General features: G+C 61.5%; 107 protein-coding genes. 59 read left to right on the forward strand and 48 right to left on the reverse strand.

What is annotated here, in order from left to right:
* Positions 1–84: 84 nt before the first annotated feature.
* The 5 genes from AC1RTP_RS24935 to AC1RTP_RS24955 all read right to left on the reverse strand — a co-directional run bounded on the left by AC1RTP_RS24935 (position 85) and on the right by AC1RTP_RS24955 (position 5714).
* On the reverse strand, positions 85–831 hold the full coding sequence (locus AC1RTP_RS24935) for a substrate-binding periplasmic protein (RefSeq protein ID WP_498611340.1): 747 nt from the start codon (positions 829–831) through the stop codon (positions 85–87).
* A gap of 19 nt (positions 832–850) precedes the next feature.
* Positions 851–1201, reverse strand: coding sequence for a DUF1840 domain-containing protein (locus AC1RTP_RS24940; protein ID WP_498611341.1), 351 nt, complete (start codon positions 1199–1201; stop codon positions 851–853).
* A 69-nt stretch (positions 1202–1270) separates the two neighbouring features.
* Entirely contained in the window at positions 1271–1783 is a 513-nt protein-coding gene (locus AC1RTP_RS24945) for a hypothetical protein (protein WP_498611342.1), read from the reverse strand.
* Between the two features lie 29 nt (positions 1784–1812).
* Positions 1813–4125, reverse strand: coding sequence for a TonB-dependent receptor domain-containing protein (locus AC1RTP_RS24950; RefSeq protein ID WP_498611343.1), 2313 nt, complete (start codon positions 4123–4125; stop codon positions 1813–1815).
* Positions 4126–4193: 68 nt separating this feature from the next.
* A complete protein-coding gene (locus AC1RTP_RS24955) occupies positions 4194–5714 on the reverse strand; it encodes a YifB family Mg chelatase-like AAA ATPase (protein WP_498611344.1) in 1521 nt (506 codons plus the stop codon).
* Between the two features lie 186 nt (positions 5715–5900).
* On the opposite strand from AC1RTP_RS24955, the gene AC1RTP_RS24960 reads away from it, so the two are divergent.
* From AC1RTP_RS24960 to AC1RTP_RS24975, 4 genes are read left to right on the forward strand one after another with little or no spacing between them, the layout of a single operon-like run.
* A complete protein-coding gene (locus AC1RTP_RS24960) occupies positions 5901–6680 on the forward strand; it encodes an SDR family NAD(P)-dependent oxidoreductase (RefSeq protein ID WP_498611345.1) in 780 nt (259 codons plus the stop codon).
* A 2-nt stretch (positions 6681–6682) separates the two neighbouring features.
* Positions 6683–9670, forward strand: coding sequence for a beta-galactosidase subunit alpha (gene ebgA / locus AC1RTP_RS24965; RefSeq protein ID WP_498611346.1), 2988 nt, complete (start codon positions 6683–6685; stop codon positions 9668–9670).
* Positions 9667–10122, forward strand: coding sequence for a beta-galactosidase subunit beta (locus AC1RTP_RS24970; protein WP_498611347.1), 456 nt, complete (start codon positions 9667–9669; stop codon positions 10120–10122). Before ebgA ends, AC1RTP_RS24970 begins: the two co-directional genes overlap by 4 nt.
* 7 nt (positions 10123–10129) lie before the next feature.
* Positions 10130–11578, forward strand: a complete 1449-nt coding sequence (locus AC1RTP_RS24975; protein WP_498611348.1) for an amino acid permease — start codon at positions 10130–10132, stop codon at positions 11576–11578.
* On the opposite strand, the gene AC1RTP_RS24980 is transcribed toward AC1RTP_RS24975, so the two are convergent.
* The 5 genes from AC1RTP_RS24980 to gcvPA form a co-directional block, all read right to left on the reverse strand.
* Positions 11514–13733 (reverse strand): MGH1-like glycoside hydrolase domain-containing protein, encoded by a 2220-nt coding sequence (locus tag AC1RTP_RS24980; RefSeq protein WP_498611349.1) that lies wholly within the window; start codon positions 13731–13733, stop codon positions 11514–11516. The genes AC1RTP_RS24975 and AC1RTP_RS24980 overlap by 65 nt on opposite strands.
* A gap of 85 nt (positions 13734–13818) precedes the next feature.
* Positions 13819–16317, reverse strand: coding sequence for a TonB-dependent receptor (locus AC1RTP_RS24985; protein ID WP_498611350.1), 2499 nt, complete (start codon positions 16315–16317; stop codon positions 13819–13821).
* A 32-nt stretch (positions 16318–16349) separates the two neighbouring features.
* Complete coding sequence (locus AC1RTP_RS24990; RefSeq protein ID WP_498611351.1) at positions 16350–17483, reverse strand: ATP-NAD kinase family protein; 1134 nt, start codon at positions 17481–17483, stop codon at positions 16350–16352.
* Entirely contained in the window at positions 17480–19057 is a 1578-nt protein-coding gene (gene gcvPB, locus AC1RTP_RS24995) for an aminomethyl-transferring glycine dehydrogenase subunit GcvPB (RefSeq protein WP_498611352.1), read from the reverse strand. The genes AC1RTP_RS24990 and gcvPB overlap by 4 nt, the downstream gene beginning before the upstream one ends.
* A 5-nt stretch (positions 19058–19062) precedes the next feature.
* Positions 19063–20445 carry an aminomethyl-transferring glycine dehydrogenase subunit GcvPA gene (gene gcvPA, locus AC1RTP_RS25000; protein ID WP_498611353.1) on the reverse strand — a complete coding sequence of 461 codons (1383 nt, stop codon included), beginning with the start codon at positions 20443–20445 and terminating at the stop codon, positions 19063–19065.
* A gap of 113 nt (positions 20446–20558) precedes the next feature.
* On the opposite strand from gcvPA, the gene gcvA reads away from it, so the two are divergent.
* Complete coding sequence (gene gcvA, locus AC1RTP_RS25005) at positions 20559–21452, forward strand: transcriptional regulator GcvA (protein WP_498611354.1); 894 nt, start codon at positions 20559–20561, stop codon at positions 21450–21452.
* Here the strand turns inward: gcvA and AC1RTP_RS25010 are convergent.
* From AC1RTP_RS25010 to AC1RTP_RS25025, 4 genes are all read right to left on the reverse strand, one after another.
* Positions 21439–22968, reverse strand: a complete 1530-nt coding sequence (locus tag AC1RTP_RS25010) for an MBL fold metallo-hydrolase (protein ID WP_498611355.1) — start codon at positions 22966–22968, stop codon at positions 21439–21441. The two genes, gcvA and AC1RTP_RS25010, sit on opposite strands and share 14 nt — an antisense overlap.
* Before the next feature lie 9 nt (positions 22969–22977).
* Positions 22978–24927 carry a hypothetical protein gene (locus AC1RTP_RS25015; RefSeq protein ID WP_498611356.1) on the reverse strand — a complete coding sequence of 650 codons (1950 nt, stop codon included), beginning with the start codon at positions 24925–24927 and terminating at the stop codon, positions 22978–22980.
* Between the two features lie 9 nt (positions 24928–24936).
* Positions 24937–25947 carry a patatin-like phospholipase family protein gene (locus AC1RTP_RS25020; RefSeq protein WP_498611357.1) on the reverse strand — a complete coding sequence of 337 codons (1011 nt, stop codon included), beginning with the start codon at positions 25945–25947 and terminating at the stop codon, positions 24937–24939.
* A gap of 108 nt (positions 25948–26055) precedes the next feature.
* Positions 26056–26298 carry an accessory factor UbiK family protein gene (locus tag AC1RTP_RS25025; RefSeq protein WP_155455213.1) on the reverse strand — a complete coding sequence of 81 codons (243 nt, stop codon included), beginning with the start codon at positions 26296–26298 and terminating at the stop codon, positions 26056–26058.
* 203 nt (positions 26299–26501) lie between these two features.
* On the opposite strand from AC1RTP_RS25025, the gene AC1RTP_RS25030 reads away from it, so the two are divergent.
* From AC1RTP_RS25030 to AC1RTP_RS25085, 12 genes are all read left to right on the forward strand, one after another.
* On the forward strand, positions 26502–27260 hold the full coding sequence (locus AC1RTP_RS25030) for a TorF family putative porin (protein WP_498611358.1): 759 nt from the start codon (positions 26502–26504) through the stop codon (positions 27258–27260).
* Between the two features lie 12 nt (positions 27261–27272).
* Entirely contained in the window at positions 27273–27611 is a 339-nt protein-coding gene (locus AC1RTP_RS25035) for a P-II family nitrogen regulator (protein ID WP_028102386.1), read from the forward strand.
* 23 nt (positions 27612–27634) lie between these two features.
* A complete protein-coding gene (locus AC1RTP_RS25040; protein ID WP_498611438.1) occupies positions 27635–29179 on the forward strand; it encodes an ammonium transporter in 1545 nt (514 codons plus the stop codon).
* 175 nt (positions 29180–29354) lie between these two features.
* Entirely contained in the window at positions 29355–30653 is a 1299-nt protein-coding gene (gene gshA / locus AC1RTP_RS25045) for a glutamate--cysteine ligase (protein ID WP_498611359.1), read from the forward strand.
* An 88-nt stretch (positions 30654–30741) separates the two neighbouring features.
* Positions 30742–31692 carry a glutathione synthase gene (gshB, locus tag AC1RTP_RS25050; RefSeq protein WP_498611360.1) on the forward strand — a complete coding sequence of 317 codons (951 nt, stop codon included), beginning with the start codon at positions 30742–30744 and terminating at the stop codon, positions 31690–31692.
* A gap of 2 nt (positions 31693–31694) precedes the next feature.
* Positions 31695–32096, forward strand: coding sequence for a PTS sugar transporter subunit IIA (locus AC1RTP_RS25055; protein WP_498611361.1), 402 nt, complete (start codon positions 31695–31697; stop codon positions 32094–32096).
* Between the two features lie 13 nt (positions 32097–32109).
* Complete coding sequence (locus tag AC1RTP_RS25060; protein ID WP_498611362.1) at positions 32110–32379, forward strand: HPr family phosphocarrier protein; 270 nt, start codon at positions 32110–32112, stop codon at positions 32377–32379.
* A gap of 18 nt (positions 32380–32397) precedes the next feature.
* The gene (ptsP, locus tag AC1RTP_RS25065; RefSeq protein WP_498611439.1) at positions 32398–34146 is read left to right on the forward strand and encodes a phosphoenolpyruvate--protein phosphotransferase; all 1749 of its coding nucleotides are present in this window, start codon (positions 32398–32400) and stop codon (positions 34144–34146) included.
* A 30-nt stretch (positions 34147–34176) separates the two neighbouring features.
* Positions 34177–35334 carry a homoserine O-succinyltransferase MetX gene (gene metX, locus AC1RTP_RS25070; protein ID WP_498611363.1) on the forward strand — a complete coding sequence of 386 codons (1158 nt, stop codon included), beginning with the start codon at positions 34177–34179 and terminating at the stop codon, positions 35332–35334.
* Positions 35331–35942, forward strand: a complete 612-nt coding sequence (gene metW, locus AC1RTP_RS25075; RefSeq protein WP_498611364.1) for a methionine biosynthesis protein MetW — start codon at positions 35331–35333, stop codon at positions 35940–35942. The genes metX and metW overlap by 4 nt, the downstream gene beginning before the upstream one ends.
* A 23-nt stretch (positions 35943–35965) precedes the next feature.
* A complete protein-coding gene (locus tag AC1RTP_RS25080; RefSeq protein WP_498611365.1) occupies positions 35966–36856 on the forward strand; it encodes a M48 family metallopeptidase in 891 nt (296 codons plus the stop codon).
* Between the two features lies 1 nt (position 36857).
* Positions 36858–37766, forward strand: a complete 909-nt coding sequence (locus tag AC1RTP_RS25085) for a pseudouridine synthase (protein ID WP_498611366.1) — start codon at positions 36858–36860, stop codon at positions 37764–37766.
* A gap of 1 nt (position 37767) precedes the next feature.
* Here the strand turns inward: AC1RTP_RS25085 and AC1RTP_RS25090 are convergent, their stop codons facing one another.
* The 3 genes from AC1RTP_RS25090 to AC1RTP_RS25100 are packed head-to-tail and all read right to left on the reverse strand — an operon-like array spanning position 37768 to position 39638.
* Entirely contained in the window at positions 37768–38457 is a 690-nt protein-coding gene (locus AC1RTP_RS25090; RefSeq protein WP_498611367.1) for a hypothetical protein, read from the reverse strand.
* Between the two features lie 3 nt (positions 38458–38460).
* On the reverse strand, positions 38461–38862 hold the full coding sequence (locus AC1RTP_RS25095) for a hypothetical protein (RefSeq protein ID WP_498611368.1): 402 nt from the start codon (positions 38860–38862) through the stop codon (positions 38461–38463).
* Between the two features lie 5 nt (positions 38863–38867).
* The gene (locus AC1RTP_RS25100; RefSeq protein WP_498611369.1) at positions 38868–39638 is read right to left on the reverse strand and encodes an exodeoxyribonuclease III; all 771 of its coding nucleotides are present in this window, start codon (positions 39636–39638) and stop codon (positions 38868–38870) included.
* Between the two features lie 48 nt (positions 39639–39686).
* Here AC1RTP_RS25100 and pyrE point away from each other — a divergent pair, with 48 nt between their 5' ends.
* From pyrE to AC1RTP_RS25115, 3 genes are all read left to right on the forward strand, one after another.
* The gene (gene pyrE / locus AC1RTP_RS25105) at positions 39687–40343 is read left to right on the forward strand and encodes an orotate phosphoribosyltransferase (RefSeq protein ID WP_498611370.1); all 657 of its coding nucleotides are present in this window, start codon (positions 39687–39689) and stop codon (positions 40341–40343) included.
* A gap of 71 nt (positions 40344–40414) precedes the next feature.
* Positions 40415–40789, forward strand: coding sequence for a hypothetical protein (locus AC1RTP_RS25110; RefSeq protein WP_498611371.1), 375 nt, complete (start codon positions 40415–40417; stop codon positions 40787–40789).
* 4 nt (positions 40790–40793) lie between these two features.
* Complete coding sequence (locus AC1RTP_RS25115; protein WP_498611372.1) at positions 40794–41696, forward strand: alpha/beta fold hydrolase; 903 nt, start codon at positions 40794–40796, stop codon at positions 41694–41696.
* A 67-nt stretch (positions 41697–41763) separates the two neighbouring features.
* Here the strand turns inward: AC1RTP_RS25115 and gatB are convergent, their stop codons facing one another.
* The 3 genes from gatB to gatC form a co-directional block, all read right to left on the reverse strand.
* Entirely contained in the window at positions 41764–43242 is a 1479-nt protein-coding gene (gene gatB, locus AC1RTP_RS25120) for an Asp-tRNA(Asn)/Glu-tRNA(Gln) amidotransferase subunit GatB (RefSeq protein WP_498611373.1), read from the reverse strand.
* Positions 43243–43339: 97 nt separating this feature from the next.
* Positions 43340–44815, reverse strand: coding sequence for an Asp-tRNA(Asn)/Glu-tRNA(Gln) amidotransferase subunit GatA (gatA, locus tag AC1RTP_RS25125; protein WP_498611374.1), 1476 nt, complete (start codon positions 44813–44815; stop codon positions 43340–43342).
* 13 nt (positions 44816–44828) lie between these two features.
* The gene (gene gatC, locus AC1RTP_RS25130) at positions 44829–45128 is read right to left on the reverse strand and encodes an Asp-tRNA(Asn)/Glu-tRNA(Gln) amidotransferase subunit GatC (RefSeq protein WP_498611375.1); all 300 of its coding nucleotides are present in this window, start codon (positions 45126–45128) and stop codon (positions 44829–44831) included.
* Between the two features lie 240 nt (positions 45129–45368).
* Between gatC and AC1RTP_RS25135 the strand changes: the two genes are divergently transcribed.
* The 6 genes from AC1RTP_RS25135 to AC1RTP_RS25160 are packed head-to-tail and all read left to right on the forward strand — an operon-like array spanning position 45369 to position 52090.
* The gene (locus AC1RTP_RS25135) at positions 45369–46412 is read left to right on the forward strand and encodes a rod shape-determining protein (RefSeq protein ID WP_028102363.1); all 1044 of its coding nucleotides are present in this window, start codon (positions 45369–45371) and stop codon (positions 46410–46412) included.
* Positions 46413–46459: 47 nt separating this feature from the next.
* Complete coding sequence (gene mreC, locus AC1RTP_RS25140) at positions 46460–47425, forward strand: rod shape-determining protein MreC (protein ID WP_498611376.1); 966 nt, start codon at positions 46460–46462, stop codon at positions 47423–47425.
* Positions 47422–47934 (forward strand): rod shape-determining protein MreD, encoded by a 513-nt coding sequence (mreD, locus tag AC1RTP_RS25145; RefSeq protein ID WP_498611377.1) that lies wholly within the window; start codon positions 47422–47424, stop codon positions 47932–47934. The genes mreC and mreD overlap by 4 nt, the downstream gene beginning before the upstream one ends.
* 2 nt (positions 47935–47936) lie before the next feature.
* Complete coding sequence (mrdA, locus tag AC1RTP_RS25150; RefSeq protein ID WP_498611378.1) at positions 47937–49988, forward strand: penicillin-binding protein 2; 2052 nt, start codon at positions 47937–47939, stop codon at positions 49986–49988.
* A 9-nt stretch (positions 49989–49997) separates the two neighbouring features.
* Positions 49998–51113 (forward strand): rod shape-determining protein RodA, encoded by a 1116-nt coding sequence (rodA, locus tag AC1RTP_RS25155; RefSeq protein WP_498611379.1) that lies wholly within the window; start codon positions 49998–50000, stop codon positions 51111–51113.
* Entirely contained in the window at positions 51110–52090 is a 981-nt protein-coding gene (locus tag AC1RTP_RS25160; protein WP_498611380.1) for a septal ring lytic transglycosylase RlpA family protein, read from the forward strand. Before rodA ends, AC1RTP_RS25160 begins: the two co-directional genes overlap by 4 nt.
* On the opposite strand, the gene AC1RTP_RS25165 is transcribed toward AC1RTP_RS25160, so the two are convergent.
* Genes AC1RTP_RS25165 through argS form a run of 7 tightly spaced genes read right to left on the reverse strand, consistent with a single transcriptional unit; the run spans position 52077 to position 58221 of the window.
* Positions 52077–52775, reverse strand: coding sequence for an SPOR domain-containing protein (locus AC1RTP_RS25165; protein ID WP_498611381.1), 699 nt, complete (start codon positions 52773–52775; stop codon positions 52077–52079). The two genes, AC1RTP_RS25160 and AC1RTP_RS25165, sit on opposite strands and share 14 nt — an antisense overlap.
* Positions 52776–52791: 16 nt before the next feature.
* Positions 52792–53565 carry a type III pantothenate kinase gene (locus AC1RTP_RS25170; protein ID WP_498611382.1) on the reverse strand — a complete coding sequence of 258 codons (774 nt, stop codon included), beginning with the start codon at positions 53563–53565 and terminating at the stop codon, positions 52792–52794.
* Positions 53562–54347 carry a biotin--[acetyl-CoA-carboxylase] ligase gene (locus tag AC1RTP_RS25175; RefSeq protein ID WP_498611383.1) on the reverse strand — a complete coding sequence of 262 codons (786 nt, stop codon included), beginning with the start codon at positions 54345–54347 and terminating at the stop codon, positions 53562–53564. Before AC1RTP_RS25175 ends, AC1RTP_RS25170 begins: the two co-directional genes overlap by 4 nt.
* A complete protein-coding gene (locus AC1RTP_RS25180) occupies positions 54344–55117 on the reverse strand; it encodes an SDR family oxidoreductase (protein ID WP_498611384.1) in 774 nt (257 codons plus the stop codon). Before AC1RTP_RS25180 ends, AC1RTP_RS25175 begins: the two co-directional genes overlap by 4 nt.
* Positions 55118–55121: 4 nt before the next feature.
* The gene (locus AC1RTP_RS25185; protein WP_498611385.1) at positions 55122–55781 is read right to left on the reverse strand and encodes a thiol:disulfide interchange protein DsbA/DsbL; all 660 of its coding nucleotides are present in this window, start codon (positions 55779–55781) and stop codon (positions 55122–55124) included.
* 12 nt (positions 55782–55793) lie between these two features.
* On the reverse strand, positions 55794–56504 hold the full coding sequence (locus AC1RTP_RS25190; RefSeq protein WP_498611386.1) for an SPOR domain-containing protein: 711 nt from the start codon (positions 56502–56504) through the stop codon (positions 55794–55796).
* A 7-nt stretch (positions 56505–56511) separates the two neighbouring features.
* Positions 56512–58221 (reverse strand): arginine--tRNA ligase, encoded by a 1710-nt coding sequence (argS, locus tag AC1RTP_RS25195; protein ID WP_498611387.1) that lies wholly within the window; start codon positions 58219–58221, stop codon positions 56512–56514.
* A gap of 723 nt (positions 58222–58944) precedes the next feature.
* Here argS and rsmB point away from each other — a divergent pair.
* The 10 genes from rsmB to AC1RTP_RS25245 all read left to right on the forward strand — a co-directional run bounded on the left by rsmB (position 58945) and on the right by AC1RTP_RS25245 (position 67295).
* On the forward strand, positions 58945–60270 hold the full coding sequence (gene rsmB / locus AC1RTP_RS25200) for a 16S rRNA (cytosine(967)-C(5))-methyltransferase RsmB (protein WP_498611440.1): 1326 nt from the start codon (positions 58945–58947) through the stop codon (positions 60268–60270).
* 64 nt (positions 60271–60334) lie between these two features.
* Entirely contained in the window at positions 60335–60868 is a 534-nt protein-coding gene (locus tag AC1RTP_RS25205) for a DUF4390 domain-containing protein (protein ID WP_498611388.1), read from the forward strand.
* The gene (locus AC1RTP_RS25210; RefSeq protein ID WP_498611389.1) at positions 60869–63154 is read left to right on the forward strand and encodes a sensor histidine kinase; all 2286 of its coding nucleotides are present in this window, start codon (positions 60869–60871) and stop codon (positions 63152–63154) included.
* Between the two features lie 99 nt (positions 63155–63253).
* Positions 63254–63967, forward strand: a complete 714-nt coding sequence (locus tag AC1RTP_RS25215; protein ID WP_498611390.1) for a response regulator — start codon at positions 63254–63256, stop codon at positions 63965–63967.
* Entirely contained in the window at positions 63964–64332 is a 369-nt protein-coding gene (locus tag AC1RTP_RS25220) for a GTPase (protein WP_498611391.1), read from the forward strand. Before AC1RTP_RS25215 ends, AC1RTP_RS25220 begins: the two co-directional genes overlap by 4 nt.
* Before the next feature lie 54 nt (positions 64333–64386).
* Entirely contained in the window at positions 64387–64644 is a 258-nt protein-coding gene (locus tag AC1RTP_RS25225; protein WP_498611392.1) for a BTH_I0359 family protein, read from the forward strand.
* Positions 64645–64754: 110 nt separating this feature from the next.
* Positions 64755–65147: a VOC family protein gene (locus AC1RTP_RS25230; protein WP_498611393.1), complete on the forward strand. Its 393-nt coding sequence runs from the start codon at positions 64755–64757 to the stop codon at positions 65145–65147.
* Positions 65148–65226: 79 nt separating this feature from the next.
* Positions 65227–65742, forward strand: a complete 516-nt coding sequence (locus AC1RTP_RS25235) for a hypothetical protein (RefSeq protein WP_498611394.1) — start codon at positions 65227–65229, stop codon at positions 65740–65742.
* Between the two features lie 33 nt (positions 65743–65775).
* Positions 65776–66912: a M23 family metallopeptidase gene (locus AC1RTP_RS25240; RefSeq protein WP_498611395.1), complete on the forward strand. Its 1137-nt coding sequence runs from the start codon at positions 65776–65778 to the stop codon at positions 66910–66912.
* Positions 66909–67295 carry a VOC family protein gene (locus AC1RTP_RS25245; protein WP_498611396.1) on the forward strand — a complete coding sequence of 129 codons (387 nt, stop codon included), beginning with the start codon at positions 66909–66911 and terminating at the stop codon, positions 67293–67295. The genes AC1RTP_RS25240 and AC1RTP_RS25245 overlap by 4 nt, the downstream gene beginning before the upstream one ends.
* A gap of 7 nt (positions 67296–67302) precedes the next feature.
* Here AC1RTP_RS25245 and AC1RTP_RS25250 read toward each other — a convergent pair whose 3' ends face one another.
* Positions 67303–68982, reverse strand: coding sequence for a sensor histidine kinase (locus AC1RTP_RS25250; RefSeq protein WP_498611397.1), 1680 nt, complete (start codon positions 68980–68982; stop codon positions 67303–67305).
* 161 nt (positions 68983–69143) lie between these two features.
* On the opposite strand from AC1RTP_RS25250, the gene AC1RTP_RS25255 reads away from it, so the two are divergent.
* From AC1RTP_RS25255 to AC1RTP_RS25270, 4 genes are all read left to right on the forward strand, one after another.
* Positions 69144–69929, forward strand: coding sequence for a class II glutamine amidotransferase (locus tag AC1RTP_RS25255; protein WP_498611398.1), 786 nt, complete (start codon positions 69144–69146; stop codon positions 69927–69929).
* A gap of 55 nt (positions 69930–69984) precedes the next feature.
* On the forward strand, positions 69985–71268 hold the full coding sequence (locus AC1RTP_RS25260) for an EAL and HDOD domain-containing protein (protein ID WP_498611399.1): 1284 nt from the start codon (positions 69985–69987) through the stop codon (positions 71266–71268).
* Positions 71269–71331: 63 nt separating this feature from the next.
* Positions 71332–72270, forward strand: coding sequence for an ABC transporter ATP-binding protein (locus AC1RTP_RS25265; protein WP_498611400.1), 939 nt, complete (start codon positions 71332–71334; stop codon positions 72268–72270).
* Positions 72271–72279: 9 nt separating this feature from the next.
* A complete protein-coding gene (locus AC1RTP_RS25270) occupies positions 72280–73566 on the forward strand; it encodes an ABC transporter permease (RefSeq protein ID WP_498611401.1) in 1287 nt (428 codons plus the stop codon).
* Between the two features lie 90 nt (positions 73567–73656).
* Here the strand turns inward: AC1RTP_RS25270 and metH are convergent, their stop codons facing one another.
* Both metH and AC1RTP_RS25280 read right to left on the reverse strand, forming a co-directional pair.
* Positions 73657–77424, reverse strand: a complete 3768-nt coding sequence (gene metH / locus AC1RTP_RS25275; protein WP_498611402.1) for a methionine synthase — start codon at positions 77422–77424, stop codon at positions 73657–73659.
* Between the two features lie 195 nt (positions 77425–77619).
* Entirely contained in the window at positions 77620–78525 is a 906-nt protein-coding gene (locus AC1RTP_RS25280) for a LysR family transcriptional regulator (protein ID WP_498611403.1), read from the reverse strand.
* 98 nt (positions 78526–78623) lie between these two features.
* Between AC1RTP_RS25280 and AC1RTP_RS25285 the strand changes: the two genes are divergently transcribed.
* The 3 genes from AC1RTP_RS25285 (at position 78624) to AC1RTP_RS25295 (ending at position 80775) form a co-directional block, all read left to right on the forward strand.
* Positions 78624–79484 (forward strand): pirin family protein, encoded by an 861-nt coding sequence (locus AC1RTP_RS25285; protein ID WP_498611404.1) that lies wholly within the window; start codon positions 78624–78626, stop codon positions 79482–79484.
* Between the two features lie 13 nt (positions 79485–79497).
* Positions 79498–80175: an isochorismatase family protein gene (locus AC1RTP_RS25290; RefSeq protein WP_498611405.1), complete on the forward strand. Its 678-nt coding sequence runs from the start codon at positions 79498–79500 to the stop codon at positions 80173–80175.
* A gap of 198 nt (positions 80176–80373) precedes the next feature.
* Positions 80374–80775 carry a tautomerase family protein gene (locus AC1RTP_RS25295; RefSeq protein WP_498611406.1) on the forward strand — a complete coding sequence of 134 codons (402 nt, stop codon included), beginning with the start codon at positions 80374–80376 and terminating at the stop codon, positions 80773–80775.
* Here the strand turns inward: AC1RTP_RS25295 and AC1RTP_RS25300 are convergent.
* The 3 genes from AC1RTP_RS25300 to def are packed head-to-tail and all read right to left on the reverse strand — an operon-like array spanning position 80757 to position 83169.
* The gene (locus AC1RTP_RS25300; protein WP_498611407.1) at positions 80757–81653 is read right to left on the reverse strand and encodes a LysR family transcriptional regulator; all 897 of its coding nucleotides are present in this window, start codon (positions 81651–81653) and stop codon (positions 80757–80759) included. The genes AC1RTP_RS25295 and AC1RTP_RS25300 overlap by 19 nt on opposite strands.
* Positions 81654–82610, reverse strand: coding sequence for a methionyl-tRNA formyltransferase (fmt, locus tag AC1RTP_RS25305; protein ID WP_498611408.1), 957 nt, complete (start codon positions 82608–82610; stop codon positions 81654–81656).
* A 19-nt stretch (positions 82611–82629) separates the two neighbouring features.
* Positions 82630–83169 carry a peptide deformylase gene (gene def, locus AC1RTP_RS25310; protein WP_498611409.1) on the reverse strand — a complete coding sequence of 180 codons (540 nt, stop codon included), beginning with the start codon at positions 83167–83169 and terminating at the stop codon, positions 82630–82632.
* A gap of 176 nt (positions 83170–83345) precedes the next feature.
* On the opposite strand from def, the gene AC1RTP_RS25315 reads away from it, so the two are divergent.
* From AC1RTP_RS25315 to AC1RTP_RS25340, 6 genes are all read left to right on the forward strand, one after another.
* Complete coding sequence (locus tag AC1RTP_RS25315) at positions 83346–84449, forward strand: LysM peptidoglycan-binding domain-containing protein (RefSeq protein ID WP_498611410.1); 1104 nt, start codon at positions 83346–83348, stop codon at positions 84447–84449.
* Between the two features lie 5 nt (positions 84450–84454).
* Positions 84455–85717: a DNA-processing protein DprA gene (dprA, locus tag AC1RTP_RS25320; protein WP_498611411.1), complete on the forward strand. Its 1263-nt coding sequence runs from the start codon at positions 84455–84457 to the stop codon at positions 85715–85717.
* A 49-nt stretch (positions 85718–85766) separates the two neighbouring features.
* A complete protein-coding gene (locus tag AC1RTP_RS25325; RefSeq protein WP_498611412.1) occupies positions 85767–86231 on the forward strand; it encodes a Smg family protein in 465 nt (154 codons plus the stop codon).
* A gap of 147 nt (positions 86232–86378) precedes the next feature.
* Positions 86379–89048, forward strand: a complete 2670-nt coding sequence (locus AC1RTP_RS25330) for a DNA topoisomerase III (protein WP_498611413.1) — start codon at positions 86379–86381, stop codon at positions 89046–89048.
* Positions 89049–89252: 204 nt separating this feature from the next.
* Complete coding sequence (locus AC1RTP_RS25335) at positions 89253–90638, forward strand: YfcC family protein (RefSeq protein WP_498611414.1); 1386 nt, start codon at positions 89253–89255, stop codon at positions 90636–90638.
* A 10-nt stretch (positions 90639–90648) separates the two neighbouring features.
* On the forward strand, positions 90649–91764 hold the full coding sequence (locus AC1RTP_RS25340) for a succinylglutamate desuccinylase/aspartoacylase family protein (RefSeq protein WP_498611415.1): 1116 nt from the start codon (positions 90649–90651) through the stop codon (positions 91762–91764).
* On the opposite strand, the gene AC1RTP_RS25345 is transcribed toward AC1RTP_RS25340, so the two are convergent.
* The 3 genes from AC1RTP_RS25345 to AC1RTP_RS25355 are packed head-to-tail and all read right to left on the reverse strand — an operon-like array spanning position 91761 to position 93996.
* On the reverse strand, positions 91761–92294 hold the full coding sequence (locus AC1RTP_RS25345; RefSeq protein WP_498611416.1) for a hypothetical protein: 534 nt from the start codon (positions 92292–92294) through the stop codon (positions 91761–91763). The genes AC1RTP_RS25340 and AC1RTP_RS25345 overlap by 4 nt on opposite strands.
* Entirely contained in the window at positions 92291–92974 is a 684-nt protein-coding gene (locus AC1RTP_RS25350; RefSeq protein WP_498611417.1) for a hypothetical protein, read from the reverse strand. The genes AC1RTP_RS25345 and AC1RTP_RS25350 overlap by 4 nt, the downstream gene beginning before the upstream one ends.
* Positions 92971–93996 (reverse strand): NADP-dependent oxidoreductase, encoded by a 1026-nt coding sequence (locus tag AC1RTP_RS25355; protein ID WP_498611418.1) that lies wholly within the window; start codon positions 93994–93996, stop codon positions 92971–92973. The genes AC1RTP_RS25350 and AC1RTP_RS25355 overlap by 4 nt, the downstream gene beginning before the upstream one ends.
* A gap of 73 nt (positions 93997–94069) precedes the next feature.
* Here AC1RTP_RS25355 and AC1RTP_RS25360 point away from each other — a divergent pair, with 73 nt between their 5' ends.
* Entirely contained in the window at positions 94070–95005 is a 936-nt protein-coding gene (locus tag AC1RTP_RS25360; protein WP_498611419.1) for a LysR family transcriptional regulator, read from the forward strand.
* On the opposite strand, the gene AC1RTP_RS25365 is transcribed toward AC1RTP_RS25360, so the two are convergent.
* The 3 genes from AC1RTP_RS25365 to AC1RTP_RS25375 form a co-directional block, all read right to left on the reverse strand.
* Positions 95006–95389, reverse strand: a complete 384-nt coding sequence (locus AC1RTP_RS25365) for a DUF3597 domain-containing protein (RefSeq protein WP_498611420.1) — start codon at positions 95387–95389, stop codon at positions 95006–95008.
* 69 nt (positions 95390–95458) lie between these two features.
* Entirely contained in the window at positions 95459–99034 is a 3576-nt protein-coding gene (locus AC1RTP_RS25370) for an ABC transporter permease/M1 family aminopeptidase (RefSeq protein ID WP_498611421.1), read from the reverse strand.
* Positions 99035–99045: 11 nt separating this feature from the next.
* Positions 99046–99939: an ABC transporter ATP-binding protein gene (locus AC1RTP_RS25375; protein ID WP_498611422.1), complete on the reverse strand. Its 894-nt coding sequence runs from the start codon at positions 99937–99939 to the stop codon at positions 99046–99048.
* A gap of 224 nt (positions 99940–100163) precedes the next feature.
* Between AC1RTP_RS25375 and AC1RTP_RS25380 the strand changes: the two genes are divergently transcribed.
* Together AC1RTP_RS25380 and coq7 are read left to right on the forward strand one after the other, a co-directional pair.
* Positions 100164–100610: a hypothetical protein gene (locus AC1RTP_RS25380; protein WP_498611423.1), complete on the forward strand. Its 447-nt coding sequence runs from the start codon at positions 100164–100166 to the stop codon at positions 100608–100610.
* 40 nt (positions 100611–100650) lie between these two features.
* Positions 100651–101289: a 2-polyprenyl-3-methyl-6-methoxy-1,4-benzoquinone monooxygenase gene (gene coq7, locus AC1RTP_RS25385; RefSeq protein WP_498611424.1), complete on the forward strand. Its 639-nt coding sequence runs from the start codon at positions 100651–100653 to the stop codon at positions 101287–101289.
* 24 nt (positions 101290–101313) lie between these two features.
* Here coq7 and AC1RTP_RS25390 read toward each other — a convergent pair whose 3' ends face one another.
* The 4 genes from AC1RTP_RS25390 to AC1RTP_RS25405 form a co-directional block, all read right to left on the reverse strand.
* Positions 101314–101541: a hypothetical protein gene (locus AC1RTP_RS25390; RefSeq protein ID WP_498611425.1), complete on the reverse strand. Its 228-nt coding sequence runs from the start codon at positions 101539–101541 to the stop codon at positions 101314–101316.
* A 103-nt stretch (positions 101542–101644) separates the two neighbouring features.
* The gene (locus tag AC1RTP_RS25395) at positions 101645–102385 is read right to left on the reverse strand and encodes a hypothetical protein (protein WP_498611426.1); all 741 of its coding nucleotides are present in this window, start codon (positions 102383–102385) and stop codon (positions 101645–101647) included.
* Positions 102382–103233, reverse strand: a complete 852-nt coding sequence (locus tag AC1RTP_RS25400; RefSeq protein ID WP_498611427.1) for a DUF2167 domain-containing protein — start codon at positions 103231–103233, stop codon at positions 102382–102384. Before AC1RTP_RS25400 ends, AC1RTP_RS25395 begins: the two co-directional genes overlap by 4 nt.
* Positions 103234–103309: 76 nt before the next feature.
* Entirely contained in the window at positions 103310–103717 is a 408-nt protein-coding gene (locus AC1RTP_RS25405; RefSeq protein WP_498611428.1) for a helix-turn-helix domain-containing protein, read from the reverse strand.
* A gap of 66 nt (positions 103718–103783) precedes the next feature.
* Between AC1RTP_RS25405 and AC1RTP_RS25410 the strand changes: the two genes are divergently transcribed.
* Together AC1RTP_RS25410 and AC1RTP_RS25415 are read left to right on the forward strand one after the other, a co-directional pair.
* On the forward strand, positions 103784–104257 hold the full coding sequence (locus AC1RTP_RS25410) for a DUF2938 domain-containing protein (protein ID WP_498611429.1): 474 nt from the start codon (positions 103784–103786) through the stop codon (positions 104255–104257).
* Positions 104254–104814 carry a flavodoxin family protein gene (locus AC1RTP_RS25415; RefSeq protein ID WP_498611430.1) on the forward strand — a complete coding sequence of 187 codons (561 nt, stop codon included), beginning with the start codon at positions 104254–104256 and terminating at the stop codon, positions 104812–104814. The genes AC1RTP_RS25410 and AC1RTP_RS25415 overlap by 4 nt, the downstream gene beginning before the upstream one ends.
* On the opposite strand, the gene AC1RTP_RS25420 is transcribed toward AC1RTP_RS25415, so the two are convergent.
* Genes AC1RTP_RS25420 through AC1RTP_RS25435 form a run of 4 tightly spaced genes read right to left on the reverse strand, consistent with a single transcriptional unit; the run spans position 104801 to position 108581 of the window.
* Positions 104801–105223: an OsmC family protein gene (locus AC1RTP_RS25420; RefSeq protein WP_498611431.1), complete on the reverse strand. Its 423-nt coding sequence runs from the start codon at positions 105221–105223 to the stop codon at positions 104801–104803. The two genes, AC1RTP_RS25415 and AC1RTP_RS25420, sit on opposite strands and share 14 nt — an antisense overlap.
* Before the next feature lie 30 nt (positions 105224–105253).
* Positions 105254–106438: an ABC transporter permease gene (locus tag AC1RTP_RS25425; protein WP_498611432.1), complete on the reverse strand. Its 1185-nt coding sequence runs from the start codon at positions 106436–106438 to the stop codon at positions 105254–105256.
* Positions 106435–107169, reverse strand: a complete 735-nt coding sequence (locus AC1RTP_RS25430; RefSeq protein ID WP_498611433.1) for an ABC transporter ATP-binding protein — start codon at positions 107167–107169, stop codon at positions 106435–106437. Before AC1RTP_RS25430 ends, AC1RTP_RS25425 begins: the two co-directional genes overlap by 4 nt.
* Positions 107166–108581: an alpha/beta hydrolase gene (locus AC1RTP_RS25435; protein ID WP_498611434.1), complete on the reverse strand. Its 1416-nt coding sequence runs from the start codon at positions 108579–108581 to the stop codon at positions 107166–107168. Before AC1RTP_RS25435 ends, AC1RTP_RS25430 begins: the two co-directional genes overlap by 4 nt.
* Positions 108582–108804: 223 nt before the next feature.
* Here AC1RTP_RS25435 and rplM point away from each other — a divergent pair, with 223 nt between their 5' ends.
* The 5 genes from rplM to erpA all read left to right on the forward strand — a co-directional run bounded on the left by rplM (position 108805) and on the right by erpA (position 111881).
* Positions 108805–109233: a 50S ribosomal protein L13 gene (gene rplM, locus AC1RTP_RS25440; protein WP_028102306.1), complete on the forward strand. Its 429-nt coding sequence runs from the start codon at positions 108805–108807 to the stop codon at positions 109231–109233.
* Between the two features lie 9 nt (positions 109234–109242).
* Positions 109243–109635: a 30S ribosomal protein S9 gene (rpsI, locus tag AC1RTP_RS25445; protein ID WP_028102305.1), complete on the forward strand. Its 393-nt coding sequence runs from the start codon at positions 109243–109245 to the stop codon at positions 109633–109635.
* A gap of 103 nt (positions 109636–109738) precedes the next feature.
* Entirely contained in the window at positions 109739–110776 is a 1038-nt protein-coding gene (gene argC, locus AC1RTP_RS25450; protein WP_498611435.1) for an N-acetyl-gamma-glutamyl-phosphate reductase, read from the forward strand.
* The gene (locus AC1RTP_RS25455) at positions 110777–111466 is read left to right on the forward strand and encodes a DUF6776 family protein (protein ID WP_498611436.1); all 690 of its coding nucleotides are present in this window, start codon (positions 110777–110779) and stop codon (positions 111464–111466) included. It abuts the gene before it with no gap.
* 58 nt (positions 111467–111524) lie between these two features.
* The gene (erpA, locus tag AC1RTP_RS25460; protein WP_028102302.1) at positions 111525–111881 is read left to right on the forward strand and encodes an iron-sulfur cluster insertion protein ErpA; all 357 of its coding nucleotides are present in this window, start codon (positions 111525–111527) and stop codon (positions 111879–111881) included.
* A gap of 132 nt (positions 111882–112013) precedes the next feature.
* Here erpA and AC1RTP_RS25465 read toward each other — a convergent pair whose 3' ends face one another.
* Entirely contained in the window at positions 112014–113105 is a 1092-nt protein-coding gene (locus AC1RTP_RS25465) for an anhydro-N-acetylmuramic acid kinase (protein ID WP_498611437.1), read from the reverse strand.
* Positions 113106–113189 lie beyond the last annotated feature (84 nt).

Here is a 113189-nt window from a genome sequence, read left to right on the forward strand (position 1 = left end):
ACGACTTTGCGCCGATGATAGTGCTGCAACCAGTGTGAAAGTAGGTTATCGTCAGGCTCTTATTTGAAAGCCCGCTAACGTGTGTTAGCGGGCTTTTTTCATTGCGCGCCAGATTTCCTGCGCCAGCTCAGCATGGCCAGCATGGAATGGCTTGGAGAACACCAGATAGCCGTGAACGGTGTTGAAAGGGGGGGGAAGCATTTCGACCTTGCCTGCGTAACGGCTTTCGACCAGTGGCTGCGCCTCCTGTTCCAATGCGATGACGGCATCAAGCCGGCCATGCACCAGTTTTTGAAGATTCTGCTCTAGGGACTTGGCGCCATCGTCGTAGCGAATGCCAAGCTGTTTCAGCTTTTCGCCAATGACAATAAAGCCGGAGTAATAACCCACCGCGCCTTTATCCAGACCGGAAATGCTCTCCCCATTCCAGTCCAGCGAAGAACCAGTGCGCCTGTAAATCATGAAACGCGCAGTGGTCAACGCGAGCGCTTCGTCCGGCTTGCCATCGCGCGTGGGGTAGGCGATGAAGGGGAGAATTTCTGGATAGAGGGCAGTAATCCCTGCATCCATCGTCCCGTTACGCAGGCCTTCGTTGCAGCGGCGGACTGGCAGCCAATGCCAGTCGATGCGGGCATTGACGGCGGATGCGGCCTGGTTGAGCAGGTTCTGCAAGGTTCCCTTGCCGTTACGCAGGGTGTAGGGTGGGTACTCGACGTCGCCTATGCACAGGCGCACATGGCGCGCCGCCTCTTCCGGCCAGGCGGGAGTGGCGGCGGCAAGCAGCAGGACGGCCAATGCCAGCCTGCTTGCAGTCTGGCGGCGAAGGAGCATTATCGTCTGGCTTGCGTCTTCAAACACCCCAAACGATATCGTAGCCGCCGGTTTTGGCGGCACGCAGCATTTCCAGCAAGGGGAATGCACGCTGCGCGAATCCTACCTTCTCGATTTCACCGAATTCCGAATCGCCGTCTTGGTCCGGCAGGGCGTGGCTGGGCATATGTGATGCGTGTTCGGAATCGACTTCCGGATGCAGTTTGCTGAGAGCAACTTCTTTCTCCAGCAGTTGAAGGGCCTGGGAAGCTTCCGCTGCTGTGATGACGCCCCGTGTGGGACTCTTCTGCAGCAGGTCCATGATGCGTTCGACATGCTCGTGAGCCATCATGACTTCCGGCGACGAAATGGATTTGAATTTGATCAACATGGTGCGCTTCCCGTAGTTTGTTGATGTGCTAATACGATAGCACGGTTGCAGTCGCGCGCGTCGTGCCTCTTAATACAATTTAAACGAACTCAAAAATGTATCAACCGTATCCGCATCAAAATGTTTCTGATTACCCAGGATGACCACTTGGTAGACGCGCTTATCCTTGGCCAGGAAGCGGCCGTGCATGGCGAGCGGGGCGCCATTCTGGCCAATGCCGCGGGCTTCGACGTCGAAGGCGCCGTCCTTGGTGCTTTCCTTGGTGATGGTCCCGCTGATATTGCGCACCATGGCAATTTTCATGGCTTGAACGGCGAGTGCGGCTTTAGCGGCGTCCGGTAGCTCGGCAGTACCGACAGCGAACAATGTGCCGTCGACTTCGGCTGCGGACATGGTCATCTTCACTTCCTGTCCGTTGAGGTTGACGGAGCGGGTGTGGGTGGCGGCTTTACCCGGCAGCATGACGGTGTAAGGTGCGTCGGTGCTGCGGAAATCGCGCCAATCGAATTTAGGGCTGCAAGCAGCAAGTGCGCCGGCCATCAGAAGGGCGGCGCAGGTTTTGTTCAGGGGAGGTTTCTTCATACCCCGAATGGTAGCACTTCGGGGTGAGCTTAATCTCCGCTGGGGCCCATGCCGCCGCCAGGCGGTGGGCCCATGCCAGGGCCACCCGGGCCATGCATGCCGCCAGGCCCGCGAGGATGTCCTTCAGGTCCAGCTTCGCGATGCATGCCGCTTGTTCCCCCGAAGCGGTAGGACAGACCAACATAGACGATGCGGCCATCGAAGCGGCGCGTCGATTGCTCGCGCAGGGCGTAGGTGTCAGTAACGGTGGTAATCTTGTTGGTGTTGAAGACGTCGGTGGCGTTGACCATCAGGGCCAGTTGCGGGGTGATGGCGTGTCGCCAGGTCAGGTTCAGCGTGGTGTTTGGTTCGCGATAGCCCTGGCCGGTCAGCATCTTGCCTTGCGCCTGTACGGCTGCCTGCAGCATGTCGGTGCCGGTGGCCTGCCAGTTAAGGCGCAGGCGTCCGCTTAATGAAGATGCCGTGCGCCTGGCATGGTCGCCATTCATTTCAATGACGTTCTGTTCGAAGCGCGCCACGTTGCCGCTCAGGTTCACGGTCAATGTAGGCATCAGCTTGCCGGTCATGGTGAATTCCATGCCGCCGGAACGCGTACTGCCGGCGTTTTCGCGTGTTGTGAGCAGCACCGTATCGCTGATGAAGTATTTGCGGTCCAGGATCGAATCAGTCTCGTCGCGGAAGTAGCCGCGCAGGTTGGTCTCCAGGCCGAACAAGCGCGTCTCGTAACCGAGTTCGAACGAATCGGTTTGCGCCGGTTTCAGTTTTGGATTACCGGAGGAGACGTTCAATTCATCGCGATAGACCACGAAGGGGTTCAAGTCCTGTGCGTTCGGACGGCGCAGGCGGTGGGCGTAGGCGAAGCGCAGCGTCGACTTGTCATCGAGCTTGTACGTAGCGAAGAAGCTTGGAATCAGATTGGTGTAGCTGTTGCCTGCTGCGACCTGGCTGGTGAGCTGGTCAATCTCCATCTCGGTATGCTCGGCGCGAAGGCCGGCCATCAGGCCCCATTCTTCGTTCAGGCGCATCTGGTAGGAACCGTAGGCTGCGTAAATGGTTTCCTTCAGGTCGAAGGCGTTGCTGCGCAGCGCGTTGGGCGAACCTTCCTGTGTGATCGGGTCGATATTCGTGTAGTCGATGCTCGAATCGTTGCGCGTCTGGACGATCTTGTATCCGAGCTTGGTCACGCCGCCGAACATCGGCGCCTCGTAGTCACCAGTGTAGTCGATGATTTCCGTTTTGTTGCGGTTTTGCTGGGAGCTGTCTTGCAGGTTGCCAAACTGCGGGCGCACCACATAGCTGTTGCGGTAGGCGCTGTCGGAATCGTTGGTGGCGGTTGAAACACGCAAGTCCATCTTGAACGTTTCGCCCGGATCGGAGCCCTTGTGGTCCCAGCGCGCGGTCCACGAGTAGTTCTTGCTTTCGCCTTCGCGCTCGGTGCTGCGCAGGTAATTGTCCGTGATGACATCGTAGGCATCGCTCGACAGGTAGTTGTCGGTGGAATGGGCGTTGTTGGTGCGATGGGAGTAGGCTACTTGCGCGCCCAGCGTGTCGTTGGTGCCGAGGTTGTAGGTCAGACCGGCATTCATCGCCGCGTTGTCATTCAAGCCGTTCGATTGCGATTGCTGGTCGCTATGCGAAAGGCTGCCGTCGCGCGGATCGATGCGCTCGCGCACCGTTTCGCCGGTGGAGTTTCGGCCGTCGTGCCGTACGTTGATGCCGCCCTGGAAGCCCCACAGGCCTTCGTTGTAGGTGCCGGACAGGGCGCTGTTGTAGCGACCCGCGGTGCCGTAGTTTGCATTGGCGACGCCAAAGCCGCCGGGACGGCGCGAGCGCTTCATGACCAGGTTGATGATCGGGCCGCCGCCGCCTTCGTTGCCGAACTGCGCACCGGGATTGTTGATCACCTCCACCGATTCAAGGTCGTCGGCGGGAATCGCTTGCAGCGCAGGGCCGCGATTGTCGCCTTGCAGCATGGCCGAAGGCTTGCCGTCGATGTAGACCTGCACATTGCTGCTGCCACGCAAAGTCAGAGAGCCGTCCGGGTCGACATTCACGGAGGGCACATTGTTCAAGGCATCGGCGGCGGAGCTGTTGCTGCTCGAGGCGTCGGACTTGACGTCATAAACCTGGCGGTCGATGCGGTTGGTCGGGCGCTCGGCGGCCACGGTGACGCTGGCGATGGAGGCGCCGCTTTCGGGCGGGGCGTCTTTTTTTACCGTGGCTGGCTGGGCGTCGGCCTTGGCTGGCTGGGTAAGCTGGGTTTGTGCGGCGGCATTGGCGCAGCACAGGGCGATCATGAGAGAGCCGGCGCTGTAGCGCGCGTAACGGTAGTGGGTAGTCATGGTGCCGGCAATTCTAGCCAACAAAACCAGCCGAAAACCGCGCCTTTACCTGATCTTACATTTGAAACTTAAGGTTGCTGGAGGGCGCGTCGCAGCTGGACTGCTTCCAATACATGCTTACCGCCGACCTGCTTTTGGCCGTCCAGGTCGGCTATGGTGCGCGCCAGGCGCAGCACGCGGTGATAGGCACGCGCGGACCACTGCATTTTGTGCAAGGAGGCGCGCAGCGCGTTCTGCCCGGCCGCATCGGGCTTGCAGAAGCGGTCGATCTCGCGCGGTGTGAGCTGCTGGTTGGATTTTCCCTGGCGTGCCAGCTGGCGTTCAAAGGCGGCGTTTACGCGCGCGGCAATCGCATCGGAGCGTTCGCCGACGGCGTCTGCTTGAAGGATGTCCGGCGGCACCGGGCCGACTTCAATTTGCATGTCGATGCGGTCCAGCAGCGGGCCGGAGATGCGGCTTTGGTAGCGCAGGACCTGGTCTGGCGTGCACTTGCAGGTTTGGGCAGGATGGCCCAGGTAACCGCAAGGGCAGGGATTCATAGCCGCGATCAGCTGGAAGCGGGCGGGGAAGTCCGCATGACGCGCGGCGCGTGCAATGGTGACACGGCCAGATTCGAGCGGCTCGCGCAGAACTTCCAGTACGCGGCGGTCAAATTCGGGCAATTCGTCAAGGAATAAGACGCCGCAATGAGCTAAAGAGATTTCGCCGGGGCGGGGCACGCTGCCGCCGCCGACAAGTGCTGCGCCGGAGGACGTATGGTGGGGTGCCCGAAACGGGCGTACCTTCCAGCCCTCTACCGTGAAGCCGCTGATCAGCGATTGCACGGCGGCTGCTTCCAGCGCTTCGTCGTCCGTCATCAGCGGGAGCAGTCCTGCGAAGCGGGTGGCGAGCATGGTCTTGCCGGCGCCCGGCGGGCCGACCAGCAAGACCGAATGGCGGCCGGCGGCGGCGACTTCCATGGCGCGCTTGGCGAGGACTTGGCCTTTCACGTCGGCGAAATCGGGGACGGCCGGCGGCAGGGGCATTGGTCGCGATATGTGGCGGGCCAAGGCGAAATTGCCGTCGGAATTTGCACTGAAGTGGGCGCACACCTGCAACAGCGTTGAAGCGGGATATACGGCGGCGTCGGCGACCAGGGCGGCTTCGTCGGCATTGGCCATGGGAAGAATGAAGCCGCGCGCGTGGCCGCCGGGGGAGCGCTGCATGGCGTATGTCATGGCCAGCGCGCCCCGGATCGGGCGCAGGTCGCCGGTCAGGGAAAGCTCGCCGGCAAACTCAAAATGCTCCAGCCCCGCCGATGGAATCTGGCCGGAGGCTGCGAGGATGCCGATGGCGATGGGCAGGTCGAAACGCCCGGATTCTTTGGGCAGGTCGGCCGGGGCCAGGTTGACGGTAATGCGATGCTGGGGCAAATCGAAGCCGGCGTTGGTGATGGCGGCGCGCACCCGGTCGCGTGCCTCTTTCACTTCGGTCTCGGCAAGGCCGACGACAGCAAATGCCGGGAGTCCGTTGGCAAGATGGACTTCAACGCTGACTTCCGGGGCCTGCATGCCGGCCAGCGCACGGCTTTTGATGACGGCTAAGGTCATGGCTTCCTCCCTCGGGATTCAGTCATCGTAGGGGCAGCGGGCTGCTTTCCCTTTGAGGCGGCGCAAACTTTGGCGCGGGCAGGTTTCGCATTAGTTCAGCTTATGCATGCGATTCGGAGGTTTCATTTGTCATTGCAGGCAAAATGAGAGCAACATAAGGCACAACACATAATTTGGAGACGGCAAATGCAGCAGAGCGGCGAACTGGCAGGCAAGGTGGCTTTAGTCACGGGAGGCGCATCCGGCATTGGGCGCGCCACGGCGGAATTGTTTGCGCGTGAAGGCGCTACGGTGCTGATCGCCGACCGTGATAGCGCTGCGGGAGAGGTCGCGGTGGCGGCGCTCACCGCAGCCGGTGCGCGCGCTTCCTTCATCCGCACCGATGTCGCGCAAGCCGCCGACTGCGAGGCGGCGGTGGCTGCGGCAGTGTCGCACTATGGCCGCCTGGATGTCTTGTTCAATAACGCCGGCATCACGCGCCGCGCCAACGTGATCGACACCACCGAGCAGGAATGGGATCAGGTGATGGCGGTCAACGTCAAATCGATTTTCCTGATGTCTAAATTTGCCGTGCCGGTGATGCAGAAGCAAGGCGGCGGCAGCATTATCAATACCGCATCGGGCTGGGGCCTGGTGGGCGGCAAGGATGCGGTGTCCTATTGCGCCTCCAAAGGCGCGGTGGTGATCATGACCAAGGCAATGGCGGTCGACCACGGCCCGCAGGGCATCCGCGTCAATTGCGTATGCCCGGGCGATACCGATACGCCGATGCTGCGCAACGAGGCGCACCAGCTTGGGCTTGAGCAGAATGCGCTGGTGGCTGCGGGGGCGAGCCGGCCGCTGATGCGAGTCGGCCAGCCGCCGGAGATTGCGCAGGCCGTACTGTTCCTCGCTTCCGATCGTTCTTCCTTCGTTACCGGCGACGCGCTGGTGGTGGATGGCGGCGGCCTGGCCGGATCGGCGTAACCGTGAACAAGTGGGAGAACCCCCAGTTGCTGGAGGAGAACCGGCTGCCTCCGCACGCCTATTTCTTTGCCTACGAAGATGCCGAGACAGCGCGCAGCTTTGAGCGTGAGCGTAGCCGCCGCTTCCTGTCGTTGAGCGGAACCTGGCGCTTTGCGTATTTCGGCCATCCGCTGGAGGTGCCTCCGCAGTTCTACAGCGAGTACATGGAGGGCTGGGGCCCGATTGAGGTTCCCGGCATGTGGCAGATGCAGGGCCACGGCCGTTTGCAGTACACGGACGATGGCATGCCGTTTCCTGTCGACCCGCCGTATGTGCCTTCATCCAACCCGACCGGCGCTTATCAGTGCCGTTGGACGCTGGGGCCGGAATGGCACGGCGAGCGAGCGATCCTGCGCTTTGATGGCGTGGAGACTTACTTCGAGATCTACGTCAACGGCAGCTATGCCGGCATGAGCAAGGGCAGCCGTTTGGCTGCGGAATTCGACATCACCTCGCTGCTGGTTGATGGCGAGAACCTGCTCAGCGTGCGCGTACTGCAATGGGCCGATTCGAGCTATCTCGAAGACCAGGATATGTGGTGGACCGCCGGCATCTTCCGCGATGTCTACCTGATTGGCAAAGGCGCTATCCACTTGCAGGACGTGTGCGTGCAAACGCGCTTCGACGAAGCTTGCCGCGATGCGCGCCTATCCTGCGCGATCGCCGTGTCGGCGAACACGGGCTGGCGTGTCGAATGGACTCTTTTTGATGGCGCTCGGCAGCTGCTGCACGGCGGCGGCGACGCGCTGGCGTGGGAGGTGGACGTGACGGCGCCGCGTCATTGGAACGCGGAAGATCCTTACTTGTACCGGCTGGAGATAAGTCTGTACGATGCCAGCGGGGAGCTGCTGGAAGTTGTGCCCCTGCGAGTCGGCTTCCGCGAAGTAAAGGTACGCGATGGCTTGATGTACGTGAACGGCCGCTACCTGAAGCTGCATGGCGTGAATCGCCACGACAACGATCAGTTGCGCGGCCGTGCTGTGACGATGGCGCGTGCCGAGCAGGACATTGTGCTGATGAAGCAGCACAATATCAACTCGGTGCGCACGGCGCACTATCCAAACGATCCGCGCTTCTACGAACTGTGCGACCAGTATGGGCTGTTCGTGATGGCTGAGACGGATGTGGAAACCCACGGTTTCGTCAACATTGGCAACCTTAACCAGATTACGGACGATCCGGCATGGGAATCTGCCTTTGTCGATCGCATCGAGCGCCATGTGCACGCGCAGAAGAATCATCCTTCCGTCATCATGTGGTCGTTGGGGAACGAGTCCGGCTATGGCTGTAATATCCGCGCGATGGCGGCGCGTTGCCGCGAGATCGATCCGACGCGCTTGCTCCACTACGAAGAGGATCGCGACGCGGAGGTGTGCGACGTTGTCAGCACCATGTATTCGCGAGTGCAGATGATGAATGCCTTCGGCGAGTACCCGATGGATAAGCCGCGCATCCTGTGCGAGTACGCGCATGCGATGGGCAACGGACCGGGAGGGCTCAGCGAATACCAGGCGGTGATGGATCGCCATCCGCACATTCAGGGGCATTATTTGTGGGAGTGGTGCGATCACGCGATCCTGCGGCCGGAGGTGGCAGGGCGGCCCTTTTACGCCTTCGGCGGTGACTATGGCGATTTTCCGAACAGCGGCAATTTCTGCTGCGATGGCCTGATCTATCCTGACCAGCGTCCGGGGTCGGGCCTGCGCGAGTATAAGCAGGTGATCGCGCCGGTGAAGGTGCGTGCGATCGATGCCGCAGCAGGGCTGCTGGAAGTGGAGAGCCGCTATTGGTTCAGCAGTCTTGAAGGTATTACGTTGCTGCTGGAGACGAAGGCAGATGGCGAGGTGCTAAGGCGTGAGCGGCTGCCTTTACCGCCGATGCCGCCAGGCGAGCGGCAAGCAATCCGTATCTGCGTTCCGCCCGAGGCCAGCGGACCACGCCACTTGAATGTGCATGTGATCCGCGAACAGGCCACCGCCTACTGCGCGGCAGGACATGAGCTGGCGGCGTATCAGTTTGCGCTGCCCGCTGCTGCGGTGCTGCATGCGCGTACGGCGGTCGGCAAGGCGCCGCCGGTGGTGCTGGAGCGCCGCCTGGATTACCTTGTTGAAGGCTCAGGCTTCCAGATGGTGTTCTGCAAGCTGACGGGCAAGTTCAAGGAGTGGTCGACACATGGCATGCCGTTGCTGGCGCGCCCGCCACAGTTGGCCTTCTACAAGCCATGCATCGATAACCATAAGCAGGAAAACGAGGCATTGTGGCTGCCCCAGCACCTGGACATCATGCAGGAGCATATGCGCGGCATGCAGGTGCGTCAAAGCGGCGAACAGGTGGAAGTTGTAGTTGACTGCCAGATTGCACCGCCGGTACTGGGCTATGGCATGCGTTGCCGCTATCACTACCTGATCGACGGCGCGGGCCGCGTGCGGCTTACTTTGTCCGGCACGCCGTACGGCGGCATGCGCGACATGGTCCCCAAGATTGGCATGACGCTCGGGCTGCATCGCCAGCTGGAGCAGGTGGAATACTTTGGCCGTGGTCCGGGTGAGAACTACCCGGACAGCAAGGCGTGCAATATCGTGGACCGTTACCGCGCCAATGCCGCAGACATGTTCGAGCACTATCCGAAGCCGCAGGATAACGGCAATCGCATGGAGGTGCAGTGGGCAATGCTGCGCGATGCGCATGGCAAGGGATTGCGCATCGATGCGCTTGACGCGGATGGAATGCACTTCAGCATCTGGCCTTATAGCGCCGCGCAGATAGCGGGCACGCGGCATGACAATGAATTGCGTGAAGACGATTACTGGACTGTGAACCTTGATCACAAAATGAGCGGGCTCGGTTCGAATTCCTGGGGCTCGGAAGTGCTCGATTCCTACCGCGTGTACCTGGAGGAGTTCAGCTACAGCCTTGAACTTTCGCCGCTGAATGGGGAGGATGGCACGTGATTATCGTGAACAGCGTGGACGAATTCCGCCAGCGCTACCACTCCGCCAAAAAGTGGCGGCGCTGCATCGAGGCGATCGACAATTTGGCGGCGTTGAAGCCGGATGTTTGCCATTCCATCGGCGATTCGCTGGTCTACCGGCTGGTCGATGGGCGGAGCGTTCCTGCGACATGCTTTACGGGCAACCGGCGCTATGTGGAAATTCACTACTACCTGTCCGGCGAGGAGACGGTGGCCTATGCACCAAAGGTGGCGCTGGACCGTCAGTCGGCTTACAGCGACGAGACTGACCGGGAGACCTTTAGCGGCGCCGAAGCGCTGCGGCATACCTCCAGTGCGGGACAGCTGCTGATCTTCGACAACGATTACGCCTACAAGCCGCTGGGCGCCGACCACCTTCGCAAAATGCTGCTGATGGTCACGATAGAAGGTGCGACATTCCACAATAAGTGAGCTGACTATGGCGAACCGTAGTAACACCCAGATTGGCCGCTTCATGCTGCTATCGATGGCAGTGGCAGCAATCTTCAACATTCGTAATGTGGTCAATAGCAATATCGCGATCGGGCCGGCTGCGGTACCAGCCTTCCTGTTCGCGACGGCGACCTTTTTTATTCCCTACGTGCTGATCATCGCGGAATTCGTCAGCCTGAATAAAGATGCCAAGTCCGGCATCTACCAGTGGATACGCTCGTCACTGGGCGACAAGTGGGCGTTTGTCGGTGCTTACTGCTACTGGTTCGTGAACCTGTTTTACTTTACATCGGTGCTGCCGAATATCCTGGTGTATTCGTCGTATGCCTGGCTGGGTTACGAAGTGCAGTTCTCGCCGCTGGTGGCGGTGCTGCTGTCGATCCTGTTGTTCGCCTTTGCTACCTGGGTGTCTACCAAGGGCGCTGCATGGGTAGGACGTGTGACTTCCATCGGCAGCACGCTGGTGTTGGCGATGGCTTTCGGTTTCGTGGCTTTGAGCGCATACGATTGGATCGGCGGGGCAGTTCCTGCGACGCCGGTGACAGCAACTGCGATGGCGCCGGCTTTCAGCTGGTCCTTCATGGGGGCGATGGCATGGATTCTGTTCGCCGCGGGTGGAGCGGAGTCGGTTGGGGTGTTCCTGAACGATGTGCGCGGCGGCGCAAGGACCTTTGTGCGCACCATCATATTTGCCGGCTTGTTGATTGGAGCGCTGTATTCGGTATCGGCGCTGGTGATCAACCTGTATGTGCCGGCGTCGAAACTCAGTTATACCTCGGGGGTGTTCCAGGTGTTCGGCGCGTTGGGCGAGCATCATTCGGCGCCGCCGCTACTGCTGAACCGCTTGATTGGTGCGGTGATGCTGCTCGGGTCTTTCGGTACGCTCATGGTGTGGACTGCAGCGCCGGTCAAGGCGCTGTTCTCGGAAATCCCGAAGGGCATCTTTGGCGAGCGTGCGATTGCGCTCAATCGCCACGATATGCCGGAGCGCGCGGCGTGGATTCAGTTTTTCGTAGTTGTGCCGCTGCTGGTGATTCCTGCAATGGGATCATCGAATGTGAACCAGTTGCTCAATGTCGTAATCAATATGACGGCGGCGACTGCGCTGTTGCCGCCGCTGGTGATCATGGCGGCCTATTTTCACCTGCGTCTGCGGCTGGATCATTTGCCGCGCGACTTCCGCATGGGATCGCGGCGCATGGGGTTGGCCGTTTCCGGTGTATTGCTGGCGTTTTCAGGGCTGGCTTTTATCGCTGCGATTTTCCCGGCAGGGCAGGACTTGCTGCTCACGCTGGGTTACAACGTCGGCGGCGTGGTCCTGTTCCTGGGATGGGCTATGTGGAAGTACCGCCAGTACGAGCGCAGCCTGGTTAATTTGCAGGCTTCGAGCCAGCCTCTCGTGCCAGCATCAGCAGGTGCGCGGCGCTCCAGCTGAAATTGGTGGCGCCTTGCATATGGCCTGATACCGGGTTGTAGTTTTCCCGGATCGGGGCATCGCCCAACAAGCCTTCCGCGCCGGCCGTGAAGCGTGCGGCCATGGCGTCGGCTTCGGCGCCGTGGCCGTAGCGGCGCATGGCGACAGCGCCGAAATAGAGCTGGTCCAGCCATACGCGGCCGCGCCAATAGATGTCCGGCGCGTAGGAAGGATTGGAGACTGCGGCAGTTGGCATCGGCACCGGCGTGGCGAATTCTGTCGGGTCCAGCATTTTGGCGATCACGGCGTCGGCTTGCTGCTGCTCGGCGGCGCCGGCCCACAGGGCGGTCCAGCCTTCGGGCCCACGTCCGCGCATGGTGAGGAGCTTTCCGCCCAGTTGGCGGTCGTAATAGAAGCCGCTGGCCGCGTCGAAGAAACTGCGGTTGATCAGCCCACGCAGTTGCGCTGCCTGCTCGCTCCAGCTGCGCGCGGCGGATTGTTCGCCGAGCTCCTTTGCGATATCTGACAGTATCAGTTTTTCACGATAGAGGAAGGCGTTCAGGTCGACCGATTCCTGATCGAGGGAATAGCCGACCAGTTTTCCCTGGCTGTCGCGGTTTTCGACGACGTTCACTTGCCAGTCGCGGCTTGCGGCAGCAAGATCGCCACCATGGGTGCGGTCGGCGTAGCGTTGCAGCGCTGCGGGCTCAATGAAACCGAAGCGAGCTGCGTTGTCCATGCCAGACTCATAGCCGGCCGCTTGCTGAACGGCATGCCGCAGCTGGTCGGTGTCGCCCTTGTGCATTGGATGTACGGTGGCGCCGTATTCGGCGAGGCCGTTCTGGTCGTGATCGCGGTTGCGGTACCACCAGCGGTGGTAGGCTTCTAGTTTGGGGCGCATCTCCTGCAGCCAGCTACGGTCATGGGAGTGGCGGTAGATTTCCCAGACCACCCATGCGGCGAGCGGCGGCTTGGTGTCGCGCTCATTCCAGTTGTCGCCGTCGCCGCCGCGCGAGGCGTCTTTGTTGTAGAAGACGTTATCGGGCAGCATGCCTTCGTCTTGCGGGCGAATCGGGTCGTTGGACTTGATCTGGTAGTCGAAGAGGGCGCGGACATTGTTGGCTGCGAGAGATGGAACGATGGCGGCCAATGCGTAGGCTTGCTTCCAGGTGTCCCAGGTCCAGGCGCCATTGAACCAGCGCGCGGTGGTGGATGGGACCATCGCGTCGTGGAGGATGGCGCCGCGCGGCGCGCGCCAATTGCCGACCAGGGTTTCCAGCGACTTGGTGGCGAGCGGTGAGGCCGGCAGCCTGGATTGCCATGCGGCCCAACGACGCTGGTTGGCGGCGATGGCCTGTTCAAGCTGGGCGGGGGGCGACAGGATAGCGTTCGCGTCAATCTCGTTGAGATGGTAGCTGTAGGCGCCATAGATGGTCTGACGGCGGCCAGCTGCCAGCAATGGCAAGTCGGCGCTGCTGTCGTAGTGGGCGCCGTACACGGTGTCCTGCGCTCGTACGCTGCGCTCGATGCGGTAACGCGAATGGCCGCTGGTCATTACATTGCCGGCGTCGCGCACTTTGCCGAAGCTGATTGTTATTCCGCCAGCGTCGCTGGCCAGTTTTGGGTTCCATGCTGGCTGGCGATCGGCGACCGTACCTTCCTTGTTCCATTGCGCCATCAGGTCTCCTTGCCAGTGTGCGCGCAGCGACAGCGGTTTGCCGGAAGTGTTGTGTAGGCGATAGCGCACCAGGGCTTTGCTGGCGCTGATGAAATGCAGGTCCACGTCGAGTTGCAAGCCGGGCCATACCAGGCGCTGGCGCAGTACGCCAGGCCGCGCGGTGCTTGTCCAGCGGGCCTGTTCCGGCTTGAATCTACGGCCTGTGCGGCGGTCGGACAGTTCGAGGCGTTCAAGGGCGGGGGCGATGTACAGGCTGTATTCTTCCGCCACCACCAGCGGGCCGCTGAAGGCGCCGGCCAATTCCGGCTTGTCCGGCAGCAGGTAGCCGTGCCAGCTGCCGGCGTCGAACATTGGGTTGAAGCGCTGGTTTTGCTCGGCGTCGAAATCGCGCACGGCGGACGGTACGCCGTAGCGGTTGATGGATGGAGACTGCGCTTGCGCAGCCCAGGCTGCGGAACATGCTGCGACCAGCAGCAGCTTACGGAAAGCTGGTGACATAGGCGGGAATCGAATCGGGGTGGGGGGAAGGGTAACACGGCTAAAGTAAAAAGACCGGGCACGCGGAGCGCCCGGCCAAGCCGCATCAGAAGCGGTAGGACAACGAAACAGTTGCGTTGCGGCCCAGGATAGGGCGTGCGTAGAACAGGCTGCCGTTAGAGCTTTGGTTAAAGCCGCTGCGCGGATTGCCTTCAGTCAGGCCGATCTCGTTGGTGATGTTGTTCACCTTCAGGTTCAGCTTCCAGTGTTTGTCGATCCTGAACTCGGCGCCCATATCGAGCACGTGGTAGGACGGCAGTTCCAGCGCGTTCTCAAAGTCGGCATAGCGCTTGCCGATATGGCTGTACACCAGGAATATATCGCCGAAGTCGAAGTGCACGGTCGGGATCAGCCGCACCTGGGTGTTTGGCGTGCGCATTACCTGGTTGCCGTTTTGCTTGGCTTCTTCGGCATCCGGATCGATGCCGTTGATGGTGGCGTCCTGGATGGTGGCCACGTACTCGAGCGAGAAGCGTTTGTGGAAATTGACGATGCCTTCCAGTTCGACGCCGGTCGACAGCGTCTTGACGAAGACCTGGCGGAAGTCGCCGGTAGCCTGGTTGGTTTCGCCGAAGGACAGGTTGTCGAACTTGGTGTGGAACAGGGTGGCCGAGGTAGTCCAGAACGGCGAGATATAGCGCACGCCGGCTTCCGTGAAACTGAGCCTGCTGGCGCCGTCGACGAAGCTGTCGGTGCTGTACAGGGTCGGCATGTTGGTACCGCTAGCATAACGACCGTAGGCTGCCACATGGTCGTTAAAGGCGTAATTGAAGCCCGCGGTGTACGAGGACTCCTTGATCGTCTTTTTCTTGCGCGTCCATTCGCCGGTACCCGCGCGGCGCATGTAGTTGTTGGCGATGATGTTGTCCTTGTCGCTGCCATCGGGATTGAAGGCGCCTGGAATGATCGCGCCGCCGGTCAGGCTGTTGCCCGGCAGGTCGTCGCCTGCGGCCAGCACGTTCTCATCCTGCACGTCGTAGCGGGCGATTTCGTAGCGCACGCCGGCATCGAGGCGCAGGTTCTTGCTTACCTTCCATTCATCGTTGACGAACAGCGACGTGGAATTCATGTCGCCCTTGTGGCGTTCGTAGAAGTAGCCGTTACGCAGAACGCCCTTGTCCGACAGGTAGCCGAGGATGTTGTTATTGCCATCGACGGCGACGATGTCGAGCCGCTTCGGCTGGTCGCGCACTTCGGTGATGATGCGGGCGCCATAGTCGGAGTCGTCATACAGCTTCTGCTTGGCAAACAGGATGCCGGCGGTGAAGCTGTTCTTGTCGTTTTCATTCGTCAGCGACAGCTTGTCGACGAAGTGGCCCAGGGAACGGAAGCGGGTTTCAGCCACAGCATCGGTGGTGAAGCCGTTGCCGTTCAGGGTCGATGGATCGGCGATCACCTGGCCGGTGCCGGCGTAGGCGAATTTGGCAGTGCCGCCGAAGCGCTGCAGCAGCGCGGCGACGTCGCTGGACTGATCGGGGTCGAGGCGGTTGCCGGCGCGGACCAGGTAGCTGTTCGGGCCATTGAAGACCGAGTGCGGCGCCACGTCGTAGCGGGTGTAGCGCGCGTTGTTGCGGAAGGACCAGTCGCCACCCAGGTCATGCTGCAGGTCTGCCCCCAGCACCTTCGCCAGCACGTGGAAGCCGGTGTGCAGGTTGGTTTCGATATTGCCGTTGGTCGTCTGGTTTTTGATGATCGCCAGGTCCGGGCCATCCAGCGAGCCGAAATGCGGGTCCACGCCCGGTACGCCGGTTGGCTTGGACGGATTGGTCAGCGGGATCGGCAGGTAGAATGTGTTGTGGTCGTTGACGTACTTGGCCGACAAGTTCAGCTCACCGCCGGCCAAGCGGCGCGTGAGGTTAAGGCGGAACTGGCCGCCATGGTCGGCGGTCATGCCGATCGGGCGCACGCCTTTGCCGTGGCGGTAGTAGCCGCCTGCCGCATAAGTCCAGTCCTCGTTGATCGGCCCGGAGTAGACGCCTTCGGTGCGCACCATGCCGTAGTCGCCGGCGGTGACCTTGATTTCGCCGTGCGGCGTCTGCGTGCCTTTGTGGCTGATGAAGTTGACGATGGCCGCCGGTCCGTTGGTGGACAGGATGGCCGAGGTACCGCCGCGGATCGCTTCGAAGCGCTTGATGGTCACGTCTTCGCGCAGCAGCACGTCCACCAGTTCGCCGTCGTAGATCACCGGCAGTCCGTCTTCCTGCAGGCTGATGAACTGGAAGGCGGCGCCGCCACTCAGGCCGCGCGGAGACACATTGTTCGACACCTCGCCGCCGGAGGCTTCGACCCACAGGCCGGGCACCTGCTGCAGCGAATCGGCCAGGCTGTGCGGCGCCAGTTTTTCAAGCTTGGCCTGGTCCACCGTGGTGATGGCGACCGAGGATTCAAGCTTGGTGCGGTTCTTCGCGGTGGTGCCGGTGACGACCACCTCCTGCATCGGCGAATCGGGCGTCGCTTGCGTTTGCGCTTGAGCCTGCGCACTGTGCATGGCCGCCACCTGGGCCAGGGTGGCGACCGAAATGGTCAGCCCTTTCTTTTGTCTCATCAGGTTTCTCCTCTTTATTGTCATGATTGCTGCTACACCGAGACAGGCCACATGGTCTGTTCCCGGTACCCAGTCGTCACCGGCAGATAGCCGTTGAATTCTTCGTCGAGTTGCGCGTCGCCGCTGTCGATGCGCAGTACGCCTCCATGCAGCGATACCAGCTTGTCAGGCGGCGCCAGTACATGCACGCCGCGCCGTCCTGCTGCGCGCAGCAGGCGTGGTGAAATCTGCTGGTTGCCGCGTCCCAGCACCAGGCCCTGGCCGCCGATTGGCGACAGCACCAGGTGCAGCGGCGTTTGCCATTGCTTGGCCAGGTCTTCCAGTTCGAAGCGGGTGGCGTTGCGCGCCATCAGGGTGCCGTCGCCCAGCACGGCGTCGACACCGAGCAGCGTGCCGTCGACACCCAGCACGGCCAGCAAGGCTTGTGTCGTGGTGCCCGGGCCGACCAAATAGAGAGAGCCGGCATCCATTTCTTCCGCAAATCCTTGCGCGATGGCGAGGCGTTGGGCCCCGCTGCCGCTGACGTGGCGCGCCTTGCCTCCTTGCGTCAGCGATGGCACTTGCGGCAGCTGCAGGTAGCCGTACAGGCGGGGCGCGATCACGCCGCGCCGCAGCTCATCTTCGTCAAGGTCCATCACTTCGGCGTCGCTGCACAGGGCCAGGCCGTTTTGCTGCAACTGGCGCAGCAGCATTCCTGCCGCTGTGGGATGGTTGGCAAAGACCGCCGACTGCATTTTCACGCCGGCGGGAAGGCCCAATACCGGCAGGCTGGAGGCCAGGCCAGCGTCGCGCACGCCGTCCAGCACATCGCGCGCGGTGCCGTCGCCACCGGCAAACAGGAGCAGGTCGATTCCCATGCCAGCCAGGATGCGGCTGGCGCGGCGTGTGTCGGACGCCTGCGTTGGTGATGCCACCGGCACCACCGCGCATGCTTGCAGGCCGGCAGCTTGAAGCGCGGCCAGCCCCATGTCGCCGTCGGCGGTGTACCAGCCGATGGCGTGGGCCGCTTCGCCGCAAGCCTGGAACATGGTGGCCAAACGCGCCTGCGCCTGCGGCAGGCTTCCCGATGCCAGCGCGGCTTGCACGCAGGCGGCGCCGTCCGAGCCTTTGAGCCCGGCCGGTCCGCCGATGCCGGCCAGGGGATTGACCACCAGTCCTACTTTCATGCCAGTCCGCGCTCGCCCAGCTTGCGCTGGTAGGCACGCCAGGTAATGGCCCAGCGTTCAGGGTCGTCCAGCACTTCGCCTTGCACGCGGTGGGTCGGGCAGTTATGCGGCGCGGTCTTGACGACACCCGGATTGCTGCGTGCCTCGCCGGCGATGTGGCGCATCACGCCGATGAATTCGTCAAGGTCGGCGCGCGAGTAGGATTCGGTCGGCTCGATGGTAGCGGGTTCCGGCACGACGTAAGGATGGTGGCTGGTCCAGTAGTGCACGCCGAAGTCGGCGGCGCGCAGGCCGATCTCCTCCGACGTCACGCCGGTGGCCTCGGTCAGGCCGGCCCAGCTGTATCGCACCTGCTCAATGCGGCGTTTTCCTGGCGCGTAGGGCGCGGCCATGCCGTCGATCTTCAGCAGCTCGTGCATCATGTAGTTGTTGTTCAGGACCGCAATCTCGGACACGGTGCGCAGGCCCTCGCCGCCCAGGTTCATGATCCATGCGTAAGCGCGCAGCATGATGGAGGCCGTGCCGGCAAAGCTGCTGATCTTGCCGATCGATTGCTCGCCGCCTTTCACCAGCTGGTAGCGGCCATCCTTTTCCCGCAGCAGTGGGCCGGGCAGGAAGGGCGCCAGCTCCGCCGTGCAGCACACCGCACCGGTTGCGGGGCCGCCGCAGGCGTGCGGGGTGGCGAAAGTTTTGTGAAGGTTGAAGTGGCACAGATCGAAGCCCGCTTCGCGCGCCCGGGCAATGCCCAGCAGGCCGTTGGCATTGGCTTGGTCGTACACGCACAGGCCGCCCACTGCGTGCACTGCGTCGACGAATTCGCGGATGCGGCTATTGAAGATGCCGGTGTCTTCCGGGTTGGTGATTACCAGTGCGGCTGTGCGCGGCGAGACGGCGGCCTTCAGCGCAGCCAGGTCGGGGTAGCCGTCGGCATCAGGGTAGATCGTGATGACCTTGTAGCCCACCAGCTTGGCGCAGGCGGCGTCCGAAGGGTGCGAAAAGATGGTGGTGATCACTTCGTCGCGCTGATTTTCTTCGCCGCGGCTTTCATGCCAGGCGCGCACCATCGACATATTGGCGAAGATGGCTTGCGAGCCGCCGCGCGGCTGCAGCGACACGGCATCCATGCCCGAGACTTCGCGCATCACGCCTTCCAGTTTGTCGATCACTTCCAGCATGCCCTGCACGGTGCTGTCGGGCTGGCGCGGGTGCAGTTCCGACATGCCGGGCTGGCGCGCCAGCTGGTCGTTGATTTTGGGGTTGTACTTCATGGTGCAGGTACCCTGCCCTACGTCGACATTGAGGTCCGCGCCAAGGGTTTCCTGCGACAGGCGCAGGTAGTGGCGCAGTACGCGGTTCTGCGACATCTCCGGCAGGGCGGGCGGGTGCTGGCGCAGCATGGAGGCCGGCAATCCTGCCAGTGGCTGGCCCGCAGCCTGCGCGATCCCTGGTTCCACTTCCGGCACCAGGATGCCGCGTTCGCCGGGTTGGCTCAATTCAAAGATCACGGGTTCGTCCCAGCGCGCTTGGTGGTAGCGGCGCACGGACTGCGTGCGATGGGATGCGATGTTTTCCATGGATTTCATTGTTGGATGGCTTTCTCAATCGTTGCGCAGAGCAGGTCGATGTCTTCCTGCGTGTGGACTTCGGAAAAGGCGTACAAGGCGCACTGGCCGAGCGCAGGGAAGTCAGCGCTCAGGTCATGGCCGCCAAACATGCCCTGCTTTAGCAGCGCTGCGTTGATGGCCGCTACCGGCAGGCCGGTGCCATCGAAGTTGACGACGAATTCGCGGAAGTGGCAGCTGCCGCCATGCGTGATGCGCAAGCCAGGAATGCACGCCAGGCGCTGCTTGGCATAGGCGGTGCGCTGGGCGATGCCGGTGGCCAGTTCGCCCATGCCCTGTGGCCCCATAAGCGCCAGGAAGACGCCGGCGGTAATGCCCCACAGCGCGGCGGCGGTGCCGACGAATTCATTGCCGTTCTCGCGCTTGTCGAAGGAGGTGCGGCTGTAGGCGACGTCGCCGAAGCCATATTCGCCGGGCACGCTGGTCGGCGCAATGCCGAACAGGCGCGATGGGTATTGCATGACGATGGCCGGATCGTCGTGGCTGGCGATGAAGCCGCCCTGGCCGCCGCCGTAGTTCATATGCATGCCAAGCGGCTGGATGTCGCCGCAGACAATGTCGGCGCCATAGCTGGCGGGAGTCGCCAGCGCGCCAAGCGACAGCGGGTCGACGCCAACTACGAGCAAGGCGCCCACCGCATGCGCCGCAGCAGCGAGGGCTGCGCCGTCGTCGATGGTGCCCAGGAAGGATGGCACGTCCACATAAAGGGCTGCGGTGTCCTGGCCGAGCAAGCCCGCCAGCGCGCCCTTGTCGAGCAGGCCGGTGGCAGCATCGAAAGGCGCGATGATGAAATCAACATCGGCGCGGCCGTAGTTGCGCAACATGGACAGCTTGTCCGGATTGATGTTGCCCGCTACGACGACGCTGCGGCGGCCGGTGTGGCGGCCCGCCATGCGCACGGCGGTGGCGGCGGCCTGCATGCCGTCGTAGACCGGCACGTTGACCACGTCCATCTCCAGCAGGGCGCCCATCATGCTGCAGTATTCGAACAGCGCCTGGAAGCGGCCATGGTCGTCATACGGTTCGCCAGCGTAGGCGGTGGCGAACTCGCTTCGGCCATTGATCTCGTCGCATACGGCCGGCACGTGGTGCTGGTAGCAGCCGCCGCCCAGGAAGCTAAGCTGCACGCCGCAATGCTGGTTCTTGCGCAGCAGGCCGTCCACATGGCGCTTGAGGCGCGCTTCGGACAGGTGGGGGGCGGGAATCGCCAGCGGCGCCTGCATGCGCAGGGCGGCGGGGATATCGGCAAAGAATTCTTCGGTGCTGGCTGCGCCTACTTCGCGCAGCATGGCTTCGCGCACGGCGGGGACGGAATTGGGAATGTAAGGATGTGTGGCCATGTCATGTCCTGTTGATCGGAGTCGGATGGCCTGATCTTGGGGGCGCGAAATAACGTTGACAAATGATCAGTCTGCATGTGATACATTAGAAAACCTTATGCATGGAGTTCCACGTGGTCCATTCATCCAGTCTGCTGCGCCAGTTGAAAACCTTCGAGGTCACCGCCCGGCACATGAGTTTTACCCGTGCCGCCGACGAATTGTGCATATCTCAGGCGGCGGTCAGCCACCAGATCAAAACGCTGGAGGAGGCATTGCAGATAAAGCTGTTCAAGCGCATGACGCGGGCCATTACGCTGACCGGCGAAGGGGCGATTTTGCAACGCAGCCTGGTCGACGCCTTTGGCCGCATCGACCGCGTGCTGGCGCAGTTGGCGCAAGGCGAGGGGCGTGCGCGCAAGCGGCTGACGGTGGCTGTGACACCGGCTTTCAGCTCGCGCTGGCTAGTCGGGCGGTTGGACCGCTTCCTGGCGGCGCACAGCGAGCTGGAAGTGCGGCTGGTGCACACCGTGATGCATACCGATTTGGGACGCGACAGCATCGACCTGGCAATACGCTGGGGCGATGGCAAGTGGCCGGGCGTGGAGTGCGAAAAGTTGTTCGGCACCGAACTGCTGCCGGTATGTTCGCCTGCGCTGCTGAAGGATGGTCCGCCGCTGAATACTCCGACCGACCTAGCGCATTACACGCTGCTGCACGAGGACAGTTGTGACGATTGGGAGCGCTGGTTTGAGCAGGCCGGCCTGGCGCCTTCGCTGGCGCTGCGCGGGCCGCTGATCGACGACAGCAATGCGTTGATGCAGGCGGCCTTGAACGGGCAGGGCATCGCGTTGGGCCGCATGGTGCTGATACGCGACGACCTTCAACGCGGCACCCTGGTCAGCCCTTTCAGCCAGACGCTCAGCGCGCAAGGGGCTTACTACATGTGCTGGCGGCCAAGCCGCAGCGAGCATGAGGCGCTGGCGTGGTTCTCCGACTTCCTGCGTAACGAAGCTACTTCAGGCTGACTTCGAACCATAGGTCCTTTTCTTCCACGGTGGCCCTGAACAGCTTACGGGCGGAAGGCGAGAGCTCGGCGAGGCTGGCTTCGCTGGGGCGTTCTTCATCGGCCACCAGCAGGCGGCCATAAGTCTTTTCCTTCAGCCGCTCGACCAGCGGATTGAAGGGCATGCCCATCCAGCGGTTCTTGATGGCTTCCTTCTTCGACACTGGAATGAAGGCGACCAGGTTTTCGCTGGTCATCTGCTCCAGCCCCTTGTCGCGCAAGGTGGCGTTGTGGCTGCCGTGATGACCGACCTTGTAGAACACTGTGCGTGACAGCAGGTCCGGCCCGGTGACGTAGTGGTCGCCCACCTTCCAGCGCAAGTCCTGCCAGGATAGCCAGTTGCCAACCTGCGCGTCGGCCGGGAAGAGCATGATTTCCCCCGTATCGATAAATTCGAACGCCAGCACCAGGCAAGTGTTGTTTGTGTGGCTGTCCAGGTTCAGGGCCAGGGTTTCTGCGGCCTGGGTCCAGTCTTCTTCGATCTTGCGCCAGTCCTCGGCTTGCGCTTGCCATACTTTGGAGACCAGGTCGGCAAGGGCAGGTGAATAGCGCTGGCCGGCATTCGCCTGGCGCCGCAAGCCAGGATCGAAGGGGCAATCATCAAAGCTGTCATCGGGCGGGGCGCCGCTTGGTCCCATGCGCAGGAAGGCGGCATCCAGGTTGCTCGCCAGCTGTAATTCCGAAGCGAGTTCATAGACTTCACGGCCGGTCTTGGTCGGCGTGCTGCGCTTGATCAGGCCTTCATCCGGCGGCGGCCCGAGTACATAGACGCGCAGGTTCGGCGCGCCATCCAGCGTGCGCGGCCCTTGCTTTGGCGACAGATAGCGCGTCTTCACATCCTGCTTGCCTTGCAGGTATTCGAAGGCGTCGCGTGTCCTGCCGATTGCGGCGCCGGGCGGGTCGCCGGGTTTGAGTCCGAAGAAGCCGAGCATGCGGCCCAGTTGCGCGCCGCGCTCCTGCATGCCGGGCGAATTGGAATTTTCGAAGGCCGAAACGGCCGTGGCCAGCGCATTCACCTTGGCCGCGCGTTCGGCGCGCAAGCGCTGGCCCAGTTCATTGCGCGGGTCTTCCGTCCAGGCGTACCAGACTTCGCCGATCTCCATCGAATCGAAAACGTCGCGCGCCTGCGAGGTGTGAAAGCCGGAGGCATGGTCCCAATGTTCGTGCGTCATGACCACCACGTCGAGATGGCCATTGCAGGCCTCGTGGATATCGTGGGCCACGGCCTGCATTTTTTCTTTTGGCTTGTCGGCCACGGTGATCAGGCCGCAGTCGATCAGAACGTTGTAGGTATCGAAGCCGCCTTCCTTGGCAAAGCGCAGCAGGATGCAGTCACCAAGGCCATGGCGGTACAGGCGGATGCGCAGGCGTGCTTCGTTTGCGGCCTGTTTGTGCGGGTGGGTATCGGCGACCGCCTGCGGTGCGCGCGGGCGCGTCTTGGCCCGGGCAGCCAGCGGTGGAACAGTGGGTGAATTCATGGCGGCACCTTATTCGTTGGAGTGGAGCATGCAGAACGGCTCGGCGCTGTCGCCGTCCACACTGAAGTAGGTCGAACGCAGCGCCACGCCGGCGTCATAGCGCATGCTGCGGTGGGAACGCACTGCGGCCAGTCGCTTGTCGTCGTTCAGCGGCCGCTTGATCGCGTAGCGCAGGGTCGGGATCACGCCGCCGTCGTCCTGGATATCGCCTTCCAGGTCGAACACGAGGGTGCAGCCGCCGGGGAAGTCGAAGCTTCCCATGAGGGGATGGCCCGGGTCCACCGGCAGTTTGCGGCGGCGCTGGGTGATCGAAATGACCAGCTGTTTCAGGATGTCGCCGTCGGGCATAACGCGCAGGGTTGGCTGTACGGCGTGCACTTCGAAGCTGGGCAGGCCGTCACTGTCGTAGCGCAGGCCTTCCACATTGCCGTTACGGTGCAGTTCGAGGCCGGTGACGCGCATGAATTCATCGCAGCGCGACAGGTCGTTGGACTTGATCATCTCTTCCAGGTAGTCATGGGCGCGGATGCGCGCCCGCCGCAGCGTTTCGTACACGCGGCTGCGCTTGCGCTGGTACAGGGAGTCCTGCACCAGGCCACTCAGTTCCTTGGCCAGGCCGGTGAGCACGCTGGTGGGGTCGGAGCTGCCATCGGCCAGTTCGATGCGCGCATAGGGCCAGCGCAGCTGTTCTTCCGACAGGGTTTTCAGGCCTTCCGGCAAAATGCCCCAGCGGCGGAAGGATTCGATCAACGCGACACGGTAGCCGTGGCGGTCGTCCGGCACCATGTCGTAATCGGCAGTGACCAGGGCGCGCAGGTAGTCGCCGAAGGTGATGTCGAAAGGCGGGCAGTAGTCGAGGGCGCGGATCGACATCAGCAGGAAGTGGTGGGCAGTCTTGGTCGCCACTGACGCCAATTCGTCCACCAGCACGGGATGCAGCGCGCCATCGGGCAGCTTGCCGGTGCCGGCGCTAGCCAAGGATACGATGCCGGCGCTGCGCAGCTTGTACATCTCAATGAAGGCCGAGAACATGGCCGCCACCAGGATCGAGCCGCGTTCATGCGGCTCCAGCGCCTGCGCCAGGCGCGTCGGATCGGGCTGCACCGGGTGCCAGACGCCGTTTTCATCCATCTCGCCGATGGCGCTGCGCAAGGCGCCATAGCGGCCGGTGGCCACGCCGAATTCCTGCGCCAGCTCGCTGAGCAGGGATTGCGCTTCCAGGTTGCCGCGTGTGCGGGAAATCTGGTGCTTCAGCACTTCCGGGAAGGTGAAGTGCTGGAACAGCGCCACCATGTCGGCAAAGGCTTCGTGGAAGGCGAGCGTGTCGGGGTTGTTATCGTCCAGGTAGCGGCGGTGCATGCCATCGAGCAGGGCGTGCGTGGTTTCGTGGGCGATGATGTCTTGCGACAGGCAAGAGAACACCATGCCGCTCGGGCCCTGGAAGTAGCCGAACAGCAGCGCCTTTTTCTGCGGGCTGTAATAGGCGTTGGCTGCGCGCAGTGCGTGCGGGTAGATGCGAAGGGTCTGCACGAATTCCTCGTGCTTGCTGGCGTCTTCGTGCGAAGACCATTGCACCTGGCGCCCCAGCGCTTTTTCGAAATTGCAGATGGTGTTCATCGCCACCGCGTACACCATCTGCTGGTGGAATTGCGGGTTGCCTTCGGATGGAGGATGGCCGTCCTGCGCCAGCAGGTTGGGGCTATTCAGGTCGACCGGCTCATACCAGCAATCGCTGGCCGGGTCGAAGTCCACCACTTCCACGTATTCGCCGCGCGGGCCTGGCTGCAGCTCGCTCTCCCACGGGATGTTGAAGATGCGCTGGTTGATCGACGCGGTATCGAGCTTGAGCGACATGCTCGGGTCGAAGGCATAGCCGCGCAGGCGCCGGAACGGCGGACGCTTGCTGCCTTGCTCGATTGCCTTCTGGCTGTAATCCTGGCTGCTGGCGGAGGAGTACATGGCGGCTCCTTATTGCAGCAGTTCCGGCGCCCAGGTCTTGATGCGGGCCGCCACCAACGCCGCTCCATGGCGCGCCAGTACGGCGCGTTCGGCTTTGTTGAGCGCCTTCAGGTTGGTCTCGATAGAGGAGGCGAAGACTGAATCGCCCTCGATCGCTTCGCCATCATGGCTGTCGATGGAGAACCACAGCGGGCAAGGGCCGGCCTTGGCCATGTGGCGGTGCTTCATGCGGTCGAACTGCAGGCCGCGGATCTGCTCCATCATGATGTCCAGGCCTTCCTTCAGCACCAGGGCGCTCGATTCCGTCGGGTCGACCTTGATGGCGTAGGGTTTGCCGGCGTCGCTGACCAGCAGGTAATTCAGCTCGTTCAGCGCGGCCAGGCCGGGATTGACGCCAAGGTTGTCATATAGCCCGCCGTCGCTGAGGGTGACGTAATCGCACTTGGCGGCAGGCGCGTATTCCGTTTTCTCGAGCCGCAGGGGCGGGAATACAGGCGGGAAGGCGGACGACGCGGCCACGGCGCGCGCGATCGGGAAGTTGGCGGCGTCGGCAAAACCCAGTTCGTAGTCGCCCATCTCGCTCTTCCCCTTGCTTCCGGCGATAAAGGAAAACATATTGCCGGTGGCGAGGTTGGTGGTGTTCAGGTAGATGCGCGGGCCCTCGGACAGGTCGCCCAGCTTCTTGCTGCCGAAGAGGTCATCCGCATACGTATCGGCCAGCTTGTCCAGGCGCGAATGGAAGGGATCGAGCAGGCCGCCGATCACCGAGCCGACGGCAATCGAACGCGTGGCGAGGTACTCATCCAGCTTGTCGAGTGCATTGGGATCGTGCCAGTTCAGGGCCAGGAAGGCGCCGGCGATGCTGCCGCCACTGACGCAAGAGATGAGGTCGACCTTATCCAGCAGCTGGTGCGCCTGCAGCTGGCGGAACACGCCCAAATGAAAAGCGGCAGCTCGAAAGCCGCCGCCGGACAAGGTCAGGCCGATGCGCTTGCTAGCGCCGCCGAGTGTGATGGCCATGGAACACCTCCGTAGGAAAGCGTTTGCCCATGGCGTAAGGAATCTCCCGCTACGTTAGGGCGATTCTTACAGAGTAGGCTAGAAAATTGCCAGGAAATACACGAATTGTCACTTGTCGGCCAGCTTGGCTTCCAGCTCGGCCAGGCGCGATTCCATCAGTTCCAGCTTGGCGCGGGCCTTGGCCAGCATTTGTGCCTGGATATCGAATTCCTCGCGGGTGACCAGGTCCAGCTTGGCGAAGCCCTGGGTCATCATGGCTTTGACGTTCTTTTCGATATCTTTGGCCGGCGAATTTTCGATGACCTGGTTGACCTTCTGTTGCAAGTCGTTGAAGAAGGCGTTCATGTCCATGGTTATTTCTTCCTGATGTGTGTTTGTGTGTGAGTTTGTGCACCACAACGGTGCGGCTTTGGATTGTAATGGTGCGGAAAGCTGTCTTAAGTTCAATTCCTGCACGAATTATGGCTGGCACGCAATCTGCTAATAAGCAGTAAAGCTGTTGTTTCAGACTGAATTTTAAACCGCAATAAAAGTTCACTCAAAAGGAAATCGCCATGATTTATAAGAGCAAGAAGCTGGGTCTCACCGCTGCAGTCGCACTGGCAATCGCATCGATGGGGACTAGCTTGGCCCAAGCAGCCGATGCTGCGCCTGAGGCGAAGCCTGACAATGAGATTAGCTATAACGCGGCCCTGACCAGCGACTATCGCTACCGTGGTATCTCGCAAACCCGCCTGAAACCTGCGCTGCAAGGCGGCGCTGACTGGGTCAACAATCCAACCGGTTTCTACGCAGGCGTCTGGGGCTCGACCATCAAATGGGTCAAGGATGGCGGCGGTGATGCCAGCGTGGAAATCGACCTGTATGGCGGCAAGCGCGGCGAGATCGTGCCTGGCGTCAGCTACGACGTTGGCTTCCTGGCCTATGTCTACCCGTCGAACGACCTGCATCCAAGCGCTAATACCCGCGAAATCTACGGCCAAGTAGGCTACGGCCCGGCTACCCTGAAGTACTCGAACTCCCTGAGCAATCTGTTCGGCTTCGCTGACAGCAAGCACAGCTCCTATATCGATGCTTCCGTCAACCAGGACCTGGGCGAAGGCTACACCCTGAACCTGCACGCAGGCCGCCAGAAGGTGAAAAACAGCCCAGCGTTCAGCTATACCGACTACAAAATCGGCGCCACCAAGGACTTTGGCGTGGCAACCGTAGCCCTGGCTTATATCAAGACCACCAGCGACGCGTACGTGGCGCCGAATGGCAAAAACCTGGGCAAGGGCGGCTTGGTGCTGACCGTGTCCAAAACCTTCTAAAGAGGCAACCGTATGAAAATGATTACCGCCATTATCAAGCCGTTCAAGCTCGACGAGGTGCGTGAAGCCCTGTCGGCGATCAACGTGCAAGGTATTACGGTGACCGAAGTTAAAGGCTTCGGACGCCAGAAAGGCCACACCGAGCTGTATCGCGGTGCGGAATACGTGGTCGATTTCCTGCCAAAGACCAAGATCGAAGCTGCCGTTGACGATGCGATCGTCGACCAGGCTATCGAGGCGATTGAAAATGCAGCCCGCACCGGCAAGATCGGCGACGGCAAGATTTTCGTCTCGTCGCTGGAGCAAGTAATTCGTATCCGTACCGGCGAGACCGGCAACGAAGCACTGTAAGGGGAAACGTGATGCATAAGACCATGAAGAAATGGCTGGCGGGGGTGACTGTCCTGTTGGCTTTCAGCGCAGCGCTGCCTGTGCTGGCCCAAGACGCCAAGCCGGCTGAAGCACCAGCTGCTGCCGCTACTGCTGCCGCATCGGCTGCTGCGCCTGCGGCTGCGCCGGCTCCTGCCGCAGCTGCACCTGCTGCCGACGCTGCCGCTGCCCCAGCTGCCGCTGCCGCTCCGGCCGCCGCACCTGTGCCACAGAAGGGCGACACCGCCTGGATGTTCGTGGCTACCCTGCTGGTGATCCTGATGACCATCCCAGGCCTGGCCCTGTTCTACGGCGGCCTGGTGCGCTCGAAGAACATGCTGTCCGTGCTGCTGCAAGTGTTTTTCGTTTTCGCGCTGATCATTGTGCTGTGGTGCCTGTACGGCTACTCGCTGGCGTTCACCGAGGGTAATGCCTTCTTCGGCGGCTTCGGACGCTCGCTGCTGAACGGTATTTACGATCCGGCCAAGGGAGCGTTCGCAACCGCTGCTACCTTCAGCAAGGGCGTAGTGATTCCTGAGTTCATCTACGTAGCTTTCCAGGGCACCTTCGCTGCGATTACCTGCGGCCTGATCGTCGGCGCGTTTGCCGAGCGCGTGCGCTTCTCCGCCGTGCTGGCCTTCATGGTCCTGTGGTTCACCTTCAGCTACCTGCCTATCGCCCACATGGTCTGGTTCTGGACCGGTCCTGACGCAATCACCAACGCCGACACCCTGGCCAGCGAAACCGCCAAAGCGGGCTGGATCTTCCAGAAAGGCGCGCTGGACTTCGCAGGCGGCACCGTGGTGCACATCAATGCCGCTATCGCCGGCCTGGTTGGCGCAATCATGATCGGCAAGCGCGTCGGCTACGGCCGCGACTCCATGGCTCCGCACTCGCTGACCATGACCATGATCGGCGCATCGCTGCTGTGGGTGGGCTGGTTCGGCTTCAACGCCGGTTCGGCCCTGGAAGCTGGCGACATCGCTGCGCTGGCCTTCGTCAACACCCTGCTGGCAACTGCCTGCGCAACCGTATCGTGGGTGTTCGGCGAGTGGGTCTTCAAGGGCAAGCCTTCCATGCTGGGCGGCGCGTCCGGCGCGGTTGCCGGCCTGGTGGCGATCACCCCGGCTTGCGGCTTCGTTGGCCCAATGGGCGCACTGGCGATCGGCCTGCTGGCTGGTATCGTCTGCCTGTGGGGTGTGAACGGCCTGAAGCGCCTGATCGGCGCGGATGACTCGCTGGACGTGTTCGGCGTGCACGGCGTGGGCGGTATCCTGGGCGCCATCCTGACCGGTGTGTTCGCTGCACCATCGTTGGGCGGCCAGGGCGTATTCGACTACGTTGCCAACAAGGCAAGCGCAGATTACTCGATCGGCGGCCAGGTCTGGATTCAGATGCAAGCCGTGGGCATTACCATCGTGTGGTCGGCTGTCGTTGCCTTCCTGGCATACAAACTGGTTGACGTTGTGATCGGCCTGCGTGTACCCGAGGAAGAAGAGCGCGAAGGCCTGGACATCACCAGCCACGGCGAGTCCGCGTACCACGCTTAATTTGTCAAAAAACCATGGGGTCTGGCACCTGACAAAACATGGCTGCGCCATGTCTTGTCAGGTGCCAGACCCCGAAGCGCCTTTCGGGGCGCTTTTTTTGTTTAAAAGTATCTTTTAAATGGCGTTTTTGCCCCAAAATGGAGAGTCTGCAAATACCAACCCGCAAGGAAGTCACATGGTTCCCCATCTCGTCACGGCCCTGACCGGTCCGTTACTGGATCTTGAAGAAAAGATCATTGCCGCGACCCCAGCCATTGAACGGTGGTTCCGCCTCGAGTGGCAGGAGCATACGCCGCCGTTCTATGCTTCGGTGGACCTGCGCAATGCCGGCTACAAGCTGGCCCCGGTGGATGCCAACCTGTTCCCTGGCGGCTTCCATTACCTGGCCAACGAAATGCTCCCCCTTTCGGTGCAGGCGGCCATGGCGGCGATTGATAAATATTGCCCAGATGCACGAAACCTGCTGCTGATCCCGGAAATCAAGCCGCGCCACCCGACTTACTTCCAGGGCGTCGCCCGCCTGATGCAGATTTTCCGACAGACCGGCCTGAACGTGCGTTTCGGCTCACTAGACCCATCCGTCACCCAGCCGACGCCGCTGGCGCTGCCCGATGGCAATATGCTGGTGGTGGAACCCCTGGTGCGCTCGCCGAACGGCCGCCGTGTGGGGCTGAAGGATTTCGACCCGTGCACCATCCTGCTGAATAACGATTTGTCGGCAGGTATCCCGGATATTCTGACCAACCTGCATGAGCAAAGCCTGCTGCCGCCGCTGCACGCGGGCTGGGCGCTGCGCCGCAAGTCCAACCACTTCAATGCCTACGATGAGGTGGCGAAGAAGTTCGGCAAGCTGATTGGCGTTGATCCGTGGATGGTCAATCCTTTCCACGCCAAATGCGGCGCGGTGGACCTGACCACCGGGGAAGGGCAGGAGAGCCTGGCCGCCTCTGTGGATGCGGTGCTGGCCAAGATCCGCAAGAAGTACAAGGAATATGGCATCAAGGAGAAGCCGTTCGTCATCATCAAGCCGGACGCCGGTACTTATGGCAAGGGCGTGATCACGATCCGCGATGCGGCCGAGTTGAAAGAGTTGTCGGAAGAGCAGCGTAAGCGCATGACGGTGATCAAGGATGGCAAGGCGGTGACCGACCTGAATATCCAGGAGGGCGTGCCGACCTTTGAGAGCATCAAAGAGGCGTTTGCGGAGCCGGTGGTTTATATGATCGACCGCTATGTGGTGGGTGGGTTCTACCGCGTGCATGGCGAGAAGGGGCCGGACCAGAATCTGAACGCGCCGGGGTCGCAGTTTGTGCCGCTGGCGTTCGCGCAGCAGCATGCGGTACCGGATGTGAAGGCGAAGCCGGGGACTGCGGCGCCGAATCGTTTCTACGTCTATGGTGTGGTGGCGCGGCTGGCATTGCTGGCGGCTTCCCTGGAGATGGAGCGCACTGACCCGGATCCGGAGGTCTATTAAACCCGGTACACCTGGGTACGACCCAAGGGTCGGACCCAGAATTTCCGGGTTTCGGCTAGAATCAAGTGTTACATTTTTGGACTAATCCATGAAAATCGCCTTCCTCGCCGACCCGTTGTCCAGCTTCAAGATTTACAAGGACTCCACCTTCGCCATGATGGCCGAGGCGGCGCGCCGGGGGCATGAGGTATATGCCTTCCAGCAGCGCCACATGGCGCTCAAGGAAGGCAAGGTCACGGCTCACATTTCGCGCATCGAGATGACCGGCGACAAGGACGAGTGGTACAAGGCAGCGCCTTCGGAAGACACCAGCCTGTCCGCCTTCGACGCCGTGATCCAGCGTAAGGACCCGCCGTTCGACATGGAATACGTCTACGGCACCTACCTGCTGCAGCTGGCGGAGAAACAAGGCGCCAAGGTCTTCAACAAGCCTTCCGCCATCCGCGACCACAATGAAAAACTGTCGATCGCCCAGTTCTCGCAATTCACCGCGCCGACCCTGGTCACCAGCGACGAAACCCGCCTGCGCGACTTCCAGGCCGAACACGGCGACGTGATCCTCAAGCCGCTGGACGGCATGGGCGGCGCCGGCATCTTCCGCGTGAAAGCCGATGGCCTGAACCTGGGCTCCATCATCGAGACCCTGACCCAGCTTGGCACCCGCACCATCATGGCGCAGCGCTACATCCCGGACATCGTCAAAGGCGACAAGCGCATCCTGCTGATCGACGGCAAACCCGTGCCTTTCTGCCTGGCCCGCATCCCGCAAGCCGGTGAAGTGCGCGGAAACCTGGCCGCCGGCGGTACCGGCGTGGCCCAGCCGCTGTCGCAGCGCGACCGCGAAATTGCCGAGGCCCTTGGTCCGGAATTGGCTTCGCGCGGCCTCTTGCTGGTAGGATTAGACGTGATCGGCGATTACCTGACCGAGGTAAACGTCACCAGCCCGACCTGCTTCCAGGAGATCACGCAGCAGACAGGCTTCCAGGTCGCGTCCATGTTCATCGACGCAGTGGAAGCACGGGCAGGCAAGCAAGGATAAACATGGTAGGGATTTTATTGATGACACACGCGCCGCTTGGCCAGGCATTCCTGGCCGCCGCAGCGCATGTGTTCCGGGCCCCGGTTGAAAAACTGGAGGCGATCGATGTGCTGGCAGACCAGGACCTGAACGAAGTGCAGCAGCTGGCGCGTGACGCCATCAAGCGCCTCGACTCGGGTGCCGGCGTGCTGGTCATGACCGATATCAAAGGCGGCACGCCCGCCAATTGCTGTAACAAGCTTGCCGATGCGGGCCGGGTCGAAGTAGTTGCAGGCATCAGTCTTCCGATGCTGCTGCGCGCGATCACCTACCGCACCGACACGCTGGACGTCGTAGTGGAAATGGCCCTGGCCGGCGCGCAGAACGGCGCGGTCAAGGTCGACAACCGTATCCGAGTCAACTAAACAAAACTAAAACATGATTCAGCAAGAACTTGAAATTATCAACAAGCTCGGATTGCATGCACGTGCTTCTGCAAAATTCACCCAACTGGCAGCCAAATTCCAAAGCGATGTCTGGCTGTCGCGTAACGGTCGCCGCATCAACGCCAAGTCCATTATGGGTGTGATGATGCTGGCTGCTGGCAAGGGGGCCAAAGTCCTGCTGGAAGCGGACGGCTCCGATGAACAGGATTGCATCAACGCCCTGAGCGCACTGGTCAACGACAAGTTCGGCGAAGGCGAATAAATGCGGGACGGCAGCCCGATGGCATCGTTCTCCCTCCACGGTATTCCGGTTTCGCGAGGTATCGCGATCGGCCGCGCGCACATACTTGCGCCGGCGGCGCTCGATGTAAAGCATTACCTGATCGCCGAGGAGCACGTGGAAGCGGAAGTGCGGCGCCTGCAATCGGCGCTGGCCGCCGTGCACCGCGAGCTGCAGACGCTGTGGAATGAGTTGCCGAAGGACGCCCCGACCGAATTGGGCGCCTTCATCGACGTCCACGCGCTGATCCTGTCCGACCCGATGATTTCCGAGGCACCGCTGGAGATTATCCGCGCCCGCCACTACAACGCCGAATGGGCGCTGCTGACCCAGATCGACGAGCTGTCGGCGCAGTTCGACGAAATCGAAGACCCTTACCTGCGCGAGCGCAAGGCCGACATCCAGCAAGTTGCCGAGCGGGTGCTGAAAGTCCTGATGGGCAGCGAACAGCTGCTGCCAAAGCAGGGCGAACTCGAAGGCGATGAATTCCTGGCCCAGATGATCGTGGTGGCCCACGATATTTCGCCGGCCGACATGCTGAAGTTCCGCGACCGCTCCTTCATCGGCTTCGTGACCGATGTGGGCGGCCAGAACTCGCACACCGCGATCGTGGCGCGTTCGCTTGATATTCCGGCGGCTGTCGGCATGTCGCAGGCCTCGACCCTGATCCAGCAAGACGACTGGGTGATCATCGACGGCGATGCCGGTGTGGTGATCGTCACCCCAAGTGCGCAAGTGCTGGAGCAGTACCGCGAACGCCAGCTGGCCGCCCTGCGCGCCCGCAAGAAGCTGGGCAAGCTGAAAAAGACGCCCGCCATCACCAAGGATGGCATGCAGATCCAGCTGATGGCGAACATCGAGCTGCCGGAAGACTGCGAACACGCGATGGAGTCGGGCGCCAACGGCGTTGGCCTGTTCCGTTCTGAATTCCTGTTCATGGGCCGCGGCGACAGCATGCCGACCGAGGACGAGCAGTACGACCAGTACACCAAGGCCGTGGTGGCCATGAAAGGCCGTCCGGTCACCATCCGCACCCTCGATATCGGCGCCGACAAGCCGCTGGACCAGATGGAGCACACCGCGCTCAATCCGGCCCTGGGCTTGCGAGCTATCCGCTACTGCCTGGCGGAGCCGCAGATTTTCCTGACCCAGCTGCGCGCCATCCTGCGCGCTTCGGTGCACGGCAAGGTGCGCATCCTGATCCCGATGATGGCGCATGCCTTCGAGATCGACCAGTCGCTGGCCATGATCAAGCGCGCCAAGGCGCAGCTCGAGGAAAGGGGCGAGAAGTACGACCCCGATGTGCCGGTCGGCGCGATGATCGAGATCCCGGCGGCCGCGCTGGCGCTGCCGATGTTCGTCAAGAGGATGGATTTCCTGTCCATCGGCACCAATGACCTGATCCAGTACACGCTGGCGATCGACCGCGTCGATTATGAAGTGGCGCACCTGTACAACCCGTTGCATCCGGCCATCCTGCAACTGATCGCCATGACCATCTCCGCAGGCCACAAAGCCGGCATCGAAGTGGCGGTGTGCGGCGAAATGGCGGGCGACGCCAAGCTGACCCGCTTGCTGCTGGGAATGGGCCTGCGCGAATTCTCGATGCACCCGTCGCAGCTGCTGTCGGTCAAGCAGGAAATCCTGAACAGCGACCTGTCGCTGATTAAGCCGCAAATGCGAAAGATCATGCGCGGCATGGACCCTGACACGATCGCCGACGCCGTCAACGCCCTGCAAGCCCTGTAATACCAACCTTTTTTTGACAACCGGATTCACATGCCTTCGATTGGAATCGTCTCGCCGCAGACAATGCACTTTGCGGAACCCCTTCAGCTACAGAGCGGAGCGTCCCTGCGCGACTATATGCTGATGTACGAGACCTATGGCACGCTGAATGCGGACAAGTCGAATGCGGTGCTGGTTTGCCACGCGCTGAATGCCTCGCACCACGTGGCGGGCTACTACGCGGACAATCCAAAGAACGTGGGCTGGTGGGACAATATGGTCGGCCCGGGCAAGCCGCTCGATACGGACAAGTTCTTCGTCATCGGCGTGAATAACCTGGGCTCCTGCTTCGGTTCCACCGGCCCGATGCACATCAATCCGGAAACGGGCAAGCAGTACGGCGCCGCCTTCCCGGTGGTGACGGTGGAAGACTGGGTCGCCGCGCAAGCGCGCCTGGCAGACCAGTTGGGCATCCAGCAGTTTGCCGCCGTCATGGGCGGTTCGCTGGGCGGCATGCAGGCCCTGGCCTGGTCCATCATGTACCCGGAGCGCCTGCGCCACTGCCTCGTGATCGCCTCTACGCCGAAGCTGTCGGCGCAGAATATCGCGTTCAATGACGTGGCGCGTCAGGCCATCCTGACCGACCCGGACTACCACGGCGGCGACTTCTACGAACATAGCGCGGTGCCGAAGAACGGCTTGAAAGTGGCACGTATGATCGGCCACATTACCTACCTCTCCGACGACGACATGGCGGAGAAATTCGGCCGCAAGCTGCGCGATATCGCGGCCAGCGGCGGCGACTACAAATTCGGCTTCGGCATCGACTTCGAGATCGAATCCTACCTGCGCTACCAGGGCGACAAATTCGCGGAATACTTCGACGCCAACACCTACCTGTTGATCACCAAGGCGCTCGACTACTTCGACCCGGCGCGTAAATTCGACGGCGACCTGACCAAGACCCTGGCCGGTACCAAGGCCAAGTTCTTCCTCGCTTCCTTCACAACGGACTGGCGCTTCTCGCCGGAGCGCAGCCGCGAGATCGTGCAGGCACTGCTGGCCAACCGCCGCGAGGTGACTTACGCCGAGATCGATGCGCCGCATGGCCACGACGCCTTCCTGCTTGAAGATTCGCGCTATATGAATATGGTGCGCGCCTACTACGAGCAAGTGTGGAAAGAAACGAACAAGGAACAAGCAGCATGACTTTCGATGACTTGAGCAGCGCCCGTCCCGACCTGGCCTTCATTGCACACTGGGTGCGCGAAGGCGCCCACGTGCTCGACGTAGGTTGCGGCGATGGCGTGATGATGGATTACCTGCAGACCGACAAGCGCTGCTCCGGCTACGGCCTGGAACTGGCGGACGACCAGGTGCTGGCTTCGACCCAGCGCGGCGTGCGCGTGATCCAGCAGGACTTCGAGAATGGCCTGGGCATGTTCGGCGATAACTCCTTCGACACGGTGCTGTGCCTGTCCTCGCTGCAGATGCTGAAACACGTGGAAGCGCTTTTGCGCGACATCGTGCGCGTGGGCCGCGAAGCCATCGTGTCCTTCCCCAATTTCGCCTACTGGCCGCACCGCGTGGCGCTGCTGAAGGGCCGCATGCCGGTCTCCAAGTCGCTGCCATACCAATGGCACGACACGCCGAACGTGCGTTGCGCCACCATCTACGACTTCCAGGAACTGGCGGAAGAAGTGGGGCTGGAAGTGATCGAATGCGTGGCGCTGGCCGAGGGCAAGACCGTGTCCGTGCTGCCAAACCTGCGTGGCGACCTGGCCGTGTTCCGCTTGCGCAAAAAGCAAAGCAGTTAATCTGTTGTGGTATCGTAGCCAACATGAAGAAGTTCAAGCTCACACTGATCGCGCTGGCCCTGGCCGCCGGCGCCGCAACGGCCGCGCCAGCATCTGCGCCGATGAATCCCAAGGCCGACGGCATCCCCGTCACCAAGCTGTCGCGTCTGCGCGTCTTTGCGGACGAACAGGAGATGGACCAGCAGTCCAAGCTCCAGTATTCCCAACTGCTGAGTGAAGCGAAGCAGAAAGAGGCCTTGGTGCCAGACAGCGACCCGCAGGTTAAGCGCCTGCGTGCGATCGCAGCGCGCATCGTACCTAATGCGAAACGCTGGAACCCTTCCGCCGCCAACTGGCAATGGGAGGTCAACCTGCTCAATTCCGACCAGGTCAACGCCTTCTGCATGCCGGGCGGCCGCATTGCTTTCTACAGCGGCATCCTGACGAAACTGAACCTGACGGACGATGAAGTGGCCATGGTCATGGGCCATGAAATCTCGCACGCCTTGCGCGAACATGCCCGCAAGCGCGCGGTGCAGTCGACCGCCGTGTCGATTGCCAGCAAGCTGGGTGGCGCCGTGCTGTCTTCCTACCTGGGTATTGATCCTCGCCTCACCGACGCCGGCGCCAATATGGCCGGTCAGCTCACCGTAATGAAATTCTCGCGCGGCGATGAGACCGAGGCCGATCTCGTCGGCATTGACCTGGCAGCCCGCGCAGGTTTCGACCCGCGCGCCGGCCTCGTCCTGTGGAAGAAGATGGCCGCCGTGAATTCGCAGGAGCCGATGGAATTCCTTTCGACCCACCCTAGCGGCGACTCGCGCATTCAGGATATGCAGAAGAATATGCCGCTGGTGCTGCCGGTCTACGCCCGCGTGCGCGGCCTGGACGTGAACAAACTGCCGGCTTACCAGACGTCCGCGCTGCCCAACTGACATGTCCCGCCCGAAGCACGCCGCGAGCGCGCCGCCATTGCCGATGCGCGATGGCGTCACGCCCAGCTATTTGTGGCTGCCAGAGGGCGACTGGCCGGACATGATCAGCTTCATGTCCGCCAACTATCCCGCCGTGAGCGAAGCGCAGTGGCGCGACCGCATGGCGCGCGGCGATGTGGTGGACGGGCAGGGCGCTCCGGTGCGGCCCGAATCCCGCTTTGTGCGCGGCGCTCGCATCTGGTACTACCGCGAGCTCGAATACGAATTCCCCATACCGTTTGAAGAAGAGGTTTTGTTCCAGGACGAGCATATCGTGGTCGTCGACAAGCCGCACTTCCTGCCTACGATCCCGTCCGGACGCTTCGTGAAAGAGACGTTGCTGGTGCGGGTGCGCCGGAAGCTTGGTATCGAAGACCTGGTGCCGATCCACCGCCTGGACCGCGAAACGGCGGGACTGGTAATCTTCTCCTGCAATGCCGCCAGCCGCGGCGATTATCAGTCCCTGTTCCAGAAACGCCTGGTGCAGAAGGAGTATGAGGCGTTGGCCGGCCCTCTGCCTGGCCGCACATTCCCATTCGTTTACCGCAGCCGCATGGTGGAGGGCGATAAGTTCTTCACCATGAAGGAAGTGCCGGGCGAGCCGAATTCCGAAACCATGATCGACGTGATCGAGCAGCGCGGCGAGCTAGTGCTCTATCGACTGTGGCCGCACACCGGCCGCCAGCACCAGCTGCGCGTGCACCTGTCATCGCTCGGCATCCCGATCGTAAATGATGTCTTCTATCCCGTCGCCTTGCCCTGCAAGGAGAACGATGTCTCATCGCCCCTTAAGCTGCTGGCCAAGACGATCGGCTTCCCAGACCCGCTGACGGGCGAATGGCGCTACTTCGAAAGCAGGCAAACGCTTTGAGTTAGCGCTGGCCTTTCAAGCCGGATACCGCCTTCTTGCCTTCCGCTGAAAGGAATGGAGTGATCGTGTCGTAACTGACCGTCACGTTGGCATTGCAATCCTTGTTGCTGTGAAGCGTGGCGAAGACGAGTCCATCGGCTGTGGGATAAGGTCCCTGGACGCCGTACATGGTCGAAAGGATTTGGCACCCCGGTGAAGCCGGCGCGAGTTCCTTGATCATTTCGCCGAGAGGGCTCTTCGCTTCGCCATAGTTGTCGAGGCCTTTGCAGCCATCGGCCAGCCAGCCGCATGTGCCGGCTTTGTCGCCCGAATCAAGATCGAATACCTGGGTATAAAGATGCGAATTATCGAGAGCCCCACCGCAGACATTTTTCCCCATCTCGTCGGTGACGATCAGGTAGCGTCCAATGACCTGCTTTGCGGTCAGCGTGCTTTGCCATCCCGGATCGCCGTTCGAACGGCAATCGCGGGCACTGGCTGCCTGCTCTTCCCGCCAATGCATGGTGTATGCGTTGATCTTGACTGCAGCGGGGGAGGCGCCGGCGAGATCGAATGAAGCACCGGCAGGAGAACTCACGATGCGGATCTCGAGATCATTTACCTTGGCGTTACTGTAGGTGTAATGCACGGAGCTGCCGACGCATGCCGACAGGCCGGCAAGCGTTGCAAAGGCGAAGCAGGCCAGGCGCATGGCTTAGTGGGCCGGAGCGGATTTAGGGCTGTAGCTGGAGCCCGGTGGGGCCCAGAACAGCGGGCCTTTCGGGGAAATCTGCAGGTTGTCGCTCAAGCCTTGCTTCTTCAATTCGCGGCGCAGGCCTTCCACGCCGTCTTCGCTCTCGATGATGAAGGCTTCGTCGATTACGTCGCCGTAATGGCGGTTGGTGGTCTCGATCGCCAGTTCGACCAGGTCGCCGTCGGCCTCGATGCTCCACAGGTGAACGTCCTCGTCCTCGGCGAAGGTCTTGAAGCGCCAGGTGCCTTTTTCAGTCTGCACGAACTGGATCGTGTCGAACTGTTCGTCGGTGGCTTCCGACTCTTCGTCGTTGATAAAGCTGCTCTTGATGGTCAGCAGGAATAGGACAAGGACTGATTTCATGATTTTTATGCGTGGTATTCGATGATCAGTGGGGCATGGTCGGAGAATTTCTCATCTTTGTAAACCGACACGGTGTGCGCCTTGGAGGCGATGCCCGGGGTGGCGACGTGGTAGTCGATACGCCAGCCCACGTTCTTCGCGTAAGCCTGGCCGCGGTTGGACCACCAGGTGTACTGTTCCGGGCGCGGGTCGAGGCCGCGGTGCACGTCGACGTAGCCGACTTCGTCGAACAGCTTGGTCATCCAGGCCCGTTCTTCCGGCAGGAAGCCGGAGTTTTTCAGGTTGCCCTTCCAGTTTTTCAGGTCGATTTCTTTGTGGGCGATGTTCCAGTCGCCGCAGATGACGAATTCGCGGCCTTCGGCGCGCAGCTGCTGCAGGTGGGGCAGGAACAGTTCCATGAAACGGAACTTGGCCAGCTGGCGTTCTTCGGAGGAGGAACCGGAAGGGCAGTAGACCGAAATCACGGTCAGGTTGCCGAAGTCGGCGCGCACGTAGCGGCCTTCGGCGTCGAATTCAGGGCTGCCGAAGCCGATTTCCACGCGGTCCGGTGCGGCCTTGCTATAGATGCCGGTGCCGGAGTAGCCTTTCTTCTCGGCGTAGTGGAAGTGGCCGTGGTAGCCGTGCGGATTGAGGAATTCTTCGGTCATGTCCGGCGCCTGCGCCTTCAGTTCCTGTACGCAGATGATATCGGCGTCGATAGTGGCCATCCAGTTGAAGAAGCCCTTCTTGGAGGCGGAGCGGATTCCGTTCAGGTTTGCGGAAATGATTTTTGGCATAGGTGTTCCGGTTAAAATATCGGCACTTTGAACAAGGATGGGTGCACTATGAGCAATTTGAGGCAAGAGTTTATCGCGTTTTCCGTACAGGCGGGAGTGCTGAAATTCGGCGAGTTTACGACCAAAGCAGGGCGCCAGTCGCCCTATTTCTTCAATGCGGGCCTGTTCCACGACGGCGCGACTTTGGCCAAGCTGGCGGACTTCTACGCCCAGACCCTGCTGGATTCCGGTGTTGAATTCGACATGCTGTTTGGCCCGGCTTACAAGGGTATTACCCTGGCATCGGCGACTTCGATGGCACTGGCCGGCAAAGGCCGCAACACTTCCTTCGCCTATAACCGCAAGGAAGCCAAGGACCACGGCGAAGGCGGCACCCTGGTGGGCGCCAAGCTGACTGGCAAAGTTGTCATTATTGACGATGTGATCTCGGCCGGCACTTCGGTGCGCGAATCCGTTGAAATGATCCGCAACGCCGGCGCCGAGCCTTGCGCAGTTCTGATCGCCCTGGACCGCATGGAGCGCGGCGGCAAGGATGGCCAGATGTCCGAGCTGTCGGCAGTGCAGGAGGTGAGCAAGAACTACGGCATTCCAGTGATCTCGATCGGCAACCTGGCCGACCTGTTCACCTACCTGTCGGCCGACCCTTCGCTGGCGCAGTACAAGGACGCTGTTTCCGCCTACCGCTCGCGCTACGGCGTCGTCTAAAGCGGCTGGCGCCCCGTGGGCGTTGTGCTAGACTGCGATTACTTCCTTACAACATTGGAACGAGGAAAGTAATGAACATCGCAACGCTCAAGGTGTACGGCGACGAAGCCGCCGTGGCGGATGTGCGGGACGGGCTCCCCAGCGAGCCTGAAAACGACTGGAAGAAGGGCGACACCAGCCCGACCGGCCGCACCCGCCTTGACCACGGCTTCTACGTCACGCTGGGCACAAACCCGGATCCGGACGCTTTGATGCGCCAGGTGCGCGCCTACCTGCACGAATGCCAGGCGCGCGGCATCACCTTCGATGTCGCGCCGATCCAGGCGGACTTGCGCCTTGCCTTTGTTCCCGCCGCGCCTGCACAGGGCGCATCCACTCTCGATTTCACGCTGGCCGATCTCTCGCTGTTGCTGGAGATGGGTATTGCGCTGAGCATTTCTTCCTGACCGCATGAACCGATTTTCTGAAGACCGCTTCGCCACTTTCAAGGGCCGCAACGGCGCCGAACGTAAAATCCATATCTGGGAGCCGCTGCAAGCGCCGGCTGGTGTGATATTGGCGATCCATGGCGGCATGGCGCATGCGGGCGATTATGTGACGCCGGCGCTGTATTTCAAGCAGCACCGCTTTGCCACCGTGGCATTTGACTTGTGCGGGCATGAGAATGCGCGCCGGGTCGATATTCCGGACTTCGCGATCTTTGTCGAGGAAGTGGGGCTGTTCCTGCATTGGGTCAAGCAACACTTCCCGGGTGTGCCGGTGTTCATCATGGGGCACTCGATGGGGGCGCTGATTGCCACGCGCTTTGGGCTTGAGGTGCTGGAGCGTGATCCGCTGGTGAAGGGCTTTGTGCTGTCTTCGCCGTATTACGTGAATGCGGTCAAGGTGCCGGCGGTGCTGGAGAAGATGTCCGGCGTCCTGGCGGCGCTGCTGCCGACTATGAAGGTGCCGTTGGCGTCGCTGACCGATGTGCTGACGCGCGATCCTGAGATCACGGCGCGACATCATCGCGATGAGGCGGACAATGTGCGGGCGAGCGAGTGCACGGTGCGGTTTGGTGTGGCGTTGCAGGGGGCGCAGAAGGGGTTGGCGTCGGTGATGCCGACCTGGCGATGGCCGTTATATGCGGTTGTTGCGGGGAATGATAAGTTGGCGGATCCGAAGGCGACGCTGGATCTGCTGGCGATGGTTGATCCTAAGCTGCTGGAGTGCCATGTGCAGCATGAGAATTATCACGAGAATTTCAATGAGGTGAATCGGGAGGAGATCTATGCGGATATCCTGCGGTGGATGTGCGCTCACCTTGCAAACCCGGTAAGCCGGGGTCAGACACAAGTGTCTGACCCTGTATGATCTTCCGGTCCGGGGCCGCGCCGCAGACGGGGTCTGACCCTGCGGGTCTGACCCAGGTTTACCGGGTTTAGGAAGCCAGCTTCTTCTTCAGTAGCTCGGTCAGCTGCGCCGGATTCGCCTTGCCTTTCGAGGCTTTCATCGCCTGGCCGATCAGCGCATTGATCGCCGCTTCCTTGCCGGCACGGTACTGTTCAACCGACTTCTCGTTGTTGGCAATAACTTCGTTGACAATCGCCTCCAGTGCGCCGGTATCGGAAATCTGCTTCAGGCCTTTCTGCTCGATGATCACATCGACCAGGTTCGGGTCTTCCGACTTTGCTTCCCACATTGCGCCGAACACTTCCTTCGCGATCTTGTTGGAGATCGTGCCGTCGGCGATGCGCTTCAGCATGCCGGCCAGCTGCGCAGGCAGCACTGGCGCGTCGGTGATTTCAACGCCTTCGCGGTTCAGGGTCGATGACACATCGCCCATCAGCCAATTAGCGGCAACCTTCGCGTTTTCTTTGCCGGCTGCAGCAACCACGGCTTCGAAGTAGGTGGCCATGCCTTTGGATGCGGTCAGCACCAGCGAATCGTATTCAGGCAGCTTGTACTCTTCCACGAAGCGCGAGCGCATCACGGCCGGCAGTTCCGGCATGGATGCTTTCACACGCTCGATCCAGTCGGCGCCGATGGTCAGCGGCGGCAGGTCCGGGTCAGGGAAGTAGCGGTAATCCTGCGCGTCTTCCTTGGAGCGCATTTCGCGGGTGACCTTCTTGTCCGGATCGTACAGGCGGGTCGCTTGCACAACCTTGCCGCCGTCTTCGATCAGCTCGATCTGGCGCGCGACTTCAACGTGCACGGCTTCTTCGATGAAGCGGAAGGAGTTCAGGTTTTTGATCTCGCAGCGGGTGCCGAATTCGGTCTGGCCTTTCGGGCGTACGGACACGTTGATGTCGCAGCGGAAGGAGCCTTCCTGCATATTGCCGTCGCAGATACCCAGCCACATCACCAGGCCGTGCAGGGCCTTGCAGTAAGCCACGGCTTCGGCCGCGGAGCGGATTTCCGGCTCAGAGACGATTTCCAGCAGCGGGGTGCCGGCGCGGTTCAGGTCAATGCCCGACATGCCGTGGTAGTCCTCGTGCAGCGATTTGCCTGCGTCTTCCTCGAGGTGGGCGCGGGTCAGGTTCACGGTGCGGGTGACGAATTCGCCGTCTTTCTCGAAGCCGAAAGTCAGCTTGCCGCCTTGTACCACCGGATCTTCGAACTGCGAGATCTGGTAGCCCTTTGGCAGGTCAGGGTAGAAGTAGTTCTTGCGGGCGAAGATCGACTGAGGGGCGACTTTCGCGCCCACGGCCAGGCCGAAGCGAATGGCGCGTTCGACCGCTTGCTTGTTCATCACAGGCAGCACGCCCGGCAGCGCCAGGTCAACCGGACTGGCCTGGGTGTTTGGTTCGGCGCCGAACTTGGTCGGCGAGCCGCTGAAAATTTTGGATTCGGTAGTGAGCTGTACGTGGTTCTCAATACCGATAACGACTTCCCATTCCATATTTTTCTCACTTAGCAAATGTCCACCTTGGGGTCAGGAGCCCAAGTGGACAGGGTAGTTCTCTGTCCACTTGGGTTCCTGACCCCAAGGTGGACATTTGCGGACCTGCCCGTAATTAGATTCCCGAAGGGCTGCGTTTGTGCCAGTCCGTCGCTTGCTGGAACTGGTGGGCAACATTCAGCAGCTTCGCTTCTGCGAAGTAGTTGCCGATGATTTGCAGGCCGACCGGGCGCTTGGCGTTCTTTTCGCCTTCGCCGAAACCACAAGGGATGGACATGCCAGGCAAGCCGGCCAGGCTGGTGGACAGGGTGAAGATGTCGGCCAGGTAGTTCGCTACCGGATCGTCCGCCTTCGAGCCCAGGTCCCAGGCCACGGTTGGGGCGACAGGGCCCATGATCACGTCGCACTGGCTGCCCAGCACATTGGCGAAGTCCTGGGTGATCTTGCGGCGGATCTTCTGCGCTTTCAGGTAATAGGCGTCGTAGTAGCCGTGGCACAGGATGTAGGTGCCGACCATGATGCGGCGCTGTACTTCCGGACCGAAGCCTTCGGCGCGGCTCTTCTTGTACATGTCCTGCAGGTCCTTGTAGCCCTCGGCGCGGTGGCCGTAGCGCACGCCGTCAAAGCGCGACAGGTTGGACGAGGCTTCCGCCGGAGCGATCATGTAGTAGGCCGGGATCGACAGCGCGGTGTTCGGCAGCGAGATGTCGACCAGGGTTGCGCCCAGTTCCACGAACTTGGCCAGCGCGGCGCGCACGGCTTTTTCAACGTCGGCAGCCAGGCCTTCGCCGAAGTACTCTTTCGGCACGCCGATGCGCAGGCCGGTCAGCGGCTTGTCCAGGTCGCGGGTGAAGTCTTCAGGGGCGTTGCCCTGTTCAACGGTCAAGCTGGTCGAATCGCGTTCGTCGAAGCCGGTCATGGCGGACAGCAGCAGCGCGCAGTCTTCCGCGGTTTGCGCCATCGGGCCTGCCTGGTCCAGCGAAGAGGCGAAGGCGATCATGCCGAAGCGCGAAGCGCGGCCGTAGGTTGGCTTGATGCCGGTGATGCCGCAGAACGCGGCAGGCTGGCGGATCGAACCGCCGGTGTCGGTGCCGGTCACGCCTGGCGCCAGGCGCGCAGCGACAGCAGCAGCGGAGCCGCCGGAAGAGCCGCCAGGAACGGCAGCTTTGTCCCAAGGGTTTTTCACGGCGCCAAAGGCCGAGTTCTCATTCGAGGAACCCATGGCGAATTCGTCGCAATTCAGCTTGCCCAGGTTGACCATGCCGGCGTCCAGCATTTTCTGCACCACGGTGGCGTCGAATGGGCTGGTGTAGTTGGCCAGCATTTTCGAGCCGGCGGTCGAGCGCCAGCCCTTGGTCACGAAAATGTCCTTGTGCGCAATCGGCACGCCGGTCAGCGGAGTGGCGGTGCCGTTGGCGATGCGCTTGTCGGCTTCTTCGGCCTGGGCCAGCGTCAGGGCGCGGTCCACGTGCAGGAAGGCATTCAGGTCGCTTTTTTCAATACGGTCCAGGAAGTGGGTCGCCAGTTGGACGGCGCTGACTTCCTTTTTTTGCAGGAGCTCGGACAGCTCTTTAATTGTTTTGGTATGCATTCTCTGTTCTCGCTTATTCGATCACTTTTGGCACCAGATACAGGCCATCTTCTGTCTTTGGCGCCACTTGCTGGTAATCCTCGCGGCGATTCGGCTCGGTTGCCACGTCTTCGCGCAGGCGCAATGCGACCTGCATGGCGTTTGCCAGCGGGTGGGACAGCGGGGCAACGCCCTCGGTGTCAACGGCCTGCATCTGCTCGGCCAGCGCGAAAATGCCATTCAATTTGTCCAGCATATTGGCGGAATGGGCTTCGTCCATCTCCAACTGGGCCAGTTTGGCGATGCGATTAACGTCGTTCAGTGTCAGGGACATGGAATTGTCAAAAATATAATTTATTGGATTGATTGCCTATCACCAGTTAAATCGCGGCTAACACCGCATAAATCAACGGTTGCATGCGCGCACAATAGAGTGGATTTAAGGCAAATAACCTACAGATTATAAGGTACAATCGCGGGTTAATGCGCTGCTGGTGCTGACTACCCGCACGGCCGCATTTGACCGGATACCTTAAATAACGAATTTTGCGCGGCAACGCGCCACAGGACACTCATGTTTGGTTTTTTACGTCGCTATATTTCGTCTGACCTGGCTATCGACCTGGGTACGGCGAACACCCTGATTTATGTACGCGGTTCCGGCATCGTGCTGGACGAGCCTTCGGTTGTGGCGATCCGCCAGGAAGGTGGCCCAAACGGCAAGAAAACCATCCAGGCCGTTGGTAAAGAAGCTAAACAGATGCTGGGTAAAGTACCTGGCAACATCGAGGCGATCCGCCCGATGAAAGACGGCGTGATCGCCGACTTCACCGTCACCGAGCAGATGCTGAAGCAGTTCATCCGCATGGTGCACGACTCCAAATTCTTCCGGCCGTCGCCGCGCATCATCATTTGCGTACCTTGCGGCTCGACCCAGGTGGAACGCCGTGCGATCCGTGAATCGGCGCTGGGCGCCGGTGCATCGCAGGTGTACCTGATTGAAGAACCAATGGCAGCGGCGATCGGCGCCGGCCTGCCAGTGTCCGACGCGACCGGCTCCATGGTGGTCGACATCGGCGGCGGCACTACCGAGGTGGGCATCATCTCGCTGGGCGGCATGGTGTACAAGGGCTCCGTGCGCGTGGGCGGCGACAAGTTCGACGAAGCGATCGTCAACTACATCCGCCGCAACTACGGCATGCTGATCGGCGAACAGACCGCTGAAGCGATCAAGAAGGCCATCGGTTCCGCCTTCCCTGGCTCCGAAGTCAAGGAAATGGAAGTCAAGGGCCGCAACCTGTCGGAAGGCATCCCGCGCTCCTTCACCATCTCGTCCAACGAGATCCTGGAAGCGCTGACCGACCCGCTGAACAACATCGTTTCCGCCGTGAAGAACGCGCTGGAACAGACCCCGCCGGAACTGGGTGCAGACATCGCCGAAAAAGGCATGATGCTGACCGGCGGCGGTGCACTGCTGCGCGACCTGGACCGCCTGCTGATGGAAGAAACCGGCCTGCCGGTGCTGGTGGCAGAAGACCCACTGACCTGCGTGGTGCGCGGCTCCGGCCTGGCGCTGGAGCGCATGGACCAGCTGGGGTCCATCTTCTCCTACGAGTAAGAATGTGTAAAAAGGGCAGCGCAAGCTGCCCTTATTAATTCTAAGACATGGAATACAGTCCACCGCCACTGTTCAAGCAAGGCGCGTCCGCCCGTTTCAAGATGATGGTGTTCGCGTGCATTTCGATTGCGCTGCTACTGGCCGATTCGCGCGTAAATGCGCTGACGGCAGTCCGGCAGGGCGTCGGCTTTGTCCTTTATCCCCTGCAGAAGATCGCACTGTTGCCGCGCGATGCGATGTACGGCATGGGCGACTATTTCTCCACGCTGTCGAAACTGGAGAAGCAGGTCAGCGTGCTGCAGCAACAGCAGATCGCCGCCTCGCAAGCCTTGCAGCAGGCGCAGCTCTACCAGACCGAGAACAACCAGTTGCGCAAGCTGCTCGATGCGCAGCAGCGGGTTCCGGGCAAGTCGCAGCTTGCTGAAATCCTTTATGAAGCGCGCGATGTATTCACGCGCAAGGTTGTGCTGAACCGCGGTACCCAGAATGGTGTGACGACTGGTTTGCCGGTCATCGATAACCAGGGCGTGGTGGGACAGGTGACGCGTGTGTTCCCGTTCACGTCCGAAGTGACGCTGCTGACCGATAAGGAGCAAGCGATCCCGGTGCAGGTGCTGCGCAACGGCCTGCGTTCGGTGGCGATTGGACGCGGCCAGTCCGGCAACCTGGACCTGCGCTTCATGGAGCCGACAGCCGACGTGGTGGTGGGCGATATCCTGATTACCTCCGGCATCGATGGCGTGTATCCGGCCGGCCTGGCTGTGGCGCGCGTTGTGCAGGTGGAGAGCAATGCCGCCGGCGCATTCGGCCACGTGGTATGCGCGCCGCTGGCGGGCATTCAGCGCAATACCGCGCTGCTGATCCTGATGTCGTTGCCGGAAATGCCGCCGCGTCCTCCTGTGGAGGAGCCGGTCGCCAAACCAGGCAAGAAGAAAGCGAAGGCGGAAGCCGCTGCACCGGCGGCGCCGGCACCTGCTCCTGCAGCTCCGGCAACGAAGGAGGCGACCCGATGAATCGTCCACAATACATCCTGCTGCCGGTCAGCCCGCTGTTCATCGCGTTCAGCATGCTATGCGCCGTGCTTCTTAATATGCTGCCGTGGGGCCGCTTTATCGCGGCGCCGGACTTCGTGGCGCTCGGGCTGGTGTTCTGGGGCGTTCACCAGCCGCGCAAGGTCGGCATCGGCACCGCCTTCTGTCTTGGCCTGCTGATGGACGTGCACGACGCTTCGCTGCTCGGCGAGAATGCGCTGGCCTACACTTTACTGTCTTACTTCGCCATCATGCTGCACCGCCGGATCCTGTGGTTCAAGGTGACGACGCAAATCGTGCAGGTGCTGCCGCTGCTGCTGCTGGCGCAAACCGTACAGATGCTGGTGCGCTTCATCGTCTCCAGCAAATTCCCCGGCTGGTTCTTCTTTGTCGAAAGCGTGGTTGCGGCCTTGCTGTGGCCATTGGCCACCATGTTGCTGCTGGCGCCGCAACGCCGCGCGGTCGATAAAGACCACACCCGCCCGATCTGAGCATGACCGAGTTTAAGAATACAGAGCAAGACCTGCACCGCTTCCGGGTGCGCCTGTCTGTACTGGGCGGGCTGGTGTTTTTTTGCTTCGCGTTGCTGCTGGCGCGTTTCATCTGGCTGCAGGTCGTCAAGCATAGCGACTACATCGCCAAGGCCGAGGACAACCGCATCGCGGTGGTGCCGATCGTGCCTAACCGCGGCCTGATCCTGGACCGCAATGGCGTGGTCCTGGCGCGCAATTACTCCGCCATTACGCTGGAACTCACGCCATCCAAGCTGGCGGCGCCGCTGGAAGACGTGATCGACGAACTGGCCAAGCTGGTCGACATCCAGCCTAAGGACCGCCGCCGCTTCAAGAAGCTGATGGAAGAGTCCAAGAGCTTCACCAGCATTCCCCTGCGCAGCCGCCTGAGCGACGAAGAAGTGGCGCGCTTTGCCGCCAACCGTTTCCGCTTCCCTGGCGTGGATATCCAGGCGCGCCTGTTCCGCCAATATCCGCTGGGCGAAGTGGCTTCGCACGTGGTGGGCTACATCGGCCGCATCAACCAGGCCGAAGCCAAGGCGCTGGAAGGCACCGAATACGAAGCCAATTACAACGGCACCGAATACATCGGCAAGGAAGGCCTGGAAAAGAGCTACGAGCGCCAGCTGCACGGCATCACCGGCTACGAGGAAGTCGAAAAAACCGCCGGCGGGCGTGCCATCCGCACGCTGTCGCGCACTCCTGCCACGCCGGGCTCGAACCTGATCCTGTCGGTCGATATCGAACTGCAGAAGGTGGCGGAAGAAGCTTTCGGCGAGCGCCGCGGCGCCCTTGTGGCGATCGAGCCTGCCACCGGCGACGTGCTGGCCTATGTGTCGCGCCCGGGCTACGACCCCAACCTGTTCGTCGACGGCATCGATGCGCAAAGCTGGAACGAACTCAATACTTCGCTGGACAGGCCGCTGATGAACCGTCCGTTGTCCGGCACCTATGCGCCCGGTTCGACCTTTAAACCTTTCATGGCGCTGGCCGCGCTGGAAACCGGCAAGCGCACCACCAGCCAAGCGATCTTCGATCCGGGCTTCTTCTACCTGGGTGACCACAAGTTCCGCGACGACGTGGCGGGCGGCCACGGCACGGTCGATATGCGCAAGTCAATCGTGGTGTCCTGCAATACCTACTACTACATCCTGGGCCGCGACATGGGGATCGACTTGATCCACGACTTCATGAAGCCTTTCGGTTTCGGCGAAAAGACCGGCATCGACCTGGAGAACGAAAAGACCGGCATCCTGCCGTCGCAGGAATGGAAGCGCGCCCGCTTCCGCAAGAATCCGCAGGCCGGCAAGTGGGTGGGCGGCGATACGATTTCGGTGTCCAACGGTTCCGGCTACAACTCCTACACCCCGCTGCAGGTGGCGCACGCCGTGGCCAACCTGGCCAACGACGGCGTGGTGATGAAGCCCCACCTGGTGAAGATCATCGAAGACGGCGGCACCCGCAAGCGCGCGCTGACCGTGGCGAAGGAAAGCTACCGCATCCCGCTCAAGAAAGACAACGTCGAATTCATCAAGAATGCGATGGTGGGGGTGACGACCGAGCCCGGTGCGACGGGGTACCGCGCTTTCCTGAACGCCGGCTATAGCGTGGGCGGCAAGACCGGTACCGCGCAGGTGGTGGCGATCAAGGCCAACGAGAAATACAACGCCTCCAAGATTGACGAGCGCCTGCGCGACAACGCCTGGTTCACCGCCTTCGCTCCGGCCGACAAGCCGAAAATCGTGCTGGCGCTGATCGTAGAAAACGCGGGCTTCGGCGGTGCGGAAGCGGCGCCGATCGCGCGCAAGGTTTTGGACTACTGGCTGCTCGGCAAGCGTCCGGAAGGCAAGGACACTACGCCAGTACCGAAGGAAGACGCGGTCAACGTGCCGGTGGAAGACTTGCCTGAAGCGGACGTGGAGGCGGCCGCCGAACGCCGCGCCGCGGCCCAGCCGCCATCGGATCAACCTGCGCCGGCGCCGGCCCCTGCAGCGGAGAAGCCGCCGCTCGGCCCGCCGCGCAAGAAACAGTAAGGAGGCAGCATGCCTATCAATGAACGGCGATCACTGTGGCGGCGCATGCGCCCCTATGTGACGGTGTTCGATGGCCCGCTGATGCTGGTCATCGTGTTCCTGCTGGCGACCAGCCTGGTCGCCTTGTATTCTGCCAGTATCGGCATTCCCGGCAAGATCGAGGACCAGCTGCGCAATATCGCCATGTCCTTCCTGGTGATGTGGTTCGTGGCGAATATCTCGCCGCAGAACATGATGCGCATTGCGCTGCCGGCCTATGTGGTGACGGTGTCGCTGCTGCTGGCGGTGGCGCTGTTCGGTACTATCAAACTCGGCGCGCGCCGCTGGCTGAACCTGGGCTTTGCGCAGATCCAGCCGTCCGAATTCGCCAAGATCGCGGTGCCCTTGATGCTGGCCTGGTATTTCCAGCAGCGCCACGGGCAGTTGCGCTGGCACGCTTATGCGCTGGGCGCGGTGCTGCTCCTGGTGCCGGTGGCCCTGATTGCGCGCCAGCCCGACCTGGGTACGGCGCTGCTGGTGGTGGCGGCCGGGGCCTGCGTGATTTTCCTTGCCGGCCTGGCATGGAAGGCGATCCTGGCGCTGGTGCTGATGGGCGCGGCCTGCCTGCCGATTGCCTGGTCGATGATGCACGACTACCAGCGCGAACGTATCATGACCCTGATTGATCCAACGTCCGACCCGCTGGGCAAGGGCTTCCACATCATCCAGTCGACCATTGCGATCGGCTCCGGCGGCATTACCGGCAAGGGCTGGACCCAGGGTACCCAGGCGCACCTGGAGTTCATCCCTGAGCGCACCACGGACTTCATCTTCGCCGTGTTCTCCGAGGAGTTCGGCCTGGTGGGCAACCTGATCCTGATGTTCCTCTACCTGCTGCTGATTGGGCGCGGGCTGATGATCGCTTCCAATGCGCCGAACCTGTTCACGCGTTTGCTGGCGGGCGCCATTACGATGATTTTCTTCACCTATGCCTTCGTCAATATGGGCATGGTGAGCGGCATCCTGCCGGTAGTGGGCGTGCCGCTGCCATTCATCAGCTATGGCGGCACGGCGCTGCTGACGCTGGGCCTGGGCTCGGGCATCCTGATGTCGATTCAACGGCATAGAAAGCTGGTGCAGACATGAAACAAGCATACCGACTCCTTCCTCTCGCTGCGGCCGCGCTGCTGGCGGCCTGCGGCACCACGCCGACCGAAACGCCTTCGCGCAAGGCGCCCGCACCGGTGACGGCCAAGCCGGCGCCCGGGATTCCAGCCTTGCCGGCGGCAGGTTCCGGACGCGGGGCGTATTACCAGGACGATGGCCCGGGCGAAAACCCGCCGGCTGGCCTGCTCGAAGTGCCGGATGCGGAGGTGCGCAACGATCCTTTGCTGCCGTACTCGAACCGTCCTTACGTTGTATTCGGCAAGACCTACAAGCCGACCGCGCTGGGTGCTGAATTCAAGCAGCGCGGGCCGGGTACCTGGTACGGCAAGAAGTTCCATGGCCAGCGTACTTCGTCGGGCGAAATCTACGATATGTACAAGATGACGGCGGCGCATCCTACGCTGCCGATTCCTTCGTATGCGCGGGTAACCAATGTAAGCAATGGCAATTCGGTGGTGGTGCGTATCAACGACCGCGGGCCTTTCCATTCGACGCGCATCATCGACGTTTCCTACACGGCGGCGCTGAAGCTTGGCTTGCTGGTCAATGGCAGCAGTCAGCTGGAAGTAGTGCACATTCCGCCGGCCGAGATTGAACGAATCATTGCTGCACGCGGTTCCTCGCCGGCGCCGACGCAACAGGCGCAGGCTATGCCGAAAGCGGCGCCGATGCTGGTCTCCTCCAGCGGCGACGAGGCCAAGGCCGTACGGCTGGACGGCGGGTCGGCCGAATCGGGCTTCTACCTGCAATTGGGATCCTACGCGCGTGAAGACGGCGCAGACGGCTTGCGCAAGCGGCTGGAAGCCAGCGATGCCGGCTTGAAGCTGGATGTGGAGCAGGCGGGCAAGTTCTATCGCCTGTTCGCTGGCCCCTATGCGAGCCGGGAAGATGCCCAGGCAGCGGGCAAGGCGCTGCCTTCGAGCTTCCGCTTGAAGCCTATCGTTATCGAGCGTTAGTACACTCGCGGGTTTCCTGCTCAGGGAACTTGGCGGCAATTTTGGCGATGCGGCCTTTGGCGTCTTCGCTGATCTCGCGGAACTGGAAGTACAGTTCGTGGTTGCTGCTATAGCGCGGCGCAATGCGGGCGGTTTGCACGCCTTGCTTGTTCAGCGCGGCGAGTTGCGCCTGGGCCGCCGCTTCGGTGCGGAACACGCCCAGTGAAATGCCCCATTTCAGCGGCGAGCTTTCATTCAATACGAAGAAATTGGTGATGCCGAGCGCGCGCAGCTCGTCGGCTTTCTTTTCCGCGGCGGCGCGGCTGGCCTGCGGCGGGATATGCACGATGTAGCTGGAAACCTCCTGGCCCGGTACGTTTTTCCGCAACTGGCGATCGCCCAGTTCCAGCGGCGACAGGCGGTCCTCGAATTTGCGCGCTTCGGCCAGCTGGAAATTACCAACTTCGAAGCAGGCGACGGTGGCCGGTTCTTCGCGCGACACCGGCGGCGGCGGCGGTGGAGCGGCGGCGGCGGCAGCCCCTTCCGCCTTGCTGGCGCTGATCAGCTGCAGCTTATCGATATTCTGCTGCTTCTGCAGGCGCGCCGGTTCGTGTTCATTGCCGCTGAACTGGCCGAGATAGCCTTTGCCGTACGCGAACAGCGCGGCATTGGCGGCAAGCAGCAGGGCGAAGATCAGTTTCAGCACAGGCACTCCATACGGGTCAGGCGCTACGCAGTGCGGCGTGCAGGCCTATCATCACAATATTGTCGACATGGCGGTGCGGTACCGGGACCGCAGGCGCCACATAGGGCGCGGCGCCGCCCGAAATAATACACTCTGCGGCCTGGTGCAGCTCAAATGCGCGTTCGATCGCGCCGGCTTGCGCGGCCAGGCAGCCAGTCAGGATGGCGTCGTCGGTGTTGTCGGCGAAGCCTTCCGGCAGTTTGCTGCCAGGTTTGATTTGCGGCAGTTGGGCAGTGTTCTTTGCCAGGCTCGTTGCCATCAGCCCCAGGCCGGGCAGGATCATGCCGCCCAGGAAGGTGCCGTCCTTGGTGATGGCGTCGATGGTGGTGGCGGTGCCGCAGTTGGCGACCACGATGTCCTTGCCGGGGCACAGCGCATGCGCGCCGATGGCGGCGGCGAAACGGTCGTTGCCCAGTTGCGATGGGTTGCGGTAGGCGTTGCGTACGCCGGCGCGTTGCGGAACGGAGGCGAACCATTCGATGGCTTGCGGCGCGATGCCGAGCTGCGGCGCGGCCAGCCAGCCTGTCAGCATGTCGCACACGGCTTGCCCGGCCACGTTAGCGATCAGCACGCGGCCGATGGCTGGCATGGCGGCGGCGGAGAGCGCTGCGCTGAGGGCCGCTGGGAAGTCGGCGGCGTCGGCGTGCATGTGGGCGCCTTGGGCGTGCCAGTCGCCGAGGGCGGCGCCGGGGGCGGCGAGGGCCCATTTGATGCGGGTATTGCCCGCGTCGATCAGCAGGTCGTAACTCATGGCGCGAGCCTCAGCGAAACGTCGCCCGACAGCACGGCCACGCGGCCGGATGGCGTGTCTAGCAGCAGGCGGCCCTGGTCGTCGACGCCTGCTGCCAGGCCTTCCTGCCGGACCACGCCCTGGTCGAGCAACCGCACCGGCTGTCCGCGCCAGGCTTGCAGCGCGTTCCAGCGTTCGGTGAAGGAGGCAAAGCCGGTATCGTCGAATTCCGCCAGCACCGCGCACAGGCGGCTCAGTAATTGCGCTAGCAGGGCATTGCGGTCCATCTGCGCCAGCCAAGGAGCCGACGAGACTTCGCGGCCGATGGCGGCTTCCATTTCGTCCGGCATCAACAGGTTCATGCCGCAGCCGATGACGGCCCAAATCGTGCCATCTTGTGCGGCCTGCGTTTCGACCAGGATGCCGGCCAGCTTGGCGCCATCCTTCAGCATGTCGTTCGGCCACTTCAGCTGAATCGGCACGCCGAGGCCAGTCACGGTTTCGGCCAGCGCCACGCCAACCGCCAGCGGGAGGCCCACCATGCGGTGCAGCGGTGCGCGGAATGGCCACGCGACGGAGAACGTCAGCGACGCACCCGGTGCGGAAAGCCAGCTGCGCCCCGCGCGGCCACGGCCGGCGGTTTGCCGCTCGGCCACGCGCAGCAGCGGGCCACGCAAGGGCACGCGCGCCAGCAGGTCGGCATTGGTGGAGCCGGTTTCGTCCACGACCTCGATGGCGACATGGGAAGCGCTATCGGCTACCAGCGCGTGGATCGCCGCAGCGGAGAGGGGATTTGCATTCATGTGGTGCCTTTGCGCGCCTTATGCGGCGCCTTGGCGAAAGCGCGGTCGTACAGCCAGTCCGGCAGCACCCGCAGCAGTCGCGCGATCCAGCCTGCCTGCCACGGCACCACGCGGTAGCTGTCGCCGCGCGCAATGCAACGTGCAGCTGCCGCCGCGAAAGGGGCCGGCTGAATCAGGAAAGGCATGGCGTACTTATTCTTCTTCGTCATCGGGGTGTCGACGTAGCCCGGCGCGATGGTGACAACCTTGATCCCGGTGCCGCGCAGTTCAACGCGCAAGGACTCGCAATACACGCGCACCGCAGCCTTCGACGAACTATAGGCGCCACCGCCCGGCAGCCCACGCACGCCGGCAACGCTGCCGATGCCCACCAGCCGCGCCGGCGTTCCCTGCGCTCGCATGGCGCCGATGAAAGGCGAGAAGGTGGCCACAGTGGCGGTGACGTTGGTGGCAATGATCGATTCGAACACCGGCAAGTCTTCCGGCAGTTCGGTGATGGTGCCATGCGAAATGCCCGCGCTGGCGATGACGATATCGCAGCCGCTGGCATGTTCAAGGAAGGATTCCGCGGCGCCGCGCAGGCTCGCATGGTCGGTCACGTCAACCGCGTAGCAGCGGTGGAGCGAGGAATTGGGCAGGGAGGCAGCCAGTGCCTGCAGCGCATCGGCGCGGCGGCCAAGCAGGCCGATGGTGCAGCCTTGCGCAGCGTAGTGCGCCGCCAGGGCCGCGCCAATGCCGCTGGAAGCGCCGGTGATGAATACGCGCTTCAAGGCCTTACTTCTTCTCCGCCTTCGCCTTTGAGACCAGGAAGTCCATGACGGTCAGCGCGTTGGCGTGCAATTGCTCTTCGCTCGACACCGGTGTGCCTTTTTTAACTTGCGAAGGCGATGTCATGTACTTGCCGTCGATGATTACCATCGGCCAGTAATCGACGCGATAGTCGCCCATCATATGTTCGGTACGGCGCACTTTGCCCGACACGCCAAATCCGTTATAAGTCTCGGCGAACTTGTTCTTGTCGATGCCTTCCTTGGCAGCCCATTCCATCACGGCCGCATCGTCGCGCAAGGCGCCGAGCTGCGCGCGCATGGCATCGAACACCTTCTGGTGGTACTGCTCCAGCAGGCCCATTGCATCGAGCGTGAAGAACAGTTTCTGCTGCGGCAGCACAGCCGGGCCGGTGCCCACGTGCACGCGCTTGAAGACGATGTTGTCGCCCTGTTTCTTTGCCCATGCCGCAATGCCTGGTTCGAAAGCGTAGCAATGAGGGCAGTAGTAGGCGAAGAACTCGATGACCTCAACCTTCTTGCCGGTATCGACCGGCTGGCGCTCCACCAGCTTCTGGTAGTCGACATCGAGCACCGGAGCGGTCGGCGACGCGGTCGCAGCAAAGGAAACTCCGAACAGGAGCACGGCCAGGAATTGCTTGATCATCGCGACACTCCCTTATTTCTGGTTGCGCACTACCGCCACGTCAACGCCGTTTTCAGACAGCTTGGCACGCACCTTGTTCATGGCTTCCACTTGGGTGAAAGGACCCATGCGAACGCGGTGCAGGACGCCGGAGTCGGTGGCGCGGTCGGAAACGGTTGCTTCAAAACCCAGCAAAGCCAGTTTGGCGCGGGTGTTTTCCGCATCGCCCACTTCACGGAAGGCGCCAGCCTGCAGGTAGTACACGAACTTGTCTTCGCCAGGCAGTGCAGGGGCGGGAGCCGCTGCCTGCGCTGGCGGAGCAGCGCTGTTGACAGGCGGCGGTGCACCAGGCGAGGTGACGGCAGGAGCCGGAGCCGCAGGCGGCTTTGCAGCCGGCGCCGGTGCGGCAGCCTGGCCCTTGGCCTGGATCGTGTCCACCACCTTTTGCAGTTCGTCCGTCGCAGCCGGCTTGGCGGCGGCTTCGCGCTCGAATTCGCTGTTGGCCTTTTTCACCGCATCCTTGCTGCCGTACATCGGCTTGTTCGGATCGGCGATCTGGCCGGACGCTTCATCGGTCGGCTTGCCATTCTTCGGCGCCTTGTCGGTGAAGGGCGACTGGCCCTTGGTGATACTCAGGGCAACGACGACGGCGATGACCAGGCCGATGACCAGGCCGATGATGAAGCCAACGAGCGTATTGCCTTCTTGCCGGCGCGACGAAATGCGCATGGAGCGAAAAGCCATGTGGACCTTACATTTGGTTAGGAGCGGAAACGCCGATCAGCGCCAGGCCGTTGCGCAGCACCTGGCGGGTGGCAACCATCAGGGCCACGCGGGCCAGCTTGGTCGCCTCGTCTTCCACCAGCACTTTTTCTGCGAAGTAGAAGGAGTGCAGGGCGGCTGCCAGGTCGCGCAGGTAGAAAGCTACCTGGTGCGGGCCGAGTTCGGCCTGGGCGCGGGCCAGCACCTCTGGGTATTGGGCCAGGGCGGCCAGCAGGGTCGCTTCGGTCGGCGCGGTCAGCGGCGACAGGTCGACGTTGGCCACCGAGGCTTCGTCGCCGCCCCAGTTGGCCAGCATGCGGCAGATGCGCGCGTGGGCGTACTGCACGTAGTAGACCGGGTTTTCGTCCGATGTTTTCAGCGCGACGTCGACGTCGAACACGAATTCGGTGTCGGCTTTACGCGAGATCAGGAAGAAGCGCACGGCATCGCGGCCCTTGGTGATGTCGCCGCCGCCGGACCATTCGATCAGGTCGCGCACGGTCACGTAGGAGCCGGCTCGCTTGGAGATTTTCACCTCGGCGCCGTCCTTCATCACGGTGACCATCTTGTGCAGCACGTAGTCAGGGAAGCCTTGCGGAACGCCCAGGCCGACGGCTTGCAGGCCGGCGCGCACGCGGGCGATGGTGCCGTGGTGGTCGGAACCCTGGATGTTGATCGCCTGGGTGAAGCCGCGCTGGAACTTGACGATGTGGTAGGCGACGTCAGGCACGAAGTAGGTGTAGCCGCCGTCGGTCTTGCGCATCACGCGGTCCTTGTCGTCACCGTAGTCGGTGGTGCGCAGCCACAGCGCGCCGCCGTCTTCGTAGGTGTGGCCGTTGGCGACCAGCGCTTCAACAGCTTTTTCCACCTTGCCGTCGGAGTACAGCGAGGATTCCAGGTAGTAGTTGTCGAACTTCACGCCGAAGGCTTGCAGGTCGATGTCCTGCTCGTTACGCAGGTAGGTCACTGCGAAGGCGCGGATGTTTTCAATGTCTTCCACGTCGCCGGAGCCGGTCACTGGCTGGCCGTCCGAGGCGGATACGGTCTTCTTGGCCAGGAAGTCGGCGGCGATGTCGGCGATGTAGTCGCCGTTGTAGGCCGATTCAGGCCATTCCGCGTCGCCCGGCTTGAAGCCCTTGGCGCGGCACTGGACCGAGTTGGCCAGGGTCTGGATCTGGACGCCGGCGTCGTTGTAATAGAACTCGCGGGTGACTTTGGCGCCTTGCGCTTCGAACAGCGAGGATAGGGCGTCGCCCAGGGCCGCCTGGCGGCCGTGGCCTACGTGCAGGGGGCCGGTCGGGTTGGCGGAGACGAACTCGATGATGACGTTCTTGCCGGCCAGGGATTCGCTCTGGCCGAAGGCAGCGCCCTGCTGCAGCACGCTCTTGACCACGGACTGTTTGGCGGCGTCGCTCACGCGCAGGTTGATGAAGCCTGGGCCGGCGATGTCGGCTGCGGCCACCAGCTGCTTGCCGGCCGGGTTTTCCAGCAGGGCTGCGACGATCTTCTGCGCCAGTTCGCGCGGGTTCATTTTCAGTTGCTTGGCCAGCTGCATGGCGATATTGCAGGCGACGTCGCCGTGCGAGGCATCGCGCGGACGCTCCAGCACCACGTTGGCTTTAACGTCGGAACCTTCCAGGATCGGCGCGAGGGCGGCCTGGAACAGGGAAATGATCTCTTGCTTTTGTTGGGCGAGCATGTGAGTAGCTGAGGAACGTCTGAAAGAGGAACATTATACTTGTTTGCCAGAACCGGTAAATCGGGGCAAAACAAAGGGTTAGGGGGCCTATCCCGGGTACAATCTTGGTTTTCACAGATTTACCGCGAATTGGTGGCCGCACAGGGCCGCTCCGCTGCTGGCGGGCGCGATGACAGGATTGCAATGACTAAGAAAGAGCGCTCAACTTTATCCCTCAAACCCAAGGCTAAACCGGCAGCGCCGGCGGCCAAGGCGCCTCGCGCGCAGGGAGAGGGCGCCGCGCGCTCGGCTGGCCCGCGTCCGTCGGGGCCGCGCCCTGCAGGGCAATCCCGCGGCGAATCGGCTCCGCGCACCGGCGGCCCACGCCCGAGCGGCGAGGTCGCCCAGCGCGGCTTTGGCGCTCACTCGGACCGTGAAAACCGTGGCGAGGGCCGCAGCGAAGGTCGCGGCGACCGCGAACAGCGCGCATTCGCCCCACGTCCAGATCGCGAAAGCCGCGGCGAAGGCGGCCAGCGCGGCTTCGGCAAGCGCGAAGGCGCGGAATTCCGCAATGATTCGCGCTCCGGCAGCAATCAGCGCGACTTCGGTCGTGCGGCGGGCGGCGAGGGCGCCGGTTCTGGCTCGCCTTGGGCGGCCCGCAAGCCAGCGGCCCGTGGGGCAGACGCGCCGGCAGCGCCACGCGCACCAGCCAAGCCTGCCGTCCGCGAAAGCCATCACCGCGACCTGAAGCCGCGCGTGCAGACCGATTTCCAATCCGAACTGAAGCAAGATTCCCTGTCCTTCGCCCTGCTGGGCGCAGCAACGGCAGCCGTCCAGGTGCAGCAGGGCATGGCCCTGCCGCAAGCGTTGGCAACGGTATTCGCCGCCAATAACGCCCAACCGCAAGCCCGCGGCGCGATCCAGGACATCTCCTACCGCGCCATGCGTCAGCTGGCCCTGAGCGAAATACTGATCGGCCTGATGGCGCCAAAAGCCCCGGACCCGATGGTCCAGGCCCTGCTGTCCGCGGCCCTGCCGCTGATGCACCCGGCCGACGGCAGCCCGGCCCCGTACGAAGCCTTCACCGTGGTCGACCAGGCCGTCACGGCCGCCGGCTCCCACCCGGACACCGCGCGCGCCAAGAACATGGTCAATGCCCTGCTGCGCCGTTTCCTGCGTGAGAAAGACGAGTTGCTGGGCGAAGCCATGCAGCTGCCGGAAGCCAAATACAATTACCCGCAATGGTGGATCGACGCCGTTATCACCGCCTATCCGAAAGACTGGGAAAAGCTGCTGGCCGCGGGTAACGAGGCGCCGCCGCTGACGCTGCGCGTGAACAGCCGCCGCACCACTGCGGCCGACTACCTGGCCCGCCTGTCCAACGAAGGCATCGACGCCGCGCAGATCGGCCCTTACGCCGTGCGCCTGGCCAAGCCGGTGCCGGTCGCCCAGATCCCGGGCTTCGCAGAAGGCGACGTTTCGGTGCAGGACGCCGGCGCGCAGCTGGCGGCACCGCTGCTGGACGTCCAGCCAGGCATGCGCGTGCTGGACGCCTGCGCCGCGCCGGGCGGCAAAACCTGCCATATCCTGGAACTTGCCGATGTCAAATTGACAGCATTGGACGCCGATCCAAAGCGCCTGCAGCGCGTCCAGGAAAACCTCGACCGCCTGCAACTGCAAGCAAGCCTGCAGCCAGCCGAAGCCCAAACCGACGCCTGGTGGGACGGCCAGCAGTTCGACCGCATCCTGGCCGACGTGCCTTGCACGGCCTCCGGCATCGTGCGCCGCCACCCGGATATCCGCTGGCTGCGCCGCAAGAGCGACACCCGTCAACTTGCAACACTTTCCTCGGAAATTCTCGACAATCTTTGGCGAATGCTCGCCCCGAATGGTAAATTGCTGTTCGTGACATGTTCGTTGTGGCCGCAGGAGTCCGAGGCGCAGGCGGCCGCTTTCGCGGTGCGTAACCGCGCCACCCGCCTCGATGCACCCGGCCAATTGCTGCCTTTGGGCGGCGCCGAGCAGGATCACGATGGTTTGTTCTACGCATTGTTCCAGAAAGATGCGTGACCCTTTGACGAGCACCAGGCAAGTGATCCAAAGATTTTTTCGACTCCTTTGCTGGCAGTTGCTGTTGACGCTTGCGTGTGCGTTACCGCACGCCGCACACGCCTCCGACGACGGGGTGGAGATCACGCGCGCCTATATCGAGGCGGCGGAAGAGGGTTATCGCCTGTCGTCAGCCTATTCCTTTGAGTTGAGCCACGGCCTGGAAGACGCCGTGCAGTCGGGCGTTTCGCTGCACTTCACCACCGAAATCAGCTTCACCCGACCGCGCTGGTACTGGTTCGACGAAAAAGCCGTCACCGCCAAGCGCACCTACAAACTCTGGTACGACGTGCTCACACGCCAGTACCACGTCAAGATCATCGGCTCCGTCGCCCAGCCTTTCCAGACGCTGGACGAAGCCCTGTTTTTCATCCGCCGGCCTACCCGCTGGGTAGTGGCGCCGCGCGGAGCCCTGGAGGTGGGCAAAACGTATAACGTGACCTTGAAGATGGGTATGGACAAGGATTTCCTGCCCAAACCGATCCAGGTCAATGCCTTCAACAACAGCGAGTGGCGACTCTCGTCCAAACAGAAAACCTTCCAATACAGGGCTGAGTAAGTGAGATCGGCCCTTAGGTATTTGTTTGTCGTCGCTGGCGCGACCTGCAGCATATTGCTGTTCCTGCTCGCTTCCGCTTCCGACAACTCCGGCTTTTTCGACCGCTACTACGGCTGGCTGCTTGGCCTGAACGCTTCCGTCGCGGTGGCGCTGGTGGTGCTGGTCGGCGTATCGCTGTTCCGCCTTTATTCACGCTATAAAAGCGGCAAGTTCGGCTCCAAGCTGATGACAAGGCTGGTGGTGCTGTTTGCCGCCATCGGCGTTTTGCCCGGCCTGGTGATCTTCCTGGTGTCGGTGCAGTTTGTGTCGCACTCCATCGATTCCTGGTTCAACGTTCGGGTGGAAGAAGCGCTGGACGCGGGCCTGGACCTGGGCCGCTCGGCGCTGGACGAATCGCTGGCCGAACTGGAGGCCCAGGCGCGCGGCACGGTGCGCCAATTGGCCGAAGACCCGTTTTACGCCGCTCCGGCCACGCTGGCCCGCTTCGTACGCCGCCATCCCGGCACCCAGAGCGCCATCATCGTCGATGCCGACGGTGGCCTGATCGTCTCCGCCATGGGCGAGCGCCGCGTCAACCTGTCTGCCGACTTGCCAAGCGCCGTCATGCTAGGCAAGGCAAAGGAAGACCCTGCCTATGCAGCCTACGAAGGCGGCGGCGAGCTGCGCGACGACCATGTCGGCGCCCCGCAACCGGCTCCCCTCGATGCCAACAGCGTGCTGCGCCTGCGCGTGCTGATGGCCATCCCCGATCCCGTGCAGCCCTCCGGCGCCCACCTCGCGCCGCGCTACCTGCAGATCATCCAGGCCGTACCGCAAAAGCTGGCCAGCAATGGCGAAATGCTGCGTACCGCCTTCTCCGAATACAAAGAGCGCTTCGTGGCCCGCGTCGGCCTGCGCAAGATGTATATCGAAACGCTGACCCTGACCTTGCTGCTGGCGGTGTTCGGCGCCATTGCTGCGGCCTTCCTGATCGCAAATGACCTGGCGCAGCCGCTGCTGCTGCTGGCCGAAGGTACCCGCGCCGTAGCCGAGGGTGACCTGTCGCCTCGTCCAATCGTCGCTAGCTCGGACGAACTGGGCACGCTGACCCAGTCCTTCAACACCATGACGCGCCAGCTGTCCGAAGCGCGCAGCGCTGTTGAGCGCAACCGCATCGCGCTGCAGAACGCCAAGGCCCACCTTGAATCGGTGCTGGCAAATATGTCGGCGGGCGTGATGGTGCTCGATTCCGAATTCCGCCTGGTTACCTGCAACGACTCGGTCGAACGCATCCTGCAGCATGCTGGCGTGACACTGATTGGCCAGCCACTGTCCGAAGTGGACGGCATGCAGGAATTTGCGGCCGCCATCATCTCCGCCTTCTCGGCCCAAAGTGCGCAGACTGCCGCCGGCCGCAACGTGGCGCGCCTGCACTGGCAGCGCCAGATCGAAATTCCGCGCAAGCCTGGCAGTCCCGAAGACAATGAACAGATCCTGCTGACGCGCGGCTCGCGACTGCCGCTGGAAACCGGCACCGGCTATATCGTCGTGTTCGACGATATCACCGACGTGATTTCGGCCCAGCGCTCGATCGCCTGGGGTGAAGTGGCCCGCCGCCTGGCACACGAAATCAAAAACCCGCTGACGCCTATCCAGCTGTCGGCCGAACGCCTGCAAATGAAGCTTGAATCCAAGCTCGCCGGCACCGATGTGGAATTGCTCAACAAAGCCTCCACCACCATCGTCAACCAGGTCGCCGCCATGAAACGCATGGTCGACGACTTCCGCGATTACGCCCGCACCCCGCCCGCGGTACTGCAGCCGCTGGACCTGAACTCCCTGGTGGAGGAAATCCTGCACCTGTACGTCAGCGGTGAGGGCAACGACATCATCCACGCCAACCTGGCGCCGGTACTGCCCATGATCATGGGCGACGAGACCCAATTGCGCCAGGTGATCCACAACCTGCTGCAAAATGCGCAGGACGCGCTCCAGGAGCATCCGCCCCTGGACGTCGAGCCGCGCATCGACGTGGTCACGGAAGGCATCATCTACCAGAGTGCGGACGGCGGCACACGTATTGCAGTGCGCCTCTCGATCTCGGACAATGGCCCCGGATTCATGCCAAAGATCCTGGCCAATGCCTTCGAACCGTACGTCACGTCGAAGGCAAAAGGCACCGGTTTGGGCCTGGCAATGGTGAAGAAGATTATCGAGGAACACGGGGGCCGGATCGATATCCAGAACCGTGACGATAGAAGTGGTGCGTCGGTGCTGATTTTGCTGTTAAAGTTGGCGTCGGTGTAGTTGGCATAATATTGTTGGACTTATAAAATCATTGTCGCCCAGACAGGTATAGAATGCCTGCGTAGAAGGCGACAAAATGAGGGAAGGGGCAAGGGGTACATGGCAAACATTCTCGTAGTTGATGATGAAATGGGCATCCGGGAGTTGCTCTCGGAAATCCTGGGCGATGAAGGCCACGCGGTGACGCTGGCGGAGAACGCCCAGCAGGCACGCGCGGCGCGTGCAGCGGGGACGCCCGACCTGGTCCTGCTCGACATCTGGATGCCCGACACGGACGGCGTTACGCTGCTCAAGGAATGGCAGCGCGATGGCTTGCTGACCATGCCGGTGATCATGATGTCCGGTCACGCGACCATCGATACAGCGGTGGAGGCGACCCGCATCGGCGCCATGAATTTCCTGGAAAAGCCGATTGCGATGCAAAAGCTGCTTAAGGCCGTGCAGGCTGGCCTTAGCCGAGCGCAGGAAGCGGTGCGAGCGCCGGTCATGGCATCGCGTCCGGTCATGCCGGCGCCGGTTGAAGAAACCAGCTTTGGCCAGTCGCAAGCGGTGCAGCAGCCGGTGACCCATAACCTGGGCATGGCGCGTGCGGTGAACGGCGACAACCCGATCTTTAACCTGTCGTTCGACCTGCCGCTGCGCGAAGCACGCGACGCGTTCGAGCGCATGTACTTCGAACACCACCTGGGCCGCGAAGGCGGCAGCATGACCCGTGTGGCCGAGAAGACCGGGCTGGAACGCACCCACCTGTACCGCAAGCTGAAGCAGCTGGGCGTGGAGCCGGGCAAGCTGTCGAAAAAGAACCAGGCTTGATTCCAACCACCCTGGTCACAGGTCCGACGGCCGCAGCGCGCGAGAGCGCGATTGCGGCCGTTTTGTCGCCTGGCGTACCTACTGCCGTCATCCTGGAAGGTCTGGCCGACGGGAATTCCAGTTTGGTATATGATGAAAGTGACCCGACGGCATGGCAGCCGCAGGTACATCGAATCGCCCACGGCTGCCTATGCTGCGCCGGTAATCTTGTCTTACGTGTTACATTGAACCGTCTCTTGCGCCGTCCCCCGGCGCAGCTCTTTATCAGCCTGGCTGATGCCACCCACGTGGATAGCCTGCGCGCCATGCTTGAAGCGGCACCCTACGACGCCTTGCTGCGCCTGGAGCCGGTACTGAACGCTTGAAAATGGCTAGGACAGCCCCATCTCGGTTTGGAAACGAAACGTGAAGGAAGCCATATGAACCTGATTTATAACAGCGAGCAATACAGCGTTGTCGAATTCGGTCCGGACCGTAGCCTCGAAGCCCTGCGCTTTGGCGGTTACGAAATCGTGGACAAAGGCGGCAAACGCGAAATCTTCATTGCCGGGGTCATGGCGCAGAACTTCCGCCGCGACGTTAACGAATTAATCGCCAGCGAGCCCACCATCGAGGAGATCGATGACTTCCTGGGCAATTACGAAGCACTGATGAGCCAGCCGGTGCTGCTGCACTAAGTTTCAGGCATTCCTTCCGTGGGGCAACTACGTATCCCCGCCATGGGCAGCCGTCTGCTGGCTGCCCGTTCCCTCCTTCGCATCGCCGGAGTCGCACGTCTTGAGTTCAAATGCCTACGATCGGTTTCAGTCATTACAACCTTCGCGCCCCTCGGGCTTTGCTCGATGAATTGCGCGATTTCTATTGCGAGGTTGTTGGCCTCGAAGTCGGCCAGCGTCCCCCGTTTCGCAGTTTTGGATACTGGCTTTATGCTGGGGGATATCCAATCCTGCATTTATCCGAGGCGGGGCCAGAGGAAAACCGGGCCGCCAAGCCGCTTGGCACGTTCGATCATGCGGCCTTTCGTTGCAGCGGGCAGGCGGAATACGAGCAGGAGCTGAATCGGCGCGGCATCCAATACCGCGTTGCCGTTGTCCCTGCAACGCAGCAGATTCAGATTTTCCTCACTGACCCGGCCGGGAACGGCGTCGAGCTTAACTTTGCTCCGAACACCGGCGAGTGACTATTGGAGAGAATATGCTTGTGATCTGCAAGCTATGATTTCAATCTTTCCAAGATAATCCCGTCTGGGCGGGTAAAAGATGAACGATTTGCTGAAAGCCGTGGGCTTGCTGGCGGTATTGGCCGTGGTCGCAAAAGGTGTTGGCCTCGCTAGGGGAACGGACGATTCGCAGAATCCTGAAGTGATCAGGAATCCTGTGTATCTTGAAGTGCGCATCATGTTTGAGAGCAAAAGGCGATCAATCGAAGCAGTGGCGCTTGAGGAAACTGTCAACGAAGCCGATTGCCAAGAGCGCTCGAAAAATGCGCTGGAGTCTCTTGGCGTAGAAATGGAAAAGGCACGGAGCACGCGGATGTCGCTGAAGTCTGCCGAATGCAAGACAGAGCTTTCGCCGCGCAATGCCCAACTTTTCGATAACGAGCCTAATATCCTGACCTATCTCAGAGTAGAGCGAGGCACTCGTCTTGAGCGCGAAATGCGATGGATCTTTTGGGGCGTGTCGGTAGAGGAGAGTGACGTGGTTTGTTCCATGGTGCCGGGGCTGCAGAGAACTTTGAAGGGCAAGGTGAGCTGCATTCGCGCCCTGCGTAGCTAGGAGGCAGAGATGATCAGGCGATTTCTGGTTGGATTGTTCGCCATCGGCCTGGCGCTGTGTTCCGGCATGGCCCCAGCGCAAAAGCTTTCGGTGGGCATGCCAGTTGATCTTGAAATCCCGGCGGCGCCGACGCCTGTCCAGGCTGACGGCAAAATTCATCTTCTTTACGAACTGCACATCACCAATTTCCGCGCGAAGAGTCTTGAGCTGTCGCGTGTAGCGGTGGCGAAAGGTGGGACGGACCGCTCATTCCTGCATAGCGTTGAAGGGCCGGCACTCAAGGAGCGCCTGGTGCGTCCCGGCGCTCCGGCGGATTTGCAGGATAAGCGGGTGATCGGCGGCGGAATGCGGGCGGTAGTCCTTCTTGATCTCGTATTCGAAAAGCCGGCGGATGTTCCGCGCGTATTGGTGCATCGGCTTTTCTTCAAGCCGGACGAGCAGGGTGAAGATATCTACGTTGATGGCGCAGAGGTGGCAGTTCGCCAGGCCGCGCCGGTTGCGATCAGCCCACCGTTGCGCGGTCAGGGCTGGGTCGCGTTGAGCGGCATGTCGAACACTTCGGTCCATCGCCGCACTATCGTGGTGGTCGATGGCAAGGCGCGGATAGCGCAACGCTTCGCGGCTGACTGGACGCGGATTGGAAAAGGGGGCTTGGCTTTCAGCGGCGACCCGGCGAAGAACGCGAACTGGGCGGCGTATGGCGCAGAAGTTTTGGCGGTTGCGAATGCCACCGTGGTCGATGTGAAGGATGGGATTCCGGATAACGATCCGACCGCTGCGAAGAAGGCTGTCCCGATCAATCTTGAAACGGTCGGCGGCAATTACCTCATCCTTGACCTGGGCGGCGGCAACTTCGCGTTCTACGCTCACCTTCAGCCGAACAGCATCCGCGTTAAAGTCGGCGAACGTGTGAAGCGTGGCCAGACCCTGGCCTTGCTCGGCAACTCCGGCAATTCGGATGCGCCGCATTTGCACTTCCACGTTAGCGACGGTAATTCACCGCTTGGAGCGGAAGGCCTGCCATACGTTCTCGATTCGTTCGATTTCCAAGGGGAGCTGCCATCGAAAAAACTGCTCGCTGAGGGGGGCTGGAAGGAGTGGCTGACCACCAAGGCCGACAAGCGGCAGCTTGAAATTCCAACCGAAAATGCGGTTGTCCGCTTCCCATGAAGCGTACCTGGACCATCATCGGCGTCGCTGATGTAGCACGCAGCTTCAGCTGGTACCAGACCTTGTTTGGCCAGCCGCAGGCAGGGCCTGCCCACCAACATTTCGGGCAGATCGTGGATGACGATGGCACGGTCTTGCTTTGCCTTCACCAATGGGGTTCGCATGATCACCCCACGCTGGCCAGTCCTGGGCTGGCGCAGCCTGGCAATGGACTTCTCCTCTTCTTCCGCGTGGACGACTTTGACGCAACGCTAGCGCGGGCGCACGCCATGGCCGGAACGCTGGCGGAGGAGCCGGCAATGAATCCCAGCACCGGAACCATGGAGTTTGCCCTTCGTGATCCCGACGGTTATTACGTCATGGTGAGCGCGACAGTCGCATAAGCTGAATTCACGTGCGCTTGACGTGTGCTCGCAGAGGCAGGCGCAGGTAGAACGTCGTGCCTTTCCCTACTACCGAGGTGACGTCCAACTCACCACCGAGGATGGTGGTGGCGATGCGGTGCGAGACCGATAGGCCCAGTCCCGAGCCGCCTTGTCCAAGTTTGGTCGTGTAGAACGGCTCGAAGATGCGGGACAGCGCCGCCGGCGGTATGCCGGCGCCGTCGTCGATGACACGGATTTCAATGCCTGCTTCGGTGCGCGAGCCGACAATCCTGATTAAGCCTTGCGGCCTGCCTTCAAAGGCATGCAGCACGGCGTTCTGGCAAAGGTTGATCACAATCTGGCCGATACTGCCGGGCAGTGAGCGGCAGAGGATGCCTGCCGGGGTTTCATTGCGGACTTCAATTGGCTGCTTCTTCCAGGCCGGCTGCAAAGTGCAGAGCAGTTCGTCGATCATCTTTCGCAGGTCAAATTTGCGAAGCCGTTCGGATGTCTGGTCAACGGCCACCTGTTTGAAACTGGAAACGAGTTCCGCTGCGCGTAGGACTGAGCGCTCCATGATGCACAAGCCCTCATCGAGATCCGCCATGCCTTGCTGCAGGGTGGAGCGCTTTAGCTGCCCCTGTTCGAACTGGTCCTGCAAGTTGTGGAGGCGATCGCTCACTGAAGTTAGTACGGTGACCGAAATGCCCAGCGGCGTATTCAGTTCATGGGAAATCCCCGCCACCATTGAGCCGAGTGAGGCGAGTTTTTCGGACTGCACGAGCTCACGCTGCGTCTGCTGCAATCGCAGCAAGGCTTCGCTCAAATCGGTCGTGCGTTCAGTCACGCGCTGGTCAAGCTGCTCATTGATTTCGATTAGCTGGCTGCGCCCGCGCGTGAAGACCAGCACCAGTTCTGCAATCACCAGCAGGTATCCGAACAAGCGCAAGCCGTGCCAGCCCCACCACATGCTGGTCCAGATATCGGCGAACACGAAGCAGATGCCAGCCAGGCCAAAGAGCAAACTGAAAAGGAAGAATGTCCACGCATGTTCGGCGTTGTCCTCCCTTGTTTGGGTGAAGTAGTAATTCGACGCAAAAATGAAGCCGACGCCGCCGCTAAAGTTCAGCAATTGGGCGAACGGGGTAAATTGTTTGTCCAGCACCATCAGGGGAACCTGGCCGGGCGCGATAAAAGAGAACGCGCCAATTGCGATCGCCAGCAAATACAGTACGCCCACGATGCGCAGGATCGATGAAGTGCGGATGAAGCGTTGCGATGTCGAGGCCCACATGAAAAGGCCGCCGCAGCATGTGGCCAGACTATGCAGCCATACGAAGTCTTGTCCCACCGGGCATAAGGCGTGGAAGCCATCCAGCAGGCTCATACTGGCCAGGCTGCAGATGGCCCAGCAGTTCCGGTAGCGATGCCGTTCAATCAGCAAGAGCACGAGAAGCATGACAGCAAGCGTCTGGCCGGCAAAAAAGCCGGAGATCTCGATGGCGGTGTGCGCTTGCAAATTGGGGCCACTCAGCCGCGAACCAAACAGCGCGAAGCAGCTAAAGACGAGAATGGCGATTGCTACCCCCGCGTAGGCGAGCCAATATCTGTTTGGCACCGGGCCGCGCGCTGTGTCGACATCATGAAGAATGAAGTTTTTCATGGGGCTAATCGCCGCATAGAGAGACCATTGCTTGGAGATCATTATATTGCCCCCGCTTACTATTGGTGGCCTTTGCAACGGATTCTCCAGTCATCGACCGGCCGCGAGTTTGATGATATGGTAACATTACCACATGTTTTAGAGGAATGGCTTGTAATATCTCGACCGTCTGCGACGTTCGTGCAACCTGTTAAAGTTGAGGGATGTGCCAATTACTTGCTATGAACTGCAATGTCCCGACGGACATTGTGTTCAGTTTCACCGGCTTCGCCCTGCGCGGCGGGCAGACCGATACCCACCATGACGGCTGGGGCATCGCCTTTTTCGAAGGCGCCGGCGTGCGCCACTTTGTCGACCACCAGGCTGCGATCCATTCGCCGATCGCGGAGCTGATCAAGAACTATCCGATCAAGTCGAAGAACGTGATTGCGCATATCCGCAAGGCCACGCAGGGCGAGGTGATGCTGGAGAACTGCCATCCATTCGTGCGCGAGCTGTGGGGGCGCTACTGGGTGTTCGCGCATAACGGCGACTTGAAAGAGTTCGCGCCAGTTCTGCATGGCCCGTTCCGCCCGGTCGGCACTACCGACAGCGAACAAGCCTTTTGCCTGATCCTGCAGGAGCTGAGCGAGCGCTTTGGCGATACCTGTCCGCCGCTGCCCATGCTGCGCGCCCAGGTGGAGAAGACGGTGCGCAGCATTGCCGCCCATGGCACCTTCAATATGATGCTGTCCGACGGCCGCGCCATGTTCGCGCATTGCTCGACCCACCTGCATTACATCGTGCGCCAATATCCCTTCGATACTGCCAAGCTGTCCGACGAGGACGTGAGCGTGGACTTCGCCCAGGTCACCACGCCAAACGACCGGGTAGCCGTGATCGTCACTCAGCCATTAACTACCAATGAGCAATGGACGCCCTTCGTACCGGGCGAGATGAAATGCTTTGTGGACGGCCTGCCGCAGAAAAGGGACTTCGAGCAAATTTAGAAGACACCGGCAAGAATTGATGCCAAAATGGCAGGACACGTCAGGAATTTCCCCTATGATCGACCTTTCCAGCAACGATGCGGCCTCCCAGAGCCTGAAAGTTCGCGAATTTTATCTGGGCCGGCAGCCGATCTTGGACCGCAACCAGGCCCTGTTTGGTTACGAGTTGCTATTTCGCAACGCTCCGGTTGGGCCAGCCAACATCAATACTACTCAGCTCTCGGCTACCGCCGCCGTGATCGCGCATGCCGCTCAACTGGGCATGGAACGCACCATTGGCGATGCTATCGGCTTCGTCAACGTTGATGCGGACGCCATCCTGAGCGATATCTTCGGCTTCCTGCCGCGCGAAAAGCTGGTCCTGGAAGTTAGCGCTGCCAATACTCTGGCGCCGGCCGTGCTGTCGCGCATGTCGGAGCTGGTGAGCCACGGTTTCCGCTTCTCGCTGGACGACATCAATCCCGATTCGCCGCAATTGCCTGCGCTGATGCCGATGGTGGAATACGTCAAGCTGTCGATGCGCGATATCTCACTGGACGGCATGGTCAAGCTGGCGCCGCGCTTCAAACAGGACGGCAAGAAGCTGATGGCCTGCAAGGTCGAGAACCGCGACGAATTCAAGAATTGCCTGGACCTGGGCTGCGATTACTTCCAGGGCTATTACTTCGCCAAACCGGTGATCATGAGCGGCAAGAAGTTGTCGCCGTCGCAGCTGGCGGTGATGGAGCTAATGACTCTCGTCACTTCGGACGCCGACAATATCGAGATTGAGCGTGCCATCAAGAAGGATGTGTCGCTGGCTCTGAACCTGCTGCGCCTGGTGAATACGCCGGCTGTCGGCGCGCGCCAGCGTATCGATTCGCTGAGCCAGGCCGTGCATATCCTGGGTCGCCGTCAGCTGCAGCGCTGGCTGCAGATCATGCTGTACGCGGAGCCGGGCAAGCGCGGTCATTCGATGACGCCATTGCTGATGCTGGCCACCACGCGCGGCCGCTTGCTGGAACTGCTGGCGACCAAGCTGCGCCCTGCACACCGTCATGTGGCCGATATCGCTTTCACGGTCGGCATCATGTCGCTGATGGATACCTTGTTCGGCATCCCGATGATGGAGATTCTGGCGCAGATCCCGATGGGCGATGAGGTACAGGAGGCACTGGTATTCCGCAGCGGTTTCTTCGGCGACCTGCTCAAGCTGGCCGAGTGCATCGAGCGACTGGAAGATATGGACACCCGCATCCTGCCCGCGCTGGCCGACCTCGCGATTTCGACCGAGGAGCTGGTGGAGCTGGAAATGTCGGCATTCGAATGGAGTGACAACGTGGTGCGATACGCCCTGTAGAGGCTTACGCACCGGCAGCGGCGCCGCCTTGGCGCCGTTTTTTTTTGCGGAGGAGGAGTAGCAGTGTTAAGCGTCAGCGGATTGAGCAAGTCTTATGGGGAACGGCGCGCGGTCGACGGAGTTTCGTTCCAGGTGCAGCGCGGGCAGACGGTCGGCCTGCTGGGGCCAAACGGCGCCGGCAAGTCGACCACGGTCAGCATGATTTGCGGCTTGATCAAAGCCGATAGCGGGACCGTCACGCTGGATGGCGAACCGGTAGGCCAGGGCGCCAGCGCAGCCAAGCAGAAACTGGGGCTGGTGCCGCAGGACCTGGCATTGTATGAAGAGCTGCCCGCAATTGAAAACCTTAAACTGTTTGGCGCGCTGTATGGCTTGAAAGGTTCCGCGCTGGCCAAGCGTGCGGAGGAAGTGCTGGCGCTGGTGGGCCTGTCGGACCGCGCCAAGGACAAGCCGGCCACCTTCTCGGGCGGCATGAAGCGGCGCCTGAATATCGCGGCGGCGCTGCTGCATGATCCGCAGCTGCTAATCCTCGACGAGCCGACTGTCGGCGTCGACCCGCAGAGCCGCAATGCCATCTTCGACACGCTGGAAGCATTGAAGGCGCAGGGCCGCTCGCTGATCTACACCAGCCATTACATGGAAGAAGTGGAGCGACTGGCGGACCACATCGTGATCATCGACCACGGCAAGGTGCTGGCCGACGCTGAGCCGGCGGAGCTGTATCGCCGCCTGCCTGCGCAAGCTGCGCTGCAGGTGGAACTGGCGGACGTTGCGCGCACGCCGGCGGAAACGGTGGTGGCTGCGCTGGCAGGTTTGCCTGGCGTGGCTGGCGTGCGTCATGAGGGCGCGCAGATCGACATCAGCCTGCACGCGACGACGCATGCCGCGCCGGTGCTGCGCTGGCTGGACGAGCAGGGCCACCCGCTGGCCCATTTCTCGACTGCCCGCACCAAGCTGGAAGACATCTTCCTCTCCCTGACCGGCCGCACCCTGCGCGACTAAGGAATTCCGATGACAGCAATTATTGCGATGATCCGCAAGGATCTGATTCTCTACCTGAACGACAAGCGCGCGCTGATGCTTAACCTGCTGATGCCGATTGTGCTGGCGGCGTTCTTTGGCTCCTTGTTCGGCGGAGCCGGCGGCGGCAACAACAGCAAGATCGAGATCGGCCTCGTGCAGCAGGACACCAGCGTTATCGGTCGCAAGATCGGCGATGCGCTGAAGGCCGATCCGACGCTGACGGTCCAGGAGTTGAGCGAGCAGGATGCCAAGGACAAAGTCCGCGCGGGCAAGCTGATGGTGGCCGTGGTGATCCCGGCAGGCTTTGGCGATGCGTCGGGCCAGTCCCTGTTCCAGCCAGGCAGCAAGCCTGCCTTGCCGCTGTATTACGACCCATCGCAATCGACCGTGCTGGCGATGGTGAAGGGATTGTTGACCCAGCACGTGATGCAAGGCGTGACCGGGGAAGTAATGGGCGGCGCTTCCGGCAGCAAGTTCACCGAGGCGAACCTGAAACAGCTGGAGCAGGTGCCTGAAAGCGACGACAAGCAGGCGTTAATGAACCTCCTGGGCGGCTTGAAGAAGTACCAGGACCATGAGGCGAGCAAGGCTGACAGCCAGCGCACCGTGGCCACTGGCGGCGGAAACCTGAGCGTGCCGTTCACCACGACGGACGAGGCGCTCAGCTCGGGACCGAAGTACAACGCTTATGCGCACGCGTTTGCGGGCATGGGTGTGCAGTTCATCCTGTTCATGGGGATTGACCTGGGCATCGGCATCCTGCTGGCGCGTCGCATGGGCATCTGGAACCGCTTGCTGGCGGCGCCGATCACCATGTCGCAGGTGCTCGTGTCGCGTGCGCTGTCCGGCGCGATGATTGCGGCGGGACTGATGGTGGCGATCTTCTTCTGCGCGATGCTGATCTTTAAGGTGGAGATCACCAATGTCGCTGGTTTTGTGCTGGTGGTGGTGGCGTTTGCGCTGATGACGGCTTCGTTCGGGCTGCTGATTGCGGCGTTTGGAAAGACACCGGAGGCGGCACGTGGGCTGGCGGTGTTTGCGACCTTGATCCTGGTGATGCTGGGCGGGGCTTGGGTGCCGACGTTTGTGTTCCCGGCTTGGATGCAGCAACTGACGCTTGTGGTGCCGACGCGCTGGGCGGTCGATGGACTGGATGCCATGACCTGGCGTGGGTTGGGGATGAATGTGGCGTTGCAGACTGCAGGCGTACAGTTGGCGTTTGCTGCACTGTTTGGGACGCTGGCGATCTGGCGCTTCCGCGCCCAAACCCGGTAAACCAGTGTCTGACCCGCAGGGTCAGACACCAGCCCGCAGCCGTCGCGTCACAGGTGTCTGACCCTGCGGGTCAGACACCGGGGTACCGGTTTAAAGGTTCGGCGCCAGCCAGCGCTCCAGCTGGTCCTTGGCCACGCTACGACGCGCAGCCATATCCACCACCTGGTCTTCATTGATCTTGCCAACAGTGAAGTACTTCGATTCCGGGTGCGCAAAGTAGAACCCTGAAACCGCCGCCCCCGGGAACATCGCAAACGACTCCGTCAGCTCCATCCCGATCTCATTCGCATTCAGCACCTTGAACACATCCGCCTTTACGGTATGCTCAGGGCAAGCCGGATACCCCGGCGCAGGGCGAATGCCGCGATACTCTTCCTTGATCAGCTGCTCATTCGACAGTGCTTCATCCGACGCATAGCCCCACAGGTCCTTACGCACGCGCTCGTGCAGGTATTCCGCAAACGCCTCCGCCAGACGATCAGCCAGCGCCTTCAGCATGATCGACGAATAATCGTCGTGCGCATCTTCAAAGCGCTTCTCATACTTCTCGATACCCAGGCCCGCGGTCACGGCAAACATGCCGATGTAATCCTGCTTGCCCGAGTCCTTAGGCGCGATGAAGTCCGACAGGCACTGGTTAGGACGCTGCACGCCGTCGATCACCGGCTTCAGGCCCTGCTGGCGCAGGCCGAAGTAGGTGAAGGCCACTTCCGAGCGCGACTCGTCGGAATAAACCTCGATATCGTCTTCATTGACGGTATTCGCCGGCAGCAGGGCGATCACGCCATTGGCGGTCAGCCAGCGGCCATCGATAATCTTCTTCAGCAGCGCCTTGCCTTCCTCGAACACCTTGGAAGCAGCCTCGCCCACCACTGAGTCGGTCAGGATGGCAGGGAAGGGGCCGGCCAGGTCCCAGGTCTGGAAGAACGGGCCCCAGTCGATGTACTCGGCGATCGTCGCCAGGTCCACATTCTTGAATACGCGGCGGCCAACGAACTTTGGACGCACCGGCGCAAACGACAGCTTCGCCTTGTTGGCGCGCGCCGTTTCAATCGATACGGTCGGCAGCGCCTTCTTGTTGGCGTGCTGCTCGCGGATGCGGGCATAGTCGTGGTCCAGTTCCTCCACGAACTTGTTGCGCTGCTCGTCGGTCAACAGCGACTGCGCCACCGATACGGAGCGCGAGGCGTCCGGCACGTACACCACCGGGCCCTCGTAGTTATGGGCGATCTTCACCGCGGTGTGGGCGCGGCTGGTGGTCGCGCCGCCGATCAGCAGAGGGATCTTCAGCATGCGGAAGTGCTCGTCGCGCTGCATCTCTTTCGCGACGTGCGCCATCTCTTCCAACGACGGAGTGATCAGGCCGGACAGGCCGATGATGTCCGCATTTTCCGCCTTGGCTTTCGCCAGGATCTCGGAGGCCGGCACCATGACGCCCATGTTCACAACTTCGAAGTTATTACACTGCAGGACCACGGACACAATGTTCTTGCCGATGTCGTGCACGTCGCCCTTCACGGTGGCGATCACGATCTTGCCCTTTGGCTTGGCCACGATACCGGTGCGCGCTTCTTCCGCTTTCTTCTCTTCCTCGATATAAGGAATCAGGTGGGCCACGGCTTGTTTCATCACGCGTGCCGACTTCACCACCTGCGGCAGGAACATCTTGCCCTGGCCGAACAGGTCGCCGACGATATTCATGCCGTCCATCAGCGGGCCTTCGATCACATTGATCGGACGGCCGCCGCTGTTGAACACCTGCTGGCGCATTTCTTCCGTGTCGTCGGTGATGAACTGAGTAATGCCATGCACCAGCGCGTGCGCCAGGCGCTTCTCGACCGGCGCATTGCGCCATTCCAGGTTGGCTGCTTCCTGCTTGGCGCCGCCTTTCAGCGTCGCCGCGAATTCGATCATGCGCTCGGTGGCGTCGTCGCGGCGGTTCAGCACCACGTCTTCCACGCGCTCGCGCAGTTCGGCTGGCAGGTCGTCGTACACGCCGATCATGCCGGCATTGACGATACCCATGGTCATGCCGGCTTTGATCGCGTGGTACAGGAACACGGTGTGGATCGCTTCACGCGCAGGGTCGTTGCCGCGGAAGGAGAACGATACGTTGGACACGCCGCCGGAAATCTTGGCGTGCGGCAGGTTGTTCTTGATCCAGCGCGTGGCTTCGATGAAGTCCACCGCATAGTTGTTGTGTTCTTCGATACCGGTTGCGACGGCGAAGATGTTCGGGTCGAAGATGATGTCTTCCGGCGGGAAGCCGACTTTCTCGGTCAGCACCTTGTAGGCGCGCTCGCAGATCTCGATTTTGCGCGCGAAGGTGTCGGCCTGGCCGGTTTCGTCGAAGGCCATTACGATCACGGCGGCGCCGTAGCGGCGGCAAAGTTTCGCCTGGCGGATGAATTCTTCCTCGCCTTCCTTCATGGAGATCGAATTCACCACGGCTTTGCCCTGCACGCACTTCAAGCCCGCTTCGATGACCGACCACTTGGAAGAGTCGATCATGATCGGGACGCGCGAGATATCAGGCTCGGAAGCGATCAGGTTCAGGAAGCGGGTCATGGCGGCCTGGGAGTCCAGCATCGCCTCGTCCATATTGATGTCGATGACCTGGGCGCCATTTTCCACCTGCTGGCGCGCGACGGACAGTGCCTCGTCATACTGCTCGTTCAGGATCATGCGCGCGAAAGCTTTGGAGCCGGTCACGTTTGTGCGCTCGCCGACGTTGACGAACAGCGAGTCGTCGTCGATGGTGAACGGCTCCAGGCCGGACAGGCGCTGCGCCACAGGCACGTGCGGCAGCTTGCGCGGCGTGGCAGTGGACAGCAGCTTGGCGACAGCGGCGATGTGGTCAGGCGTGGTACCGCAGCAGCCGCCGGCCACGTTGATGAAGCCCGCGTCGGCGAACTCGCGCAGCAGGCGCGAAGTGTCTTCCGGCAGCTCGTCGAAGCCGGTGTCGCTCATTGGGTTAGGCAGGCCGGCGTTCGGGTAGATGCAGACGAAGGTGTCGGCGATCTGCGACAGCTCTTCGGCGTATGGACGCATCAGTGTCGCACCCAGTGCGCAGTTCAGGCCAATGGTCAGCGGCTTGGCGTGGCGAACCGAGTTCCAGAAAGCAGGCACGGTCTGGCCGGACAGGATACGGCCGGAGGCATCGGTGACGGTGCCCGAAATCATCAGCGGCAGGCGCTCGATTTCAGGACGCTCGTCGAAGTACTGGTCGATCGCGAACAGCGCGGCCTTGCAGTTCAGGGTGTCGAAGATGGTTTCCACCAGCAGCACGTCGGAGCCGCCATCTACCAGGCCGCGCACTTGCTCGTAGTAAGCCGCGACCAGCTGGTCGAAGGTGACGTTACGGGCGGCTGGGTCGTTCACGTCCGGCGAAATGGAAGCGGTCTTCGGGGTCGGGCCCAGCGCGCCGCAGACGAAGCGCGGCTTGTCGGGCGTGGAATACTTGGCGGTGGCGGCCTTCGCCAGCTTGGCCGCTTCCACGTTCATTTCATAGGCCAGGTGGGCCATGAAGTAATCGTCCTGCGCGATGGAGGTGGCGCCGAAGGTATTGGTTTCGATCAGGTCCGCACCGGCAGCCAGGTAGCGCTCGTGGATTTCCTGGATCACCTGGGGCTGGGTCAGGGTCAGCAGCTCGTTATTACCTTTGACGAACAGCTCGCGGTGCCCGCTGCCTTCCGGCGCCGCAAAATTAGCGAAGCGCTCGCCGCGGTATGCCTTCTCATCCAGTTTGTACTGCTGGATGATGGTACCCATCGCACCGTCCAGGAACATGATGCGCTTGGCGAGGATGTCGCGCAGCTGGGCTTCGGTCTTGGCGGTTGGACGGGTCGTGTTAGTCATTTTGATATCGCGGGTTGGGCAACGTGGACCTGAAATTATACGGCAAAGCAGCATTTTCCCCCGGCCACCACCCCCAGCCGCCGATACAAATTCGGCATTTGCTTATGCGAAATGTCCACCTTGGGGTCAGGAACGAAAGTGGACATTCCTGGAAGAATGTCCACTTTTGTTCCTGACCCCAAGGTGGACATTTCGTCAATCTTCGGTGAGGGCGGCGTAGCGGGCTGCGAGGTAGTCGAGCAGGGCGCGGACGGAGGGCAGCATGCCGCGCCGGGAGGGGTAGACGGCGTGGATCACTTCGCGCCGGGGCGCCCATTCGGGCAGCAGCCGTACCAGCTGGCCCGCTGCCAGTTGTTCTTTCACCATCAGCAGCGGCAGCTGGACCACGCCGACGCCTGCCAGGGCGGCTTTGCGCAGGGCGATCATGTCGGTGGTAACGAAACGAGGCTGGTGGAATACGGTTGCCAGGGCGCCGCTGGGACCGAACAGCTCCCAGTTATGCGTTTGCTGCGGCTGACCCAGGCCCAGGCTCGGCCAGCCACTTAGCGCGGCCGGAGTGCCAGGCATCCCCATGCGCTCGACCAGGGAAGGGCTGGCGACCAGGCAGATTGCGCGGTCGGCCAACTGCCGCACTACCAGTTCGCTGTCTTCCAGCGGCAGGGGGCGCACGCGGATCGCCACATCGATGCCCTCTGCCACCAGATCCACCCGTCGGTTGCTGGCCTCCAGTTGCACCTGCACCTTGGGGAAGGCCATCATGAAATCAGCCAGCATTTCACCCACGTTCACATGGAGCAGGGCGACCGGACAGCTTAGCCGCACCGTGCCGCTTGGCTCGGCGCGCACGGCGACGATGGCATCCTGCGCAGCTTCCGCCTCCACCAACATGGCTTTGCAATGCTCGTAGAAGGTCTGGCCCACCTCGGTGACTGTGAACTGGCGCGTGGTCCGGTGTATCAGGCGTACGCCCAACCGCTCCTCCAGCAGGGCAATGCGGCGGCTTAGCTTGGACTTTGGCATGCCCAGCGCCCGCCCGGCCGGGGCAAAACCGCCATGTTCGACCGCCTGGGCGAAGTAATACAGGTCGTTTAGATCTTCCATCGTTCTAAAAATAGGACTGTGCAACGCAATTTAGCAGACTACCCGGGTGTTCGTCCTGAAATTAAGCTGTCTACATTCAACCAATCAAGGAGATGGCAATGAAGCGAGTCCTCGGCATCTACGGCGCACAAGCTCCCCACTGGGTGGGCGACGGCTTTCCAGTGCGCTCACTGTTCAATTACCGCAGCCACGGCAAGCAAGCCAGCCCGTTCCTGATGCTGGACTACGCCGGCCCTGCCACGTTTGAACCAGGCAGCGCTCCGCGCGGCGTCGGTTCGCACCCGCACCGCGGTTTCGAGACCGTCACCATCGTCTACCAGGGCGAAGTGGCGCATCGCGATTCGACCGGCGAGGGCGGCTTGATCGGTCCGGGCGATGTGCAATGGATGACGGCTGGTTCCGGCATCCTGCATGACGAATTCCATTCGCCTGAATTCACCCGCAAAGGCGGCGTGCTGGAAATGGTGCAGTTGTGGGTCAACCTGCCTGCCCGCGACAAGCTGACGCAGCCCGGCTATCAGGCCATCACCGCCGACGCCATTCCGACCGTTGACCTGCCGAACGGCGCCGGACAGTTGCGCGTCATCGCCGGCGAGTACGACGACCGGTGGGGTCCAGCGCACACCCACAGCCAGATGCATGTGTGGGATATGCGCCTGAAGCAAGGCGGCGCTACCGAGCTGGTTTTGCCTGGAGGCTGGAACGCCATGCTGGTTGTCTTGCGCGGCACGGTGCTGGTAAACGGCGAAAGCATTGCTCGTGAAGCGCAAGTGGTCATGCTCGATGCGGAAGGCCAGAGCGCTGTCATCGAAGCTAATAGCGATGCATCGGTCCTGCTCCTGAGCGGTGAGCCGATGAATGAGCCAATCGTTGGCCATGGCCCTTTCGTCATGAACACCGAGCAGGAAATTGTAGAAGCGATTAACGACTTTAACCAAGGCCGCTTTGGCCAACATTAAGAGGAGATTCACCATGAGCACCCCAGCAAACTTCAACGGCCAGCGTCCGGTCATTGATCCAGCCGATACCGCCATGCTGTTGATCGATCACCAGAGCGGCTTGTTCCAGACCGTGGGCGACATGCCGATGCCGGAATTACGGGCGCGCGCAGCGGCGCTGGCCAAGATGGCTTCCCTGGCCAAGCTGCCGGTCATCACCACAGCCTCGGTGCCACAGGGCCCGAACGGCCCGCTGATCCCGGAAATCCACGAGAACGCGCCGCATGCGAAATACGTGGCGCGCCGTGGCGAGATCAACGCCTGGGACAACCCGGACTTTGTGGCGGCGGTGAAGGCGACCGGGCGCAAGACCCTGATCATTGCAGGCACGATTACCAGTGTGTGCATGGCTTTCCCTTCGATCGCTGCGGCGTATGACGGCTACCGTGTGTTCGCCGTGGTCGACGCCTCCGGCACCTACAGCAAGATGGCGCAGGAAATCACCCTGGCGCGCGTAGTGCAGGCAGGCGTGGTGCCGATCGATACGGCGGGCGTGGCGTCCGAATTGCAGCAGACCTGGAACCGTGATGACGCCGCCGAATGGGCGCAGGTCTACACCAAGATCTTCCCAGCGTACCAATTGCTGATCGAAAGCTACGGCAAGGCGCAGCAAGTGGCGAACGAGCACGAGCAGCTCGATTCATCCCGCTGATTTGCGCAAACGAAAATGTCCACCGTGGGGTCAGGAACGAAAGTGGACATTCCTGAGGGAATGTCCACTTTCGTTCCTGACCCCACGGTGGACATTTGTGCTGGATTAGCACAAATCATGTGTTGCCGGGCGGCTAACAATTTGCCGCCCCAATGTCTAAGATGGCTCCATCAACCAACCACTTTGAAGGAGCTTCAAATGCCCATCCTGAACATCACCGTCAGCGGCACCCCGGAACAAGTGCCTGCCAAAAAAGTCAGCAACATCTTGATGAAGCACACCGGCGAAATCCTGCACAAGGCGCCGGCATTGACCGCCATCGCCGTGCACTACACGCCGCACGAGCAGTGGTTTGTCGGCGGCGAATCGCTGGCGGAGTTGGGTAAGGCAAGCTTCTTCTTCGATATCAAGGTGACCGACGAGACCAACACCGCCAACGAGAAGTCGGCCTATATCGCGGCGGTCTACGAGGATCTGCAGGAGCTTCTCGGCGAGCTGCATGAAGTGAGCTACATCCACATCGACGACGCGCGCCCTGCGGCCTGGGGCTGGGGCGGACTTACGCAGCAATTCCGCGCAGTTCAGAAGATGTTGATGTAAACGCTGGCGGCGTAGTCGACGAAGGCGCGAACCTTCGGCGAGAGGTGGCGGTTCTGCGGGTAGAGGGCGTATAGCTCGCGTGCCTTGGGCGTAAAGCCTGGCAGGACTTCCACCAATGCGCCGCGCTCCAGTTCTTCTCGCACAATGAAGGCGGCGGCGTTGGCGATGCCAAGGCCGGCCACCGCTGCAGCACGCAGGGCGACGTTGGTGTTGGCTTGCAGCGTGCCGTGCACGGAAACAATGTGTTCTTCGCCATCCGGGCCAACCAGCGCCCATTCATTGGCGCGTGCGGCGGCCGTGTACACCAGGCAGTTGTGTTGCGACAGGTCGGCTGGCGCGACGGGCGCGGCGTGCGAGCGCAGGTAGCCGGGGCTGGCGACGAGCAGTACTTTGCTGCTGGCCAAACGGCGTGCAACCAGCGTGGAATCCGGCAGCTCGCGCGCAAGGCGCAGCGCAACGTCGAAGCCGTCTTCGATCAGATCCACTATGCGGTCATTGCACACCAGGTCCACTTGCAGGCCAGGGTATTTCGCCATGAAGCCAGGCAGCCATTGCGCCACTTCAATGGTGCCGAAGGCCATGGGCGCATTGATACGCAGGATGCCGGTGGGTTCGGCCTGGTGGCGGCCGACATTGCGGTCGGCATCGTCCAGCAGGTCCAGCACCTGGCGCGTGGATTCGACGTAATCGCGACCGGCATCGGTCAATGCGAAGCGGCGTGTGGTGCGGTTCAGGAGCTGTGCGCCGAGATGCTCTTCGAGCTGGCGCACCTGGCGGGAGACGATGGTGTGGGAGATGCCGAGTGCATCGGCGGCAGCCGTAAAGCTGCCCATTTCAACAACGCGGCGGAGCGCGCGCAGCGCCGCAAGTTGGTCCATTTACTGGAAACGCTGCCCGTCAAGCGGGAAGCCTTTGATGAATTCAGCGGCAGGCAGGCGTTTCCCGCCCGGTTTTTGCAGCTGCGTCAGTCGCAGTGTGCCTTCGCCGCAAGCGACCACGATTCCGTGGTGCGCGTCGGCTGCGATCACCTGGCCGGGTTCGGCGCTGCTGCCTCCGTCCAGCACTTCAGCGCCCCACAGCTTGATCACCGTGCCATTCACTTCGCCATGCGCGCCGGGGAAGGGATTGAAAGCGCGGATTTTGCGGCTGATTTCGCGAGCGGACTGGGTGAAATCCAGCACCGCCTCTTCTTTCAGGATCTTGTTGGCGTAGGTGACGCCGTGTTCCGGCTGCGGCACTGCTTCCACCACGCCTTTTTCCATTTTGTGCAGCACCTTGACCATCATCTCGGCGCCCATGGCGGCGAGCTTGTCGTGCAAGGTGGCGGTGGTGTCCTGCGGCGTGATCGGCATGCGCTCGATCAGCAGCATCGGGCCGGTGTCCAGGCCTTCTTCCATTTCCATGATAGTGACGCCGGTTTCGGCATCGCCCGACTCGATCGCGCGATGGATCGGGGCCGCGCCGCGCCAGCGTGGCAGCAGCGAGCCATGGATGTTCAGGCAAGGCTTGATGTCGAGGGTGGCGCGCGGCAGGATCAGGCCATAGGCCGCCACCACCATCACGTCGTAATCGGTAGCCAGCAAGCGCTCGTGGGCGGCTTTCGCCTCCGCCGCGCGCTGCGGGTCCTTGGCATCCATGCGCAGCGACAGCGGTTGCAGCACTTCGATGCCGTGCTTGACGGCGTACTGCTTGACCGCCGATGGCTGCAGCTGCATGCCGCGGCCAGCCGGGCGGTCGGGCTGGGTCAGTACCAGGGGAATTTCGAAACCTGCTTCGTGCAAAGCCTGGAGGGCGACGGCCGCAAATTCAGGCGTGCCCGCGAAGATCACTTTCATGCTTCTTCCCCCGCTGCTATCAGTAACGGCGACCGGCGGCGCGCAGCGCTTCTTCGCGCTGAATGCCACGTTCTTCTTTTTGCATTTTGGTCTTGATACGATTGCGTTTCAACGGAGACAAGTATTCGACGAACACTTTGCCTTGCAGATGGTCCATTTCGTGCTGGATGCAGACTGCCAGCAGGCCGTCGGCGTCGATTTCGAACGGCTCGCCCTTGACGTTGTAGGCGCGTACCTTCACTTGGGACGGACGTTCCACGCCGTCATAAATGCCCGGCACGGACAGGCAACCCTCGTCATACACCTGCTTTTCTTCGCTCGACCACAGGATTTCCGGGTTGATGAAGGCAGTAAGGCCGGTTTTATCTTCAGTTACGTCGATGATCACAACTTGCTCATGCACGTCCACCTGCGTGGCGGCCAGGCCGATGCCAGGTGCGTCGTACATGGTTTCCGCCATGTCTTCCACCAGTTTTGCCAGGCGGTCGTCAAACACTGCGACGGGTTTGGCAACTTTGTGCAGGCGGGGGTCGGGATAGCGGAGAATATTCAGTTTCACGGTAATATCTTAGTCAAACAACAATAGTTGTGCGGAAAATAGCGCATATTACGTGTGCACGATTGCTTCTGTGACACGAATTCCTTGCTTCATCAGGGTAATATGGGCAGAATTTGATTTCAGTGAGGCAAGCCTTTTGTGGCCTTCCGTCATTGCCGCACTTAACGGATATATCAATGAAAAATTTTAGCATAAGCAGCCGCCGCCTTGTGGCCGCCGCCCTGTTTTGCGGTGTGACGGCCGTTTCGGCCCATGCCAAGACGATCGTCTGTGAATTCAAACCGAACGCGCCGGACAGCCATACCGTTGTCAAAGGCGATACCCTGTGGGGCATCGCCGGCACATTCCTCGACAAGCCTTGGTGCTGGCCGCAGGTCTGGGGCATGAATAAAGAGGAAATCGCCAATCCTCACTGGATCTACCCGGGCCAGATCGTCTGGTTCGACCGCGAGGCTGGCCGCCTGCGCCTTGGTAACAAGGTAGGCGGTGACGGTTCCGGCGGCGCCGGCGACATGAAGCTGGAGCCGCAGCTGCGCACCCAGGGCCTGGGCAAGGAAGCCGTGCAGTCGATTCCGTCCGGCGTGATCGAGCCTTTCCTGAGCCAGCCACTGATTATTGAAGAAGACGAGCTGAAAAACGCACCGCGCATCATTGCGACGCGCGGCGCCCGCGTCATGCTCGGCAAAGACGACAAAGCCTATGTGCGCGGCAACCTGAAGGGCGGCGAGTCCTTCCAGGTCTTCCGTCCGGGCAAACCGCTGATTGATCCTGTTACCAAGGAAGTGGTGGCGCAGGAGGCCTTCTACCTCGGCACCCTGAAGCTTGAAGCTGCCGCGGCAGCGGGCACGGATGTGCACACTTTCAAGGTTGCGAACGCCAAGGAAGAAATGGGCAAGGGCGACTTGCTGATGGCAATGCCGCCAATGCCAATGCAGAACTACATGCCTCACCCACCAGAAGTGCAAGTCAATGCACGCGTATTGGCTGTGTATGGCGGCGTGACCCACGCTGGCCAGAACCAGGTTGTGAGCATTAATCGCGGAAAGCTTGACGGACTCGATATCGGATCTGTGCTGCAGCTGTACCATCGTGGTGACACGGTTTCCGATCCGGGCGGTGATAAAGGCTGGTTCGGCATGGGGAACCCCCAGGTCAAGCTGCCGGATGAACAGGTGGGCAGCTTGTTTATCTTCCGTGTGTTCAAGCACGTGTCGTACGGCTTGATCATGCAGGTGACTGAACCAATCGTCGTGGGAGACGTCGCCAACACTGCGGAGTAAATCCGATGGCCGTGCAGGACACGGTTGCCCCCACCCCCGAGCGCCAGGACCTTCACAGCCTGGCGCTTTGGCTGCGCCTGGCGAATACGCCGGGCGTCGGCCGCCACGGAGCCTTCAAGCTGCTCCAGCAGTACCAAACCCCCCAAGCAGTTTTCACCGCCGCTAATGCCCGACTCGCCGCGCCACCAGCGCAGGACGATGCTGCGCCGCTGCCATTGCGTATGCTGGCGACTGCGGATGCCGACAGCGCGCGGCCCGACCGCCGCTTCACTCGCATCAGCGACAGCGACAATGAAATCTCATTGGAGGCGGCGCGCTGTCTCGCCGGTCCTATGCCGGAGCGCATAAGCGCCATGGCGCAAACTACGCTGGAGTGGGCCGCGCAGGAAGGCAACCACCTGGTCCTGTTCGGCGACCCTGAATATCCGCCGACCTTGCAGCACATCGCCGATCCGCCGCTGCTGCTGTATGCCAAAGGCAGGCTGGAGCTGCTCCAGCGCGAGGCCGTGGCGGTAGTGGGTGCTCGCAACGCCACCCAGCAAGGCAAAGCCAATGCGCGCCAGTTCGCCCAGGCCCTGAGCGAGGCCGGGCTACTCGTAGTGTCCGGCCTGGCGCTGGGCATCGACGCGGCCGCCCACGAAGGCGGGCTTGAAGGGCAGGGCGGGACGGTGGCCGTCATCGGAACCGGCATCGACCGCATCTACCCCCGCCGTAACGCCGCCCTGGCGCGCCGCATTGCCGAAGACGGCTGCTTAATTAGCGAGTTCGCGCTCTCGACGCACGCCCGAGCCGAGCACTTCCCGATCCGCAACCGCATCATTGCCGGCATGACGCGGGCGACCTTGGTAATAGAGGCGGCAGCCAGGTCCGGCTCCCTGATTACGGCCCACGCGGCCCTGGATGCGGGGCGCGACGTCTATGTGCTGCCCGGCTCACTGCACGCGCCGCAATCAGTGGGCTGCCACGCCCTGATCCGCGAGGGCGGCAGGCTGGTGGCCTCACCGGAGGACTTGCTGGAAGACCTGGGCCTGCGCGAGCCTGGCCGCGCAGGGCAAAAGGGCCGAGCGGGCATGCCGGCGGTGCCGGTCGACGAGACCGCAGGCTGGCTTTTGGCCGCCATCGGATATGACCCGATCGGCGCCGATGAACTTGCAACAAGGTTGCAACTTGCGCCATGTGACATGATCGCAAGCTTGCTATCGCTGGAGCTTGCAGGTGTGGTGGAAAGGCTGCCTGGCGGCGCTTTCCAGCGTTTGAAAAGCCTTTGAAACGCCCAAATGCTTGTGCCCGGCTCGCCAATCCTGCTAAAGTAGCGCCATGTTTGACATCCTGGTTTATCTGTACGAGACCTATTACCGCCCTGATGCCTGCCCTGAACCCGCAGCATTGGCAAAGAAACTTTCCGCAGTCGGTTTCGACGACGTAGAGATTTCCGAGGCGCTGGTCTGGCTGAACGATCTTGCCGCCATGGCTGGTGGCGAGCCATCGTTGGCGGCCACTTCGACTGGCACGCGTTTCTATGTGCGCCAGGAGCTGGACGTATTGGGCGCCTCTGCAGTCGGTTTTATCCAGTTCCTGGAAAGCGCCGGCCTTCTGTCCCCGCTGCAACGTGAAATCGTCATCGAACGCGCTTTGGCGCTGGATGAGGCGCCTGTTTCACTGGGTAAGCTGAAAATTATCGTACTGATGCTTTTGTGGAGCCAGGGCAAGGAACCGGACGCCCTGATGTTTGACGACCTGTTCGGCGCCGAAGAAGAACAGGCTCCGCGTCTGTTGCACTAAGCACGCTCTTGCCGGCGTTGCCCTACGCCGGCCAATTCCGTAATAATATTCGCAGCATTGTGACTTCAATCTGAAGCCGCTTGCCTGAGTTTACTTGCGAATGTTGTATTATGCGCGCTGCCGCATACACCGACGAGAACTATAAATATGAGTAAAGCCCTCATCATCGCTGAGAAACCTTCCGTCGCGAACGATATCGCGAAAGCCCTTGGCGGCTTCAGCAAGCACGATGAGTATTTCGAATCCGACGACTACGTGCTGTCCTCGGCAGTGGGTCACCTGCTCGAAATCGCCGTGCCGGAAGAGCATGACGTCAAACGCGGCAAATGGACCTTCACCCATTTGCCGATGATCCCTCCGTACTTTGCGCTGAACCCGATCGCCAAGACTGAATCGCGCCTCAAGGTACTGAACAAGCTGATCAAGCGTAAAGACGTTACCACCCTGATTAACGCATGCGACGCGGGCCGCGAAGGTGAACTGATCTTCCGCTTGATCGCGCAGAATGCGAAAGCGAAACAGCCGGTCAAGCGCCTGTGGCTGCAGTCGATGACGCCGAACGCGATCCGCGACGGTTTCACCCATCTGCGCAGCGACGACGAAATGCTGCCGCTGGCCGACGCCGCCCGCTGCCGCTCGGAAGCGGACTGGCTGATCGGCATCAACGGCACCCGCGCCATGACCGCCTTCAACTCGAAAGAGGGCGGCTTCTACCTGACCACCGTGGGCCGCGTGCAGACGCCGACCCTGTCGATCGTGGTCGAGCGCGAAGAGAAGATCAAGAATTTCGTGTCGCGCGACTATTGGGAAGTGCGCGCTGAATTCGTGTGCGCCGCCGGCGTGTACGAAGGCCGCTGGCTCGACACCAACTTCAAGAAAGACGAACACGATCCGGAGAAGCGCGCTGAGCGCCTGTGGAGCAAGGCCGCGGCCGATTCGATCGCAATGGCCTGCAAGGGCAAGCAGGGCAACGTCAGCGAGGAGTCCAAGCCGACTACCTCGATGTCGCCTGGCCTGTTCGACCTGACCTCGCTGCAGCGCGAAGCCAACTCGCGTTTCGGCTTCTCCGCCAAAAACACCCTGGGCCTGGCGCAGGCGCTGTATGAGAAGCACAAAGTGCTGACTTACCCTCGTACCGACTCCCGCCACCTGCCGGAAGACTACCTGCCGACCGTCAAGGACACGCTGGAAGTCCTTAAAGAGAGCAACAACTACAACCAGTTCGCCAAGCAGATTCTGGACAAGGGCTGGGTCAAGCCGAACAAGCGCATCTTCGACAACACGAAGATCAGCGACCACTTCGCGATCATCCCGACCGGCATCGTGCCGAAGAACCTGAGCGAACCGGAACAGAAGCTGTATGACCTGGTGACGCGCCGCTTCATGGCCGTGTTCTTCCCGGCTGCGGAATTCCTGGTCACCACCCGCTTCACCGAAGTCTCCGGCCACCAGTTCAAGACTGAGGGCAAGGTAATGACCAACCCTGGCTGGTTGGCCATCTACGGCAAGGATGCAGCCGGCGATGACGACAAGGAAGGCAGCGGCAACCTGGTGCCGGTCGCCAAGGGCGAGAAAGTGGCGACCGAGAAGGTCACACCGAATGGCCTGGTCACCAAACCACCTGCACGCTATACCGAAGCGACGCTGCTGTCCGCCATGGAAGGCGCGGGCAAGCTGGTCGACTCCGACGAACTTCGCGACGCCATGGCGGGCAAGGGCCTCGGCACGCCAGCCACGCGCGCAGCCATCATCGAAGGTCTACTGACCCAGAAATACCTGCTGCGCGAAGGGCGCGAACTGATGCCGACGGCGCAGGCATTCCAGCTCATGACGCTGTTGCGCGGCCTGGGCGTGAATGAACTGACCGCACCGGAACTGACCGGCGAGTGGGAATACAAGCTGTCGCAGATGGAGAAGGGCCGCATTTCGCGTGAAGAGTTCATGCGCGAAATCGCCCAGATGACCCAGATCATCGTCAAGCGCGCCAAGGAATACGACAACGACACCATCCCGGGCGATTATGCGACGCTGAAATCGCCGTGCCCGAACTGCGGTGGCGTGGTCAAGGAAAACTACCGCCGCTTCGCCTGCACCAAGTGCGAATTCTCGATGACCAAGGTACCAGGCGGCCGCCAGTTCGAAATCGAAGAAGTGGAACAGTTGCTGCGCGACCGCACCATCGGCCCGCTGCAAGGCTTCCGCTCCAAGATGGGCCGTCCGTTCGCCGCGATCCTGCGTATCGTGCGCGATGAAGACATCAATAACTTCAAGCTCGAATTCGACTTCGGCCAGAACGACGAGGAAGGCGAAGACGGCGAAGGCGTCGACTTCACCGGCCAGACCCCGCTCGGTCCTTGCCCGAAATGCGCCGGTGGCGTGTACGAAATGGGCCTGGCCTATGTTTGCGAACACCAGGTAGCCAAGCCAAAGACTTGCGACTTCCGCTCCGGCCGCATCATCCTGCAACAGGAGATCCTGCCGGAACAGATGGCCAAGCTGCTCAACGAAGGCAAGACCGACCTGCTGCCAGGCTTCATCTCGCAGCGCACCCGCCGGCCATTCAAAGCCTTCCTGGTACGCGGCAAAGACGGCAAGATCAGCTTCGAGTTCGAAGAACGCAAAGCCAAGCCGGGTGCACCGGCCAAGAAAACGGCGGCCAAAGCCGGAGCCGAGGAGGGCGCAGCAGAAGCAGCACCAGCCGCCGCCAAGCCAGCCGCCAAGAAAGCCGCCGCGAAAAAGGCCCCAGCCAAAAAAGCTGCAGCCAAAAAGCCGGCAGCTAAAAAGGCAGCCGCCAAGAAAACCGCCGCAGCGGAATAAACCAACGGGACCCAAGCGGTCCCGTTTCCATTTGTGCGTTTGAATGAAAAAGTCGGTGCCAGGTCTGTCATTCGGACAGCTAGCGCTCACGTTTGATATATCTCAATACGCCAAAAGGGCGCTTTGGACGTATTGAGATTTGTCAAAGAAGCTGATTGGTTGTCCGAATGACAGACCTGGCACCGACTTTGATCCATAAAAACTATGAAAAAACTGAAGCTCCCAAATACCTTCGTCCTGTTGTTCATCATCCTGGCGCTGATTGCGCTGGCTACGTGGCTGGTTCCGGGCGGGAAGTACGAGACCCACCTTGTCAACGGCAAGCAGCTGGTTGATCCGGATACCTTCCACTACATCGAGAGCAAGCCGCAGGGGCTTGCCGCGCTGCTGATGGCGCCGATCAAGGGCTTTGCGGAGGCGGGGCTGATTATCGGCTTCGTTATGCTCACGGGCGGCACCTTCAATGTGCTGCACAAGACGCAGGCGATTGATGCGATGATCAAATCCATCGCGAAGGCGCATTCTCGTTCGCGTGTGGTGCGGGCGGCGCTGATTCCGGTGTTCGTGACGTTATTCTCAATTGGCGGGGCGACGTTCGGCATGAATGAGGAGGCGATTCCGTTCATTCTGATATTCGTGCCGCTTGCGCTGGCGCTGGGGTATGACACGATTACGGGCGTGTCGATTCCTTTTCTTGGCTCGCAGGTGGGCTTTTGTGCGGCGTTCCTGAATCCCTTCAACGTGGGCATCGCGCAGGGCATTGCGGGCGTGCCGATGTTCTCGGGGATTGGATATCGTGTGATCGTGTGGTTCATTGCGACGGGAGTGACAATCGCTTTCCTGATGTGGTGGGCAGCGCGCATCAAGCGCCATCCGGAGAAAAGTCCGACCTATTTGCTGGACCTTGAAAAGCGCGCAGAAGGCGTGGTCGATTTCAGCGGCTTTGAAGGCATGACAATGCGCCATCGCCTGGTGCTGTGGATATTTGTCGCCACGCTGGGCGGCATGGTGTTCGGTGTGGTGAAGTTCGGCTGGTTCATCGAGGAGATTGGCGCGCTGTTCCTGGCCATGACTATCGTGGTGGCGCTGATTGGGCGCCTTAACTCCGACGAGGCCGTGGCGGCTTTTGTGCAGGGCTCGAAGGACCTGGTCGGCACCGGGCTGGTGATTGCGCTGGCTCGTGGCACGATGGTGCTGGCGCGTGACGCGCACATCATCGACACCATGCTGCACGGCCTGATGCCGTTGGTGGCTTCGTCTTCGCCGATCTTCTCGGCGCAGAAGATGTTCCTGATCCAGTCGGTGATCAACTTCTTCATCCACTCTGGCAGCGGCCAGGCGGCGCTGACCATGCCGATCATGGCGCCATTGGCCGACCTGGTCGGTGTGTCGCGTCAGACCGCGATCCTGGCCTTCCAGTTTGGCGAATTCACCACGCCAATGATCCCGACTTCGGGCATCACAGTGGGCGTGCTGGCGCTGGCGCGCATTCCTTGGCTGACTTGGGCGCGTTGGATGGTGCCGCTACAGCTGATTTACCTTGTCCTTGCGCTGGCATTGCTGGTGCCGCCTTGCCTCATGAACTGGTAGGATGGCAGGCATGGAAACCGTCAAACATCCCCTGTCCGCGCCCCATGGCACGGCTCACTACGAACTGACCAGCTACCACTTTGGCAAGCCGGGTGGGCCGAAGGCCTATATCCAGGCCGCGTTGCACGCGGACGAGGTGCCGGCCATGCTGGTGGCCCAGGAGTTGCGTAAGCGTTTGCAGGCGCTGGATGTTGCGGGCAAAGTGACCGGTGAGGTGATCCTGGTACCGGCGGCTAACCCGATCGGTCTGGGGCAAGTCATCAATGAGCGTCCGTTCGGGCGCTTTGACCTGAGCAATGGCATCAATTTCAATCGCGGCTACCCGCACTATTTTGAGCATCTGAAAACTCGCTTGGCGGGACAGTTGGGCAGCGATGCGGAAGCGAACGTGCGCACGATCCGGCAGCATCTGCGTGAATTGGTGTCGCAGTGGCGGCCTACTTCGGATGCGACCACGCTGAAGAAGCACTTGCTCGAAATGGCGATCGACGCCGACGTGGTGCTCGACTTGCATTGCGAGAATGAGGGCGAGATGCACCTTTACGTTGGCACGTCGTTGTGCGAGATCGCCCAGCCGCTGGCTAACCTGATCGGAGCCTGTGCGGTGCTGTTCACCACCGGCGCCGGAGGCGAGCCGTTCGACGAGGCATGCAGCCGCCTGTGGTGGGATCTGGCCGCCCATTTCGGCCCGGACTACCCGATCCCTTCCGCCTGCATGGCGGCGACTGTTGAATTGCGCGGTGAAACGTCAGTCACGTACGAATTGGCGGCGTGCGATGCGGAAGCCATCATCGGCTACCTGCACGTGCGCGGCATGGTCGATGCGGGCAACGTTGCCGTACCGGCGCAGGGCTGCGCGCCAACGCCGCTGGAAGGTGTGCAGCGCCTGGATGCGCCGCATGCGGGCCTGCTGGTCTATCTGAAGGAAGTGGGCGATGCCGTGCACGTCGGCGAAGTGGTTGCTGACCTGGTAGATCCGGTCACCGGTGAGACCACGCACCTGAAGTCGGAAGTCGATGGCGTGGTGTTTACGCGCCTGGCCCATCGCTACATCATCCGCGGCATGAACGTGGCGAAAATCGCCGGCGCCAAGCCGTTCCGCAGCGGTAGTTTGCTGAGCCTTTAAGGCTTTTCGACGATCACGTTTTCACGCGCCGCCGTGGTGGCAGCGATCACGCGCCACAGGCCATTCGGCACGCGCCGGAAGATCGTGATGTCGGCAGCCTTGAGCGGTTTGCCGACGGCGCGAGCCAAAAATTCACCGCAAGCGATTTCAAACTGGATGCGGCCATCATCGAGCACGGTGCGGCTGCTTGTCACCGGGCCTGCTGCTTCGCGCCACCAGTCTTCCTTATAGCTGCCATCAACTCCTGCTTCGTGCAATGCGTCGGCGCTGTCGAAGCGCATATAGCCTGCATCTGCCTCGGGGCTGACGAAGGGGTAGGCAATCTCGGGGCGCCACTCGCATCGGTCGCGGTCGACCTCCGTGATGCCGGCGAAACCTGTCATCGCCTTGCGGTCGCTGGGGATGCGCAAGTCAATGTGGAATTCGGCCGCCTGGAACCACCATACCGGCGTCACCAGGTCGTTGCTGCCGTCGGTGCGCCAGATGCCCTTACGGCGCCACAGCCCTTCGTATGCTTGCGGTACGCTCATTTCAGATCTTCGGTTTCAAAGTAAATGGTGCCGCCGATTGCCTTCACTGGCGCATTCAGCGCCTTGGCGAGGGCGTCGTTGCCGGCTGCCTTGATGCCCCACTTGCGCACCTGGATCGGGGCGATCGGAGCGCCTGGTGCGGCATGGTAGGCCACGATGTGGTCGAAGTCAGGGCGGGTATCGATCTCTTTGACGAGGAAGCGCTGCGTGCCGCTGCCGACTTGCATGTAGCGCGAAAGTTTTGCGTCGCGCGGCTTGTCGTCAAGCTGGCGGAATACAAGCACCTTGTCGATTACCACCTTGGCTGCCTTGTATTGCGTGCTGCCGCCGCGTTCGAAATGGCCTTGCACCACATTCGCGTTGAATTCCTTGCGCGACGACTTGGCCTCTGGGGCCAGGGTGCTTAGTTCAAACTTCTCGGGATCGATGGTCCACAGCGCATCCTTGCCATCGAGGCGCTTGCGCAGCGCGGCGTCGATGGCCGGATCGGCGATGTGGACTTGCAGGATCACCTGGTAGTCATGCGGCGCATGGAACATTGGCAGGTGGGAGGCGTACAGACCTTGCTGCCCGCCGAACAAGGCCATGCCGTGGCTGCCATAAGTGGCGTCGGCCGCATGGAGCGGAAGCGTGCAAAGCGCAAGTAATGCACCTGCGATGGTGCGTCGAATTGGGTTCATGCTTTCACCAGGAGTTTGCCTCGGTGTTCGCCGGTGAAGAGCGAATTCAGTGCAGCGGGTAGCTGTCCGAATCCCTCCACCACGGTTTCTTCAAACACGATGTCTCCTGATTTTACCCAAGGACCGACGATGCGGATCATTTCGTCCATGCGATGCAGGTAATCGCGTGCCAGCATGCCCTGTATGGTGGCGCGTTGATACAACATGTGCTGCAGCAGGCGTGGGCCCATTTCGGCAGTTTCCAGGCCGCCGCTGTATTGGCTGATCTGGCCGCAGATGACGATGCGCGCGCGGCGGTTGATGATCGGGATGATGGCGTCGGTGACCATGCCGCCCACGTTATCGAAGTAGACGTCGACGCCGCCGGTCAGGGCCTTGATCTCGGCGCTCAATGCGTCGGCGCTGGTGAAAGCCTTGTAGTCGATGGCCCAGTCGGCGCCCAGTTTTTCCTTTAGCCAGGCGCATTTGGCGGGGCCGCCGGCGATGCCGAGTACGCGCGCACCGTGGCGTTTGGCGAATTGCACTACCAGGGAGCCGACGGCGCCGGCTGCACCGGATACCACTACTACTTCACCCGCATGCGGCTTGCCGGATTCAGTCAGGCCAAACCAGGCAGTGCGGCCGGGCATACCCAGCACCCCGAGGGCGGTGGTCACTGGGGCTGCTTGCGGATCGAGCTTTTTCAGGGTGCTGGCATGTGCCTTGGCGTGGGTCTGCCAGCCGGTATAGCTCAATACCCAGTCGCCCTGCGCGAAGCTTGGCGAGCGGGATGCCAGCACCTGCGCCACGACGCCGCCTTGCTGCACGGTGTTCAATGGATGCGGATCCGCGTCGTAGGTCGGCTTGGTGGATTGGCCGATACGCATATAGGGATCAACGCTGAACCAGCGCGATTCAAGCAGTACCTCGCCTTCGGCAAGGTTGGTGTCGAGTGCTTGCTCGACCAGTTCGTAGTGTTCCGGGGTGATGGCTCCTACCGGCTGTTGGCGGTAGATCCACTGGCGTTGGGTAATGGTAGTCATGGCGGCATGGTATGCTTTGTTTTGTGTCCCGTAAAGCAACTTAAATTCAACGTTTGCGTCCTGGTTGGAAACAATGAATCTTGCCGATTTGCGCATTTTTGTCAGCGTGGCGCGCAGTCCGTCCCTGGCGGCGGCCGCGCTGGAGAGCCATCTTACGCCTTCCGCAGTCTCCAAAGCCTTGAAGCGTTTGGAGGAGAACGTGGGCATGCCGCTGTTCGATCGAAGTGCAAAGGCGCTGGTGCTGAACCAGTCGGGGGCATTTTTGCTGGCGCGTGCGCAGACTTTGCTGGCGCTGGCGGACCAGGCGCGGGCTGATTTGCTCGGCGGGCGTGCGGCCATTGAATGCCGTATCGGCGGGCCGGCAGTCCTCTTGTGGCGGCATGGACGGGCTGTGGGGGATGCTTTGCAGGCTTGGCCGCACGCGAGCTTGCGCATGCAGGCCATGTTTGAGGATGAGGCGCTGGCGGCGGTGCTGCGCGGCGACCTGAATGCGGCGATCGTTACGCAGGAGGCGATCGAGGGGCGCGGCGAGCACTTGTCGGAGGAGTGGGCGATAACGCCGCTGGGTAGCGTGGTGCAGCACCTGGTTGGCGGCAAGCGGCATTCGCTGGTGGCGCAACTGGCTGATGTTGCCGGAGGCCGTCGCCGGGTCACCTCCGCGGCGGGCGTTTTGCGGGCGACCACGGAACAGGTATTGGCGTACGATTTTGCGTGCCCTCCGCGTTCAATGTTTTGCGGGGTGCAGCGTGGCGCGCGTTCGGATGGCTGGCGCGATGACCAATTGCCGCGCAAGATCCGCTACTGGACCGACGATATCCACTTGCTGCTTGGCTTCGTTAAATCGGGCGCGGCGCTGGCCTATTTGCCTGACTTTGCGCTGGAGGATGAGGAGCTGGTGCGCATCCACGTCAGCGACTGCGCTTACCAGTGCGTGGAGCAGGTGGCGCTGGTGTGGAACCGGGCGCATGCCGCTGAATGGTTGCAACAGCTCGTCGGAGCGCTGGCCTAGTTATTTCAATTCCGCCGGTACCTTGCCGCCGTTTTCTTCCAGCTTGTTCATGACCTGTTTGTGCAGCCAGATGTTCATGGCGGCGGAGTCGTTGGTGTCGCCGGTGTAGTGCAACTCGTGCGCGAGCTCCTTGCGCGCGGCCAGGCTGGAGTCGAGGTCGAGTAGCTTGAGCAGGTCAACGATAGAGCTGCGCCAGTTCAAAGGCTGGCCGGCCTTGGCGGACTTTTCGTTGAGGATTGCTTCGACATCGACTTCAGCCTTGGCGGCTGGCGCAGGCGCGGCAGGCGCCTGCGCATTGGCAGGCGCACCAGAGGCCGGGGTTGGGGCGGCCTCTTGGTGCGACGACGGGAAAATCTTGTGGAAAATATTGCTCAGGATGCCCATGATTGCCTCGCTTTCAATGCGTGAAAGCTTAACAAGCATGGGCTGCGCGCAAAGTGCGTTGCTTAACCTTTAGCGCGAGATGATTTCCACCGCGCCCAAATTGTCGTCTGGCTTGCGATCGATCAATTTGTTGTCCGGGTCGATGCCAGCTTTGGCTGGGCGGCCCGGCACCACAAGCTTGAAGGTGGACTGGTTACGGTCGATCAGCTTGCGTTCACGCAGCAGGGCGTTGCCGTCCTTGTCATCCACGCCGATGTCGATCAGGTCGTGCAGCGGCACTTCTTTCTCAGCGCCTAGTTCATCGGAGCGCAGCTTAGCTGCGTGCACGGTCAGCGTCACATCGTATTTGCCGTCGACGCGTTTCGTCGCATTCGCTTCGACCACGCGGTTGTCGAACAGTACGATGGAGTTGAACAAGTCGTCCACCAGGTAGGCCTGCTCCGGAGGCACGATGCGGCGCAAACCATCCACCAGAACCGACACGCTCGGATATGGATCGCCGTGATAAGCGTACTGGCGCAGCAAGCTTGCCAGCAGCTCGTTGACCTTGGCCTCTCCGACGATATCGGCCAGCTGGTACATCGCCAGGCTGCCCTTGTTGTAGTGGATGTAGCCCTGGTTTTCGTTATCCGCCAGCGGCAGTTCCTTGCTGTTTTCAGTGGCGCGGCCGAACAGGTATTTCATCAGGTCATAGCGCAGGAAGCGGCGCATGCGCTGCGGGCCGAAGCTTTTCTTCATCACCATCAGCGCGGAGTATTCGGCCAGGGTTTCGCTCAGCACCGTGGCGCCGCGCGTATTGCCGCCCACCAGCTGGTGCGCCCACCACTGATGTGCCACTTCGTGTGCGGTGACGTAGGTTGGGTAGTCGATGTCTTTCGGGTTCTTGTCGTCCACTTTGGCAATAAAGCCGACGCCTTCCGAATACGGGATCGTGTTAGGGAATGATTGTGCGAATCGTTCGTAGCGCGGGAATTCCACAATGCGCACAATCTTGTGCTGGTAAGGGCTGAAGTTGCGCGTGTAGTAGTCGAGCGAATCCTTGACGCCTTTGACCATGCGGTCCAGGTTGTATTCGTGTCCTGGCTGGTAGTAGATCTCGATACCCACGTCCTGCCACCAGTCATGCTTGATCGCGTAGCGCGCCGACTGGAAGGCGTAGAAGTTCAGGATGCGCTGGTCCATCTTGTAGTGGAAGTAGCGGCGGCCGTTCTTGCGCCATTCCTTCACCATCGTGCCTGGCGCCACAGCGGTCTGGTCGCCTGCGGTGCCGAGGGTGGCTTCAAAGGTGACCCAGTCCGCATCCGCGCCGAGATAATTACTGGCGAGGCCTTTCGGATCGTCGCGCGGCAGGGCTGGCTCCCTGGCGGGCAGGCCGTGTTTCTTGCGGTCGCGCGGGTCGGTCAGTTCGGCGTGGCGCTGGTAGCCGATATGCGGCAGCACCGTGTTGTTGAAGAAGGTGCCGTTGTTCATGACCGGCGTGGTCTTGCCCAGGTTGAAGAATCCCTTAGGCTCGTAGCTCAGGGTAAAGTCCAGCGAGATCATTTCGCCCGGCTGAAGCGGCTTCTCAAGGCGGTAGCTGTAAAAGCCCAGTTCCGTGTCGTTCAGCACACGGAAAGCTTTGCGGCCAAACTGCAAAGGCTGCAGGTCGGCGTCCGGGTCCTGCTGCACGTAGATGGTGTTGATCGCTTGCCGCGTTTTGTTCTCCAACTGGTACCAGCCCTTCACCTTTAGCGTGCGCTGGTCGGGGAACATGTCCAGCCCGAGGCGCACGTCAGTGATGCGCGGCTGGGCTACGTCCAGCACCTGGCGGTATTTGCGTTCATAGTCGGCGCGCTGTGCGTCGCGGCCGAAGTGGGTCTTGAAGTTATTGACGTGCAGGTTGTAGTACAGCACACCGCCGGCGCCGAGGAACACCGCCAGGCCAATGGCAAAGGCGGCCAACACCGGCATCGTCAGCGCATGGCGCGCCAGGCTGACACGCTGGCGCCATTCGTCATTGGTGCCCCGCGGCCAGAACACCACGGTCAGCACCATCAGCATGACCGCGGCGCCGGCCCAGTACAGCTCATACCAGCGCTCACGCACCATGAAGTGGCCAAAGCCGTTCATGTCGGAGTAGGGCAGTTCCGGCGTGACGCCGTACAGCACCATCGGGTGATCGAGGCCCATCGTGGAGAAGGTGATGGTCGCCACGTAGTAGACGATCATCACGAAGTAGGCGACGTATTTGTTATTCACCAGCACCTGTGTCGTGATCGACAGCACGGCCACCAGGATGCTGGCCGGCAGTTGCACGGTGAAGAGCCATTGGAAGTACAGGCCCGGCTGCAAGGTGAAGAAACCATGGAACAGCTGGATCGACATGCCGACCAGCATAACGATGGACAGCAGCAGCACCTGCACGCCAATCAGGCCAAACAGCTTGGACAGGATGGGCAGCCAGCTTGGCACAGGCAGCGCATCCAGCATCTGCGACATGCGGTGCTCGCGTTCGCGCCACACCATTTCGCCGGAATAGAAGACGGTCACGACCAGCATGAACAAGGTGAAGGTATTGGTCACCAGTTCCAGCACCTGGTAGGTGACCGGATAGGTGCCGGTGCCGAACATCGAACCCATGTCCAGCGCACCGGCATACATGGTCAGCACGCCCGCCAGTACGATCACAAAGAAGTAGATGTTCTTGGTGGTTTCACGCAGGTTCAGGAAGCTAAAGCGCAGCAAGAGCAGGCCCAGGCTGCGGGCTTTGAAATCCGGCTTTTCGTTGGTGGAGACTGCTGCCTGGGTCAGGTTGCCGGGCATATCGCTGTCGCTGCGCGCCGCCGCGCCGCTATCGACAGTGCTGACGAAGTGGAAGCGCCAGTACCCAAGCAGCAGCGCCACCAGCGCAAAGGAGGACCAGATCGCGCGGTTCAGCAGGAAGACGCCTTCCGGCAGCACCGGGCGCACATTGCGTTCGGCGATCGGCCAGTATTCGGTGAGGCGAATCACGGCGGTGGTGCCGAACGGGTCGATCAGGGCGGCAAGCGTTTTGTAATCGAGGTCGCGGGCCAGGCCCGGGGCCACGATATAGCCGACCAGCATGACCACGCTGGACACGTAGACCGGCAGCATGCGCCGCGTCAGCGCGGCCAGCACGAAGAAGATGGCGCCGAAGATGAACAGGTTGGGCAGCAGCGATACCGCATACGGCAGCAGGTAGTGCAGCAGGTTGAACGGACCAAGGCGTTCAGGATCGATGCCAGGCACCTGCGTTCCAAGCCAGATGCCGAACGGGATCGAAAGGAATACCACGCACAGCACCATCCAGGCGCCGAGGAAGCGGCCTAGCATGTATTGGTATTTGCGGATCGGGGCGGAGAAGAAGAAGTGCTGCGTTTCGTATTCGAAGTCCTGCTGCACCGAGCGCCCCATCATGGCGGCGATGATGATCACGGCCATGGATCCGAGGAAGGACGAGGTCAGCATGATCGAGCGCGGCGCATTGATGAATACGCGCCCGCCGAAGGTGACGATGGCTTCCTTGAACACGCCGCCCGCTGCCGCCATCCACAAGATGGCCAGCAGCATGAACATGCCGAAGTAGACCCAGGTGGAAAACAACTTGAGACGCTGTTTCGCTTCAAAGAGGGCGATGGCAAACATGGCGGCCCCGGTCAGTCGCAGGCGTTGCTGACGTCGTGGCGGCCGAGGATGGTCGCGAAGTACAGGTCTTCCAAGTCGCCCAGGGCTTCCTCGAAACCGTCGCCCGGATCGTCGTCGTTGTAGACGTGGATCAGGGTGCGGCCGGACATCAGGCGGGTCGAGATCACGGCGTGGCGCTGCTGGAAGTAGGCCAGCTCCTTCTTGTCGATAAAGCGCGCCCAGATCTTGCAGCTCACGTCATCGATCAGTTGCTGGGTGGCGCCGGCGACCAGCAGCTTGCCTTTGTTGATGATGGCCATGTTGGAACAGAGGTCGGCCACATCGGACACGATGTGGGTCGACAGGATCACGGTGCGGTCTTCGCCGATGTCGGACAGCAGGTTGTGGAAACGCACGCGTTCCTGCGGGTCCAGGCCGGCGGTCGGTTCGTCAACGATGATCAGTTTCGGGTCGCCCAGCAGGGCTTGCGCGATGCCGAAGCGCTGGCGCATGCCGCCGGAGAAGCCGCCCAGGCGCTGGTTGCGCACTTCGAACAGGTTGGTTTGCTGCAGCAGGCCGTCCACCACCTCGCGGCGGCGGGCACGGTTGGACAGGCCTTTCAGGACCGCAAAGTGGTCCAGCATTTCGTAGGCGGTAACTTTCGGATAAACACCAAAGTCCTGCGGCAGGTAGCCTAGCAGGCGGCGGATTTCATCCTTTTCATCAAGAACGTCGAGGTCGCCGAAGAAGACCGAGCCGGAATCGCATTCCTGCAGGGTGGCCAGGGTACGCATCAGGGTCGACTTTCCGGCGCCATTCGGGCCCAGCAAGCCGAACATGCCGGCGGGAATTGTCAGCGACACGTTGTCGAGCGCAACTACCCCGTTGGCATATGTCTTCGATAAATTCTTAATGCGCAATTCCATGGCGGCTCCGCTAACCCCTTTTCACTTGATGGCATTGTATTGAATACGCGACATATCGCTTGCCCGAATGCGATAGCCAGCGCATTTTGCGCCCCAGGATGCGCTTTCCGGGGAACGGAAAGGGCGCTTCCTGTGTTGGTTTAGCACTAAAGTTTCAAGGGTAACAAGGTTGATACCCCGGCGCAAGGAACAAATCTGGACAAAACTGCTATATAGTCCCTGCCATGCAAGTACATCATCCAAAACTCGACGCTGAGGTGCAGGAGAAAATCCTGACCGTGACCCGTTGCGGGCTGGACGTCAAAGAGTCCACAGGCTTCTTTCGCACCGCCATCGGGCTGTATTACCTGGCCAGTTTGATGACCAAGGAGCAGCTGGATTTCAAGGCGCTGGACAAAGCCTTCAACCGTTTCGTCTACCGCAGCATCGGCTCGGGCCACAGCATGACCAGCATCCTGCAGTTCATGAGCGGCGCCAAGGTGGTGGAGACGCTGGAGTCGCCGCGCTTCATGCGGGCCATGGTGGACTACCTGCCCGAAGTGCCGGTCGATTCGATTCCCTTCCTGCTTGGGCTGAACCTGGGCGTGGCGAAAGACATTTCCAAAATCGACGTGCGCGGCCCAGTTGCCGACTGGCTGGAGAAGCAGCGTATCCTTCGCGAGGGCTCGTAAGCCTATAATGTGGTTTTCCGAACAAGCTGGACGAACCAACATGAACCGCTACCACAATCCACTCGACCGTTTCATCACTGGTGCTGACAAGGCGCTGCGCGTGCTGGCTGGCGTGCATTCGGCATCGCGACCGAATCCGGCGGTGCATGCGGCCGATGCGGAGATGACGGAGCAGGAGCATCGCCACAGCGCGGGCTTGATGCGCGTGAACCATGTTGGTGAAGTGATGGCGCAGGCGCTGTACAACTCGCAATCCCGCTTTGCCAAAAGTGACGAGGCGCGCGCTGCATTCGACAAGGCCAGCCGCGAGGAAGAGGACCATCTAGCCTGGTGCGCGCAGCGCCTGTCGGAACTCGGTTCGCAACCGAGCTTCCTGAATCCTTTGTTCTATGCCGGCGCCTACGCGTTGGGCACGGCCGCCGCTCTGGCGGGCGATAAGCAAAGCCTGGGATTTGTGGTGGAGACTGAACGCCAGGTTGAGGCCCACCTGGCCAGCCACCTGGACCTCCTGCCGCCGCAGGACGCCAAGTCCCGCGCCATCGTCGAACAAATGCGCGTCGACGAAATCGCGCACGGCAAAGCGGCTGAAGACATGGGCGCGGAAAAGACTCCGCTGCCGATCCAGCTGGCAATGAAGGCAATGTCGAAGGTCATGACCTCGACCACCTATTACATCTGACTCGGCGGCGGAAACGCTGCAGTATCAAAATAGTCCGGCTGCTTTCAGGGCCCACCCGACGATTGCCAGGATATTGGTGACGGTCAGGCCGGCAACCCAATAAATTAGTTTCTCGAAGTCTCTACGCAACTGAAGTTGTTCGGCGCGAACCTCTTTGAATCCTTCGTCAACTCTGTCTCGCAGAAGCGTTAGCTCTTCTTTCAAATTGTCCTCTGTCACCTCTAACTTCACGATTCTTTGCTCGTAGTCCAAAAATCCTCCCGCTCGGCAGTGGTTAGACTCTGCCGCAGTTTGCTGCGGGAGGCTTTGAGGTTGGACAGGAATGGATGCGGAAAGTTCCGCTGAATTTGAGCGATCAGCTTAGCGATGCGAGTTCGCGGTTGAGGCAGGTTTGGTATTCGGTCAGGGCCTGGGCACGCGGCGTGTTTTCGTCTTCGTAGGTGATCGCGTTGTCGATGCGTTTGATGACGGTTGGCAGGGTGTAGGTCCAGTCGTCCTGGCGCAGCAGGTGACGGCTGGTGGTGATCAAGTCAGCGGCGGGGCGTGCGGTCCAGCTGACGTGGCGGATCAGGTTCAATGCAAACGGCGGGCAGGTGAGCGACTCGAATGCCAGGGCGCCGATGCGGCGCGGCGCCAGTTGCAGGGTGCGGCGCTTGAACCATATGAAGGCCAACGCGAGCAGGACGGCCGAGTAGAACAGCACGATGCCGGCGGCAATCAGGACGTTGCCGAAACGGGAGAACAGGCCGGCGGGGATGAGTCCGAATAAGGCAATGGCCATGAGCCATACCAAGGGCGCCAATACTTTGTAAGGGCCGAGTGGCGGAGACGCCCAGCGCTGTGGAGCGCCTTTTGGGGCGGGTATTTGCTGCTTCCAAAGGAGCGCAAATATAGGGCGATGCGGCAGCAGGGGATTGGGCAGGAACGGTTCCTTGCCGCGCAAGGTGTAGTGTTCAGCGCCGAAATGCAGCGACCAGCGGCCCCAGAGGGTGGCCGCCAGCACGCCTTCATTCGAATGCAGCAGCTGCACCGAGTCGTACAGGTAGAGGCCAAACATGGCTGCCACCAGCAAGACCTCGGCGTGAAGCTGAATCAATTGCCGCTTTCTTTCTTCTTGAAGAGGGACTTGATGCCGGCGCCGATGGCGACTGCGCCGACGGCGACCAGCTTCCACATCTTGGCCAGGAACAGGGCCGCTGCGGCCCAGAAGCCCTTCTTGGTGGCGATGACGGCGGCGCCGCCGGTAATCAGCGCGGCCAGGCCAAATTCGGCAACGTGGTCGCCGGCGCGGAATTCGGAGTAGCGCTCACCGTCGTTGTAATCGAAACCTGCCAGAACTTTGCGGAAGCTCGCCACGTCGGCATCCAGCGTTTCCGGCGACGACACCAGGGTCGCGCTCATCACGCCGGTACGGCCCAGCAGGCGGATGGTGTAGTTCAACGCTACGCCTTCATCCGAACGCAGTTTCAGGCCCCATTCAAGTTGCTTGGTTTTTTCGTCGTAGTGCGGCGGCACATACCAGCCTTCAGTATGCAGTTCGCCCAGGCCCAGGCGCTTGCGCTGTTCGTTGGCCGGGCCGTCGCCTTCCTTCAAGGTTTTCAGCAGCGCGTCGGCATCGATCTTCTCGCCTTCCTTAACGTAGCCGCTTGGGTCGAAAGAGAAGTCTGCCCACCAGCCGCCTTCGGAGCTGTTCACGATGAAGTTGCCGTTGTCCGGGAGGTTGCCGGTCAACTCAAGGAAGCGGCGCGAGTTCTTCTCGTCCAGGAACTGCACTTTTTCGTTTGGCGTTTTCAGCGTGGCCTTGCCGGCGATGGCTTCGGAGCTTGGGCCGACGTGCCATTCCAGTTTGCCAAATTCTGCGCGGCGCTGTTCCGGCGTCATTTCCGCCGCCATGGCAAACACCGGCACCAGCGCGAGTGCGAGAACCCAGTTACGAACCTTCATTGATTACCCCTTATGGATTTATTTTAATGAACCCGCAAGGATAGCAGCTGGGGCTTGGGCCAAAATGCGCACTTTCTCACATCCGCAGGCTGCGCTCAATAGCGCCGGAGGAGGCGGCCTTCAGCAGGCGTTGGAATTTTGGGCATTCGGCGTGGCTAGGCGCAGGGCACGCGGCGGCGTGACGCAATCCCTCGCTCATGGCTTTCAGCCGCTTGGCCAATGCCTCGATTTCTTCGGCCTTGGCCAGCAGGAAGGCGCGGTCGATGGAGGTGCCGCCATTCGGGGTGAACATGGCGCCAATTTCATCCAATGACAGGCCGGCCGACTGGCCGAGTGAAATCAGGGCAAGCGTATCGAGCACGCCGGGCGCATAGGTCCGCCGCAGGCCATTGCGGCCGGCCGGCTTGATCAGGCCCTTTTTCTCGTAATAGCGCAGCGCGGAGGCGGCAATGCCCGAGCGTTGCGAAACTTCGGCGATATCCATCAAAAACCCCTTGACTTGAAGTTGACTTCAACTTCTACAGTGTGCCCATCAACCAGGGAGATTGCAATGGAATTCATCATTATCGGCATTGGCGCCACCATCGTTTTCGATGCATGGCTATTGCTCCTTAAAAGCGTAGGCATGAAGACGATGAACATGGCCTTCATTGGCCGCTGGGCCGGGCACCTTGCGCAGGGCCGCTTCGCGCATGACTCGATTGCCGCTTCGCCGGCAGTGGGCGGAGAGCAGGCCCTGGGCTGGCTGGTGCACTACGCAACGGGCGTGGCGTTTGCCGCAGCGCTGGTAGCGGTGGCGGGCAGCGGCTGGCTGCATGCGCCCAGTATCGGACCTGCGCTGGCGGTTGGCATTGCGACGGTTGGCGCGCCGCTGTTCGTGATGCAGCCGTCCATGGGGCTCGGCGTGGCTTCGCGCAAGACCCCGGCGCCGCTCAAGAACTGCTTGCGCAGCCTGGCCAACCACGCCGTCTTCGGCCTGGGACTTTATTTATCCGCACTGATCGTCAAAGGAATCGCACCATGAAAAAACTGGCAGTCGTTTATCACAGCTCCCATGGCCACACGGAGCACATCGCCTCCCACATTGCGGCGGGAGCGCAAAGTGTGGCGGGCACGGACGTGCATGTGCTGAAAGCTTCTGAGCTGTCGGGTGCGCCCGAGTCGTTGATGCAGTACGACGGCATCCTGCTTGGGTCGCCGACCTATCTTGGCGGCGTGTCGGGTGTGTTCAAGAGCTTTATGGACGCTACCGGCAAGATGTGGCGCCATCAGCAGTTGAAGGGCAAGCTGGCCGCAGGCTTCACGGTGTCCTCGCTGCCCGCGGGTGACAAGCAATCGACGCTGATGTCGATGTTCACCTTCTGCATGCAGCACGGCATGCTATGGGTAGGCAACCCGATTTTGCCGGAACAGCAGCTCGGCGTGCCTTATGAGGAAGCGGCGAATCGTCTCGGATCCTGGTCGGGGATGATGGCGCAGGCCGGCCATGGCGCGCCGCGCGACGACTTCGTCGCGGGCGACATCAAGACCGCTGTGATGTTCGGCCAGAACTTCGCCGAAACGCTGGTCAGGCTTCGATAATTTCGAAGGTGTGGGTGATTTGCGCGGTCTTGGCCAGCATGATGCTGGCGGAGCAGTACTTGTCGTGGGACAGAGTGATCGCGCGATCCACCACTTCCGGCTTGAGGTCTTTGCCGGTCACGGTGAAGTGGAAATTGATCTTGGTGAAGACCTTAGGTTCGGCCTCGGCGCGTTCGGCTTGCAGGGTTACTTCGCAGCCACGTACGTCGGCGCGGCCCTTTTTCAGGATCAGCACTACGTCATAGGCGGTGCAGCCGCCGGTGCCAAGCAGGACCATTTCCATCGGGCGCGGCGCCAGGTTATGGCCGCCGCCTTCAGGCGCGCCATCCATATTGACCATGTGGCCCGAGCCGGTCTGGGCGCGGAAACTCATGCCCGAAGGGCCATTCCAGCTGACTTTCACTTCCATCGACTTATCTCCGTAAAATCCGTCCGGGCATTATACGGTCATCATGTATTTCTCGCTCTTCATGCGCCGCTCGGTATACCAGACGCACAGCATGGCCAGCAGCAGGCTGCTGAAGAATGTTTGCAAGAAGGGCAACAAGCCGATGCTTTGACCCTTGGCCAGCTCGCGCAGTAAGGTCTGGTTGGACAGCACGGGAACCATATACATCCACCAGCTATTGGTCAGGTTCAGCATCGGCACCACGACGACCGGCACGAGAGGCACGATCATCGTAAAGCTGACCAGGGTTTGCGCTTCTTTGAACGAGCGGGCGTTGATGGCCAGTGCGATTTCCAGCGCCGCAGCAAATAGCGACAGGGTGGCGGAGGCCAGGCATACCATGGCCAGGTCGCTCCAGCCCAGGCGCCAGGACAGGCCGATTTCTTCGAGCGGCAGCCACTTCAAAATCCCGTGCGCAATTGCCAGTTCGAGTGTGATGCCGACAATCGACAGCAAGGAGGCCGCCAGCCATTTGCCGATGATAAGGTCCGCCGGCCGCACCGGCTGGGCCATCAGCACTTCCAGCGACCGGCGCTCACGTTCGCCGGCCGTGCTGTCAACAGCAGTACTCATGCAAAACATGAAGGCCGGGATGAAGAAGATGCCCAGCATGGTGCTGATGGTATTGGCCGAACGCGATGCGCTGGTGCCGGTGTCATAGCGCTGCAACAGGACGGGGTTCAGGTTGGCAGGCGAAACGCCGTGCGCCAGCAAGCGCGCACCGGCGATATTGCGGCTGTAATCCTGCAGTACGTATTCGACTTCATCGATCTTGCGCGGCGTGTCGGAGGCGGAGTCGAACCACAGCTCTACCCGTGCTGGCCGCATAGCGTGATAGTTCTCGGCGAAGTCCGGCGTCAGGCGCAGCACGGCGACCACGGTCTGGCGCCGCAGCAGGGCATTGATGTCTTCTTCGCCCATTGGTTCCAGCTCGGTGATATTTACATTGCGCTGGCGTAGCTGGTTCATCAGGGTTGGCGCCTGGTCGCTGCCTATGACGGCCAGTTCGACGCCTTCGCGTTCGGGCTTGGTGGCGCGGTCGATCTGGCGCTGCAGTACGCCGCCGACCAGCAATGGGTACATCAGCACGAAGATCAGCAGGAGGCTGAGGGCGCGCCGGTCGCGCAGGGTTTCCGTCAGTTCCTTGCGCAGGACGATGGGGAATTTCAGCTTCATAGCTCGATGCCCTCCTCTGTGCCGACCAGGCGCACGAAAGCGTCTTCCAGGCTGGTCAGGCCGGCCTGTTCGCACAGTTGCTGCGGCGTTCCTTGCGTGACGGTGGTGCCGTTGGCGATCACTATCACGTCGTCGCAGGAATGGATCACTTCCTGCATCACGTGGGTTGCCATGATGACGCAGCAGCCATCCTCCTTCAGCGCGGCGAGGGCGCGGCGCAGTGCGCGTGTGCTCATCACGTCCAGGCCGCGGCTTGGTTCGTCCAGCAGCAGGTGGCGCGGCCGGTGCAGCAGGGTGCGCGCCAGTGCAACCTTGATGCGCTGGCCTTGCGAGAACCCTTTGGCGCGGCGGTCGATGATGTCTTCCAGTGACAGCAGTTCCGTGGTTTCCTTGATGCGGCGTTCGATGGCCGATTCTTCCATGTCGTTCAACTCGCCGAAGTAGCGCAGGTATTCGCGCGTGGTCAGCCGCTCGTACAGGCCAAACTGGTCGGTGAGTACGCCGATGTTGCGGCGAACCGTCATTGGGTCGACGGCGGGATCGACGCCGTCGATGGAGATGGTGCCGTGGTCGCGCTGAAGCAGGCCGACAAGGGTGCGCAGAAGGGTGGTCTTGCCGGCGCCATTTGGGCCAAGAAGGGCGGTGATGATGCCGTCGCGCGCGACAAAGCTGGCGCCAGCCAGGGCTTGCACCTTGCCGAAGCGCTTGCAGAGGTTTTGGACTTCGATCATGGTTGTGGTCCTGCGCTATTCAGCTGGAAGGTCGGGGCCGGGATTTCGTTGAGGCAGTTGGCTTTCACTGGCGCCGTTGGCTGGTCGAGAAATTGGCGCAGCAGGCGCGGCGAGCAACCGAGCGGGGATACGATATGTCCGCCGTTCTTCACGACCAGGTGCTGCGCGTTCTTCATGTATTTGCGTGCCGCTTCGGCACGGCGCGGCGGTGTCACCGGGTCGAGCGCGCCGGACATCAGCAGCACCGGGGCTTCAATCATCGACGGTTCCTTGTACGGCACGGCCGGCACTTCCATGGCCTCGCACATCTTCCCGATGCGCATGACTTGCGGTGCGCTCAGGAAGGAACCCTTGGTGTCTTCTTCCAGTAATTCCGGCGTCAGGCGCGGGAAGTCTTCGGCGCAGACCACCGCCAGGTGCAGCGGCATGGCCGGTCCCTCGGCAGAGAAGTCGCGCGCCACATTGCTGCGGGCGATGAAGGGCGCCCAGCGGTCCTGGTAGGCACTGTGGATCAAGAAGGGGAGGCGCCGGCTGTCCGCCTGCGAATAGAGGATGTTTTGCACGGTGCCGACGAAACGCATGCTGGTCATATTAATCTTACTCGTTTCGGCGGTGCGCGGATCGGGCAGGCTAAGCGCCGCCGGCGACGCCGTCAGCCGCATCGTCAGCGACTGGAATTCGGCGCGCAAATTAGGGAAGGCGGCTGCGCAGACCCGATCGTCGGCGCACTGCTTGAACAGGGCGTCCAGCGCAGCCTGGGCGTCGTGGGCGCCGGCCGGCACCACCTGGTCGGGCGCGGCCACCCCGTCCAGCACGAGGGAGCGCACGCTGCCGGGGAAAAGGCGGGCATAGGCCTGGGCCAGCCGGCTGCCGTATGAGCCGCCCCAGACATTGATGCGGCCATAGCCAAGGGCGCCGCGCACCGACTCGATATCGCGCGCGGCCTGCTCCGTTGTATATAGATTGAAGCGCTTGTTCAGCCCCTTGATGCAGGCGCGGGTCTGGTCGAGCAACTGGTCTTCCGTGGCGGTCTCGCTATTCTTGCCAGGTTTGCAATCGAGTTTGCCGGATAATCCAGTGCCGCGCTGGTCGATCAGCACGATGTCGCGTGTCGCGCGCACCTTGCGGAAGGTGCTGTTTAGCAGGGGCACCAGGTCGGAGCCCGCTTCTCCCGGGCCGCCGGCCAGCAGGAATAGCGGGTCGCGCCGCGCCGATTCGCGCAGGGCGGGGGCCACCGTCACGTGCAGGTTGAGCGTGGCGCCGGGGGCGTGGTGGTCGAGCGGCACGGTCAGCCGGATGCAGTGCAGCGCCTCTTCGGTGCCGGGCAAGTGGCAATCCTTGCCGGCTTGGGCTTGAGCCAGTGGCGGTGCCAGAAACATGGCTAACAGCGTGGCCGGCAGGGGCGAACGCATGGCCGTCTCCTCATGAGATTCCGGGGTTCCATAGTAGCCCGGCAATATCTGCTTAGCAACGGAAACGCGGTACAGGACGGGGTTGACCCAGCGGGCCTGGCCGGGCTATAATCGCCAGCTTTCCTTTTCGCTCGGGAAAACTAAACAAGAAGGCTGCGTCCGCTGAAGCATAGGGGCGGAACCACCGATAGAGCGTTTTTTATCTTTCACAGAAAGTTCAAACATGAAAACTTTTTCCGCTAAGGGCCATGAAGTCCAGCGCGATTGGTTCGTGATTGACGCGACGGACAAAGTCCTCGGCCGTGTTGCCAGCGAAGTGGCACGCCGACTGCGCGGCAAGCATAAGCCAGAATTCACCCCTCACGTTGACACCGGCGACTTCATCGTTGTCGTGAACGCAGGCAAACTGCGCGTGACCGGTACCAAAGCAACCGAGAAGACCTACTACCGTCACTCCGGTTACCCAGGCGGCATCTACGAGACCAACTTCCTGAAGATGCAGCAGCGCTTCCCAGGCCGCGCCCTGGAAAAGGCAGTTAAAGGCATGCTGCCTAAAGGTCCTCTGGGCTACGCCATGATCAAGAAGCTGAAAGTGTACGCTGAGGGTTCCCACCCACACGCTGCCCAGCAACCTAAAGCACTCGAATTCTAAGGAACTGACATGATCGGTAACTACAACTACGGCACCGGCCGTCGCAAGAGTGCAGTTGCTCGCGTGTTCATCAAAGCTGGCACCGGCCAGATCATCGTGAACGGCAAACCAGCAGCTGAGTACTTCTCCCGTGAAACCGGCCTGATGGTGATCCGTCAGCCGCTGGAACTGACCGGCAACGTTGAACGTTTCGACATCAAAGTCAACGTGCACGGCGGCGGCGAGTCCGGCCAGGCAGGTGCAGTGCGTCACGGTATCACCCGTGCACTGATCGACTACGATGCAGGCCTGAAGGGCGACCTGGCACGTGCCGGCTTCGTCACTCGCGATGCGCGTGAAGTTGAACGTAAAAAAGTTGGTCTGCGCAAAGCACGTCGCGCAAAGCAATTCTCGAAGCGTTAATCTTTACGCTCTCGTACAAAAAGCCGCTGGTCTCCAGCGGCTTTTTTTATTTTTGCCTTAAAATGGCTCCCTCGTCTAATTTTTACTTCGCAAGGAAGAGATCATGATCAAAGTAGGCATCGTCGGCGGCACTGGTTACACGGGTGTGGAACTGCTGCGACTGTTAGCCGTACACCCAGAAGTCGAACTGACCGCGATCACCTCGCGCAAAGAGGACGGCTTGCCGGTGGCTGAGATGTATCCTTCCCTACGCGGCCGCGTGAACATCGCCTTCTCCTCGCCGGACAAGGTGGACCTGACCCAGTGCGACGTGGTCTTCTTCGCCACCCCGCATGGCGTCGCCATGGCGCAAGCGCCAGAGCTGCTGGCCAAAGGCGTGAAAGTGATCGACCTGGCAGCGGACTTCCGCATCAAAGACCGCGCAGTGTTCGAAAAGACCTACAAGATCGACCACACCGCGCCGGAGCTGCTGGAGCAAGCCGTCTACGGCCTGCCAGAGCTGAACCGCGAAGACATCAAGAAAGCGAACCTGATCGCCAACCCAGGCTGCTACCCAACCACCATGCAGCTGGGCTTCGTACCGCTGCTGAAGGCGGGCCTGATCGACGCCGGGCACCTGATCGCCGACTGCAAATCCGGCGTGTCCGGCGCTGGCCGCAAAGCAGAAATCGGCACCCTGTTCTCCGAATCATCGGACAACTTCAAGGCCTACGGCGTGAGCGGCCACCGTCACACCCCGGAAACCGCGGCTCAGCTGCAGCGCTACACCAGCGAGAAGGTCAACCTGATTTTCACCCCGCACTTGGTCCCGATGATCCGCGGCATGCACTCGACCCTGTACGCGCGCCTGAATAAGGACGTATCGAACGAATCGCTGCAAAAGCTGTTCGAAGACGCGTACGCCGACCAGCCGTTCGTCGATGTCATGCCATGGGGCTCACACCCGGAAACCCGCAGCACTCGCGGCGCCAATATGCTGCGCCTGGCGCTGCATCGCCCGAACGATGGCGACACCCTGATCGTGCTGGTGGTGCAGGATAACTTGGTGAAAGGCGCGTCCGGCCAGGCAGTGCAGTGTATGAACCTGATGTTCGGCCTCGATGAGGGCCTGGGCCTGCAAACCATCGCCCTGATGCCATAAGTGGAAGCTGCTGCTGAACAGGCCCGTGTGCCGATGCTGGCGCGCGTGGTCGGCCTGGCTGCGGTCCTGGTCGCCGGCGGCGTGCTGGCGATGTGGGGTGTCGACCTGGGCAAGCGCGTGATTGGCGTGTCGCAGGGCGAGTCCAGTCCTTCGGTGAAAAAGCAGCTCGCTGCAACCGAGCTGGAACTGGCCCGCATGACCGCCGAGCGCGATGCCCTGGCTGAAAAGCTGAAAGCAGCGCCTTCGCCCGCCGCAGCAGCGCCCGCGCAGAATGCAGCATCCGATGCCGAACTGGCAAAGTTGAATGCCGACCTGGCCTTGCTGGAAGACATTCTTGAACCAGCACCTGCCGGCGCCGGCCTGTTAATCGCCGGCATGCAAGCGCGCATGGCATCGCCAAAGCTCTTGCATTACACGGTTCTGCTCCAATATGGGGCGAAGAAGAAAGGTCCATCGGCTTTCACAGGCAAGCTCAAGCTGGCGGTGACCGTGACCCAGGATGGCAAGAAAACCGTGCTCGAGTACCCGAAAGAGGGGGCCGAGCGCTACGAATTGAAAGTGGACCGCTACCAGCGCGTCGATGGCACTTTAGAGCTGCCGGAAGGCGTCACAGCTAGCGCGGTCAAGGTAAGCCTGTCGGAAAAAGGAAAAATCGTTGCCACTGAGGCAACGACAGTGCACAGCCTCTAAAGCGGCCAGCTCCGGCATGGACTATAATGGGACAACTGATTTTAAGTAGGAGTAACACATGACTGCAGTAGCCGAAGACGTGATTCCGGCACCGATCGTTTTCACCGACGCCGCGGCCGAGAAAGTAGCGCAACTGATCGAAGAAGAAGGCAATCCAGACCTGAAGCTGCGCGTATTCGTGCAGGGTGGCGGTTGCTCCGGCTTCCAATACGGCTTCACCTTTGACGAAATCGTCAACGAAGACGACACCACCATGGTGAAGAACGGCGTCCAGCTGTTGATCGACTCGATGAGCTACCAATACCTGGTAGGCGCCGAGATCGACTACAAAGACGACCTGGAAGGCGCACAATTCGTGATCAAGAACCCATCCGCAACTTCGACCTGCGGCTGCGGTTCCTCCTTCTCCGTATAAGCAATCCAATTACGGCTCAGCCCGTGTCCCACCTTGGGGTCACACCCGATTTGAGACACGGACTCTGCTGCTAATTGCTGAGCCCGTGTCTCATTTGGGGTGTGACCCCATGGTGGGACACGGGCTCGTGCGTTAACGGGGGTAGAGGGCGCCGAGGATGCGCTCGCCGCGGGCGCCGGTGACCGATGGCAGGTTGCCGGGTAGGCGTTCGCCGAAGCGGTAGGCGAGCCAGGCGAAGACCATTGCTTCCACTCGGTTGGGCGGGACGCCCAGCGCATCGGTTGATTGGACTTTGGTGGCTTCGCCCAGCTCCAATTGGAGTTCGCGCATGAGGGTGGCGTTGTAGGCGCCGCCGCCGCAAACATAGAGTGCATCCACACCATGCGGAGCGATTTCGCGCGCCAGGCTGACGGCTGTCAGGCGCATCAGGGTGAACATCACATCGTCGGGCTTGGCTTCCGGGAAGCGCGCTAAATGGGCGTCCAGCCAGTCGGCATGGAACAGGTCGCGACCAGTGCTTTTCGGCGCGGGCAGGGCGAAGTAGGGCTCCGACAGCAGCGCGGCCAGCAGGCCCGGCACTTCTTTGCCCGACGCGGCCCAGGCGCCGTTATCGTCGAATTCCACGCCTTTGTGGCGCGAGATCCAGGCATTCATCAGCACATTGCCGGGGCCGGTGTCGTAGCCGCCCACGGCGCCTTCCTTATGCAGCACGGAGATATTGGCGATGCCGCCGATATTGGCCAGCACGCGCGTCTTCCCTTCCTTGCCGAACAGGGCCTTATGACCAGCCGGGACCAGGGGCGCTCCCTGGCCGCCCGCCGCCACGTCGCGCGAGCGGAAGTCGGCGATCACATCGATGCCGCTCAGCTCGGCCAGCAGGGATGCGTTGATGATCTGTCGCGTGAAGCCCAGTTCGGGGCGGTGGCGAATTGTCTGCCCATGCGCACCAGCGGCACGCACGTCGGCGGATTTCATATCCGCCTTGGCCAGTAACTGAGCGACGCAATCGGCATAAAGCTCCGCCAGCTTGTTGGCAGCCAGCGCCTCGCGTTCAATTTCGTTGGGGGAGGCGGCCTGCAGCGCCATCAGCTCATCGCGCAGCGCTTGCGGGAATTCCACGTATGCCGCCGACATGGTGCGCGCAGCACCCGCCCAGAAGTCCACCAGGACGCCATCGACGCCGTCCAGGCTGGTACCCGACATCATTCCAATATATAGGCTCATACCTTATTGTAAGTCGGGGTCAGGTCGAGCAAACGGACAAAAGGCGCACTTTTGTGCGCCTTTTGTCCTGTCTCTTCTCCCCCT

The sequence above is a fragment of the Pseudoduganella sp. GW821-FHT11H04 genome (genome assembly GCF_058807935.1).

Excerpts from the sequence above, each read along its gene's own strand:
- AC1RTP_RS24935 (WP_498611340.1), bottom strand. The coding sequence starts at position 831 with ATGCTCCTTCGCCGCCAGACTGCAAGCAGGCTGGCATTGGCCGTCCTG.
- AC1RTP_RS25280 (WP_498611403.1), bottom strand. The coding sequence starts at position 78,525 with ATGGAAGATCTAAACGACCTGTATTACTTCGCCCAGGCGGTCGAACAT.
- AC1RTP_RS25230 (WP_498611393.1), top strand. The coding sequence starts at position 64,755 with ATGCCTACGATCGGTTTCAGTCATTACAACCTTCGCGCCCCTCGGGCT.
- erpA (WP_028102302.1), top strand. The coding sequence starts at position 111,525 with ATGACTGCAGTAGCCGAAGACGTGATTCCGGCACCGATCGTTTTCACC.
- AC1RTP_RS25135 (WP_028102363.1), top strand. The coding sequence starts at position 45,369 with ATGTTTGGTTTTTTACGTCGCTATATTTCGTCTGACCTGGCTATCGAC.
- argC (WP_498611435.1), top strand. The coding sequence starts at position 109,739 with ATGATCAAAGTAGGCATCGTCGGCGGCACTGGTTACACGGGTGTGGAA.
- AC1RTP_RS24955 (WP_498611344.1), bottom strand. The coding sequence starts at position 5,714 with ATGACCTTAGCCGTCATCAAAAGCCGTGCGCTGGCCGGCATGCAGGCC.
- AC1RTP_RS25300 (WP_498611407.1), bottom strand. The coding sequence starts at position 81,653 with ATGGACCAACTTGCGGCGCTGCGCGCGCTCCGCCGCGTTGTTGAAATG.
- mreD (WP_498611377.1), top strand. The coding sequence starts at position 47,422 with ATGAATCGTCCACAATACATCCTGCTGCCGGTCAGCCCGCTGTTCATC.
- AC1RTP_RS25160 (WP_498611380.1), top strand. The coding sequence starts at position 51,110 with ATGAAACAAGCATACCGACTCCTTCCTCTCGCTGCGGCCGCGCTGCTG.
- AC1RTP_RS25115 (WP_498611372.1), top strand. The coding sequence starts at position 40,794 with ATGAACCGATTTTCTGAAGACCGCTTCGCCACTTTCAAGGGCCGCAAC.
- AC1RTP_RS24990 (WP_498611351.1), bottom strand. The coding sequence starts at position 17,483 with ATGAAAGTAGGACTGGTGGTCAATCCCCTGGCCGGCATCGGCGGACCG.
- AC1RTP_RS25345 (WP_498611416.1), bottom strand. The coding sequence starts at position 92,294 with ATGAGCGTACCGCAAGCATACGAAGGGCTGTGGCGCCGTAAGGGCATC.
- mrdA (WP_498611378.1), top strand. The coding sequence starts at position 47,937 with ATGACCGAGTTTAAGAATACAGAGCAAGACCTGCACCGCTTCCGGGTG.
- AC1RTP_RS25085 (WP_498611366.1), top strand. The coding sequence starts at position 36,858 with ATGTCCCGCCCGAAGCACGCCGCGAGCGCGCCGCCATTGCCGATGCGC.
- AC1RTP_RS25030 (WP_498611358.1), top strand. The coding sequence starts at position 26,502 with ATGATTTATAAGAGCAAGAAGCTGGGTCTCACCGCTGCAGTCGCACTG.
- AC1RTP_RS25185 (WP_498611385.1), bottom strand. The coding sequence starts at position 55,781 with ATGATCAAGCAATTCCTGGCCGTGCTCCTGTTCGGAGTTTCCTTTGCT.
- AC1RTP_RS24940 (WP_498611341.1), bottom strand. The coding sequence starts at position 1,201 with ATGTTGATCAAATTCAAATCCATTTCGTCGCCGGAAGTCATGATGGCT.
- AC1RTP_RS25040 (WP_498611438.1), top strand. The coding sequence starts at position 27,635 with ATGAAGAAATGGCTGGCGGGGGTGACTGTCCTGTTGGCTTTCAGCGCA.
- AC1RTP_RS25465 (WP_498611437.1), bottom strand. The coding sequence starts at position 113,105 with ATGAGCCTATATATTGGAATGATGTCGGGTACCAGCCTGGACGGCGTC.
- ptsP (WP_498611439.1), top strand. The coding sequence starts at position 32,398 with ATGGCATCGTTCTCCCTCCACGGTATTCCGGTTTCGCGAGGTATCGCG.
- AC1RTP_RS25315 (WP_498611410.1), top strand. The coding sequence starts at position 83,346 with ATGAAAAATTTTAGCATAAGCAGCCGCCGCCTTGTGGCCGCCGCCCTG.
- AC1RTP_RS25350 (WP_498611417.1), bottom strand. The coding sequence starts at position 92,974 with ATGAACCCAATTCGACGCACCATCGCAGGTGCATTACTTGCGCTTTGC.
- metW (WP_498611364.1), top strand. The coding sequence starts at position 35,331 with ATGACTTTCGATGACTTGAGCAGCGCCCGTCCCGACCTGGCCTTCATT.
- AC1RTP_RS25285 (WP_498611404.1), top strand. The coding sequence starts at position 78,624 with ATGAAGCGAGTCCTCGGCATCTACGGCGCACAAGCTCCCCACTGGGTG.
- AC1RTP_RS25370 (WP_498611421.1), bottom strand. The coding sequence starts at position 99,034 with ATGTTTGCCATCGCCCTCTTTGAAGCGAAACAGCGTCTCAAGTTGTTT.
- mreC (WP_498611376.1), top strand. The coding sequence starts at position 46,460 with ATGGAATACAGTCCACCGCCACTGTTCAAGCAAGGCGCGTCCGCCCGT.
- metH (WP_498611402.1), bottom strand. The coding sequence starts at position 77,424 with ATGACTAACACGACCCGTCCAACCGCCAAGACCGAAGCCCAGCTGCGC.
- gshB (WP_498611360.1), top strand. The coding sequence starts at position 30,742 with ATGAAAATCGCCTTCCTCGCCGACCCGTTGTCCAGCTTCAAGATTTAC.
- AC1RTP_RS24975 (WP_498611348.1), top strand. The coding sequence starts at position 10,130 with ATGGCGAACCGTAGTAACACCCAGATTGGCCGCTTCATGCTGCTATCG.
- AC1RTP_RS25325 (WP_498611412.1), top strand. The coding sequence starts at position 85,767 with ATGTTTGACATCCTGGTTTATCTGTACGAGACCTATTACCGCCCTGAT.
- AC1RTP_RS24980 (WP_498611349.1), bottom strand. The coding sequence starts at position 13,733 with ATGTCACCAGCTTTCCGTAAGCTGCTGCTGGTCGCAGCATGTTCCGCA.
- AC1RTP_RS25010 (WP_498611355.1), bottom strand. The coding sequence starts at position 22,968 with ATGAATTCACCCACTGTTCCACCGCTGGCTGCCCGGGCCAAGACGCGC.
- AC1RTP_RS25015 (WP_498611356.1), bottom strand. The coding sequence starts at position 24,927 with ATGTACTCCTCCGCCAGCAGCCAGGATTACAGCCAGAAGGCAATCGAG.
- gcvPA (WP_498611353.1), bottom strand. The coding sequence starts at position 20,445 with ATGGCCACACATCCTTACATTCCCAATTCCGTCCCCGCCGTGCGCGAA.
- pyrE (WP_498611370.1), top strand. The coding sequence starts at position 39,687 with ATGAGCAATTTGAGGCAAGAGTTTATCGCGTTTTCCGTACAGGCGGGA.
- argS (WP_498611387.1), bottom strand. The coding sequence starts at position 58,221 with ATGCTCGCCCAACAAAAGCAAGAGATCATTTCCCTGTTCCAGGCCGCC.
- AC1RTP_RS25175 (WP_498611383.1), bottom strand. The coding sequence starts at position 54,347 with ATGAATGCAAATCCCCTCTCCGCTGCGGCGATCCACGCGCTGGTAGCC.
- AC1RTP_RS25400 (WP_498611427.1), bottom strand. The coding sequence starts at position 103,233 with ATGAAGGTTCGTAACTGGGTTCTCGCACTCGCGCTGGTGCCGGTGTTT.
- gatC (WP_498611375.1), bottom strand. The coding sequence starts at position 45,128 with ATGTCCCTGACACTGAACGACGTTAATCGCATCGCCAAACTGGCCCAG.
- AC1RTP_RS25225 (WP_498611392.1), top strand. The coding sequence starts at position 64,387 with ATGAACCTGATTTATAACAGCGAGCAATACAGCGTTGTCGAATTCGGT.
- AC1RTP_RS24960 (WP_498611345.1), top strand. The coding sequence starts at position 5,901 with ATGCAGCAGAGCGGCGAACTGGCAGGCAAGGTGGCTTTAGTCACGGGA.
- AC1RTP_RS25420 (WP_498611431.1), bottom strand. The coding sequence starts at position 105,223 with ATGGAAGTGAAAGTCAGCTGGAATGGCCCTTCGGGCATGAGTTTCCGC.
- AC1RTP_RS25250 (WP_498611397.1), bottom strand. The coding sequence starts at position 68,982 with ATGATCTCCAAGCAATGGTCTCTCTATGCGGCGATTAGCCCCATGAAA.
- AC1RTP_RS24985 (WP_498611350.1), bottom strand. The coding sequence starts at position 16,317 with ATGAGACAAAAGAAAGGGCTGACCATTTCGGTCGCCACCCTGGCCCAG.
- AC1RTP_RS25255 (WP_498611398.1), top strand. The coding sequence starts at position 69,144 with ATGTGCCAATTACTTGCTATGAACTGCAATGTCCCGACGGACATTGTG.
- AC1RTP_RS25330 (WP_498611413.1), top strand. The coding sequence starts at position 86,379 with ATGAGTAAAGCCCTCATCATCGCTGAGAAACCTTCCGTCGCGAACGAT.
- AC1RTP_RS25335 (WP_498611414.1), top strand. The coding sequence starts at position 89,253 with ATGAAAAAACTGAAGCTCCCAAATACCTTCGTCCTGTTGTTCATCATC.
- AC1RTP_RS25365 (WP_498611420.1), bottom strand. The coding sequence starts at position 95,389 with ATGGGCATCCTGAGCAATATTTTCCACAAGATTTTCCCGTCGTCGCAC.
- AC1RTP_RS25340 (WP_498611415.1), top strand. The coding sequence starts at position 90,649 with ATGGAAACCGTCAAACATCCCCTGTCCGCGCCCCATGGCACGGCTCAC.
- rpsI (WP_028102305.1), top strand. The coding sequence starts at position 109,243 with ATGATCGGTAACTACAACTACGGCACCGGCCGTCGCAAGAGTGCAGTT.
- AC1RTP_RS25235 (WP_498611394.1), top strand. The coding sequence starts at position 65,227 with ATGAACGATTTGCTGAAAGCCGTGGGCTTGCTGGCGGTATTGGCCGTG.
- AC1RTP_RS25435 (WP_498611434.1), bottom strand. The coding sequence starts at position 108,581 with ATGCGTTCGCCCCTGCCGGCCACGCTGTTAGCCATGTTTCTGGCACCG.
- AC1RTP_RS25020 (WP_498611357.1), bottom strand. The coding sequence starts at position 25,947 with ATGGCCATCACACTCGGCGGCGCTAGCAAGCGCATCGGCCTGACCTTG.
- AC1RTP_RS25090 (WP_498611367.1), bottom strand. The coding sequence starts at position 38,457 with ATGCGCCTGGCCTGCTTCGCCTTTGCAACGCTTGCCGGCCTGTCGGCA.
- AC1RTP_RS25355 (WP_498611418.1), bottom strand. The coding sequence starts at position 93,996 with ATGACTACCATTACCCAACGCCAGTGGATCTACCGCCAACAGCCGGTA.
- AC1RTP_RS25290 (WP_498611405.1), top strand. The coding sequence starts at position 79,498 with ATGAGCACCCCAGCAAACTTCAACGGCCAGCGTCCGGTCATTGATCCA.
- metX (WP_498611363.1), top strand. The coding sequence starts at position 34,177 with ATGCCTTCGATTGGAATCGTCTCGCCGCAGACAATGCACTTTGCGGAA.
- AC1RTP_RS25375 (WP_498611422.1), bottom strand. The coding sequence starts at position 99,939 with ATGGAATTGCGCATTAAGAATTTATCGAAGACATATGCCAACGGGGTA.
- fmt (WP_498611408.1), bottom strand. The coding sequence starts at position 82,610 with ATGAAAGTGATCTTCGCGGGCACGCCTGAATTTGCGGCCGTCGCCCTC.
- AC1RTP_RS25295 (WP_498611406.1), top strand. The coding sequence starts at position 80,374 with ATGCCCATCCTGAACATCACCGTCAGCGGCACCCCGGAACAAGTGCCT.
- AC1RTP_RS25425 (WP_498611432.1), bottom strand. The coding sequence starts at position 106,438 with ATGAAGCTGAAATTCCCCATCGTCCTGCGCAAGGAACTGACGGAAACC.
- AC1RTP_RS25430 (WP_498611433.1), bottom strand. The coding sequence starts at position 107,169 with ATGATCGAAGTCCAAAACCTCTGCAAGCGCTTCGGCAAGGTGCAAGCC.
- AC1RTP_RS25095 (WP_498611368.1), bottom strand. The coding sequence starts at position 38,862 with ATGAAATCAGTCCTTGTCCTATTCCTGCTGACCATCAAGAGCAGCTTT.
- AC1RTP_RS25410 (WP_498611429.1), top strand. The coding sequence starts at position 103,784 with ATGGAATTCATCATTATCGGCATTGGCGCCACCATCGTTTTCGATGCA.
- AC1RTP_RS25100 (WP_498611369.1), bottom strand. The coding sequence starts at position 39,638 with ATGCCAAAAATCATTTCCGCAAACCTGAACGGAATCCGCTCCGCCTCC.
- AC1RTP_RS25035 (WP_028102386.1), top strand. The coding sequence starts at position 27,273 with ATGAAAATGATTACCGCCATTATCAAGCCGTTCAAGCTCGACGAGGTG.
- AC1RTP_RS25110 (WP_498611371.1), top strand. The coding sequence starts at position 40,415 with ATGAACATCGCAACGCTCAAGGTGTACGGCGACGAAGCCGCCGTGGCG.
- AC1RTP_RS25170 (WP_498611382.1), bottom strand. The coding sequence starts at position 53,565 with ATGAGTTACGACCTGCTGATCGACGCGGGCAATACCCGCATCAAATGG.
- AC1RTP_RS25055 (WP_498611361.1), top strand. The coding sequence starts at position 31,695 with ATGGTAGGGATTTTATTGATGACACACGCGCCGCTTGGCCAGGCATTC.
- AC1RTP_RS24950 (WP_498611343.1), bottom strand. The coding sequence starts at position 4,125 with ATGACTACCCACTACCGTTACGCGCGCTACAGCGCCGGCTCTCTCATG.
- AC1RTP_RS25025 (WP_155455213.1), bottom strand. The coding sequence starts at position 26,298 with ATGGACATGAACGCCTTCTTCAACGACTTGCAACAGAAGGTCAACCAG.
- dprA (WP_498611411.1), top strand. The coding sequence starts at position 84,455 with ATGGCCGTGCAGGACACGGTTGCCCCCACCCCCGAGCGCCAGGACCTT.
- AC1RTP_RS25360 (WP_498611419.1), top strand. The coding sequence starts at position 94,070 with ATGAATCTTGCCGATTTGCGCATTTTTGTCAGCGTGGCGCGCAGTCCG.
- AC1RTP_RS25215 (WP_498611390.1), top strand. The coding sequence starts at position 63,254 with ATGGCAAACATTCTCGTAGTTGATGATGAAATGGGCATCCGGGAGTTG.
- AC1RTP_RS25405 (WP_498611428.1), bottom strand. The coding sequence starts at position 103,717 with ATGGATATCGCCGAAGTTTCGCAACGCTCGGGCATTGCCGCCTCCGCG.
- AC1RTP_RS25080 (WP_498611365.1), top strand. The coding sequence starts at position 35,966 with ATGAAGAAGTTCAAGCTCACACTGATCGCGCTGGCCCTGGCCGCCGGC.
- gcvPB (WP_498611352.1), bottom strand. The coding sequence starts at position 19,057 with ATGGAAAACATCGCATCCCATCGCACGCAGTCCGTGCGCCGCTACCAC.
- gshA (WP_498611359.1), top strand. The coding sequence starts at position 29,355 with ATGGTTCCCCATCTCGTCACGGCCCTGACCGGTCCGTTACTGGATCTT.
- AC1RTP_RS25415 (WP_498611430.1), top strand. The coding sequence starts at position 104,254 with ATGAAAAAACTGGCAGTCGTTTATCACAGCTCCCATGGCCACACGGAG.
- AC1RTP_RS25060 (WP_498611362.1), top strand. The coding sequence starts at position 32,110 with ATGATTCAGCAAGAACTTGAAATTATCAACAAGCTCGGATTGCATGCA.
- AC1RTP_RS25190 (WP_498611386.1), bottom strand. The coding sequence starts at position 56,504 with ATGGCTTTTCGCTCCATGCGCATTTCGTCGCGCCGGCAAGAAGGCAAT.
- AC1RTP_RS25380 (WP_498611423.1), top strand. The coding sequence starts at position 100,164 with ATGCAAGTACATCATCCAAAACTCGACGCTGAGGTGCAGGAGAAAATC.
- AC1RTP_RS25260 (WP_498611399.1), top strand. The coding sequence starts at position 69,985 with ATGATCGACCTTTCCAGCAACGATGCGGCCTCCCAGAGCCTGAAAGTT.
- rplM (WP_028102306.1), top strand. The coding sequence starts at position 108,805 with ATGAAAACTTTTTCCGCTAAGGGCCATGAAGTCCAGCGCGATTGGTTC.
- AC1RTP_RS24945 (WP_498611342.1), bottom strand. The coding sequence starts at position 1,783 with ATGAAGAAACCTCCCCTGAACAAAACCTGCGCCGCCCTTCTGATGGCC.
- gatA (WP_498611374.1), bottom strand. The coding sequence starts at position 44,815 with ATGCATACCAAAACAATTAAAGAGCTGTCCGAGCTCCTGCAAAAAAAG.
- AC1RTP_RS25270 (WP_498611401.1), top strand. The coding sequence starts at position 72,280 with ATGACAGCAATTATTGCGATGATCCGCAAGGATCTGATTCTCTACCTG.
- AC1RTP_RS25245 (WP_498611396.1), top strand. The coding sequence starts at position 66,909 with ATGAAGCGTACCTGGACCATCATCGGCGTCGCTGATGTAGCACGCAGC.
- coq7 (WP_498611424.1), top strand. The coding sequence starts at position 100,651 with ATGAACCGCTACCACAATCCACTCGACCGTTTCATCACTGGTGCTGAC.
- rodA (WP_498611379.1), top strand. The coding sequence starts at position 49,998 with ATGCCTATCAATGAACGGCGATCACTGTGGCGGCGCATGCGCCCCTAT.